The organism is Xanthomonas euroxanthea (assembly GCF_903989455.1).
GTDB classification, from domain to species: domain Bacteria; phylum Pseudomonadota; class Gammaproteobacteria; order Xanthomonadales; family Xanthomonadaceae; genus Xanthomonas; species Xanthomonas euroxanthea.
On the sequence record NZ_LR861803.1, the window covers coordinates 457107 to 572449 of the forward strand.

At 66.2% G+C, this 115343-nt stretch carries 90 protein-coding genes, 1 tRNA gene and 2 other RNA genes (2 of these 93 cut by a window edge); 48 read left to right on the plus strand and 45 right to left on the minus strand.

Features of this window, described 5'->3' with window-relative positions; all coding sequences use genetic code 11:
• Together H7A86_RS01945 and H7A86_RS01950 are read left to right on the plus strand one after the other, a co-directional pair.
• Positions 1-533, plus strand: the 3' portion of a protein-coding gene (locus H7A86_RS01945) for a YdcF family protein (protein ID WP_119130640.1). It extends 85 nt beyond the left edge of the window; the window shows 533 of its 618 coding nt (coding positions 86-618); the start codon falls outside the window, past its left edge; it ends in the stop codon at positions 531-533.
• 80 nt (positions 534-613) lie between these two features.
• Positions 614-1033: a nuclear transport factor 2 family protein gene (locus tag H7A86_RS01950; RefSeq protein WP_115675733.1), complete on the plus strand. Its 420-nt coding sequence runs from the start codon at positions 614-616 to the stop codon at positions 1031-1033.
• A gap of 269 nt (positions 1034-1302) precedes the next feature.
• Here the strand turns inward: H7A86_RS01950 and lpxO are convergent, their stop codons facing one another.
• On the minus strand, positions 1303-2208 hold the full coding sequence (gene lpxO, locus H7A86_RS01955; protein ID WP_016903250.1) for a lipid A hydroxylase LpxO: 906 nt from the start codon (positions 2206-2208) through the stop codon (positions 1303-1305).
• A gap of 95 nt (positions 2209-2303) precedes the next feature.
• On the opposite strand from lpxO, the gene H7A86_RS01960 reads away from it, so the two are divergent.
• Positions 2304-2379, plus strand: a non-coding RNA gene (locus H7A86_RS01960) — sX9 sRNA.
• 170 nt (positions 2380-2549) lie between these two features.
• Here H7A86_RS01960 and bioC read toward each other — a convergent pair.
• From bioC to bioB, 5 genes are all read right to left on the minus strand, one after another.
• Positions 2550-3434, minus strand: a complete 885-nt coding sequence (gene bioC, locus H7A86_RS01965) for a malonyl-ACP O-methyltransferase BioC (protein ID WP_119130309.1) — start codon at positions 3432-3434, stop codon at positions 2550-2552.
• A 265-nt stretch (positions 3435-3699) separates the two neighbouring features.
• A complete protein-coding gene (locus H7A86_RS01970) occupies positions 3700-4482 on the minus strand; it encodes an SDR family oxidoreductase (protein ID WP_119130311.1) in 783 nt (260 codons plus the stop codon).
• A gap of 43 nt (positions 4483-4525) precedes the next feature.
• On the minus strand, positions 4526-5287 hold the full coding sequence (gene bioH, locus H7A86_RS01975) for a pimeloyl-ACP methyl ester esterase BioH (RefSeq protein ID WP_119130313.1): 762 nt from the start codon (positions 5285-5287) through the stop codon (positions 4526-4528).
• Positions 5288-5596: 309 nt separating this feature from the next.
• A complete protein-coding gene (bioF, locus tag H7A86_RS01980; RefSeq protein WP_119130315.1) occupies positions 5597-6802 on the minus strand; it encodes an 8-amino-7-oxononanoate synthase in 1206 nt (401 codons plus the stop codon).
• Positions 6803-6899: 97 nt separating this feature from the next.
• Entirely contained in the window at positions 6900-7934 is a 1035-nt protein-coding gene (gene bioB, locus H7A86_RS01985; protein ID WP_119130317.1) for a biotin synthase BioB, read from the minus strand.
• 49 nt (positions 7935-7983) lie between these two features.
• Between bioB and H7A86_RS01990 the strand changes: the two genes are divergently transcribed.
• Positions 7984-8709: a ComF family protein gene (locus H7A86_RS01990; RefSeq protein WP_180708006.1), complete on the plus strand. Its 726-nt coding sequence runs from the start codon at positions 7984-7986 to the stop codon at positions 8707-8709.
• Positions 8710-8824: 115 nt separating this feature from the next.
• Here H7A86_RS01990 and ubiA read toward each other — a convergent pair whose 3' ends face one another.
• Positions 8825-9730, minus strand: a complete 906-nt coding sequence (ubiA, locus tag H7A86_RS01995) for a 4-hydroxybenzoate octaprenyltransferase (RefSeq protein ID WP_104649108.1) — start codon at positions 9728-9730, stop codon at positions 8825-8827.
• Between the two features lie 229 nt (positions 9731-9959).
• On the opposite strand from ubiA, the gene H7A86_RS02000 reads away from it, so the two are divergent.
• Positions 9960-10036: transfer RNA gene (locus H7A86_RS02000), tRNA-Arg, on the plus strand.
• Between the two features lie 417 nt (positions 10037-10453).
• Here the strand turns inward: H7A86_RS02000 and H7A86_RS02005 are convergent.
• The 5 genes from H7A86_RS02005 to H7A86_RS02025 all read right to left on the minus strand — a co-directional run bounded on the left by H7A86_RS02005 (position 10454) and on the right by H7A86_RS02025 (position 13980).
• Positions 10454-10888, minus strand: a complete 435-nt coding sequence (locus H7A86_RS02005) for a MarR family winged helix-turn-helix transcriptional regulator (protein ID WP_197944248.1) — start codon at positions 10886-10888, stop codon at positions 10454-10456.
• Between the two features lie 321 nt (positions 10889-11209).
• Positions 11210-11482 (minus strand): hypothetical protein, encoded by a 273-nt coding sequence (locus H7A86_RS02010; RefSeq protein WP_119130321.1) that lies wholly within the window; start codon positions 11480-11482, stop codon positions 11210-11212.
• 307 nt (positions 11483-11789) lie between these two features.
• Positions 11790-12152, minus strand: a complete 363-nt coding sequence (locus H7A86_RS02015) for a hypothetical protein (protein ID WP_119130323.1) — start codon at positions 12150-12152, stop codon at positions 11790-11792.
• A gap of 367 nt (positions 12153-12519) precedes the next feature.
• A complete protein-coding gene (locus H7A86_RS02020; protein WP_119129473.1) occupies positions 12520-13266 on the minus strand; it encodes an SDR family NAD(P)-dependent oxidoreductase in 747 nt (248 codons plus the stop codon).
• A 372-nt stretch (positions 13267-13638) separates the two neighbouring features.
• Positions 13639-13980 (minus strand): HPF/RaiA family ribosome-associated protein, encoded by a 342-nt coding sequence (locus tag H7A86_RS02025; RefSeq protein WP_104585671.1) that lies wholly within the window; start codon positions 13978-13980, stop codon positions 13639-13641.
• 385 nt (positions 13981-14365) lie between these two features.
• Between H7A86_RS02025 and H7A86_RS02030 the strand changes: the two genes are divergently transcribed.
• The gene (locus H7A86_RS02030) at positions 14366-16756 is read left to right on the plus strand and encodes a DUF3772 domain-containing protein (protein ID WP_232099317.1); all 2391 of its coding nucleotides are present in this window, start codon (positions 14366-14368) and stop codon (positions 16754-16756) included.
• Positions 16757-17285: 529 nt separating this feature from the next.
• Here the strand turns inward: H7A86_RS02030 and H7A86_RS02035 are convergent.
• Together H7A86_RS02035 and H7A86_RS02040 are read right to left on the minus strand one after the other, a co-directional pair.
• A complete protein-coding gene (locus tag H7A86_RS02035) occupies positions 17286-19394 on the minus strand; it encodes a phosphoglycerol transferase I (protein WP_119130329.1) in 2109 nt (702 codons plus the stop codon).
• A gap of 368 nt (positions 19395-19762) precedes the next feature.
• Positions 19763-21487, minus strand: coding sequence for an ABC1 kinase family protein (locus H7A86_RS02040; RefSeq protein WP_104585679.1), 1725 nt, complete (start codon positions 21485-21487; stop codon positions 19763-19765).
• 240 nt (positions 21488-21727) lie between these two features.
• Between H7A86_RS02040 and H7A86_RS02045 the strand changes: the two genes are divergently transcribed.
• The gene (locus tag H7A86_RS02045) at positions 21728-22669 is read left to right on the plus strand and encodes a DUF808 domain-containing protein (protein ID WP_104585681.1); all 942 of its coding nucleotides are present in this window, start codon (positions 21728-21730) and stop codon (positions 22667-22669) included.
• A 247-nt stretch (positions 22670-22916) separates the two neighbouring features.
• Here H7A86_RS02045 and H7A86_RS02050 read toward each other — a convergent pair whose 3' ends face one another.
• Complete coding sequence (locus tag H7A86_RS02050; protein ID WP_104585683.1) at positions 22917-24545, minus strand: GGDEF domain-containing protein; 1629 nt, start codon at positions 24543-24545, stop codon at positions 22917-22919.
• A gap of 485 nt (positions 24546-25030) precedes the next feature.
• Between H7A86_RS02050 and glgA the strand changes: the two genes are divergently transcribed.
• The 8 genes from glgA (at position 25031) to H7A86_RS02090 (ending at position 38271) form a co-directional block, all read left to right on the plus strand.
• Positions 25031-26614 (plus strand): glycogen synthase GlgA, encoded by a 1584-nt coding sequence (gene glgA / locus H7A86_RS02055; RefSeq protein WP_164739275.1) that lies wholly within the window; start codon positions 25031-25033, stop codon positions 26612-26614.
• Complete coding sequence (locus H7A86_RS02060; RefSeq protein ID WP_119130333.1) at positions 26611-28842, plus strand: 1,4-alpha-glucan branching enzyme; 2232 nt, start codon at positions 26611-26613, stop codon at positions 28840-28842. Before glgA ends, H7A86_RS02060 begins: the two co-directional genes overlap by 4 nt.
• Positions 28843-28844: 2 nt before the next feature.
• Entirely contained in the window at positions 28845-30602 is a 1758-nt protein-coding gene (gene treZ / locus H7A86_RS02065) for a malto-oligosyltrehalose trehalohydrolase (RefSeq protein WP_119130335.1), read from the plus strand.
• On the plus strand, positions 30599-32548 hold the full coding sequence (locus H7A86_RS02070) for a 4-alpha-glucanotransferase (protein ID WP_180708007.1): 1950 nt from the start codon (positions 30599-30601) through the stop codon (positions 32546-32548). The genes treZ and H7A86_RS02070 overlap by 4 nt, the downstream gene beginning before the upstream one ends.
• A complete protein-coding gene (gene treY / locus H7A86_RS02075) occupies positions 32545-35148 on the plus strand; it encodes a malto-oligosyltrehalose synthase (protein ID WP_119130337.1) in 2604 nt (867 codons plus the stop codon). Before H7A86_RS02070 ends, treY begins: the two co-directional genes overlap by 4 nt.
• A gap of 13 nt (positions 35149-35161) precedes the next feature.
• Entirely contained in the window at positions 35162-35335 is a 174-nt protein-coding gene (locus H7A86_RS02080; RefSeq protein ID WP_104649120.1) for a DUF2934 domain-containing protein, read from the plus strand.
• Between the two features lie 124 nt (positions 35336-35459).
• A complete protein-coding gene (gene glgX / locus H7A86_RS02085) occupies positions 35460-37622 on the plus strand; it encodes a glycogen debranching protein GlgX (RefSeq protein WP_115675758.1) in 2163 nt (720 codons plus the stop codon).
• Between the two features lie 16 nt (positions 37623-37638).
• On the plus strand, positions 37639-38271 hold the full coding sequence (locus H7A86_RS02090; RefSeq protein ID WP_119129399.1) for an NAD(P)H-binding protein: 633 nt from the start codon (positions 37639-37641) through the stop codon (positions 38269-38271).
• A 489-nt stretch (positions 38272-38760) separates the two neighbouring features.
• On the opposite strand, the gene H7A86_RS02095 is transcribed toward H7A86_RS02090, so the two are convergent.
• Entirely contained in the window at positions 38761-39537 is a 777-nt protein-coding gene (locus tag H7A86_RS02095; protein WP_119130339.1) for an SDR family NAD(P)-dependent oxidoreductase, read from the minus strand.
• Positions 39538-39754: 217 nt separating this feature from the next.
• Between H7A86_RS02095 and H7A86_RS02100 the strand changes: the two genes are divergently transcribed.
• The 3 genes from H7A86_RS02100 to H7A86_RS02110 all read left to right on the plus strand — a co-directional run bounded on the left by H7A86_RS02100 (position 39755) and on the right by H7A86_RS02110 (position 42437).
• Positions 39755-39831: non-coding RNA, sX9 sRNA (locus H7A86_RS02100), on the plus strand.
• 242 nt (positions 39832-40073) lie between these two features.
• Positions 40074-41483: an FAD/NAD(P)-binding protein gene (locus H7A86_RS02105; protein WP_164739273.1), complete on the plus strand. Its 1410-nt coding sequence runs from the start codon at positions 40074-40076 to the stop codon at positions 41481-41483.
• Positions 41484-42005: 522 nt separating this feature from the next.
• Positions 42006-42437: a VirK family protein gene (locus H7A86_RS02110; RefSeq protein WP_104534466.1), complete on the plus strand. Its 432-nt coding sequence runs from the start codon at positions 42006-42008 to the stop codon at positions 42435-42437.
• Between the two features lie 139 nt (positions 42438-42576).
• On the opposite strand, the gene H7A86_RS02115 is transcribed toward H7A86_RS02110, so the two are convergent.
• Positions 42577-44049 carry an efflux transporter outer membrane subunit gene (locus H7A86_RS02115; RefSeq protein ID WP_119130341.1) on the minus strand — a complete coding sequence of 491 codons (1473 nt, stop codon included), beginning with the start codon at positions 44047-44049 and terminating at the stop codon, positions 42577-42579.
• Positions 44050-44137: 88 nt separating this feature from the next.
• Between H7A86_RS02115 and H7A86_RS02120 the strand changes: the two genes are divergently transcribed.
• The 4 genes from H7A86_RS02120 (at position 44138) to H7A86_RS02135 (ending at position 50016) form a co-directional block, all read left to right on the plus strand.
• The gene (locus H7A86_RS02120) at positions 44138-44755 is read left to right on the plus strand and encodes a TetR/AcrR family transcriptional regulator (RefSeq protein WP_119129403.1); all 618 of its coding nucleotides are present in this window, start codon (positions 44138-44140) and stop codon (positions 44753-44755) included.
• A gap of 75 nt (positions 44756-44830) precedes the next feature.
• On the plus strand, positions 44831-45979 hold the full coding sequence (locus H7A86_RS02125) for an efflux RND transporter periplasmic adaptor subunit (RefSeq protein ID WP_119130343.1): 1149 nt from the start codon (positions 44831-44833) through the stop codon (positions 45977-45979).
• Positions 45976-49074, plus strand: coding sequence for an efflux RND transporter permease subunit (locus H7A86_RS02130; protein WP_119130345.1), 3099 nt, complete (start codon positions 45976-45978; stop codon positions 49072-49074). The genes H7A86_RS02125 and H7A86_RS02130 overlap by 4 nt, the downstream gene beginning before the upstream one ends.
• A 135-nt stretch (positions 49075-49209) precedes the next feature.
• The gene (locus H7A86_RS02135; protein WP_119130347.1) at positions 49210-50016 is read left to right on the plus strand and encodes an oxidoreductase; all 807 of its coding nucleotides are present in this window, start codon (positions 49210-49212) and stop codon (positions 50014-50016) included.
• A 331-nt stretch (positions 50017-50347) separates the two neighbouring features.
• On the opposite strand, the gene H7A86_RS02140 is transcribed toward H7A86_RS02135, so the two are convergent.
• Complete coding sequence (locus tag H7A86_RS02140) at positions 50348-51076, minus strand: SDR family oxidoreductase (RefSeq protein ID WP_232099193.1); 729 nt, start codon at positions 51074-51076, stop codon at positions 50348-50350.
• 156 nt (positions 51077-51232) lie between these two features.
• Between H7A86_RS02140 and H7A86_RS02145 the strand changes: the two genes are divergently transcribed.
• Both H7A86_RS02145 and H7A86_RS02150 read left to right on the plus strand, forming a co-directional pair.
• Positions 51233-51637: a winged helix-turn-helix transcriptional regulator gene (locus H7A86_RS02145; RefSeq protein ID WP_104649130.1), complete on the plus strand. Its 405-nt coding sequence runs from the start codon at positions 51233-51235 to the stop codon at positions 51635-51637.
• 220 nt (positions 51638-51857) lie between these two features.
• Positions 51858-52190: a DUF6172 family protein gene (locus H7A86_RS02150; protein WP_104649192.1), complete on the plus strand. Its 333-nt coding sequence runs from the start codon at positions 51858-51860 to the stop codon at positions 52188-52190.
• Positions 52191-52250: 60 nt separating this feature from the next.
• Here H7A86_RS02150 and H7A86_RS02155 read toward each other — a convergent pair whose 3' ends face one another.
• From H7A86_RS02155 to H7A86_RS02180, 6 genes are all read right to left on the minus strand, one after another.
• Positions 52251-53543 carry a DEAD/DEAH box helicase gene (locus tag H7A86_RS02155; RefSeq protein ID WP_119130351.1) on the minus strand — a complete coding sequence of 431 codons (1293 nt, stop codon included), beginning with the start codon at positions 53541-53543 and terminating at the stop codon, positions 52251-52253.
• 445 nt (positions 53544-53988) lie between these two features.
• Entirely contained in the window at positions 53989-55527 is a 1539-nt protein-coding gene (locus H7A86_RS02160; RefSeq protein ID WP_119130353.1) for a dihydrolipoamide acetyltransferase family protein, read from the minus strand.
• The gene (locus tag H7A86_RS02165) at positions 55524-55907 is read right to left on the minus strand and encodes an SH3 domain-containing protein (protein WP_119130355.1); all 384 of its coding nucleotides are present in this window, start codon (positions 55905-55907) and stop codon (positions 55524-55526) included. The genes H7A86_RS02160 and H7A86_RS02165 overlap by 4 nt, the downstream gene beginning before the upstream one ends.
• A 1-nt stretch (position 55908) precedes the next feature.
• Positions 55909-56982, minus strand: coding sequence for an alpha-ketoacid dehydrogenase subunit beta (locus tag H7A86_RS02170; RefSeq protein ID WP_164739271.1), 1074 nt, complete (start codon positions 56980-56982; stop codon positions 55909-55911).
• A complete protein-coding gene (gene pdhA / locus H7A86_RS02175; RefSeq protein WP_104649134.1) occupies positions 56975-58063 on the minus strand; it encodes a pyruvate dehydrogenase (acetyl-transferring) E1 component subunit alpha in 1089 nt (362 codons plus the stop codon). Before pdhA ends, H7A86_RS02170 begins: the two co-directional genes overlap by 8 nt.
• A gap of 177 nt (positions 58064-58240) precedes the next feature.
• Entirely contained in the window at positions 58241-61828 is a 3588-nt protein-coding gene (locus H7A86_RS02180) for a lamin tail domain-containing protein (RefSeq protein ID WP_119130357.1), read from the minus strand.
• 532 nt (positions 61829-62360) lie between these two features.
• Between H7A86_RS02180 and H7A86_RS02185 the strand changes: the two genes are divergently transcribed.
• The 3 genes from H7A86_RS02185 to H7A86_RS02195 all read left to right on the plus strand — a co-directional run bounded on the left by H7A86_RS02185 (position 62361) and on the right by H7A86_RS02195 (position 65568).
• Positions 62361-63263, plus strand: coding sequence for a tryptophan 2,3-dioxygenase (locus tag H7A86_RS02185; RefSeq protein WP_119130359.1), 903 nt, complete (start codon positions 62361-62363; stop codon positions 63261-63263).
• Between the two features lie 188 nt (positions 63264-63451).
• Positions 63452-64966, plus strand: a complete 1515-nt coding sequence (locus tag H7A86_RS02190) for a peptide MFS transporter (RefSeq protein WP_104583471.1) — start codon at positions 63452-63454, stop codon at positions 64964-64966.
• A gap of 11 nt (positions 64967-64977) precedes the next feature.
• Positions 64978-65568 carry a thioredoxin family protein gene (locus H7A86_RS02195; protein WP_104583472.1) on the plus strand — a complete coding sequence of 197 codons (591 nt, stop codon included), beginning with the start codon at positions 64978-64980 and terminating at the stop codon, positions 65566-65568.
• 52 nt (positions 65569-65620) lie between these two features.
• Here the strand turns inward: H7A86_RS02195 and H7A86_RS02200 are convergent, their stop codons facing one another.
• Positions 65621-66109, minus strand: coding sequence for a MarR family winged helix-turn-helix transcriptional regulator (locus H7A86_RS02200; RefSeq protein ID WP_119130361.1), 489 nt, complete (start codon positions 66107-66109; stop codon positions 65621-65623).
• 122 nt (positions 66110-66231) lie between these two features.
• Here H7A86_RS02200 and hppD point away from each other — a divergent pair, with 122 nt between their 5' ends.
• Together hppD and hmgA are read left to right on the plus strand one after the other, a co-directional pair.
• Entirely contained in the window at positions 66232-67347 is a 1116-nt protein-coding gene (hppD, locus tag H7A86_RS02205) for a 4-hydroxyphenylpyruvate dioxygenase (protein ID WP_180708008.1), read from the plus strand.
• Positions 67348-67720: 373 nt separating this feature from the next.
• The gene (gene hmgA / locus H7A86_RS02210; protein WP_119130365.1) at positions 67721-69034 is read left to right on the plus strand and encodes a homogentisate 1,2-dioxygenase; all 1314 of its coding nucleotides are present in this window, start codon (positions 67721-67723) and stop codon (positions 69032-69034) included.
• A gap of 212 nt (positions 69035-69246) precedes the next feature.
• On the opposite strand, the gene H7A86_RS02215 is transcribed toward hmgA, so the two are convergent.
• From H7A86_RS02215 to H7A86_RS02245, 7 genes are all read right to left on the minus strand, one after another.
• The gene (locus H7A86_RS02215; RefSeq protein ID WP_119130642.1) at positions 69247-69798 is read right to left on the minus strand and encodes a hypothetical protein; all 552 of its coding nucleotides are present in this window, start codon (positions 69796-69798) and stop codon (positions 69247-69249) included.
• A 250-nt stretch (positions 69799-70048) separates the two neighbouring features.
• A complete protein-coding gene (locus tag H7A86_RS02220; protein WP_115675773.1) occupies positions 70049-70474 on the minus strand; it encodes a Na+/H+ antiporter subunit G in 426 nt (141 codons plus the stop codon).
• Positions 70471-70755 carry a K+/H+ antiporter subunit F gene (locus H7A86_RS02225; RefSeq protein WP_016901330.1) on the minus strand — a complete coding sequence of 95 codons (285 nt, stop codon included), beginning with the start codon at positions 70753-70755 and terminating at the stop codon, positions 70471-70473. The genes H7A86_RS02220 and H7A86_RS02225 overlap by 4 nt, the downstream gene beginning before the upstream one ends.
• Positions 70752-71258 carry a Na+/H+ antiporter subunit E gene (locus H7A86_RS02230; RefSeq protein WP_119129415.1) on the minus strand — a complete coding sequence of 169 codons (507 nt, stop codon included), beginning with the start codon at positions 71256-71258 and terminating at the stop codon, positions 70752-70754. Before H7A86_RS02230 ends, H7A86_RS02225 begins: the two co-directional genes overlap by 4 nt.
• On the minus strand, positions 71255-72799 hold the full coding sequence (locus H7A86_RS02235; protein WP_119130367.1) for a monovalent cation/H+ antiporter subunit D: 1545 nt from the start codon (positions 72797-72799) through the stop codon (positions 71255-71257). The genes H7A86_RS02230 and H7A86_RS02235 overlap by 4 nt, the downstream gene beginning before the upstream one ends.
• Positions 72796-73170: a Na+/H+ antiporter subunit C gene (locus tag H7A86_RS02240; protein ID WP_016901335.1), complete on the minus strand. Its 375-nt coding sequence runs from the start codon at positions 73168-73170 to the stop codon at positions 72796-72798. The genes H7A86_RS02235 and H7A86_RS02240 overlap by 4 nt, the downstream gene beginning before the upstream one ends.
• Positions 73170-75998, minus strand: a complete 2829-nt coding sequence (locus H7A86_RS02245) for a monovalent cation/H+ antiporter subunit A (RefSeq protein WP_119130369.1) — start codon at positions 75996-75998, stop codon at positions 73170-73172. The genes H7A86_RS02240 and H7A86_RS02245 overlap by 1 nt, the downstream gene beginning before the upstream one ends.
• Before the next feature lie 166 nt (positions 75999-76164).
• Between H7A86_RS02245 and H7A86_RS02250 the strand changes: the two genes are divergently transcribed.
• Positions 76165-77067, plus strand: a complete 903-nt coding sequence (locus tag H7A86_RS02250) for an NAD-dependent epimerase/dehydratase family protein (RefSeq protein ID WP_164738982.1) — start codon at positions 76165-76167, stop codon at positions 77065-77067.
• A gap of 175 nt (positions 77068-77242) precedes the next feature.
• Here H7A86_RS02250 and H7A86_RS02255 read toward each other — a convergent pair whose 3' ends face one another.
• From H7A86_RS02255 to H7A86_RS02275, 5 genes are all read right to left on the minus strand, one after another.
• Complete coding sequence (locus H7A86_RS02255) at positions 77243-77728, minus strand: Mpo1 family 2-hydroxy fatty acid dioxygenase (protein ID WP_119129420.1); 486 nt, start codon at positions 77726-77728, stop codon at positions 77243-77245.
• Positions 77729-77825: 97 nt separating this feature from the next.
• Positions 77826-79421 carry a M4 family metallopeptidase gene (locus H7A86_RS02260; RefSeq protein ID WP_119130371.1) on the minus strand — a complete coding sequence of 532 codons (1596 nt, stop codon included), beginning with the start codon at positions 79419-79421 and terminating at the stop codon, positions 77826-77828.
• Positions 79422-79846: 425 nt separating this feature from the next.
• A complete protein-coding gene (locus H7A86_RS02265; protein WP_119130373.1) occupies positions 79847-81724 on the minus strand; it encodes a C40 family peptidase in 1878 nt (625 codons plus the stop codon).
• Between the two features lie 52 nt (positions 81725-81776).
• Positions 81777-82445 carry a hypothetical protein gene (locus H7A86_RS02270; protein ID WP_119130375.1) on the minus strand — a complete coding sequence of 223 codons (669 nt, stop codon included), beginning with the start codon at positions 82443-82445 and terminating at the stop codon, positions 81777-81779.
• A 210-nt stretch (positions 82446-82655) separates the two neighbouring features.
• Positions 82656-83582 carry a phosphoribosylaminoimidazolesuccinocarboxamide synthase gene (locus H7A86_RS02275; RefSeq protein WP_164741009.1) on the minus strand — a complete coding sequence of 309 codons (927 nt, stop codon included), beginning with the start codon at positions 83580-83582 and terminating at the stop codon, positions 82656-82658.
• A 208-nt stretch (positions 83583-83790) separates the two neighbouring features.
• Here H7A86_RS02275 and H7A86_RS02280 point away from each other — a divergent pair, with 208 nt between their 5' ends.
• Entirely contained in the window at positions 83791-84120 is a 330-nt protein-coding gene (locus H7A86_RS02280) for a J domain-containing protein (protein ID WP_104649147.1), read from the plus strand.
• Positions 84121-84212: 92 nt separating this feature from the next.
• On the opposite strand, the gene H7A86_RS02285 is transcribed toward H7A86_RS02280, so the two are convergent.
• Entirely contained in the window at positions 84213-85052 is an 840-nt protein-coding gene (locus H7A86_RS02285; RefSeq protein ID WP_119130377.1) for an outer membrane protein, read from the minus strand.
• A gap of 122 nt (positions 85053-85174) precedes the next feature.
• Here H7A86_RS02285 and rpe point away from each other — a divergent pair, with 122 nt between their 5' ends.
• The 7 genes from rpe to H7A86_RS02320 all read left to right on the plus strand — a co-directional run bounded on the left by rpe (position 85175) and on the right by H7A86_RS02320 (position 93638).
• Complete coding sequence (rpe, locus tag H7A86_RS02290; RefSeq protein ID WP_119130643.1) at positions 85175-85846, plus strand: ribulose-phosphate 3-epimerase; 672 nt, start codon at positions 85175-85177, stop codon at positions 85844-85846.
• Positions 85843-86334 carry a GNAT family N-acetyltransferase gene (locus H7A86_RS02295; protein WP_104583483.1) on the plus strand — a complete coding sequence of 164 codons (492 nt, stop codon included), beginning with the start codon at positions 85843-85845 and terminating at the stop codon, positions 86332-86334. Before rpe ends, H7A86_RS02295 begins: the two co-directional genes overlap by 4 nt.
• Before the next feature lie 233 nt (positions 86335-86567).
• Positions 86568-87497: a lipid kinase YegS gene (gene yegS, locus H7A86_RS02300; protein ID WP_119130379.1), complete on the plus strand. Its 930-nt coding sequence runs from the start codon at positions 86568-86570 to the stop codon at positions 87495-87497.
• Positions 87498-87782: 285 nt separating this feature from the next.
• Entirely contained in the window at positions 87783-89258 is a 1476-nt protein-coding gene (gene trpE, locus H7A86_RS02305) for an anthranilate synthase component I (RefSeq protein ID WP_104583485.1), read from the plus strand.
• Positions 89258-90322, plus strand: a complete 1065-nt coding sequence (locus tag H7A86_RS02310) for a threonine aldolase family protein (RefSeq protein ID WP_119130381.1) — start codon at positions 89258-89260, stop codon at positions 90320-90322. Before trpE ends, H7A86_RS02310 begins: the two co-directional genes overlap by 1 nt.
• A 30-nt stretch (positions 90323-90352) precedes the next feature.
• Entirely contained in the window at positions 90353-91135 is a 783-nt protein-coding gene (locus H7A86_RS02315) for an SIMPL domain-containing protein (protein WP_119130383.1), read from the plus strand.
• A gap of 217 nt (positions 91136-91352) precedes the next feature.
• The gene (locus H7A86_RS02320) at positions 91353-93638 is read left to right on the plus strand and encodes a glycoside hydrolase family 3 N-terminal domain-containing protein (protein WP_119130385.1); all 2286 of its coding nucleotides are present in this window, start codon (positions 91353-91355) and stop codon (positions 93636-93638) included.
• Positions 93639-93859: 221 nt separating this feature from the next.
• Here H7A86_RS02320 and H7A86_RS02325 read toward each other — a convergent pair whose 3' ends face one another.
• Together H7A86_RS02325 and H7A86_RS02330 are read right to left on the minus strand one after the other, a co-directional pair.
• Positions 93860-95443 carry a thioredoxin family protein gene (locus H7A86_RS02325; protein ID WP_119130387.1) on the minus strand — a complete coding sequence of 528 codons (1584 nt, stop codon included), beginning with the start codon at positions 95441-95443 and terminating at the stop codon, positions 93860-93862.
• 510 nt (positions 95444-95953) lie between these two features.
• A complete protein-coding gene (locus H7A86_RS02330) occupies positions 95954-98200 on the minus strand; it encodes a methyl-accepting chemotaxis protein (RefSeq protein ID WP_119130389.1) in 2247 nt (748 codons plus the stop codon).
• 956 nt (positions 98201-99156) lie between these two features.
• On the opposite strand from H7A86_RS02330, the gene H7A86_RS02335 reads away from it, so the two are divergent.
• Complete coding sequence (locus H7A86_RS02335) at positions 99157-99903, plus strand: SDR family NAD(P)-dependent oxidoreductase (protein ID WP_119130644.1); 747 nt, start codon at positions 99157-99159, stop codon at positions 99901-99903.
• Positions 99904-99929: 26 nt separating this feature from the next.
• Positions 99930-101009 carry an alcohol dehydrogenase catalytic domain-containing protein gene (locus H7A86_RS02340; protein WP_119130391.1) on the plus strand — a complete coding sequence of 360 codons (1080 nt, stop codon included), beginning with the start codon at positions 99930-99932 and terminating at the stop codon, positions 101007-101009.
• A 158-nt stretch (positions 101010-101167) separates the two neighbouring features.
• Here H7A86_RS02340 and H7A86_RS02345 read toward each other — a convergent pair whose 3' ends face one another.
• Together H7A86_RS02345 and H7A86_RS02350 are read right to left on the minus strand one after the other, a co-directional pair.
• Complete coding sequence (locus tag H7A86_RS02345) at positions 101168-102559, minus strand: NAD(P)/FAD-dependent oxidoreductase (RefSeq protein ID WP_232099195.1); 1392 nt, start codon at positions 102557-102559, stop codon at positions 101168-101170.
• 444 nt (positions 102560-103003) lie between these two features.
• Complete coding sequence (locus H7A86_RS02350) at positions 103004-103840, minus strand: universal stress protein (protein ID WP_232099196.1); 837 nt, start codon at positions 103838-103840, stop codon at positions 103004-103006.
• A 128-nt stretch (positions 103841-103968) separates the two neighbouring features.
• On the opposite strand from H7A86_RS02350, the gene H7A86_RS02355 reads away from it, so the two are divergent.
• Positions 103969-104595, plus strand: a complete 627-nt coding sequence (locus H7A86_RS02355) for a TetR/AcrR family transcriptional regulator (protein WP_180708010.1) — start codon at positions 103969-103971, stop codon at positions 104593-104595.
• Positions 104596-104785: 190 nt separating this feature from the next.
• Here the strand turns inward: H7A86_RS02355 and H7A86_RS02360 are convergent, their stop codons facing one another.
• A complete protein-coding gene (locus H7A86_RS02360; protein ID WP_119129433.1) occupies positions 104786-105883 on the minus strand; it encodes a hypothetical protein in 1098 nt (365 codons plus the stop codon).
• A gap of 157 nt (positions 105884-106040) precedes the next feature.
• Here H7A86_RS02360 and H7A86_RS21130 point away from each other — a divergent pair, with 157 nt between their 5' ends.
• Positions 106041-108662, plus strand: coding sequence for a methyl-accepting chemotaxis protein (locus H7A86_RS21130; RefSeq protein WP_119130395.1), 2622 nt, complete (start codon positions 106041-106043; stop codon positions 108660-108662).
• Between the two features lie 350 nt (positions 108663-109012).
• Here H7A86_RS21130 and H7A86_RS02375 read toward each other — a convergent pair whose 3' ends face one another.
• A complete protein-coding gene (locus H7A86_RS02375; RefSeq protein ID WP_119130646.1) occupies positions 109013-109864 on the minus strand; it encodes an AraC family transcriptional regulator in 852 nt (283 codons plus the stop codon).
• A gap of 221 nt (positions 109865-110085) precedes the next feature.
• On the opposite strand from H7A86_RS02375, the gene H7A86_RS02380 reads away from it, so the two are divergent.
• The 4 genes from H7A86_RS02380 to H7A86_RS02390 all read left to right on the plus strand — a co-directional run bounded on the left by H7A86_RS02380 (position 110086) and on the right by H7A86_RS02390 (position 111933).
• Positions 110086-110478 carry a hypothetical protein gene (locus H7A86_RS02380; RefSeq protein WP_119129435.1) on the plus strand — a complete coding sequence of 131 codons (393 nt, stop codon included), beginning with the start codon at positions 110086-110088 and terminating at the stop codon, positions 110476-110478.
• Positions 110479-110976: 498 nt separating this feature from the next.
• Positions 110977-111243, plus strand: a complete 267-nt coding sequence (locus H7A86_RS20855; RefSeq protein WP_232099198.1) for a hypothetical protein — start codon at positions 110977-110979, stop codon at positions 111241-111243.
• Positions 111224-111418 (plus strand): hypothetical protein, encoded by a 195-nt coding sequence (locus tag H7A86_RS02385; protein ID WP_180496869.1) that lies wholly within the window; start codon positions 111224-111226, stop codon positions 111416-111418. Before H7A86_RS20855 ends, H7A86_RS02385 begins: the two co-directional genes overlap by 20 nt.
• Before the next feature lie 86 nt (positions 111419-111504).
• The gene (locus tag H7A86_RS02390) at positions 111505-111933 is read left to right on the plus strand and encodes a MarR family winged helix-turn-helix transcriptional regulator (RefSeq protein ID WP_232099200.1); all 429 of its coding nucleotides are present in this window, start codon (positions 111505-111507) and stop codon (positions 111931-111933) included.
• Between the two features lie 94 nt (positions 111934-112027).
• On the opposite strand, the gene H7A86_RS02395 is transcribed toward H7A86_RS02390, so the two are convergent.
• Positions 112028-112738, minus strand: a complete 711-nt coding sequence (locus tag H7A86_RS02395) for a TetR/AcrR family transcriptional regulator (protein WP_180708011.1) — start codon at positions 112736-112738, stop codon at positions 112028-112030.
• A 164-nt stretch (positions 112739-112902) separates the two neighbouring features.
• On the opposite strand from H7A86_RS02395, the gene H7A86_RS02400 reads away from it, so the two are divergent.
• Both H7A86_RS02400 and H7A86_RS02405 read left to right on the plus strand, forming a co-directional pair.
• A complete protein-coding gene (locus tag H7A86_RS02400) occupies positions 112903-114042 on the plus strand; it encodes a lipocalin family protein (RefSeq protein ID WP_119130402.1) in 1140 nt (379 codons plus the stop codon).
• Between the two features lie 791 nt (positions 114043-114833).
• Positions 114834-115343 carry the 5' portion of an anthranilate synthase component II gene (locus tag H7A86_RS02405; RefSeq protein ID WP_104583518.1) on the plus strand. Its footprint extends 69 nt past the window's final position, so the window shows 510 of its 579 coding nt (coding positions 1-510); the start codon lies at positions 114834-114836; its stop codon lies beyond the right edge, outside the window.

A 115343-nucleotide genomic window follows, 5' to 3' on the forward strand; every position in this document is an offset into this window, starting at 1 on the left:
TGGTGGGCGTGGCCGGCTGGATCGTCTGGGTCGGCGATCGCGACCAGGCCGCGCCGGCCGACGTGATCATCGTGCTGGGTGCGGCCGCCTACGATGCGCGCCCCTCGCCGGTGTTCGAGGAGCGCATCCGACATGCGCTGGACCTGTACACGCAGGGCTACGCGCCGCGGCTGCTGTTTACCGGCGGCTTCGGCAACGGCGCGCGCTTTGCCGAATCGCAGGTGGCGCGGCGCTATGCGCTACGCCACGGCGTCCCGCCGGAAGCGATCGTGATCGAGACGGTCTCGCGCACCACCCGGCAGAACCTGCAACAGGCGCGCGCGCTGATGGACCGTCACGGCATGCACCGGGCGATCATCGTCAGCGACCCCTTGCACATGGCGCGCGCGCTGCGGCTGAGCCAGGAGCTGGGGGTGGACGCGCTGGCCTCCTCCACGCCCAGCACGCGCTTTCGCAGCTTCCACACCAGCTGGCGCTTCCTGCTGCAGGAGGTCTATTACTTCCACCGCGATCTGGTGGTGCAGGGCGCCTGAGGCCGGGTGTGCTGCATGGCAGGCGTGTCCAAGCGCAGCACGCGCTCTATGATGCGGCTTTCCCAGCGGCAGGTGCGAGCATGAGCGAGCGCAATCGGCAACACGCCATCGGCCTGGTCCAGGCCTATTACGACGCCTTCAACCGCGGCGATTGGGATGCCATGCTGGCGTTCCTGGCCGACGATGTCGCGCACGACCTCAATCAGGGCCCCCGCGAGATCGGCCGGGCGGCATTTGCCGCCTTCCTGCAACGCATGAACGACAGCTACCGCGAGCAGCTGCGCGATGTCGTGGTCACTGCCAACGAGGACGGCACGCGGGTCGGTGCCGAGTACGTGGTGCACGGGGTCTACCACACCACCGACGAAGGCCTGCCGGAGGCCAACGGGCAGACCTACGTGCTGCCGGGCGGTGCATTCTTCACTGTGCACGACGGCAGGATCACCCGCGTCACCAATTACTACAACCTGCAGGAATGGATCGCGCAGGTGGCGCGCTGAGTGCATCGATCGGCGCGGGCCAGCCCTGCGTAGGAGCGCACCCGGGCGCGACCAGGCATTGCGGTAACGCCTCATCGCGCCTGGGTGCGCTCCTACGTGGTGGGTTCGGTGTTGTGGCATGACTCCGGCGTTGCGGCATGACGCGGTGCATACCCTGCCTGGGCCGATCGGCATGGGCAGCCAGACCTGCGCAGGAGCGCACCCGGGCGCGATGGGCATACCGGTAACGCCCCATCGCGCGCAAGCGCGCTCCTGCGCGGTGATCCGGGTTACAGCAGCACGATCCCGACCACCACCAGGATGAAGATGCCCCACTTCAGCGTCTGGTACAGCGGGTTGTTGCGCTCCTTCAGCGCCTTGGCCTTCAGCCGCGCGGCATAGAAGTAGCGGAACACGCGGTTGATGCCGCCGGTCTTGTCGCCTTCCTGGTTGGGCGAGGCACCGGCCGAGAGCAGGCTGCGGCCGACGAAGCGGTTCACCGCCGCGGCCCAGCGCCAGCGCATCGGGCGCTCGATGTCGCAGAACAGGATGATGCGGTCCTGGTCGGTGTCGTTGCGCGCGTAGTGGATGTAGGTCTCGTCGAACATCGTCCATTCGCCATCGCGCCAGCTGTGGCGCTGCCCGTCGACGTCGATGAAGCAGCGGTCGTCGTTGGGCGTGGCCAGGCCCAGGTGCAGGCGCATGGACCCGGCGAACGGGTCGCGGTGCGGGCGCAGTTCGCTGCCCGGCGGCAACTCGGCGAACATCGCGGCCTTGACCGTGGGGATGGACTTCAGCAGCGCGGTGGTCTGCGGGCACAGCTCGGACGCCGACGGGTGCGCGGTGCCGTACCACTTCAGATAGAAGCGCTTCCAGCCGCGGCGGAAGAACGAGTTGAAGCCGATGTCGGTGTAGCCGTCGGCGGCGCGGATCTTCTGCATCTGCTGCAGCGCCACCGCTTCATCGCGGATCAGCGGCCAGTTGGCGCGCAGCGGCGCCAGTTCCGGGAATTCCTTGCCGGGATCGATGAACGGTGTGGTCGGCACCCGCGAACACAGATACATCAGCGTGTTGATCGGCGCCATGAAGGTGGAATGGTCCAGCAGCTGCCGGCTGAGCCGGTGCCGCACGCGACCGCGGTAATGGATGTACAGCGCCGATGCGATGAACAGCGCGATGATGAGCCATTTCAACATTGGGAAGACCAATTGGGGGGCGGGGGCCGCAACCATCAGCGCGGCGATCAAAACGACAAACGGCCGGGCGGGCGCTGGCGGTGCTCGGAACCTGCATGTATCACGCGTACACGGCGGTCCCTGCGCGCCGTCTGCAGCCACCTGGCGATCGCTTGCGACGTAGTGCTCGCCACGCTGGTTGAGGCATTGAACAAGGTGAGCCGCAACAGGAACCTGCGGCCGTTGACTGTTGAATTCTACCGGGTGTCGGGACCGAGCCTGACAGGTCGGCATTGGTGTGGTCGCAAAACTGTGTGTCTCGCCGGCAGCGGCTGCGGTGCCGCCGGCGATCTGCACCGCCGCTAGTCGATGCGGCGGCGGATCGGAATCGAGGCCACCGGCACGCTGGCGACGTCATGCCCCTGTTCGCGGATGGGCGCGCCCGGTGCCGGTGCCCAGGCATGGGCATAGATCACTTCCCAGGAGCTGGGCAAGGTGCCGTCCGGCCGCCGCAGCGGCTCGTAGGCGGCGCTGGCGGCGGCAAAGCGGCCGCGCCCGGTCAGGGTGGCGCGGCGATTGCTGAGCGCGTTGGTGGCGCCCATCGCGCGCAACTCGCGCATCAGCGCGGGCAGGTCGCTGTAGGTCAGCGTAAACAGGTCGCGGTCCAGCACCGGGTCGCGGAAGCCGGACATCAGCAAGGCATCGCCGAACTGGGCGATCGGCGGGAATCGGCTGACATGCGGGGCCGGGTCGGCCTGGGCGAAGGCCTCGCGCAATTCGATCAGCGTCTCCGGGCCGAAGGTGGAGCACAGCAACAAGCCGCCCGGCCGCAGCGCGCGGCGGAAACCGGCGAACACTGACGGCAGGTCTTCCACCCACTGCAGGCACAGGTTGCTGAAGATCACATCCACGCTGCCGTCGGCCACCGGCAAGGCGCGCGCATCGGCGCAGACCTGCGCGAACGGCTTCCACCAGCCCGCCGCCTTGCGCGCCTGGCGCAGCATCGGCATGGCCTGGTCCAGCGCGATCACCTGCGCCTTGGGCCAGCGCTTCTTGATCGCGGCGCTGGCATGGCCGGGGCCGGCGCCGACATCCAGCACCACCTTGGGCACCTGGTCGCCCAGGTAGTCGAGCGATTCGAGCAGGCGCGCTTCGGCTTCGCGCTGTAGCGCGGCGGCGGCGGCATAGCTGCTGGCGGCACGCGCAAAGGCGCGCCGGACGTGGCGGGGGTCGAAAGTACTGTTCATGAGCGGCGCTATTGTCGCCTGTGGCCGGGGCGGAGGGAATCGATGTGTGGCGCGGACCGGCAATCGGCCCGGAGCAGTGCAAGCGGTCGGTCCGCCAGCGACAGCATGGCGACCGCAAGGGACCGGCAGGGTGTCTCGACGCGCGCGTCGTGGCCGGAGGCAACCGGAACGTCCGCCGCAGTAGCCACAACCATCGGCCCGCAACGTCCGCCTAGAGCGCGTCGGTCACCGCATTGGCCACACCCATCGGCATGGCCGGCGCGTCCTAGAACGTGCCGGGATAGCTGCCGCCGTCGATCAGCAGGTTCTGCCCGGTGATGTAGCCGGCCTGCGCGCTGCACAGGAACGCGCAGGCCGCGCCGAATTCGTCCGGCTCGCCGAAGCGTGCGGCCGGAATGCCTGCACGCTTGCGCTCGGCGACCTCTTCGGCGCCGAGGCCTTGCTGTCGGGCGATCGCCGCGAAGTTGCCGCGCAGGCGGTCGGTGGCGAACTGGCCGGGCAATAGATTGTTGATGGTGACGTTGTCGGCGACCGTGCTGCGCGCCAGCCCGGCGACGAAGCCGGTGAGGCCGGCACGCGCGCCATTGGACAGGCCCAGGATGTCGATCGGCGCCTTCACCGCACTGGAGGTGATGTTGACGATGCGGCCGAAGCGCCGTGCGCGCATCGCATCGACGCTGGCGCGGATCAACTCGATCGGCGCCAGCATGTTGGCATCCAGTGCGCGCAGCCAGTCGTCGCGTTCCCACTGGCGAAAATCGCCGGGCGGCGGGCCACCGGCGTTGTTGATGAGGATATCCACCTGCGGGCAGGCGGCGAGGGCATCGCTGCGTCCCTGCGGGGTGGCGATATCGGCCGCCACGCTGCGCACTTCGCCGGCGCCCGGCAGTGCGCGCAGCGCATCGGCGGACTGCTCCAGGGCATCGCGGCCGCGCGCGACGATCACCACGTTGACGCCTTCGCTAACCAGCGCGCGTGCGCAGCCCAATCCCAGGCCCTTGCTGGCGGCGCACACCAATGCCCAGCGCCCGGCGATTCCCAGATCCATGCGTGTGTCCTCGATCAGCGATGGCGCATGATCGACGATCGGTTCACGGCACGGACGCAACGAAGCGTTGCAGCGCCTCGGCGACCTGGTCGGCGTGGCCAAGAAACGGTGCGTGGCCGCCACCGGCAATGGTCAATGCCTGGGCGTGCGGAGCCAGCGCCGCGGCGGCCTGCATGCCGGCGGCCGGCACCAGCCGGTCGCGCTGGCCGGCAATCCACAGGCTGGGGCGTGTCAGCTGCGGCAGCGCGCGGCGCAGGTCGGTGCGCTCCAGCAGGCCAAGACCTTGCTGCAACGCTGCCGCGGCTGGTTCGCCGCGCGCCACCAGCGTCTCGCGCAGGCTGCGCAACTCGCTGCGGGCATGCGCCGAGCCCAGCGTATCCAGCGCCAGAAACCGCTCCAGCGTACCGCGGTAGTCGCGCGCCAGGTCCTGGCCGAATTGCACGAACACCTCGCGCTCGACGGCGTCGGGCCAACCGTTGCCACGCACGAAACGCGGCGTGGCCGCGATCATCGCCAGCCCGCGTACCTTGGGCTGGGTAGCCGCGGCATGCAGCGCGAATAGCCCGCCCAACGACCAGCCGACCCACACCGCCGGCGGCGTGGCGGCGGCGATGCCGGCGACCACGTCCGGCAGCGCCAGCGGCGTGCTGTCGTCGCGGCTGAAACCGTGCCCGGGCAGATCCACCAGATGCAGTTGATGCTGTGCGGCCAGGCGTTCCACCAGTGGCGCGAACACGCCGCCGTGCAACGCCCAACCGTGCAGAAGAACCAGCGCAGGCCCGTGGCCGATGACATCGATATGCATGCGGGGATTGTCGCCGATTGGCGACAGTCGGTGCGCGCAGATCCTTGCGCGCAGATCCGTGCCCGAGCGACGGTGAGTCTCGAGTCGGCGTATGGCGCCTGTAGGTGGCGCGTTGACCCCGGGATTCGACGCAGCTCCGTTGCGTGCGCACATGACCCTGATCGCGGCAGTGGCAACGCCAGTGATCCATCAGGTGTCAGCTGGGTGTGGATTGTGCGCGCAGCGCTGCGGTTTCAGTCGAGCGATCCGTGCCACCCCGAGCACCGGCGGCGCTGCCCGGCTGCTGGGCAGGCGGCTTGATCGTCGCCCTCAGGCCGACGCGCGCAGTGGCTGCCGACTGACCACATCGCGCGCCTGCACGATGGCCTCGATCAAGGCCTGCACCTGCTGCGGCGTATGCAGCGCGGACAGGGTCACACGCAGACGCGCCTTGCCTTCGGGCACGGTGGGCGGACGAATCGCGCCGACCAGGAAGCCGGCCTGTTCCAGCGCGGCGGACATCGCCATCACCGTGGCTTCTTCGCCGCACAGCAAGGGCTGGATCGGCGTATCCGAGGCCATCAGTTCGAAGCCGTGCCGGCGTGCGCCATCGCGGAAGCTGCCGATCGACTCGACCAGCTTGGAACGCCGCCAATCGTCGCGACGCGCCAGGCGCACCGCCGCCAGGGTTGCAGCGACCTGCGCCGGCGGCAACGCGGTGGTGTAGATGTAGGGGCGCGCGGTTTCGGCCAGATGGCGTACCAGCGCTTCATCGCCGACAACGACCGCGCCATAGCCACCGAGCGCCTTGCCCAGGGTCACCAACTGCAGCGGCACCTCGGCCACGCCCAGTCCGGCATCGGCCACGCAGCCGCGCCCCTGCGGGCCGAGCACGCCCACGCCGTGTGCGTCGTCGACATAGAACAGCGCCTGCTGCATGCGCGCCACCAGGCTCAACGCGCGCAGCGGGGCCACATCGCCATCCATGCTGAAGACGCCATCGCTGGCCAGCATCGCCGCGCCCTCGGGCGCGCCCTTGAGCTGACGCATCGCGCCTTCCACATCCAGGTGCGGATAGCGGCGCAGCCGGCAGCCGGCCAGGCGCGTGGCATCGAGCAGGCTGGCGTGGTTGAGCCGGTCCTGCACGCAGACATCGTCGTCCTCGCTGAGCAGGGCCTGCTGCACCGCCAGATTGGCGACAAAGCCGCTGCCGAACAGCAGGGCCGACGGATAGCCCAGCCACTGCGCGATCTCGCGTTCCAGCGTTTCGTGCGCGGTGTGGTTGCCGCAGATCAGGTGCGAGGCGGTGGCGCCGGCGCCATCGCGCGCGGCGGCGTCCTGCAACGCAGCGACCACTTCGAACTGCTGCGACAGGCCCAGATAATCGTTGGAGCAGAAGCCGGTCAGCCAGCGGCCATCGATCTCCAGCCGCACGCCATCGCGCCGGCCCACCAGCCGCCGTACCCGCACCCGTTCCTGGGCCACACGCAAGGTGCGCAGCGACGAAATCCGTTCGTGCAGATCGGGGCGAGCCATGGGGGCATTCAGCGGCAGAAAGGTGCGCTAGCGTAGCCTGCCGCGCACGGCGCGCCCAGCCGGCACCGACGATCGGTGCCGGGTGCTCGCTTCGCGGTCAGGCAGCGTGCTCGCAGGCCGTGCTGCGGGTGATCTCCGCATGCACGGTGCCCGGGTGGTCATGGTCGGCGGCGTCGACGGTGATCTGCATCGGGCGCAGGCCCAGGCGCTGGAACAGGGCCTGGTCGCGCTCGGTGTCCGGGTTGCCGGTGGTCAGCAGTTTTTCGCCGTAGAAGATCGAGTTGGCACCGGCCAGGAAGCACAGCGCCTGCAGCTCGTCGCTCATTGCTTCGCGGCCGGCGGACAGGCGCACCATCGAATACGGCATCGTGATGCGGGCCACGGCGATCATGCGCACGAATTCGAACGGATCCAGCTGCTGGGTGCCGTGCAACGGCGTGCCGGCAACCTGCACCAGCTGGTTGATCGGCACCGAGTCCGGGTGCGCCGGCAGCGTGGCCAGCGCCAGCAGCAGGCCGATGCGGTGCTCGCGGGTTTCGCCCATGCCGACGATACCGCCGCAGCAGGTCTTCAGGCCGACGTCGCGCACATGCTCCAGCGTGTTCAGGCGGTCCTGATACTGGCGGGTGTGGATGATCGAGTCGTAGTAATCCGGCGCGGTGTCCAGATTGTGGTTGTAGTAGTCCAACCCGGCGTCCTTGAGCGCGCGCGCCTGGCCGGCGTCGAGCATGCCGAGCGTGGCGCAGGTCTCCAGCCCCATCGCCTTGACCTCGCGGATCATCGCCGCGACCTTGGGGATGTCGCGCTCCTTGGGCGAGCGCCAGGCCGCGCCCATGCAGAAGCGCGAGGCGCCGGCGGCCTTGGCTTGCCGCGCCTTGGCAACCACTTCGTCTGTCTCCATCAGCTTCTGCGCGGTCACGCCGGTGTCGTAGCGCTGCGCCTGCGGGCAGTACGCGCAGTCTTCCGGGCAGCCGCCGGTCTTGACTGACAGCAGCGTGGAGACCTGCACTTCCGCCGGATCGAAGTGTTCGCGATGCACGCTGGCGGCGCGGTGCAGCAGCTCCGGAAACGGCAGATCGAACAGCGCCTGCAGCTCGTTGCGATCCCAGTCATGGCGTACGACAACAGACATCGGGGTTTCCTGACAGTCAGCGGCTTGGAAGCCAGGCAGTCTGGTGAGCATGCGAGAGGCTGTCAACTTCGATGAGGTGCATTCGGTTTACAGCTGGCCGCGACGGGTGTTGCGGCTGCTGCTGCCGAACGTGTGCCTGGTATGCGCCGAGGCCGGCACTGCCGATGGCGATCTCTGCCCGTGGTGCCGCGCGGCCTTGCCCGATCACGGGCGCGCCTGCCTGTGCTGCGCAACGCCGTTGTCCGCTTCCGATGAAGCGCTGCTGTGCGGGCAATGCCTGCAGCATCGGCCACCGCTGCAGCACGTGCATGCGTGCTTCACCTATCGCTGGCCGGTGGATGGCCTGCTGCGGCGTTTCAAGTTTCGCCAGGATCTGGCCGCCGGGCGTCTGCTCAGCGAGTTGATGGTCAAGGCGTGTGCGGGCCTGCCGCGTCCGCAGGCACTGGTGCCGGTGAGTCTGCATCGGCAGCGCCTGCGTCAGCGCGGTTACGACCAGGCGCTGGAGCTGGCCAGACCGCTCGGGCGCGCGCTGCGGTTGCCCTGCCTGCCCTTGCTGCGCCGGGTCCGCGCGACCGCGCCGCAGTCGGAGCTGGATGCGGCCGAGCGCCAGCGCAACCTGCGCGGCGCCTTCGTCGCGCGTGGCACGTTGCCGGCGCATGTTGCCCTGGTGGATGACGTGATGACCACCGGTGCGACGCTGCATGCGGCGGCGCAGGCCTTGCGTCGGGCCGGCGTGCAGCGGGTGGATGCGTGGGTGTGCGCGCGGGTGCCGTGAGGCTGGTGGGCCGCGTGTTGTGAGCTGCACCATGGGGCTTGGCCCGTACCCTCACCCCAACCCCTCTCCCGCGGGGGAGCGGGGCTTAAGCCGAGGTGGTTTGCCCGTCTGCGGGTCAGCGCATTGCCAGGGCGGCGGCGATGCCGACGAAGATCGCCAGGCCCACCCAGTTGTTGTGCAGGAAGGCGCGGAAGCAGGGGCCGCGTTCGCGGTGGCGGGCGAGCCGGAATTCGTAGGCCACCAGCAGCGCGGCCACGCCCAGCCCTGCCAGGTACGCGATGCCGAGACCGGCACGCAGGCCGACCAGTGCCAGTGCCGCAAACATCGACGCATACAGCAGGCCCTGCGCGAGCAGGTCGAACCTGCCGAACAGGATGGCGGTGGACTTGCTGCCCATGCGGATGTCGTCCTCGCGGTCGACCATGGCGTACCAGGTGTCATAGGCCGTCGCCCACAGGATGTTGGCCGCGTACAGCAGCCAGGCCAGCCATGGCACGCTGCCCTGCACCGCGGCGAACGCCATCGGGATGCCCCAGCCGAAGGCCATGCCCAGATAGACCTGGGGCAGGTGGGTATGGCGTTTGAGATAGGGGTAGCTGGCGGCCAGGAACACGCCCGGCACGCTCAGCGCCACGGTCAGCCAGTTGAGCGTGAGCACCAGCGCGAACGCCACCAGCATCAGCACCACGAACACCCACAGCGCCTCGCGCCCGGACACCGCCCCGGTGGCCAGCGGCCGCGACTTGGTGCGCTCTACATGCGGGTCCAGCCAGCGGTCGGCGTAGTCATTGATCACGCAGCCGGCCGAGCGGGTCAGCCAGACCCCGGCAGTGAACACGAACAGCGTCCACAGCGGCGGCAGGCCATCGGCAGCCAGCCACAATGCCCACCAGGTGGGCCACAGCAACAACAGGCTGCCGATCGGACGATCGCCGCGGACCAGCTTCCAGTACTGCCCCAGTCGCTGCGGCCAGGTCAGCGCGGGCGCTGTCGGCAGCTGTTCAACACCATGCTTGCTCATGCTGCGAAGGGTAGCAGTGCGGCCTGGCCGCGGTCATGCGCTGGCCGGTGATCGCGCAGTGCATCCTCCGGGCTCCCAGGCGGCTGCCCGGTGACGCGCCAGGCCGGGCAGGAGTGGGCGCAGCATCCGGGCGAGCCCAGGTCGGCAACGCGATGGTGCCCGGTCGTTCGGCAGACCTGCGCTGCGGGGTCACGCGCGCGGCGGCGGTTCTGGCATAATGCCCGACCAGGCGCTCGTAGCTCAGCCGGATAGAGTAGTGGCTTCCGAAGCCATTGGTCGGGGGTTCGAATCCCTCCGGGCGCACCAATTCGCGTTCCAGGCTTGTCCCGGGATACCAATAAACCCTCGAGAAATCGGGGGTTTATTGTTGCTGGTCCGCGGAAATCCGGGCAGGCCCATTGAAATGATTTCAATGCACGAACAATGGCCATCTTCATGGTGATGGATCCAGATAGTCGCATTTGCGCTAAGTGCGTAACCGGGTGGTCCGGGTGCAGCTGGTGGATTCGACCGAGCAAACGCGGGTTGGCGGGCTCACGAGAGCCGGGGGCGCTTTCTCCAGTCGTATCACCGCTGGTCGACACCTTCGGCAGCGGCGCATCGGGCGCATCCGTAAAGCACCGCTGCAGCGCTTGATCAGCTGCTACCTCGGGACGCTTCCTTGGCAAGCACCTGGCCGCCTCCCGCAAAAGCCCGCTCCTTACCCACATGTCATGTGGTCGGTCAGGCCTCGGACGTTCCGGCATGAAGGTCTCCAGCGGAGAATGCCAGGCATTGGCTCTCCAGGTTACGGAGTACGCGCACCGCAATGCGCCCTTCGGTGTCGTCCATGCCGGCGATCAGTTCGTTTCGCAGGCCGTCCAGCGCCTCGCCGAGTTTGAGCGACACCGCACGACCCCGTTCGGTCAGGTGCAGGGTCTTGGCGCGGCCATCGGACAGGTCCCTGCGCCGCTTCAGCAAACCGTCCCGTTCGAGTTGGGTGACCGATCGCGCAATGGCGGCCGGATCCAGCGCCGATTCCTCGGCCACGTCTTTCTGCCGGATACCATCGCCCAGCCGGGCGATCACGAGAAGAACCGCCGCGATGGACAGGGAAACGCCCAGTTGCGCCAGGGCGATTCCTGCTGCGCGTTGCCAGGCGCGCCCGGCAGGCAGCACGGTCCAGGTCAGCGTCGTTCGCCAATCTTCGCCTTCGTGAAATGACATATCCCGTAAGTCCCATTGCTGATGCGGCCGGGACGACGCGTCCGGGTTTCGCCTGTTTTCACGATACCTTAGCTTGATCTGCGCCGAGGCATTGAAGCGCTGGTCCGTTGTCGATGCATCAATTAAATCCCATCCGCTTCTCGCCGTTCAATCGATTCGTCGTGCGTCCGTGCTGCGACCGTCGTGAAGAGCAGGATGGACAAGCGCAGGCGCAGGACCGTGGAGCTGGATGCATCACCGGCGGCGCTCGGAAAGGCGGGAAGCACTCGGCTGTCAGGGGGCGCTACAAAAACGGGAGCCGTCTTCTTTGGTCAACGGCTGCTGTCGACGCTTGCCGTCCGGGGCAGTCCCTTCATACACCGCGCAGTTGCTGGCATCCCATTCAAAACGCGCGTCCTTGTAGTGATAACGCGCCTGGGCACGCTCGAATGCCTTGACCTCTGCGCTGGGCAGGGCGCCATCGTCGATCTTGTGTTCCTTGGCGACGGGGGCGCCCGTGCACGCACTAAGTGAAAGCGCAAGCGCTGACAAGAGACCTAGCTTCATGACCACTCCAATTCGGACGCTGACGTCGGGATAGATGGAAGGCCAGTGCGGCCCCGTTACGGAAGCAGACTGTAAGCAGGTCAGTATGAAATGTGCGTGCGAGAACTATCGCCAGGAGCGACTGACAAGAGGTAACAAGCGCTCGTCAGGGTGGATGCGGACGGTACACGGAAACCGGCGTGCACGACTGACGCGTGCTGATTCCGCGTACCGGCCCATACCCACCTGATCAGTCCAAGCGTCTGTACTTTCGTCGCTTGCTGGCGACTGACTGCTCTGGCGCCCGATGCTGGAGGACGCCGCGGACCTAATGCTTGCTGCCACTCGTGCCACGGCGAATTGTCTGCTCGGCCTCGTCCAGGGTCCTGTTGTAGCTGGCGCTCTCACCCGCGCTGACGAATCCCTGCTGCTTCGCTCTCGTTGCGGAATCGGTGCGGACCCAGCTGAGCTTCTTCTCGATCTCCGCAGCCTGGGCATTGGACAGCTTGCCTGCCTTGCGCGCCTCGGCCAGGCTAGCGTTAATCGCCTCGTAACGTGCCAACACCTTGGCGTGCAGCGGATCAGGGGCATGGCTGGCCCGCTGCTGTGCAAGTGCGACGTTGACGGAACTCATTCCTGCGAAGACACCGATGCAGGTGGCAAATGTCATGAACATCAGCGTTTTCTTCATGCGATTTTTCACCTGTCATCGAATGCGAACCAACGGCCTGTGAACCGGCCCGGACCGTGCCGCATGAGTATAGTCCAACGCTAGATTGGCGGTGGATGCTCTGAAATTTTTGCATCTCGACGCGCGCTTGCTGGACGCCGCCCAACAAAACCCGTGCAGCTGCCACGCCGTACCGGAGGCGGCGCGGCAGTCACGGTGGTGGCGCAAGCGTTCCATCACTGCCACCACGTCGCCGCCCCTGATGTGCCGGTGCACTTCGCTGCTCACGCGTTGCTTGGCAACGTCATCCCGCAGGCCAGGGCCCGGGAACGATGCCGGTTGAACCAGGCGTGGCAGCGAGTGCCCACGCGTCCTGACACGGGCAAGCTTACTGGGCGAGCAGTCCACCATCGACGACATGCTCGTGTCCGGTGATGTAGGACGATTCGTCGGACGCCAGGAACAGAACCAGGTTGCTGACCTCGCTGGCCTTGGCGATGCGCCCCAGTGGGATCTGGGCAACGGCATCACCGCCGTTTTCGTCCGTCCCTTCCACCATCATCGGGGTCTGGATGAAGCCCGGGTGGACCGAGTTCACACGGATGTTGTCTGCGCCATATTCGATTGCCGTCGCCTTGCTCATTCCGCGCACGGCGAACTTGCTGCCGACATAGGCCAGGCTCGGGAATCCGTAATTGGCTGCCATTCCGGCGATCGAGGAAATATTGACGATCGATCCCACCTTCGCCTTCAGCATGGAGGGGATGACCGCCTTCATGCCAAGGTAAACGGCATTCTGGTTGATCGCACAGACCTTGAGGAAATCTTCTTCGGAGATGTCCGCAGTCTTGGCAATGGGGCCCAGGATCCCTGCATTGTTGACCAGAATCGTGACGTTGCCGAATGCCGCTTCCGCTTCGGCCACCACGTTCTGCCATGCGTCCCAGCTCGTGACGTCCTGCTGGACGAAGCGAACACGCTTGCCCAGCTCGGAGGCCAGTGCACGCCCTCCCTCGGCATTGATGTCAGTGAAAACAACGTGCGCACCCTCTTCAACGAAATTGCGCACATGCGACGCGCCCATGCCCTGTGCGGCACCGGTGACGATTGCGACTTTGCCTTGCAGTCTGCCCATCATTCTTCTCCTGCGAGTGAGTGGCCTCGCGGCCGCCAGGCGAACTAGTGTGTGGAAATATAGATGACGGGTCAATTAATTACTGTCGAGGCGAAGAGGACGATCAGGTGGCCCTCGAGCGTTTCGCGCTGCATGGGCCGCGGCACTTTCGACAGCCACGTCGCAACACGACCATGTCCAGGCTCAGCGCGGCGAGCAGCTCCAACGCAAAAGCAAAACGCCATCGGCCCGCTGCAGTGACGCTGCAGCGGGCCGATGGCGTTTCTGATCAGGGTTGCAGGCCGGCCTCAGTATCGACGCGGCGTTGCACTGTGATGCCAGCGACGCGTCGCTTGGCAGGGGGCGAGGAGCGCCACCCTGCGCAGGCTCGGATCAGAGCACGTCCGGCGGCGGTGTGGTGGCCTTGGCGTGCTGCTTGCCACGTGCGTGTTCGATGGCGGTGCGCAGCTTGCGCGCGGCGCCGGTGACGGCCGAGGCGGTGGTTTCGGCACTATTGGTGGCCGCGATCGGCGGCAGGCCGGCGACGTGCGCCTCGATGCTGCAGGTTCGATCCGCTGCGCCGCCGCGTTGGCCGTTTTCATCGCGCAAATGCACGTCGACGCGGGTGATGTCGCTGGCGAAATGCGCCAGCTGGGCGGAGCAGGTCTTCTCGACATGCTGCACGACAGAGGGGTCATGCGGCACGTGCTTGTCGGTCTGGATCTGAATCTGCATAGAGTGTCTCCTTCGCGGTCATCCGCTGCGTCTGCCGTAGCGGTGACTCGATTCTGCGACAGCGCACCGTTGCCGCAAGGTGACAAGCTGCACCGCGTTCATGCGCAGGTCGGGATGGCCCGGCGGTGCACCCGCTGCGGCGGCCGACGCCGTAACCGCGATCGCCAACGCGCCTCCAATCGCGCAGCACCCGTCACGCCTGGCGAGCTCTGCCAGGCTGAACCCTCACGGCAGCGGCGAACTGCCCGGCTGCGGGCAGTGGATTAAGATGCCGGCACCGCGCTGGTGTGCGCCTGTCCGATGTCTGCCTGTGTCCGAATTCCGAGTTGCCCTGGGTGCCCGTCGCGGCGTGTTGCAGCGTGTGCTGTTGCTGGTCGCGTTGTGGATGGTGTGCGTGGGTGCCGCCATCGCGCAGGACGACGACACCCTGCTGGAGACCGCGCAGACGCAGCTCGACAGCATGCAGAAGGTGCTGACCCAGGCCGACGCGGGCATGGATAAGGCCGATACCGAGCAGTTGGGCAAGCTGACCGAGGACGTCGCCGGCGCGCAGCGGCAGGCGCAGGATCTGGTGCGCACGCTGGAGCAACCGCTCAAGGAGCTCAACGGGCGCTTGGAGGGGCTTGGTGTCGCGGCGCAAAACGAACCGGCCGACCTAGTCAAACAGCGCAAGGCGCTGACCAAGGAGCGCGATCAGCTCAATGCCGAGTTCATCCGGGCCACGCTGCTGGCCTCCAACGCCAAGGACCTGGCCGACCGGCTCGAACGCGAGCGCGTGCAACGCTTCAGCGTGCAGCTCTCCACACGGGTGGCCTCGCCGTTGTCGCCGACGTTATGGCATCAGATCGGGCAGCAGTGGCCGGACGATCGTGCCCGCCTGCAGGCCTTGTCCGACAAGACGGTGCAGCTGGCGCAGGCAGGTGTGGCGGCCAATGGCATGGGCGGACTGATCACCGCTGCCGTGGTCGCGTTGTTGCTGGCACTGCCGCTGCGCATCTTCCTGCGCCACCTGGGGCGTCGCTATGCGGCCTCGCGTGCGCCCGGCGGACGCCTGCGGCGCTCGGGGCTGGCCCTGTGGTTTCTGCTGGTCGGCACGTTGAGCCTGGGGATTGCGGCATTCGTGCTGGTCGAAGGTATCCGCGCGCTCGGCGAGCTGCCCGATGACCTGGACCAGCTGCTGACCGGGTTTGTCGCCATCAGCGTGGTGGCTGCCTTCGTCGGTTCGCTCAGTGCCAGCCTGTTGATGAAACACCAGCCCAGCTGGCGCCTGTTCCCGCTGGACGATGCCACCGTCGACCGCCTGCGCGTGCATTGCCTGGCCACCGCGGCAGTGATCTGGTTCAGCGGCATGGCGATCAAGATCAACGAGGTGGCCGGCAGCAGTCCGGCGTTGACCGCCGCCACCGATGCGGTGGCGGCGCTGCTGTATGCGGGGTTGATCCTGTCGGCCCTGGCCGGGCTGACCCTGTCCTTGCGCGCGCACGCGGCAAATGCCGGCGTGGCCGATCCGGACAGCGATGCGCCGCCGCCGGTGGTCACGCGCGGTGGCGGCTTCATCGTGCTGATCCGCCTGCTGGGTCATCTGGCGGTGATCTTCGCGTTGATCGCAGCCCTGTTCGGCTATCTCAATCTGGCCTTGTTCGTGGAGCGGCAGATCATCTGGATCACCCTGGTGTGCAGTCTGCTCGGCCTGCTGGTGGTCTTTACCGACGATCTGATGACCTGGCTGTTCAAGCCGGACGGCCGTTTCAGCCGGGCGTTGTCGCATGCGCTCAGCATCGGCAGCGGACGCCTTGTGCAGCTCGGGCTGCTGATCTCTGCCGCGACACGGGTGTTGCTGGTGCTGCTGGGCATCGCGGTGCTGCTGACGCCGTATGGCGCCAATATCAGCGTGGTCACCGACTGGGCGGAGAACATCGCCCACGGCATCACCATCGGCAAGGAGCTGGTGATCACCCCGGGCGACGTGTTCAGGGCGCTGTGCGTGTTCCTGCTCGGCATGGGGCTGGTGCACGTGGTGCAGCAGTGGTTGCTCAACACCTATCTGCCCAAGACCGAGCTCGATGACGGTGCGCGTAACTCCATCAGCACCGTGGCGCGTTATCTGGGCTGGCTGATCGTGGTGGTGTGGGGCCTGACCGCATTGGGCCTGGATCTGAAGCGGCTTGCGCTGGTGTTGAGTGCGTTGTCGGTGGGCATCGGTTTCGGTCTGCAGGCGATCACGCAGAACTTCGTGTCGGGTCTGATCCTGCTGGCCGAGCGGCCGGTGAAGATCGGCGATTGGGTACGCATCGGCGATCAGGAGGGCGATGTGCGCAAGATCAGCGTGCGTGCGACCGAGATCCAGGTCGGCGACCGCTCCACCCTGATCGTGCCCAACTCGGAATTGATCACCAAGAGCGTGCGCAACATGACGCTGTCCAACCCGATGGGCCGGGTGCAGCTGCAGTTCTCGGTGCCGCTGGAAACCGACGTGGCAAAGGTGCGCAACATGCTGCTGGACCTGTTCGCCGAGCACACCAAGGTGCTGGCCGACCCGGCACCCTCGGTGTTCATCGATTCGCTGGCCGGCGGGCACGTCAACTTCAATTCGTTCGCCTACGTGCGCAGCCCGCGCGATTCGTATGGGGTGCGCAGCGAGCTGTTCTTCGCGTTGCTGCAGCGGATGGAAACGGCAGGGATTGCGCTGCAATCGCCGCAGGAAATCCGCTTCAGCCGTGCAGGTGCTGCGGTGGCGCGCGATCCGGGCGATGGCACCCCGGCATCGGAAGACTGAGCCGGCCCGTGCACGATGCGCGGCGTGTCCTGCATTGGTGGTGCAGCTAAAACTCGCAGGGTCGAGGGCGCGGCGCCCTTACCGCTTGCGGGACATGTCGTAAACCCATCCCTGGGGCCTCGGTGGCGCGGCATCCATGCCGCCACACGGTCCCGCAAGCGGTGAGGACACCGCACCAGACAGTTGGTCGGAGCTCATTTGAAAAGCTGCCTGTCGTGCGGTGTGCATCAGACATGGAGCCGATGCCTCATGATCGAGCAAAGCACATCCAGCACTGTTCTTCCATGCACACCGACCGACTCGATAGGTCCTTGCCCGCTCACCGTCGCGGGACCTTGAGCGGCATGGATGCCGCGCCAGAGCCTACATGGATGTACTTGCGGCGTGTCCCGCGATGGTGGGCGGGCAAGGGCCCTGCAGCCAGGCCGCACATCGCATGCTTCGGCTTCGGCTTGGGCTTCGGCCTTGCCTTTGCCTTTACCTCATCCACATACCTCGACCGAGACCGAGACCGAGACGATGGCCAGGCTCAGGAGCGATCCGCGACCTGGCTCTGTTTCACCAGGGCCAGATCGTCCACGCTGACATCTTCGGTGTAGTCCAGCCAGGCACGGATCTCCAGATCGTCCACCGCATGTTCCAGGCCCACCGGCATGCGGATGCGACCGGCCGCATCGGGCACCACCCACTGCTGGGCCAGCACCACCTTGCGCTCTGACGAGACGGCCTCCACCCAGAAGGCCCGCGTCGGCCGGCGCTTGGCGTACAGCTCCAGCATGTAACGACCGGCCTCGGTCTTGCGGGCAGTCTGGGTGAGCATGATCGGTTGGCGCACGCGGGGGCGCGGGCCTTGCGGGCTGGCCTCCAGCGGCGCGTCCACGGCGATGCCGCGGGTCAGGTCCGGATCGCGATACAGCTTCATGCTCTGGTGACGGTCGACCACTAATGCGCACCAATCGCCATCGGCCGAACCGTCCTCGAACGCCGTGCAGCGATCCACATACGCCAGCGTGCCCTCGGTGTGGGTGCGATCGAACTGGCGCGAGGTGTTTTCCAGATAGACGGTTTTGAGATTGGTGTCGTCGTCGTATTCCAGCAGCACCGGCGGGCGTACCTGTTGCACGCCCACCACCACATCGCCATTGCCGTTGATGCGCAGCATGCGTGTGCTGCGCCCGGTCCACAGCGTGCGCGCGTAGGCGAGATAGCGCGGGTAGTCCTTGCCGCTGTCGCGGCTGGCCGCCACGCTGGCGCTGGGAGGCGCATCGCTGGCCAGCAGCGAGCGGCCAAAGCCCAGCGTGCGCATGCCCGGTTCCAGCAGCTGCAATAGCGTTGCACCCGAATCCAGCGTGCTGCCCGCGCGCGTGACCACTTGTTGCGGAGCGATGTCCTTGCCGAGGAACAGCAGCAGGTTCTCGCGCTTCTGCTTGGCGAGTACGTCGCTGAGATCGTTGGGCATCGCCAGGTGATCGGAGGCGATCACGATGATGGTGTTCTTGCCGTAGCGGCTGTTGCGAATGCGCGTGACCAGCTCGCCGATCAGCCGGTCGCTGCACTTGATCGCATGCAGCAGCCCGATGTCGCCCAGTGCGCTGTCGTAGTGCTGGCCCTTGCAGGCCAGCGGCAGATGGCCGGCGGGGTGGTGGGTGTCCATGGTCAGCGTGGTGAGCATGAACGGCTGGCCGGCGCGCGACAGCGTCTGGAAGCTGTCCCAGGCATCGTCCAGCAGCACATCGTCGTGCACGCCCCAGGCGGAAAAGTGCTTGGGCGCCACGCCCTTGTCGCGGAAGTAGCTGACGTCATGCACCACATCGAAACCATGGCTGGACAGAAAGCTGCCCTTGCCGGCAAAGCTGGCATCGGCGCCGCCGACATAGTGATTGCGGTAGCCCTGATCCTTGAGATAGTCGCCCAGGCAGCGTGCTTCGGGCAGGAACAGGCCCATGCGGCCCATGCTGTTTTCATCGCCGGGCGCGGTGGTCAGCGGCACGCCGCACATCGAGGCGACCATGCCGGCGATGGTCCAGCCGCTGCCTTCGGTGGAGGTGAGGTTGCGTACGTCCACTGCCTCGCTGGCCAGGGCGCGCAGGTTCGGCATCAGGCCGGGAAACACCTTTTCATCGAAGTAGGTGCGTTCCAGGCTCTCGCCGTAGATCCACACGATGTTCTTGCGCTTCTGCAAGGGCTGCTGCGGCACCAGGTATTCCGGCACCACGGTGGCGTAATCCACGGGGCGCAACTGGTAGTACAGGCGCTTGCCGTCGCGGTACAAGGGGCTGACCGCGATGCTGACCAGCAACATCATCACGAAGGCGCCAAACACTGCGTTGCCTCCGCGCGGGCGACGGAAACGCCGCACCTTCAGCAACACCAGCGGGCTGAGCGACAACAGCACCATGCCGATAAACACGGCGATATAGGCAGAAAAATCGCTGACGCCGGCACCGTCCATGTCCGCGCGCAGGTGATACAGCGTGGCGGCGTTGATGCCATCGCCGCTGAGCCGATCCACCAGGCCCCAGGCACTGAGCAACAGCAGCAGCAACGACAACAGACCAGCCTTCAACCACGCCAGACGCGGCGAGGCGACCAAGAGCCAAAGCAGGAGCAACAGCGAAAACAACAACATCCAATGCATGCGGCAGCGTCCGTGGGGGAATGATGCGAGCGCGTACCGGACGCCTTGCTCGCCATGTCCTGTGCGCCACACCCAATGTGACACCCGGATGACGGACTATGCCGCGCCGAAGCTGACTGAAATGTTTGTTCGCGTTAAGCCATCCCCACAGCGTGGCGGATTGCGCGCGTTGACGCTCCCCTGGTCGCGGTGGCGTTCGCCAGAAATCGGCGGCATCTGCATTGCGCATTTGGCGCGCTTCTCGCAGATGGGCGACGTGGCTATCACCCCGCACCGCCCGATCTGCTTTGACAGCTTGGCGCGGCTGTCTTGGCAAGCGATGTCGCGCCCGGGTGCGCTCCTACGCGGAGGTGGGGTCTGTTGGAGTGCTATCGATGCCCGCGTTCTTCGCGCGCACGCACACGGCGGTCGAACAGCAGGGCGCTGAGCACGATGCCCAGGCCCAGCACCACGCCGAGCAGGAACAGCACCATCGCGATGGCCGGGTAGCCCCACAGCTTCAAGCCGGTTTCGATGCGCATCATCTGCGCCGAGGCCATGATCAATGCCGCGGTCACGATGCCGGCCGCCACGCGGTTGGCGATCTTCTGCAGGCTTTCCATCAGATGCGATTCTTCCAGCCCGGTGACGCGCATCTGCAGGCGGTTTTCCGCCGCCAGCGACAGGATCTCGGACATGCGGCGCGGTCCTTCGCGCACCAGGTGCTGCAGTTCCATCGCCTCGCTGGCCAGATTGGCGGCGGACAGGGACTTTTTCAGCCGCGCGCGCATCACATGCTGCAGATGACGTTCGACGATGCGGCGCGTGTCCAGGTGCGGCGACAGCGCGCGGCACACGCCTTCCAGGTTCAACAAGGTCTTGCCGAGCAGGCTCAGCTCCGGTGGCGTGCGCAAGCCGTTGGAGGTGGCGATGCGCACCAGATCCAGCACCACGCGGCCTTCGGAGGTGGTGTCGTGGGCGGCATACCGGGCAATCATCTGCCCGGTTTCGCGCTGGTAGCGGTCCTCGTCGTAGTCCTCCAGGCGCGTGCTGAGCGCAATGGTCTCTTCGGCGACTTCTTCGCCACGCCCGTCGACGGCGGCGAACAGCAGCTTGAGCAAGCGCTCGCGCAGGCGCGGGGGAACATGCGCGACCATGCCCAGGTCGAAGATGGCCAGGCGCCCGTCCTGCAGCACGCGCAGGTTGCCCGGATGCGGGTCGGCATGGATCTCGCCATGCACGAACATCTGGTCCAGGTAGCCCTTGACCAGCTCCGCGGCCAGGTTGTCCATCGGCTGTTCGGTGCGGCGCAGGCCGGAGATCTTGTCCACCCGCACGCCTTCGGCCAGCTGCATGGTCAGCACCTTGCGGCTGCTCAGGTCCCATACCGGTTGCGGAATCCACAACAGCGGAAATGGCTTCAGATGCTTGCCGAAGCGCGCCAGCGTCTCGGCCTCGTCTTCGTAATTGAGCTCAGCGCGCAGGGTCTTGCCGAACTCGCCCAGCCAGTCGGCAAAGCGCACGCGCCGGCCGATGCCGGTCAGGCGGTCGGCGGCGGTGGCAAAGCTCTTGAGCACGTCCAGGTCTGAACGGACCTGGGCGGCGACTTCGGGTTTTTGCACCTTGATCGCCACCGGGGTGCCGTCGCGCAGGGCGGCGCGGTGCACCTGCGCGAGCGAGGCGCAGCCCAGCGGCACCGGGTCGAAGAACGAGAACGCCTTGTTGACCGACACACCGAGTTCTTCCTCGATGATCTGGCGGATGCGCTCCACCGGGACCGAGCTGGTGTTCTCCTGCATGCGCTCCAGCGCCGTGGCGAACTCCGGCGGCACGATGTCCGGCCGCGTGGACAGCATCTGGCCAAGCTTGACGAAGGTGGGGCCGAGCGCTTCCAGGTCGGAGACGAACTGGTCGGGCGTGCCTTCGGCGGGCACTTCGTACTCGTTGATCGCGGCCGGATCCAGATTCATGCCGGCGAATACGCCCGACCCGCGATACCGCAGCAACAGGCGCAGGATCTGCGTGCGACGGCTCATGCCGCCCACCACGCCGGTGTCGGCGGGGATCGCGGCCTGGGCCGGTGTGCGGTACGGGTCGTTCGGACTCAAGGCCATCTCCGGCGGTCGTGCAAGGGGGCGAGTGTGGCCAGCGGCGGGTCGTCAGGCGGTGAATCCAGCCATGTGGCCAAGGCGCTGCCGTGCGCGGCCCAGGGCCGGCGGGCACGGCCGGATCGTCCGGCTGGCGGGCGGCGGCATCGCGCAGCAACGGTCGCCAACAGCCGGCAACGGCCTGCCATCACCCCATACCGGCGCAGGATCGGCGAGAATCCACCGCCACTCACGAAGGACCCCCGCATGGCCGGTGCCAGCCTGTTCACCCTGCTCGACGACATCGCCACATTGCTGGACGACGTTTCCATCCTGACCAAGGTCGCGGCCAAGAAGACCGCCGGCGTGCTTGGCGACGACCTGGCGCTCAATGCACAGCAGGTCACCGGCGTCACTGCCGACCGCGAGCTGCCGGTGGTGTGGGCAGTGGCCAAGGGGTCGCTGATGAACAAGGTGATCCTGGTGCCGGCGGCGCTGGCGATCAGCGCCCTGGAGGCCTGGCTGCGCGGGCGCGGTTACAACGTGCCGCTGGTGATGCCGCTGATGATGATCGGCGGTGCCTATCTGTGCTTCGAGGGCGTGGAGAAGCTGGCCCACAAGTTCCTGCACAACGAGGAAGACGAAGCGCAGCGGCATGCCGAACGCACCCGCGCGCTGGCCGACGAGAGCGTGGACGTGGTGGCGCTGGAAAAGGACAAGGTCAAGGGCGCGATCCGCACCGACTTCATCCTGTCGGCGGAGATCATCGTGCTGTCGCTGGGCGTGGTGGCGGGAGTGTCGTTCGGCCAGCAGGTCGCAGTGCTGGTGGCGATCGCGCTGGCGATGACCATCGGCGTGTACGGCCTGGTCGCGGCCATCGTCAAGCTGGACGACCTGGGCCTGTACCTGACCAACAAGGGCGCAGCCCTGGCTGCGCTGGGGCGCGGCATCCTGGTGGCCGCTCCGTGGCTGATGAAGTTCCTGTCGGTGGCCGGCACGCTGGCGATGTTCCTGGTCGGCGGCGGCATCCTGGTGCACAACATCCCGGCGCTGCACCACACCGTGCAGGACCTGACCAAGTCTGCCGGTGGCATGGGCTGGCTGGTCGATGCGTTGGGCAACATGCTGGTGGGCGTGGTGGCCGGTGCGGTCGTGCTGGGCGCGGTGATGCTGTTCCAGAAGCTGCGCGGCAAGCCGGCGGCGCATTGATCCGCGCTGCGGCGGGCCGGGCGCGGGATGGGCGCCCGCACCGGCGCGACGTGATCGCCCCGCGTGCTGGATCAGCCGGCACGCCATAGCCGGCGGAAATCGCTGCCGACACGTCTCTGCTCGGGCCGCCGCGCCAACGGCGCCGCCCTGCACGGCCACGCCACCCTGTGCCGAGGAGCGCACCGGGCGGCGGCCTTCACCGCTCCAGGCGGGGCGGACGAGCCATGCGCTCCGCCGACGGTTGCGCTCAGTCGGCGCTGACCACGCGATTCTTGCCGGCCGACTTGGCCTCGTACATGGCGCGGTCGGCACGGCGGATGACATCGTCCTGGGTTTCGTCGAGATGGCGCAGCGCCACGCCGCCGCTGAAGCTGACGAACAGGCGCACGTCGTCGTGCAACAGCGAGCGTTGCGCCAGCGCGCGCTGCAGGCGGATCACCGCCGCACTGGCTTCGAAGATGGTGGAGTCCGGCAACAGCAACACGAACTCCTCGCCGCCGAAGCGGGCGATGGCATCGGTGGTGCGCAGCACCGACTTGGCCACGTCCACCGTATGGCGCAGCGCGGCGTCGCCGCCGGCATGGCCGTGGGTCTCGTTGAGGCGGCGGAAGTCGTCCAGGTCCAGCATCGCCACGCACAAGGGTTGGCCGCCGCGCTGGGTACGGGCGGCTTCGCGCTGGAACAGCTCTTCGAAGCCGCGGCGGTTCAGCGCCCCGGTCAGCTGGTCTTCGCGCACCAGGCCGGCCACGTCCTTGAGTTCCTGTTCCAGCAGGGCGATGCGCTGCTCGGCGTCCTCGACCTGGCGACGTGCGGCGAGCAGCTCGTCGCGCGCGGCCAGCGCCTGCGCCTGCACGCCGGCGGTGTCCTGCAACACGTCCTGCAGCAGGCGATTGAGGTCGGGAATGCTGCGAGCGTCGCCGATCGCCTGCGAATAGCCGGCAACGCGATCGTGGTACTCGCCGGTGCTGGTGGCCATGCCGTCGAGCCGGTCGACGAAGGACACCATCATCTCGCGCATGGCGGTCTTGGAGTCGGCAATGCCTTGCTTGAGCAGGCCCTGCTTGTAGATGACCTCGCGCAGGGTGCCGCGTGCCTGCTCGATCGAGCCGACATCCAGCGGCCCGGAGATCAGCTGCCGCACCACCGAGATCTGCCCCTGCAGCCAGCTGCGATCGTCGAGCAGTTCGCCCACGTTCTCCAGCAACAGGTCGAACAGGCCCAGCAACAGGTTCTGCTGTTCGCTGGCATCTTCGGCACGCAGGCCGATCTGATGACTCAGTTCGCGCAAGCGTTGGTCCAGGGTGATCAGTTCATGGCCGGGGCGCCAGTGGCGCAGCGCCGATGCCAGGGTCTGTGCTTCTTCGGCCAGCTCCGGGCTGCGTTGCAGCAGCGTGGCCAAGGCATTGCCCAGTGCGTGACGCAGCAGGTCGCGCAGCTGCTCGGCTTCGGTGCGCCCTTCGGCCAGCGAGTCGCCGGTATCGATGGTGCGGATGTACTTGTCGATCAATTGCCGCAAGGCGCGGCCGTAGCCGGGCCAGTCGCCGGCCGCATAGGCCGCGCTCAGGCGCACGCCCATGTCGCCGAGTTCGCCATGCAGGCTGGTGATGCCCTCGGCAAAGGCCAGCAGCAAGGCCTCCGGGTGCGCGGCATGCGAGAACAGGCGCATCAGCAGGGCGGTGGCGGCAGCCGGGTCGTGCGCGCCGGACTTGTTCTTGGCCGGCACCAGCTGATGCGCGGCCAGGCCGTGCCCGCCGTGCCCGCCGCCGATCACGCTGGGCAGGGCGGCGGCCGGGCGTGCGCTGTCCGCGCCACCCCAGGGCAACAGGCGGCGCAGCCCGCCACGTGGGCGGCTTGGAAGTTCAGGCTGGTCTGCCATGCGCCGGGGTCTCGGAAAGTCGTGATGCTACCGCTGGTTATCGGCGTGCAAGCGTCTTGCTTAAGCGGTCCGGACAGGTCTGCGCAGTTCCAGCCTGCGCGCACGATGGCCGGCGATGGTCGAAAGGCGACGTCTGCCTGTGACTGAACGAGTCAGGCGGGTACTGGAGGGCGCCGCGGCCAGCGCCTGCTTCCGGTGCGTTTCAACAACCACGCACCACGGCGGGGATGTCATCACACGGCGACGCGCCGCTTATGCCGGGACGTACACGCGACCATGCGCAAGGGAATGTCGGTGTCGCAGAAAAGTCAGCACGTATTCACGCATATTTTATTTGCCCGGGGTGTAGATTCATCTCAAGGACGACGTGGAGTACGCGCGTTGGCCCCGCTCCTCATTCGTAGCAGGTCGTCTGGCTGAATCGGCAGATGATGGTTGTCGCTTCGCTGTTTTCCGTCTCCACCCACTTTACGACGGACGTTTAGATGGTTGCCATGATGCCGCTTCACGCCACTACCGCACGCTTTGAGCGCAGTACGTTGCTCCCCACTTTGAAGAAGAGCGGGCGGCCGCGTGATGCACGCGGGCGCTTCATTCGCCATCACGAACGTCTGCCGGTGTCGCCGGCCGATACCCGCGGCGCCTTGTTCGTGGTGTCGGAGATGGCGGACTTCATCAAGGCTGGCGGCCTGGGCGATGTGGCGGCGGCGCTGCCGCGCGCGCTGCGCCATCGCTACGACGTGCGGGTACTGATCCCCGGCTACCGCGCAGTGCTGGCGCGTGCGGGCAAGGTGGAGATCGTCGGCCGGGTACTGGCGCATGCGGCACTGCCGGCCTGCGACATCGGCCGCATCGTGCAATCGGACGGCCTGCCGATCTACATCCTGCTGTCCAAGGAATTGTTCGAGCGCGACGGGTCGCCTTATGTGAGCACCAGCGGGTCGGAGTTCGAAGACAACGCGATCCGCTTTGCCACCTTGTCGCATGCCGCCGCGCAGATCGCCGCCGGCCACGCCGGGTTGGGCTGGAAGCCGCGCCTGCTGCACCTCAACGACTGGCCGTGTGCGCTGGCTGCCGCCTATGTGCGCTGGTCCGGCGGCACCACGCCGTGCCTGTTGACCATCCATAACCTGGCCTACCAGGGCCTGGTGCCGTATTCGATGGCCGCTGCGCTGGGCATCCCCGCCGAGCGCGTGGCCGAGCTGGAGTTCTACGGGCAGATGTCGTTCCTGCGTGGCGGCATCGTGCATGCCGACCACGTCAACACGGTCAGTGTCAGCTATGCCCAGCAGATCACCGGCCCGGCGCAGGGCTGTGGCCTGGACCGCCTGCTGGCCGGTCGCGCCGCCAAGGGCGCGCTGACCGGCATCGTCAACGGCATCGACGCCAGCTGGGACCCGCGCACCGACGAATATCTGGACACGCATTTCAGCGTGAATCAGTGGCAGGGCCGGCAGGCCAACGCCGCGCAGGTGCGCAAGGCCTTCGGGCTGCGCGAGAGCACCGGCCCGCTGTTTGCGGTGGTGTCGCGGCTGGTGCACCAGAAGGGCCTGGACCTGATCTGCGAAGTCGCCCCGCAGATCGTGGCCGCCGGCGGCCAGATCGCGGTGATCGGCGGCGGCGAGCCGGAGATCGAGCAGCAGGTCGCCGAGCTGACCCGGCGCTATCCCGGCCAGGTGGGTGCCTTCATCGGGTTCGAGGAAGGCCTGGCGCGGCGCATGTTTGCCGGTGCCGACTTCCTGCTGATGCCGTCGCGCTTCGAGCCGTGCGGCCTGAGCCAGATGTACGCGCAGCGCTTTGGCTGCCTGCCGATCGCGCACGCCACCGGCGGCCTGATCGACACGGTGGATGACGGCGTCACCGGTTTTCTGTTCCAGCACGCCAGCGCCGAGGCCTTGCGCCGTTGCCTGGAGCGCGCATTCCGTACCTTCCGCCTGCCCAGCCTGCTGTCGGCGATGCGCCGCGCGGCGATGTTGCGTCCCAGTGGCTGGGATGTGGCGGGCAAGAAGTACCTCTCGCTGTACGAACGCACCGCCGCAACCGCTCCCGCGCTTGCGACGGTGTCATGAGCGAACGGCTGGGCGTGCAGGGGCAGGAGACGGAAACGACGGCGGTGACCATGGACGGGATCTCGGATTCAGCGCAGAGCGTACAGGCGCTGGCCGATGGCCTGCCTGCCGACGCATTCGCGGTCCTGGGCCCGCATGTCCAGGCCGACGGCCGCCGTCTGGTGCGCGTGTTGGCGCCCGGTGCCGAGGCCATGGGCCTGATCGATTCGCGCGGCAAGTTGCTGGCACGCATGCAGGCCGGGCCGGTCGATGGCATGTTCGAGGGCGTGCTGGCGGTCGAAGGTCCGTATCGGCTGCGCATCGTGTGGCCGGACGTGGTGCAGGAGATCGAAGACCCTTACGCCTTTGCTGCCACGCTGGACGAATCCATCCTGCTGCAGATCGCTGCCGGCGACGGCCAGGCCTTGCGTTGCGCCCTGGGTGCCCGGCACCTGCGCTGCGACGATGTGCCGGGGGTGCGCTTTGCGGTGTGGGCGCCGCATGCGCAGCGCGTGGCGGTGGTGGGCGATTTCAACGGCTGGGACGTACGCCGGCATCCGATGCGCCAGCGCATCGGTGGGTTCTGGGAGCTGTTCCTGCCGCGCGTGGAAGCCGGCACGCGTTACAAGTACGCCATCACCGCTGCCGATGGCCGCGTCTTGCTCAAGGCCGACCCGGTGGCGCGCCAGAGCGAATTGCCGCCGGCCACCGCCTCGGTGGTGCCGGGCGCGGCAGCGTTCGGCTGGACCGACGCGGCCTGGATGGCCGCGCGCGATGCCCGTGCCGCGCCGGCGCCGCTGTCCATCTATGAAGTGCACGCCGCGTCCTGGCGACGCGATGGGCACAACCAGCCGCTGGACTGGCCAGGGCTGGCCGCACAGCTGATTCCCTATGTGCAGCAGCTCGGCTTCACCCATATCGAGTTGCTGCCGATCACCGAACATCCATTCGGCGGCTCCTGGGGCTACCAACCGCTGGGGCTGTACGCGCCGACGGCCCGCCACGGCAGCCCGGACGGGTTTGCCCAGTTCGTCGACGCCTGTCATCGCGCCGGCATCGGCGTGATCCTGGACTGGGTCAGTGCGCACTTTCCCGATGACGCGCACGGCCTGGCGCAGTTCGACGGCGCGGCGGTGTACGAGCATGCCGACCCGCGCGAGGGCATGCATCGCGACTGGAACACGCTGATCTACAACTACGGCCGGCCCGAAGTGACCGCCTACCTGCTGGGCAGCGCGCTGGAGTGGATCGACCACTACCATCTCGACGGCCTGCGCGTGGATGCAGTGGCCTCGATGCTGTATCGCGACTATGGCCGTGCCGAAGGCGAGTGGGTGCCGAACGCGCATGGCGGCCGCGAGAATCTGGAAGCCGTTGCCTTCCTGCGCCAGCTCAACAGCGAGATTGCCACGCGCTTTCCCGGTGTACTGACCATCGCCGAAGAGTCCACCGCCTGGCCAGGCGTGACCGCGCCGATCAGCGAGGGTGGGCTGGGCTTCACCCACAAATGGAACATGGGCTGGATGCACGACACGCTGCACTATATGCAGCGCGATCCGGCCGAGCGCGCGCAGCACCATAGCCAGCTCACCTTCGGTCTGGTGTACGCGTTCTCCGAGCGTTTCGTGCTGCCGATCTCGCACGACGAAGTGGTGCACGGCACCGGTGGACTGCTCGGTCAGATGCCCGGCGATGACTGGCGGCGCTTTGCCAACCTGCGCGCGTATCTGGCGCTGATGTGGGCGCACCCGGGCGACAAACTGCTGTTCATGGGCGCCGAATTCGGCCAGTGGAACGACTGGAATCACGATCAGTCGCTGGACTGGCATCTGCTCGACGGGGCCGCGCATCGCGGCGTGCAGCAACTGGTCGGCGATCTCAATGCCGCATTGCGACGGGTGCCGGCGCTGTATCGCGGCACGCATCGTGCCGACGGCTTCGACTGGAGCGTGGCCGACGACGCGCGCAACAGCGTGCTGGCGTTCATCCGCCACGATCCCGAGGGCGGCGCACCCTTGCTGGCGGTGAGCAACCTCACTCCGCAACCGCACCACGACTATTGCGTCGGCGTGCCGCGTGCCGGCGGCTGGCGCGAAATCCTCAACACCGACAGTGCCCATTACGGTGGAAGCAACCTCGGCAACAGCGGTCGCCTGGCGACCGAGCCGATGGGCATGCACGGGCACGCACAACGCCTGCGCCTGACCCTACCGCCGCTGGCCACGATCTATCTGCAAGCGGAGAAATAGCAATGAACGAGCGCAATGACACCACGCCGGCATGGGGCGCATGGCCAGCGGGTGAGGGACAGGTGCGCTTCGCGCTCTGGGCACCGGATGCCAGGAGCGTGGAGGTGGTCTTCGACGACGGCGCGCGCGTCGCGTTGCAGGCCGCGCAGGATGGCTTCTTCAGTGCGGCGATCGACTGCGCGGCGGATGCGCGCTATCGCTACAGCGTCGATGGTGGCGAACCGGTGCCGGATCCGGCCTCACGCTGGCAGCCCGAGGGCGTGCATGGCCCCAGCGCCGTGCAGCCAACCGACGGCTACGCCTGGCAGAACACCCAGTGGCAGGGACGGCCGTGGGACGAGGCGGTGATCTACGAACTGCATGTCGGCACCTGCGGCGGCTATGCCGGGGTGCAGGCGCAATTGCCGCAGCTGGCGGCGATGGGCATCACCGCGATCGAGCTGATGCCGCTGAGCGCATTCCCGGGCGCGCACAACTGGGGCTACGACGGCGTGTTGCCGTACGCGCCGGTGGAAGCCTATGGCACGCCGGACCAGTTGAAGGCGCTGATCGACGCCGCGCACGGACACGGCCTGATGGTGTTGCTGGATGTGGTCTACAACCACTTCGGCCCGGACGGCAATTATCTGCACAGCTATGCCGCCCCGTTCTTCAACGAGGACAAGCCCACTCCGTGGGGCGCGGCGATCGATTTCCGCAAGCCGCAGGTGCAGCGTTACTTTCTCGACAATGCGCTGATGTGGCTGCACGAATACGGCTTCGACGGCCTGCGCCTGGACGCGGTGCATGCGATCACCCCGAACGCCTTCCTGGATACCTTGCGGCAGACCGTGCAGGCCAGCCTGCCGGCCGGCCGTCACGTGCACCTGGTGCTGGAAAACGAGGCCAACCAGGCCTCGCAGCTGCAACGTGGCTACACCGCGCAATGGGACGACGATTTCCACAACGCCCTGCATGTGCTGCTGACCGGCGAAGCCGAAGGCTATTACGCCGCCTTCGCCGACAAGCCCACCGAGCACCTGGCGCGCGTGCTTGGCGAAGGCTTCGCCTACCAGGGCGAGCCGGACCCGCGTGGGCATGTGCGCGGCGAGCCGAGCGGGGCGCTGCCGCCGCACAAGTTCGTGGTCTTCGCGCAGAACCACGACCAGATCGGCAACCGGGCGCGCGGCGAGCGGCTGAGCGTGCTGGTGTCGCCGCAGCGCCTGCGCGCTGCGCTGGCGCTGACGACGCTGACGCCGATGATTCCGCTGTTCTTCATGGGCGAGCCGTGGGGCGCCGAACAGCCATTTCTGTTCTTCACCGACTTCGGCCCGCCGCTGGACGATGCGGTGCGCGAAGGGCGGCGCCGCGAATTTGCGCACTTCGCCGCATTCGCCGACGAAGCGCAGCGCGCCACCATTCCCGATCCGAACAGCCACGACACCTTTGCCGCCTCGCGCGCGCCGATCGAAGACGCCGCCCGCGGCGACGGCGTGCAGTGGACAGCCTGGTTCACCGCGCTGCTGGGCGTGCGTCGCCAGTGGCTGGTACCGGGGCTGGCACAGGCGCGCGCGGTGGGCGCCGAGGTGCTGGCCGACGGTGCAGTGACCGCCAGCTGGGAATTGCCCGACGGGCTGTGGCATATCGCCTTCAACGTGGGCGCCGCGGCGGTGCCGATGCCGCCGCTGCGCGGACGCGTGGCGCATGCCGAAAACGTCGCCGCCGACGCGCAGCAGTTGCCGGTCGATGGCTTCATCGCCTGGCACGAGGCGCGCGCATGAGTACCCGCGATCTGAGCAGAAGCGATCTGCATGCGCTGGCCGGCGCGGCCGGGGTGATGGTGGACTGGGTGGATGCCAGCGACCAGCCGCGGCAGGTGGCCGAGCCATCGCTGCATGCGGTGCTCACCGCGCTGGAACTGCCTGCCGGCACCGCCACGCAACGCGAAGACAGCCTGCGTCGCTGCAAGGCGCAAGCCACCGAGCCGGCGCCGCTGCTGACCGTGCAGGTGGCCGAGCTGTTGCCGGTGTCGGTTGCCGCCAACGCCAGCGGCCGTTGGGTGGACGACAGTGGCGCCAGCGAGCCGGCGCGTGCCGATGCGCAGGGCCAGGTGCGTGCGCCGCAGCGTTTCGGTTACTGGACGCTGCAGATCGGCAACCTGACCCAGCAGGTCGCGGTTGCCCCGCAACGCTGTTTCAGCGTGGCCGATGCCTGTGGCCTGCCGGCACCGCGTGCCTGGGGCATGGCGTTGCAGGTGTATTCGGCGCGCAGCATCGACGATGCCGGCATTGGCGATGCTGCGGGCACGGTGGAATGGGTGCGGCATGCCGCACTGGCCGGTGCCGATGCGCTGGCGCTGAGCCCGGTGCATGCCGCGCGCCCGGTCACCGGCGGCTACAGCCCGTATTCGCCCAGCGACCGGCGTTTCCTGGATCCGCTGCATGCCGCGCCGGTGCGCGTGCTGGGCGAGCGCGCGCTGGAGGCCATCAACGAGGTGCCCGGCCTGCGCGAGCGCTTCGATACGCTGCACCACGGCGCCCTGATCGACTGGCCGGCCTCCGCGCAGGCCAAGTGGCAGTTGCTGCGTCATCTGTACACCCGCGTGCCCGCCGATCACCCCGATCTGCTCGCCTTCCGCAGCGAGGGCGGCGCGGCGCTGGAAGGCTTTGCGCGGTTTGCCGCGCAGGATTTCGGCGATGGCGACCCGCACCTGCACGTGTTCACGCAATGGCTGGCGGCGCGCAGCTGGTCCGATGCGCAACGCGAGGCGCACGAGCGCGGCATGAAGATCGGGTTGATCGCCGATCTGGCGGTCGGCTTCGATCCCAATGGCGCCGAAGCCGCGGCGGCCGCCGACACCGTGCTGCGCGGCCTGGTGCTGGGCGCGCCGCCGGACGCCTTCAATGCCGACGGCCAGCACTGGGGCATCGGCGCATATTCGCCCACCGCGTTGCGGCGCAGCGGCTATGCGCCATACATCGCGCTACTGCGCGCGGTGCTGCGCGATCGCGGCGGCATCCGTATCGACCATATTCTGGGCTTGATGCGGCTGTGGGTGGTGCCCGAAGGGGCCAGCTCCAACGAAGGCGCGTATCTGGCCTATCCGCTGCACGACCTGCTCAATCTGCTCGCGCTGGAATCGTGGCGGCACCGGGCGATCGTGATCGGCGAAGACCTCGGCGTGGTGCCGCCCGGCATCCGCGAGGAACTGTCGCGGCGCGGAGTGATGGGCATCGATGTGTTGATGTTCACCCGCGACGACGACGGCGCCTTCGTCTCGCCGGCGTTGTGGCGGCCGGACGCATTGGCCACCACCACCACGCACGATCTGCCGACGCTGACCGGCTGGCGCGAAGGCCGTGATATCGACTGGCGGCGCAGGCTGGACCTGATCCAGCCCGCGCAGGCCAAGGACGATGCCGCGGCCCGGATCCAGGATGTGGCACGCCTGGATGCAGCGGTCGAACACACCGGACTCAGCGCTGCGGACGACCCGCTGCTGGGCGCGCTGCGCTTCACCGCCACCAGCGTGTCGCCACTGGCCCTGCTGCCGGTGGAAGATGCGCTGGCGCTGGAAGAACAACCCAATCTGCCGGGTACCGTCGAGGTCCATCCCAACTGGCGTCGACGCCTGCCCGATCCCTTGCCGCATGCGCGCCTGAGTACGGCGCTGCAGGGCTTTGCCGAGGCGCGTCGCGTCGCGGCCGTTTCGGAACCGCATCCATGATCGAGCTTCGCGCCACCGCCCGCCTGCAGCTGCATGCCGGCTTCACCCTGCACGATGCGCTCGCCCAGGTGCCGTACTACGCCGGGCTGGGCATCAGCCATCTGTACCTGTCGCCGATCGGTACCGCAGTGCCCGGCTCGACCCACGGCTACGACAATATCGACCCGACCGTGGTCAATCCCGAGCTCGGCGGCGAAGACGCGCTCATCGCCCTGTCGCAGGCCGCGCGCGAGCACGGCATGGGCCTGATCGCCGACATCGTGCCCAACCACATGGCCACGCATGCGGACAACGCGTGGTGGTGGGATGTGCTGCGCAACGGCCGCAGTGCCAAGCATGCCGACTGGTTCGACATCGACTGGCGCGCGCCCGGGCGCGACGGCAAGTTGTGGCTGGCAGTGCTGGACCGCCCGTATGCCACCGCACTGGCCGAAGGCCTGATCACCCTGGTGGTCGAGGACGACGGCAGCGCGGCACTGGCGCACTACGACCAGCGGTACCCGATCCGTCCGCAGACGCTGGAGGTGCCGGAAAAGGCCGCGCGTGCGCAATGGCTGCGCGACTACAACGACGGCGCCAAGCGCGGCGATGGCCGTCTGCACAAGCTGATCGAGCGCCAGCCGTACCGCCTGAACTGGTGGCGCGTGGGCAACGACATGCTCAACTACCGTCGCTTCTTCGACATCACCTCGCTGGTGGCGTTGCGGGTGGAGCTGCCGGCGGTGTTCGACGCAGTCCATGCCCTGCCGCTGCGGCTGGTGGCCGAGGGCCATCTGGACGGCCTGCGCATCGACCATGTGGACGGGCTGACCGATCCCACCGGCTATGTGCGCAAGCTGCGCAGCCGGCTGGATGCGGCTGGCCGCACGCGTGGGCTCAAGCCCGGCACGCTGGGCCTGTATCTGGAAAAGATCCTGGCGCCCGGCGAGCACCTGCCGGCCGACTGGCCCTGCGATGGCACCACCGGTTACGACTTCATGGACCAGGTCGGCGGCGTGCTGCATGACGCGGGCGGCTTCAAGCCGCTGGCGCGTGCCTGGCAGAAGGTGAGCGGGCGCAGTGGCGACTTCGCACAGGAAGAACGCGCCGCCCGCGACGAGATCTTGCGTGGCCCACTGCAGACCGAATTCAATCGCGCCGTCGGTGCGTTGTCGGCATTGGCGCGGCTGGACCCGCCCACGCGCGAGTTCAGCCCGCAGATGCTGGCGCGCGGCCTGTGCGTGTTGCTGCGCTGGTTCCCGGTGTACCGCACCTATGCCGGTGCCAAGGGCGTGACCGGCAGCGAAGCCGAGCGCCTGCGCGCCACCGCCGCGTGCGCGCGCGAGGGCATGCCGGAGTCCATCGTCGCGGCCGTCGATGCGATCGAACGCTGGCTGCTCGACGATGCCGGCGCCGACCGCGCGCAGGTCGCCCTGCGGCGCATCCTGCGTCGTCGCGTGGAGCAGTTGTCCGCACCGCTCAATGCCAAGTCGGTGGAAGACACCGCGTTCTACCGGCATGGCGTGCTGCTGTCGCGCAACGAGGTCGGCAGCCATCCGACCCACTTCGCCAACGAGGCGGCCGAGTTCCACGCGCAGAATCTCGAACGCGCCAAGCACTTCCCGCGCGCGTTGCTGGCCACCGCCACGCACGACCACAAGCGCGGCGAAGACCTGCGCATGCGGCTGGCGGTGCTGTCCGAGCAACCGCGCTGGTGGATCGAGCAGAGCACCCGGTTCGATGCCTTGGCCGAGACGCTCGAGGCACCGGCACTGGCCGGCGGCGACCAGCAGATGCTCTGGCAGACCCTGGTGGCCGCCTGGCCGATCGGCCTGGGTGCCGACCAGACCGAGCCGCTGGCCGAGTACGCCGAGCGCATTGCGCAGTGGCTGCTCAAGGCCGTGCGCGAGGCCAAGCTGCACACCAGCTGGACCGACGGCTCGCCGGCCTACGAACAGGCCGTGCAGGCCACCGTGGAGCAGGTGCTGTGCAGCCGCGCCGGGTTGCCGCTGCGGCGGGCGCTGCTGCGCGCCAGCAACCACATCGCCGCGGCCGGTGCGCGCAACGCGCTGGTGCAGACCACCTTGCGCCTGACCGTGCCGGGCGTGCCCGACCTGTACCAGGGCACCGAAGGCTGGGATCTGTCGCTGGTGGACCCGGACAACCGCCGCCCGGTCGACTACGCGCAGCGCCAGCAGTGGCTGGCGCAGGCACGCGACTGGAACACGCTGCTGCGCAGCTGGCGCGATGGTGCGGTCAAGGCACGTCTGACTGCACTGCTGCTGCAGTTGCGGGCCGAACATCCGGCGCTGTTCGCCAAGGGCGACTACCAGCCCCTGACCGTGACCGGCAGCGGCGATGCGCAGGTGCTGGCGTTCCGCCGCCAGTACCGCGGGCAGTCGCTGGTGGTGGCAGTCACGCGGCTGGGTGCCGGCAACGTGGGCGATGGCGATCTGCCGCTGCTGGTGCCGCCGGCCAGCTGGGGTCAGGCGGCGTTGGCATTGCCGCAGGCCAGTTACCGTAATGTGCTCGATGGCAGCACGGTGCAGCCGCAAGGCGGCCGCGTGGCGATATCCACGCTGTTTGCACGTGCGCCAGTGGCAGTGTTGTTGACCCCCTAAGAGAACGTACGCAATGAACGACACGGAACGGCAGGCGCGGCTTCGCCAGTTGGCACAGGAGATCTGGGAGGCCGAAGGCCGCCCGGACGGCCACGCAGATCGGCACTGGGCCATGGCCGAGCGCCTGGTGGATGCCGAAGAGCGCGCCGCCGAGCAGGCCGGCCCGCCGGCGAGTGCACGCCAGTAACGGTCACTCTGTCACCTTGCATGGTTCACCCTGCAGGCTGCGCCATGTCAGGGTGAGCGTGCACAGGCACGCAGGCAGCCGCATTCGCTCAGCGTTTTGAGTTCACCGTTCTCAGGAGTTACCGATGGCCACCCGCAAGTTCACTCAGCGCTCGCGCATCCGCGAAGGCCGTCCCAACCCGCTCGGCGCCACCTGGGATGGCCTGGGGGTCAATTTCGCGCTGTATTCGCGCAACGCCACCCGGGTGGAGCTGTGCCTGTTCGACGAGCGTGGCCGCGAGCAGGAGCGCCTGGCGCTGCCCGAATATACCGACGAGGTCTGGCACGGCTATCTGCCCGACGCACGCCCCGGCCAGCTGTACGGCTATCGCGTGCATGGACCCTATGCGCCCGATGCCGGGCATCGCTTCAACCACAACAAGCTGCTGCTGGACCCGTATGCCAAGCAGATCGTCGGCGAGCTCAAATGGGCGCCGCACCTGTTCGGCTACACCATTGGCCACCGCGACAAGGATCTGAGCTTCGATCGCCGCGACAGTGCCGCGTTCATGCCCAAATCCGCGGTGATCGACCCGGCCTTCACCTGGGGCCAGGACCGCCCGCCGCAGACGCCGTGGAACCGCACGGTGATCTACGAGGCGCACGTGCGTGGGCTGAGCATGCTGCACCCGTCGGTGCCGCCGGAAAATCGCGGTACCTTCTCGGCTCTGAAGACCGACGAGCTGATCGACCACATCAGCTCACTCGGCGTCACCGCAGTGGAACTGCTGCCCGTGCACGCCTTCGTCGACGATCAATACCTGCTGGAAAAAGGCCTGCGCAACTACTGGGGCTACAACACCCTGGGGTTCTTTGCCCCACAGGCGCGCTACATGTCCACGCGCACCGTGGCCGAGTTCAAGCAGATGGTGGCGCGGCTGCATCACGCCGGGCTGGAAGTGCTGCTGGACGTGGTCTACAACCACACCGCCGAAGGCAACGAGCTGGGGCCGACGCTGTCGTTCAAGGGCATCGACAACGCCAGCTACTACCGCCTGGCCGACGATCGCCGCTTCTACATCAACGACACCGGCACCGGGAACACCTTCGACCTGACCAATGTCGGCGCGCTGCGCATGGTGATGGACTCGCTGCGTTACTGGGTGCAGGAAATGCATGTCGATGGCTTCCGCTTCGACCTGGCCACCATTCTCGGGCGCGAGCGCTACGGCTTCGATCCATCGGGCAGCTTTCTCGATGCGGTGCGCCAGGATCCGGTGCTGAGCCAGACCAAGCTGATCGCCGAGCCCTGGGATATCGGTCCAGGCGGTTACCAGGTGGGCAATTTCCCGCCGGGCTGGGTGGAGTGGAACGACAAGTTCCGCGACAACGTGCGCGCGTTCTGGCGTGGCGACGGCGGCCAGCTGGCCGAACTGGCCACGCGCCTGACCGGTTCGGCGGACCTGTTCAACCACAGCGGTCGTCGCCCCACCGCATCGGTCAATTTCGTCACCGCGCACGATGGCTTCACCCTGCGCGATCTGGTCAGCTACGAAGGCAAGCACAACTTCGCCAACGGCGAAGAGGGCAGGGACGGCAGCGACCACAATATCTCGGCCAACTACGGTGTCGAGGGCGACACCAACGACCCAGCCATCAAGCAGCTGCGCCGGCAGCAGATGCGCAACCTGCTGGCCACGTTGCTGCTTTCGCAAGGCACACCGATGCTGCTGGCCGGCGATGAGTTCGGCCATAGCCAGAACGGCAACAACAACGCGTATTGCCAGGACAACGAGCTGACCTGGATCGACTGGACTGCTGCCACCAAGGCCGCTGCCGCCGATCAGGCTGCGTTCGTACGGCGGTTGATCCGTATCCGCCAGCGTTATCCGCTGCTGCATCGCGCCCGCTTCTTCGACGGCAAGTTCGATGAAGCGCTGGGCTTGAAGGATCTCACCTGGCTGGCACCGGACGGCCACGAGATGGACGAAGCCAGCTGGCACGACCCGGAAGCGCGCGCGCTGATGCTGCGGCTGGATGGCCGCTCGCCGACCACCGGCCTGCGCGAGATCGCCGCCAACGTGACCTTGCTGATGCTGATCAATGCCGCCTCCACCAGCGTGTCGTTCACGCTGCCGGCGATGCATGACGAGCACTGGCGCGTGCTGGTCGACACCGCGCGCCACGGCGGCCGCGTGGTGGCCGGCGGCAGCGAATGGAAGGCCCCGGCGCACTCGCTGACCTTGCTCGCAGTGGAGCGCGATCGCATCGCCAGCAGCGCGCGCATCGTCTCCGAGGGCGCGCGCTGATGGCGGGGGTGATCTGATGGATGTGTTGCTGGCAGGGGCCACCGGTCTGGTCGGTAGACATGTCCTGCAACAACTCCTGGCCGATGCGCGCTGTACCGGCGTGGTGGCGATCACGCGCCGGCCGTTGTCCCAGATCCACCCCAAGCTGCGCAACCAGGTGATCGATTTCGATCGCCTGGACCACTGGACCGCACCGCGCATGGAAGCGGCCATCTGCGCCCTGGGCAGCACGATGAAACAGGCCGGCTCGCGCGAGGCGTTCTACCGCATCGACCACGATTATCCGATGGCGCTGGCACGCGCGGTCTGCGCGCAGGGCACCTCGGTATTCGTGCTGAATTCAGCCGCCGGTGCCGATGCGCACTCGCGCATCTTCTACAACCGCGTCAAGGGCGAGCTGGAACGCGACCTGCGCGCGGTCGGCTTCCCCTCGCTCACCTTCGTACGCCCGGGGCTGATCGGCGGCGAACGCGAGCAGCGTCGCACCGGCGAACACATCGGCAGCCTCGTGCTGGGCGCGCTCGGTCCGCTGCTGCCACGCCGCTTCCGCCTCAACCCGGCCGAACGCATCGCCGCCGCCATGGTGGGCGCCGCGCTGGCACCGGCGCGTGGGGAGCACAGTGTCGAGGCGGCGGAGCTGGCTGACTAACGCTGTCTTATCGCCTCGTCGCGAGGCAGTCAGATGGAGCGTCGGGTCGGCTGCCTAGTAGGAGCGCGCTGGCGCGCGATGAGGCGTTACCGATAAAGCTCCGTCGCGCGCAGGCACGCTCCTACAGATACACGTGCAGCAGAATAGAGGCCTGGTTGTCGCCTGTCTCGTAGGAGCGCGCCAGCGCGCGATGAGGCGTTACCGGTAAAGCCTCATCGCGCGCCGCGCTCCTACAAATGCGCGCGTAGCGGATCGGCGTTTTCGCCATTACAAATACCTTGCCTACACCCCAGCGACTGCCAAACCGTCCACCGCCAGGGCTCGCCCATAGCTGCGAGGGTGCCGCGGAAATAGGACTGGCTGCCAGCTGTGTCGTAGGAGCGTGCCTGCGCGCGACGCGGCGTTACCGATAAAGCTCCGTTGCGCGCAGGCACGTTCCTACGGGTCCACGCGGCGGATCGGCATCTTCGCCAGCGCAAACATCCCCGCTCACACCCCCAACGACTGCCCGCCATCCACCGCCAGCACCTGCCCGGTGATCCAGCGTGCCTGCGGCGAGGCGAGAAACAACGCCGCATCGGCGATGTGCTGCACCTGCCCGAATCCGCCGAATGGGATGCTGTCGCGGATGCATGTATACAGCTCCGGCTCTGCGTCGCGACGCAGAGCCCATAGCCCGTCGGGAAACTCGATCGAACCCGGCGCGATCGCGTTGACGCGGATGCGCTCGCGTGCGAGCTCGGCGGCCAGCGTGGTGGTGTAGTAATTCAGCGCCGCCTTGGCGGTGGAATAGGCGATGGCGCGTGGCGTGGGGCGCTGTGCATTGATCGAGCTGATGTTGAGGATCACCGCCGCAGCGCTGTTGCGCAGGTAGGGCAGCGCGGCGCGATTGCAGCGCACTGCGGCCATCAGGTCGATCTCCAGGCCGGCCTGCCAGCTGGCATCGTCGTTGCCGTGTCCATAGCCGGAGGCGTTGTTGATCACCACATCCAGGCCATCCAGCGCCTGTGCTGCGGCCTGCACGTAGGCCTCGATCTGCGCAGCATCCGACAGGTCGCAGGCGAAGGTGTGGACCGGCGTGCCATGTGGTGCCAACACCTGTGCGGCCTGTGCCAGGCCATCGGCATTGCGTGCGCACAGCGAGACTTGCGCGCCGTTGCGCACGAACGCGTCGGCAATGGCCAGGCCGATGCCACGGCTGCCGCCTGCGATCAGCACGCGTTGATTGCGCGGCGAGATTTGCGTGGGTGCTGCGGAAATGGACATGGCGGACACTCGATCGGAAACCGACATTATCGAGCAGCTCGGTCATGGCGCGGTGCCCGGTGCCGCCGTTGCAGTGTTGAGCGCATCATTGCAATGTCTGCTGTCCGTTCCACTCTTCCACCGCTTCTGCCAACGAGGCGCTGGCCAGCGCGCGTAGCGGGCTGGCGATCTACTGCGCTCATCCCCAGGCGCGCGCCGGCCGGTGCCCGGAATTGCCATGTGCCACGCGTGGACTCAGGTTCTGAGCGCGCCGTCCACACGCCCCGAGCGATTGCTCGCTACGTTTTGTCAGTCACCCTAATGGCGGTGCGCAGCACTGCGCTACGCGCCAGCTTGGAAGCCATGCACCGGCACCTGTCTGCGGTCGCGTGCGCTGTCATCTGCGTGCAACACGGTGTGCGCGCAGCTTGCGACGCAAGCCTCATCACCAAGCATGATCAGCTCATGCGTTTTCGGTTGTTCGCTACTAACCATTTGTTTACACGCTTGCATCGCGCTGCGGGCAAAACGTGCGGGTCATTCAGTGGGAGTTGCACATGGAAACCCATATCACCGTCATCGGTGCCGGCTTTTGCGGCACCGCGCTGGTCCGTGCACTGGCGCAGACGGCCGATGCGCAGGTGCGCATCACCCTGGTCGGCGTGGCCGATACCTTCGGCAGCGGCATCGCCTATGGCGCCGCACGGCCGGAGCACCTGCTCAACGTGCGCGCCAAGGACCTGGGAATCGATGCGCAGGCGCCAGGCGCCTTCGCCGACACCTTGCACCTGGGCGATAGCGGGCGGCTGGAATTCCTGCCGCGGCTTGCCTATGGCGATTATCTGCGCAGCGAGCTGGATACTGCGGTCAGCGGCGCGCAGGCGTCGATCGTGCGGCTGTCGCAGGAAGCGGTGGCGGTGGAGCGTGCACGCCAGGGCTTCCGCGTATTCCTGGCCAATGGTGACGCCTTCCACAGCGACCGGGTGGTGCTGGCGGTGGGCGCATTGCAGCCGCAGGCGCTGGCCGGCATCGGCCCGCGGCTGAGCGTGCATCCGCGCTATATCGGCTGGCCGTGGCAGGGCGATGCCCTGGCGCGCCTGGCGCCGGACGACGACGTGCTGATCGTCGGCACCGGGCTGACCATGGTGGACGTGGCATTGACCCTGCACACGCGCGGGCATCGCGGTCGCCTGCTGGCGATTTCGCGGCGCGGCCTGGCGCCGCAGGCGCATTTGCGCCAGCCGGGCGCGGCGCTGGAGTTGCCGCCGCATCTGCAGCGCGCACTCAAGGATGCCGACCTGCGCGGCCTGCTGCGCGGCGTGCGCCAGCTGAGCGCCGTGGTCGACGACTGGCGACGCGTGGTGGATGCCTTGCGCCCGCATCTGCAACCGCTGTGGCAGCGGCTGGAGCTGCCGCAGCGTGCGCGTTTCCTGCGCCATCTGCGCCCGTATTGGGAAGTGGCGCGGCATCGGGTTGCGCCGGGCGCGGCGGAGCAGCTGGCGCAATTGCAGGAATCGGGGCAGCTGCAGATCGTTGCAGCGCGGCTGCTGCGTGCACGTTGGGTGCCCGATGGCGTGGAAGCGGTGATCCGCCCGCGTGGATCGGCCGACGCGCAGACCGCTCATTACGATGCGGTGATCCGCGCCACAGGGTTGGATACCGATATCGACCGCACCAGTGACCCGCTGATCGCCGGCATGCGCGAAGCCGGGCTGCTGCGTGCCGACCCGCTGGGCCTGGGCGTGGACACCGATGCGCAACTGCGCGTGCGCGACGGTGCCGGGCAGATCGTGCCGGGGCTGTATTGCGTGGGCCCGCTGCTGCGCGGGCGTTACTGGGAAATCACCGCCGTGCCGGAGTTGCGCGTGGCCACGCGCGCCCTGGCAGAACGTCTGTTGCTGGGGGCGATGCCGGCGTTACAGCCAGAGCCGGAACAGGTGCCGCGCGAGGTCAATGGGCGTTTGTAGCGAATGTGCGTTCATTCCGACGTCTTTACGGACGGCCGGGCGTTGAAGCTTCGACGATCGCGGGTTCCAGCCCTTCTCCCATCGGGAGAAGGTGGCGCGCCCGCGCCGGATGAGGGTACGCGCGCAGCCTCGTGTGGTCAGAGGATTCTCTGAAAACGGTCATTCCGGTCGACGCGCCAGCCGTAGGAGCGGACCTGGCCGCGACTGAGGCGTGACCGGCACCCGCGCAGCGCGTGACGCGTGCATCGGACACTTGCGTGATGCGCATACCGTCTGCCGTGTTCCGTCTTTCCCCTGTCATTTTTTCTGGCGCGGAAGACGCCCGATCACGCTGCAAGCAGCCTCTGCGCGCACGGGCATAGCCCCCATCCGGCAATTGCGTGCGGGCTTCGCCAAACAGCGCAATCATGCCGCGTGATGCGTAGCGCAGCGCAGCGGTGCAGACAGGACTAGGTCATGGTGATCGCCCTGGGCAGATGACCGTCCAGGGCGTTTGATTCCCCCGTCCGCCTGGAGTCCGCCATGCCCCGTCTTGCTCCCGCCACCTTGCTCGCCACGCTGTGCGCCTGTGCGCTGCCCGCCTGGGCCAGCGAATCGCTCAATACGCGTGCTGAAGTGCTCGCAGCCCTGGAATCCGGCTACGACGTCAGCCTGACCACCGACCTTGGCCGCTGCACACCCGAAGAAGGCACGCCCGTCACGCAGACCCGTGGCGGCCGCCATATCGACGCGTACCGCATCACCGAAGACGGCACCGCCGCGTTCTCCGGTTCGCACTTCACCGTGGCCAACGACGGCAAGCCGATCCAGCAGTTCATGCGCTACCAACTGCGCCCGGATGGCAGCGTGCGTTTCACCACCTACATGTACGACCTGCCGGGCCTGCAGCAACGTGGGCCGGTGCTGGCGTATCAATGCACGATCAATCAAGGCATCCGCTTCCACGCCGATTGAGCGCGTTGCACCGTGACGACTGCAGGCTGCAGTGCAGCGCCATCGCGTTGCCCTGCGGCCTGCAGCGGTCGGGTCGCGTGCCGATGCCATGCAATCGCCGCGGCTGGCGATTGCATGCTCGGGTCTTGCCTGGGTCACGTCACCGCGGTGACGACTGCTGCACTGCCACCGCCTCGGCGGCGCTGGATTGCCAGCCTCCGCCCAGTGCCCTGAAGGTGGCCACTGCGCTGCGCGCTGCATCCGTGCGCGCCTGCACCTGCGCATCGGACGCGCGCAGCAGCGTGTCGTCGGCATTCAGCACTTCGATCAGGCTGACCGCGCCTTTCTCATAGGCCAGGGCCGAGGCGCCACGCGCCTTGCCAAGCGCCTCCACTCCCTGCGACAGCACCGCGGCCTGCTGCTCGCGCTTGACCAGCGCGGTGAATGCATTTTCGACGTCCTCGGTGGCGCGCAGGACCGCCAGGCGATACGCCGCCAGTTGCTCGGCTTCCTGACCCTTGGCCTGGGCGATCTGCGCATTGATGCGGCCGAAGTCGAACAGCCGCCAACGCAGCCCCAGCACACCGGACGACTGCGCGGCATCGCCGGTGAACAGGTTGCCGCCGGAGATGGCCGTGGCGCTGCCGAGCAGGCCGCTGAGCGAGAACTTGGGGTAGTACTCGCTCATCGCCACGCCGATGCGCGCGTTCGACGCTGCCAGCCTGCGTTCGGCGGCGATCAGATCGGGGCGGCGGCGCAGCAGGTCGCCGGGCGTGCCTGTGGCGGCGATCTGCGGTGCAAGCGGAATCGGCTTGGTGGCGGCCAGTTCCGCGCGGTGCGTGCCGGGCGGCACACCCAACATCACGTCCAGGGCGTTCATCGCCGCGACCAGGCCACTTTCGATGCCGGGCACCGACGCCTGCGCCTGCGCAAGCGCGCCTTGCGCCTGCTGGAGTTGCAGCTCGGGCGCCAGTCCCTTGCCATGCAGCAGCGTCACCATCGACACCAGCCCCTGCTGGGTGGCGACCTGGCGCTGGGCCACCTCCAGCCGGGCCTGCAGGCCGCGGATGCTGATGTAGATATCGGCGGTCTGCGCCGCCACCGCCAGGCGGGTGGCGGCGGCACCGGCTTCGCTGGCCTGGTAGTCGGCCAGGGCGGCCTGGCGCCCGCGACGCAGGCCGCCGAACAGATCCAGTTCCCAGCTCGCGCCCAGGTTGGCTTCGTAGGTGCTGGCATAGCGGTCGAAGTTAGGCGTGCTGCTGAGCACCTGGCCAAGCGGCGTTTCCAGCGACTGGTAGGCGCGGGTCGCGTTGCCGCTGATGTTGCCCGAAGGCAGCAGCGCGGCGGTGGCGGCAGTCAGCCCGGCGCGGGCCTGGGTGACGCGTGCGGTGGCCTGGGCCAGGTCCAGGTTCTGCGCCAGCGCCTGGGTGACGTAGCGGCTCAGGTCCGGGTCGTTGAAGCCGGTCCACCAGGTGGCCAGGTCGGCCTGCACGGTGGCCTGGCGTTCAGCCACGGCGGCCTGACCAAGGTAGCGATCCGGCACGGGCGCGTCCGGGCGGGCGTAGTCGGGGCCGACCGCACAACCTGCGGCGAGGCTGGCGGCAATAAGCGCTGCAAGGGTGCGGAGTGGCATGAGGAGACCAAAGTGGCGAAACGGTGAGTGACTGTAATACGAAATGGTCACTTTTGTAAGTCGGGGACGACAGCGCTAAGCTGTCCAAATGAACAAAGCATCCAGTTACCCAGTTGCGGGCCGGGGCCCGGTCGATCACGACGTGCGCGACCAGATCGTGGCCGCAGCAGCCGACCACTTCAGTCGCTATGGCTACGAAAAGACCGCCGTGTCCGATCTGGCAAAGGAGATTGGGTTCTCCAAGGCCTACATCTATAAGTTCTTCGCCTCAAAGCAGGCCATCGGCGAAGTCATCTGTGGCCAGTGCCTGCAGGAAATCAAGCTCGAGACGGCCGCGGCCGTTGCCCAGGCAACAACGCCGCAGGAGAAATTACGCAGTCTTTTCAAGGTGGTAGTCAACGAAAGCCTGCGCCTGCACGCACGCGGACCGAAGCTGTACGAGATTGCCACGTCTGCCTCGATCGAGCGGTGGCCCACGGTCCTCGTCTACGAAGCGCAGCTGCAGGCGCTGCTGCAGGAGATCCTGGTGGAGGGGCGCCTGAGTGGTGACTTCGAGCGAAAGACGCCGCTGGACGAGGCGAGCCGGGCGATCTACCTGGTGATGCGGCCATACATCAATCCGCTGCTGCTGCAGCACAGCCTGGAGTACGCCGAAGAGGTCCCGGCGCTGTTGTCGAGTCTGGTACTGCGCAGTCTGGCGCCCTAGTTCGTTTGTGACTATTGACTGATTTGGTCACAAGTCTCAAGATGCGAGCCATCAACAGCTCGCTTTGAGACGACCATGCTGCCGCGCCTCCCGATTCCCTTCGCCCTACTGTGTGTTCTGCCGCTGGCGCTGAGCGCCTGCGGAGGCAATGCTCCTGCTGACCCGCGGACCGCCGCGCCGCTGGTCCGGGTGGCCACTGTCGCGTACGCCGACGCAGGCGCGCGCAGTTTCTCCGGCACCGTCGCCGCGCGGGTGCAGAGCGACCTGGGCTTCCGCGTCGCCGGCAAGGTATCCGAGCGGCTGGTCGATGCCGGCCAGCGCGTCAAGCGTGGGCAGCCGCTGATGCGCATCGACCCGGTGGACCTGCAACTGGCCGCGCGTGCGCAGCAGGACGCGGTGGCCGCTGCCCGCGCCCGTGCCCTGCAGACCGCCGAAGATGAAGCCCGTTATCGCGACCTGCGCGGCACCGGCGCCATCTCCGCCTCGGCCTACGACCAGATCAAGGCGGCCGCCGATGCGGCCAGGGCGCAGCTGAGCGCCGCCCAGGCCCAGGCCGATGTGGCGCGCAATGCCAATCGCTATACCGACCTGCTGGCCGATGCCGACGGGGTGGTGATGGAGACCCTGGTCGAGCCGGGCCAGGTGGTTGCTGCCGGGCAGCCGGTGGTGCGCCTGGCGCATGCCGGGCCGCGCGAGGCGGTGATCCAGTTGCCGGAAACCCTGCGCCCGCAGGTTGGCTCGGTGGCCCAGGCCACCTTGTTCGGCAACGCTGCGGTCAGCGTGCCGGCCACCTTGCGCCAGCTTTCCGAGAGCGCAGACCGGCTCACCCGCACCTTCGAGGCGCGGTACGTGCTCAACGGCGCGCTGGCGCAGGCGCCGCTGGGCACCACCGTCAGCGTCCGCGTGCCTGCCGGCACCGCCACCGGCACCCAGGCCGGCCTGCAGGTGCCGCTGGCCGCGGTGTTCGATGCCGGCAAGGGGCCGGGCGTGTGGGTCATCGCCGGCAACCCGACCCGGGTGAGCTGGCGGCCGGTGACCGTGCTGGGCCTGGACGATGACCATGCCAATGTCGCCGGCAAGCTGGGGCGTGGCGAGCGCATCGTGGCGCTGGGCGCGCACCTGTTGCGCGACGGCGAGCGGGTGCGGGTCGCCAACACGATCGCGCCTGCCAATGGCAGCGCGACCGTCGCCAAAACCGCGTCCGCGGCAGGAGCGCAGCCGTGAGCGAGGGCCGATTCAATCTCTCGGCACTGGCGGTACGCGAGCGCTCGATCACGCTGTTTTTGATCTTCCTGATTTCGTTGGCCGGCCTGGTCGCATTTCTCAAGCTGGGCCGCGCCGAAGATCCCGCCTTCACCGTCAAGGTGATGACCATCGTGACTGCCTGGCCGGGTGCCACGCCGCAGGAAATGCAGGACCAGGTGGCCGAGAAACTCGAAAAGCGCCTGCAGGAACTGCGCTGGTACGACCGCAGCGAAACCTATACGCGCCCCGGCCTCGCGTTCACCACCTTGACCTTGCTGGACAGCACGCCACCCAGCCAGGTGCAGGAGCAGTTCTACCAGGCACGCAAGAAGGTGGGCGACGAAGTCGGCAACCTGCCGGCCGGCGTGATCGGGCCGATGGTCAACGACGAATATGCCGACGTCACCTTCGCGCTGTTCGCCCTCAAGGCCAAGGGCGAGCCGCAACGCCTGCTCGCGCGCGATGCCGAGACCCTGCGCCAACGCATGTTGCATGTGCCGGGCGTCAAGAAGGTCAACATCATCGGCGAACAGCCCGAGCGCATCTTTGTCGAGTTCTCGCACGAGCGCCTGGCCACGTTGGGCATCAGCCCGCAGGACGTGTTTGCCGCGCTCAATGCGCAGAACGCCTTGAATGCGGCAGGTTCGGTGGAAACGCGCGGGCCGCAGGTGTTCATTCGCCTGGATGGTGCGCTCGACAGCCTGCAGAAGATTCGCGACACCCCGCTGGTGGTGCAGGGCCGCACCCTGAAGCTGTCGGATATCGCCACGGTCAAGCGCGGCTACGAGGATCCGTCCACCTTCATGATCCGCAGCGGCGGCGAGCCGGCGTTGTTGCTGGGCATCATCATGCGCGATGGCTGGAACGGGCTGGATCTGGGCAAGTCGCTGGACAGCGAAGTCAGCGCGATCAATGCCGAGCTGCCGCTGGGCATGACCCTGAGCAAGGTCACCGACCAGGCGGTCAACATCGACGCATCGGTCGGCGAGTTCATGACCAAGTTCTTCGTCGCATTGCTGGTGGTGATGCTGGTGTGCTTCGTCAGCATGGGCTGGCGCGTGGGGATCGTGGTGGCGGCGGCGGTGCCGTTGACGCTGGCGGCGGTGTTCGTGGTGATGCTGGCCACCGGCAAGAACTTCGACCGCATCACGTTGGGGTCGTTGATCCTGGCGCTGGGCCTGTTGGTGGACGATGCCATCATCGCCATCGAGATGATGGTGGTGAAGATGGAGGAAGGCTACAGCCGCGTCGCCGCATCGGCCTATGCGTGGAGCCATACCGCCGCGCCGATGCTGTCCGGCACGCTGGTGACCGCGGTCGGCTTCATGCCGAACGGCTTTGCCGCCTCCACCGCCGGCGAATACACCAGCAACATGTTCTGGATCGTGGGCATTGCGTTGATCGTGTCGTGGGTGGTGGCGGTGGTGTTCACGCCTTATCTGGGCGTCAAGCTGCTGCCGGACCTGAAGAAGATCGAAGGCGGCCACGCCGCGATGTACGACACGCCGCGCTACAACCGCTTCCGCGCTGCGCTGGGGCGCGTCATCGCGCGCAAATGGCTGGTGGCCGGCTCGGTGGTGGGGCTGTTCGTGCTCGCGATCGTTGGCATGGGCATCGTCAAGAAGCAGTTCTTCCCGATCTCCGATCGCCCCGAAGTCCTGGTCGAAGTGCAGATGCCGTACGGAACCTCGATCAACCAGACCAGCGCGGCCACTGCCAAGGTCGAAGCCTGGCTCGCCAGGCAGGACGAAGCCAAGATCGTCACCGCCTACATCGGGCAGGGCGCGCCGCGCTTCTTCCTGGCCATGGGCCCGGAGTTGCCGGACCCGTCGTTTGCCAAGATCGTGATCCGCACCGATGACCAGCACCAGCGCGATGCATTGAAGCTGCGTTTGCGCAAGGCCATTTCCGAAGGCCTCGCATCCGAAGCACGCGTGCGTGTCACCCAGCTCACCTTCGGCCCGTACTCGCAGTTCCCGGTGGCGTACCGGGTCAGCGGGCCGGACCCGCAGGTGTTGCGTGGCATCGCCGCGCAGGTCAGGCAGGTGATGCAGGACAGCCCGATGCTGCGTACCGTCAACACCGACTGGGGCACGCGCACCCCCACGCTGCATTTCACCCTGGACCAGGACCGCCTGCAGGCAGTGGGGCTGACCTCGACCGCCGTGGCCCAGCAGCTGCAGTTCCTGCTCAGTGGCGTGCCGGTCACGCTGGTGCGCGAAGATATCCGCAGCGTGCAGGTGATGGCGCGTTCGGCCGGCGACACGCGCTTCGATCCGGCGCGCATCGCCGACTTCACCCTGGCCGGCGCCAATGGCCAGCGCGTGCCGTTGGCGCAGGTGGGCAAGGTGGATGTGCGGATGGAAGAGCCGATCATGCGGCGCCGCGATCGCGTGCCGACGATCACCGTGGGCGGTGATGTCGATGACCAGCTGCAGCCGCCGGATGTCTCGGCCGTGATCACCAAGCAATTGCAGCCGATCATCGAAAAGCTGCCCAGCGGATATCAGATCAAGGAGGCGGGTTCCATCGAGGAATCCGGCAAGGCGACCACCGCGATGCTGCCGCTGTTCCCGATCATGCTGGCGGCCACCTTGCTGATCATCATCCTGCAGGTACGCTCGATCTCGGCGATGGTGATGGTGTTCCTGACCAGCCCGCTGGGCCTGATCGGTGTGGTGCCGACCTTGATCCTGTTCCAGCAACCCTTCGGCATCAATGCGCTGGTGGGCCTGATCGCGTTGTCGGGCATCCTGATGCGCAACACGCTGATCCTGATCGGGCAGATCCACCACAACGAGGCCGAGGGTCTGGACCCGTTCCATGCCCTGGTGGAAGCCACCGTGCAGCGCGCCCGGCCGGTGATCCTGACCGCGCTGGCGGCGATCCTGGCGTTCATCCCGCTCACGCACTCGGTGTTCTGGGGCACGCTGGCCTACACGCTGATCGGCGGCACCCTGGCCGGCACGATCCTGACGCTGGTGTTCCTGCCGGCGATGTATTCGATCTGGTTCAAGATCCGCCCCGATACCGGCAACGGCAGCAGCACCGCGGCGGTTGCGCAGCACGCCTGAGTGCCATGGGCGACGGCGGCCATGCTGCCGTCGCCTTTCGCTACAGGGCGCTTGTCATCCTCGCGTTCGATCCGCGCGCCGCCAACGGCTGCGCACCTGGCCGGCCGCTCTTCCCTCATAGATAAAGGAATTACCATGCAACAGCAGTCCGTTGTGCTGATCACCGGTGTGTCCTCCGGCATCGGCCGCGTTGCCGCAGAGCGCTTCGCCCAGCGCGGCTGCACCGTCTACGGCAGCGTGCGCGCGCTTTCCGGCGCCGCGCCGCTGGCCAATGTGGAATTGGTCGAGATGGATATCCGCGACGCTGCCTCGGTGCGGCGCGCCGTCGACGGTATTGTCGGCCGCAGCGGCCGCATCGATGTGCTGGTCAACAACGCAGGCAGCAGCCTTATCGGCGCAGTGGAGGAAACCAGCCCCGAAGAAGCTGCCGTGCTGTTCGATACCAACGTGCTGGGCATTTTGCGCACGGTCCAGGCAGTGGCACCGCACATGCGTGACAAGCGCCGGGGGCGCATCGTCAATGTCAGCTCGGTGCTGGGTTTCCTGCCGGCACCGTACATGGGGGTGTATGCCGCCTCCAAGCACGCGGTGGAAGGGCTGTCGGAAACGCTGGACCACGAGCTGCGCCAGTTCGGCATCCGGGTGACGCTGGTAGAGCCGGCGTACACCAAGACCAGCCTGGGCAGCAATTCGCCGGTAGTGCAGAGCACCATCGCCGAGTACGACCGCGAACGTGACATGGTCGGCCGTGCGGTCACCGGCTACATCGACAATGCGCCGGGACCGCAGGACGTGGCCACCACCGTGGTGGAGGCCGCACTGGGCAAGTGGCGCATGCGTCGCACCCCGCCCGGCCAGGCATCGCTGCTGAGCAAATTGCGCCGGTTCATGCCCGCCAGTGCGGTGGATGGCAGTTTGCGCAAGCAGCTTGGGCTGAGCTGACGCACGTAGCGCGCCTGCGGGTGGATGCGTGACACCTTGCGCATCGACAAACACTGCGCGTCGCCGGGCAGATGCGGGGGGTGCCTGCAGTCGCCACGCACTGCCTGTCCATCGCCGGCCTTGCGTGTGTCGCCCCACCCATGTGAGGCGACCCCTCACCGCTCGGCAGCGGCGGCTAGGTCAACCGCGTGCCGAGCGATGACCAACGCACCGATTTCGAGCACCGACCACGCCCGGGTGGCGGTGCGCACAGGGGTTTTGCTAGCTGCTCCGAAGCGTTGCGTGCCCCATGCCGCCGGGGAGCCGGCTACATGGAGTGGTCGAGCATCGGTTACACCTGGTCGGTGGGTAACACATACACTTCGGCAATATTGACGTTCGCCGGTGCCTGCGCTGCGAACAGGATGGTGTCGGCAATATCCATCGGATCCAGCATCCGAACCGTGCCGGCATAACCGGCCATCATTGCCTGATATTCCGCGCTGGTGGTCTGTGCCGGAAGCTCGGTTGCAACGATGCCCGGCTGAATGCTGGTGACGCGGATGTTGTGCTTCTTGCCGACTTCCATGCGCAGGCCTTCGGTGAACGCGGTCACCGCAAACTTGCTTGCCGAGTACACCGCAAATCCCTGGCCAAAGACCTTGCGCCCGGCGATCGAGGAAGTATTGAAGACATGGCCGGAATGCTGCTTGATCATCTGCGGCAGCACCGCGGCGGCCACGTTGAGCACGCCTTTCACGTTGACATCGATCATCTGTTCCCATTCGTCGGTGTGGAAGTCATCGATGCTGGACAGCGGCATGATGCCGGCGTTGTTGACCAGCACATCGATGGCGCCATAAGCGGCGATCAGTGCTGCGACGCCGGCTGTGACCGAGTCCTTGCTGGCGACATCCATTTCCAGCACGACGGCCTGGCCGCCCGCCTGCTCGATGTCTGCCTTCAATGCCTGCAGCCGGTCGATGCGACGTGCGGCAAGGCCCACCTTCATTCCTGCCGCTGCGAGTTTCTTGGCCGTTGCGCTACCGATGCCGCTGGAGGCGCCGGTAATCAGGGCCACTTTGCCGTGGAGCTCATTCGTTGACATGGACAGTTTCTCGCTGGTTGTCGATACGGGATTGGACGCGGCGATACCGCGTCCAGTCGGTTTTCAGTACCGGCGAGATGATATCCATCCTATACTTAGTTTCAATTACGCACTTTGAGGTAACTAGATATGGCCGAGGAAACCGCTGCGCCCTGCGACCTCTATCGCATCTCGGATATCCGCACCGTGCTGGAGCCGATCGCCAACAAGTGGTCGATCATGATCATGACGGTGCTGTGCAACGGGCCGACGCGCTTCAATCAGATCAAGCGGCAACTGGACGGGGTGACGCACAAGTCGCTGACCGAAGCGCTGCGGCGGCTGGAGCGGATCGGCTTGATCAGCAGGGAAGTGATTTCCTCGTCTCCGGTGGCCGTGCAATACCGGCGCACGCCCTTGGGCGACACCCTGGAAGCGCCGATGATGGCGCTGCTGCACTGGTGCCAGGACCACGCCGATGAGGTGATTGCGGCCGAGCAGGCGTTCGTCGCGGGCACGCAAGCGCTGGCGCCGGCAACGGCAACGGTGGGGTGAGGGACTGCGGCTGATGCACGTGTGCGCGATGACGAATTGAGGTGGCAGAAGCTTGCACATGGTGCTGCCTGGCATCGGCGTGCATCCCGGCACGAACGCGACCACGCAATCGAGCGCATGCACACGCAGGTGCCTGCTCGGTCCACGCCAATGGCCGGCGATTCACCCAGACTGGCCGCATGGCCTCACAATAGGCGGCCAGTTCCCAACCGATGTCGCCATGCGCAAGACCTATCAGCTCAACCTCGAAGGCAAGAACCGCGATCGTCTGCTGGAGTCCAGCAAGCACGATATCCGCAAGTACATCCGCCGCGAGCGCCGCAAGGATTTGCCCGAAGGCGCGGATTACTGGGACTTCGACATGCGCTTCGGGGCGGACGAGGCCAGTGCCGCGCCGCTGCCGCCGGCCGAGCTGATCCGCTCGATCAATGCGCTCACCAGCGAAGGTGGCGAACAGTTCTTCGTGGAAATCCTGCGCAAGCCCGGCAAGCGTACCCCGCGTGCGGATGGCGACAACGCGCCTGGCGGCGAGCTGGATTTCGAGCAGGACTGAGGCATCGTCGCACCGTCCACCTTCGCGTGACGACAGCGCGTCAGGTGGCACTTCCCGCTGTCAGTCGGGCTTGCCAGCCTGCTTCGCCGCCGCTGCGCGTTGCTTGTCCTTCTTGCTCGGCCGCCTGCCCTTGATGCCGCCGTTGTCGTCCGGAGCGCGCGCGCCGTCATTTGGCGTCTGCGTCGCAGGCGCAGTTGCCGCCAGGGTCGGCTCGAAACCGGCAACCACGCTGGTGGGCACGCGCAGGCCCTGGCGTTTTTCGATCAGGCGCCATTGCGGCTGGCTCTCTGCGGTGATGAAGCTGATCGCAAGGCCGCTGGCGCCTGCGCGCGCGGTGCGGCCGATGCGGTGGGTGTAGTCCACCGTCGAGCGCGGCAGGTCGTAATTGACCACTGCCGGCAGCGCATCGATATCGATGCCGCGCCCGGCCAGATCGGTGGCCACCAGCACCTGCAGCTCGCGCTGTTTGAAGGCATGCAACGTACGCTCGCGGCGGCCCTGGCTCAGTTCGCCATGCAGCGGTTGCGCGTTGATGCCGGTCTTGGTGAGTTTTTCGGCAACTTTCTCGGCGGTGTGCCGGCTGGCGACGAATACCAGCACATGCGACCAGCCATGCTCCTGCAGCAGGTGGCGTAACAGCTGCGTGCGCTGGCCGGCGTCGACGGCGATCGCGCGTTGTTCGATCGCAGGCGCAGCTTCCGGGGTGGCATCAACGGTGATGCGTAGCGGGTCGCGCAGGCGACGCTTGGCCAGCGAGGCGATGCCGGGCGGAAACGTGGCCGAGAACAGCACGCTCTGCCGTTGCGCCGGCAGCAGGGCCAGGATGCGATCGAGCTCGGCGCCGAAGCCCAGTTCGAGCAGGCGGTCGGCTTCGTCCAGCACGAGCGTGGCAACCTCACCCAGGCGCAGCGCGTTGTGATCCATCAGGTCCAGCAACCGGCCGGGCGTGGCGACCACGATATCGGCACCACCGCGCAGGGCAAGCAACTGCGGATTGATCGAACTGCCGCCGGTGGCCGCAACGATCTTGAGCCGCCGCGGCAGATGCGCGGCCAGTTGGCGCAAGGTGTCTTCGACCTGCGCGGCGAGTTCGCGCGTGGGCACCAGCACCAGCGCGCCGAGCACGCGCGGGGCAACATCCGGCGCCAGGCAGCGTTGCTGCAGCAGCGGCAGCGCATAGGCCAGCGTCTTGCCCGAACCGGTCTGCGCCATCGCAATCAGATCGCGGCCCTGCAGCATCGGCGCAATCGCCTGCTGCTGGATCGGCGTGGGCGTGTGGTGGCCGGCGCGTGCCAGCGCGGTGTCGAAGAATGGCTGCAGCTGCGGCGACAGCGAAAGATGGGCAAATGACATGGACCGATTATCCAGGCATTTGCACTGCAATGGTCGGTGAGACCCATGCGGGGCCGCCGCGGGCACTGCGTCGGTGGGCAGGCGAGGGCCCTGCAGAAAACCCGCAGATCGGCTGCTCTGCAACTGACCCATCCGCAGTGTTCAAGCCTCATCGGGGCACGACACATAAAGCGACCAATACTTCGACCAAGGCGTCATTCCGCCGCGGTCAGATGCTTGAAAAAAAACGGTGGGTCGACTGCGCGGTGCCCTCACCGAGCGGCGCCCTCAACCGATCGTGTGACACGTCGTGACTTCATCCATGGATGGCGACATGGTGGCCTACCGCCAACGGTCCCCAAGCAGCGCGTGCACTGCAAGCGCCGACTTGGCCGCGTGCGGATGAGATCCACAAGCCCGGCCGCGCCCACGTGGCGGTGGACGCGGCCGTCTTGCTGTCCGCGGGTTAGTTGGCCAGCGCCAGATCGTCCAGCAGCGCACGCAGGAAACGCGCAGCTTCGCCGCCGGTGGCGGCGCGGTGGTCGAAGGTCAGCGACAGCGGCATCACCTTGTGGGTTTCCACCCCACCCATCACCGGGGTGAGCTGGTAGCGCGCGCGCCCGGCGGCGACGATGGCCACGCATGGCGGCACCACCACCGGAGTGGCGTAGCGGCCGGCGAACATGCCGAAGTTGGACAGCGAAATGGTGTAGCCGCTGAGCTCCGACGCGGCGATGCTGCGGGTTTCCACCTGCTGGCGCAGCCGGTTGACGCTCTCGCGGATGCCGTGCGCGTCCAGCATGTCGGCATTGCGCAGCGCGGGCACGAACAGGCCTTCTTCGGTATCCACCGCAATGCCGATATCGACCTGGGGGTGCAGGGTGCGGCTGAGTGCCTCGCCGTCGAACCAGGCGTTGAGGGCCGGCACCGCCTGGCAGGCACGCACGATGCCGCGCACCAGGCGCACGGTGACGTCGTTGCCGGGCTGCCAGGCGTGGATGTCGGCATCGTCGTTGAGCGTGGTCGGTACCACCTTGCTGTGCGCATCGGCCATGACCCGCGCCATGTTGCGACGCACGCCCTTGAGCTGTTCGGGTTGGCCCTTGACGCTGGTGCCGGGCGATTGGGTACGCATCGGCTTGCCGCTGGCCGACAGCGACGAGCGGGCGGTGGTGCCCTCATCCGCCCTGCGGGCACCTTCTCCCGCAGGCGGGAGAAGGGAACGCGCGTTGCCATCCGAATGGTTCGCGTTGTTGTCCGAAGGATGCACGCTACCGTCTGACTGGTGCGCGTTGTTGCCTGCGGTCGCTCCGCCGCCAGCGGCGGTCCCTCGGCCACTGGCCGATGAGGTCGACACGCCCTGCGCGCCGGCTGAAAGCCGTGCGGTGCCCGCGGCTGCGGCCTGCTTCACATCCGCCATCGTCACCGTGCCGTCCGGGCCGGTGGCGCGCACCTGTGCCAGGTCCACCCGCAGCTTGCGCGCCAGCGCACGCACCGCCGGCATCGCGCGCACGCCGCCGACGGCAATCGCCTGTTCGCTCTGCACGGCGTTGGAGCTCTGCATCGCACCGACCACCGTGCCGGCGTCGTCGCGCTCGCTCTGGCCACTGGCGTCGGCGTCGGCGATCTCGCCACCGTTGTCGGAGGCGACCACGCGCGCGGTCGGGCCGGCCGCGCTGTCGCCGGTGCTGGGCGTGTGCGTGGGTGCAGGGCCATGCGAGTGGCCGGTGTCCTGACCGTCGGCGCGCTGCGGCTGCGAGGCGTCCAGCGTGAACTGCGCCAGCATCGCGCCGGTCACGATCACATCGCCAGCGGCACCGGCGAGCTTGGTCACGGTGCCGGAGAACGGCGAGGGCACCTCGACCACCGCCTTGGCGGTCTCCATCGAGACCAGCGGATCGTCCAGGCGCACGCTGTCGCCTTCCTTGACGAACCATTCGACGATGGTGGCATCGGGCAGGCCTTCGCCCAGGTCGGGCAGGTGGAAATTCTTGGCTTCGCTCATGGCAGGTTCTCTTGCGCCGCAGGCAGCGGCGGCATGGTGTCGTCGAGGAGTTCGAGGTCGGCAGCCGGCAGCCAGCCCTGCATGCCATCGGCACGCTCGGACCACCACCAACCGCCATGTTCGTAATGCAGCAACACGTCCTCGCCCTGTTGGGCGTCGAGTTCGCGTGCATCGTAGTCGCGCAGGGCTTCGGCCTGGCCGTCGCCCAGAGGGCGCAGCCAGGCCACCGGGGCCCAGCCGGCATGGCCGTCGCCGGTGTTGACCCAGGCGAAGGCCGGCCATTCCTCGTCGCGCACGCCGATGGTCACGTGCTGGCCAGCGTGGAAGCGGATCGGGTTGGCGTACGCGGCGCGGTAATCGCAGAGCAGACGGGCGCGCATGTCAGCCGGCAGCCACCGCGCGACGGGCGGCGGTGACGATGCGCTCCACGCTCGGCAGGTACTTCATTTCCAGCCGGAACAGCGGAATATGCGTGTCGTAGCCGGTGACGCGTTCGACCGGTGCGAGCAGGTCGTACATCGATTTTTCCGCCAGCTGCGCGGCGATCTCCGCACCGAAGCCGGCGGTGCGCGGGGCTTCCTGCACGATCACGCAGCGGCCGGTCTTGGCCACCGATTCGGCGATGGTGTCGAAGTCCAGCGGGCGCAGCGTGGCCACGTCGATGACTTCGGCGCTGATGCCTTCGCCGGCGAGCTTGTCGGCCGCTTCCAGCGCTTCCTTGACCTGCGCGCCCCAGGTGACCAGGGTGACGTCGGTACCGTCGCGCAGCACGAAGCACACATCCAGCGGCAGCGCTTCGCCATCGTTGGCGACCACTTCCTTGTACTGGCGGTAGATGCGCTTGGGCTCCATGTAGATCACCGGATCCGGGTCGCGGATCGCGGCCAGCAACAGCCCATAGGCGCGCTGCGGCGAGGACGGCAACACCACGCGCAGGCCGGGCACGTTGGTGAAGATGGCCTCGTTGGCTTCGCTGTGATGTTCCGGCGCGCGGATGCCGCCGCCCCACGGCACCCGCAGCACCATCGGGCAATGCAGGCGGCCGCGGGTGCGGTTGCGCAGGCGTGCGGCATGGCAGATCAGGTGATCGACCATGGGATACACGAAGCCGTCGAACTGCGCTTCGGCCACCGGCTTCATGCCCTGCGCGGCCAGGCCGACGCTCAGGCCGGCGATGGTGGTTTCGTCCAGCGGCGTGTCCAGCACCCGCTCGCTGCCGAAGCGCTGCTGCAGGCCGGCAGTGGCGCGGAACACGCCGCCGTTGACGCCGACATCCTCGCCCAGCACCAGCACCGCAGGGTCGTGTTCCAGCTCCCAGGCCAGCGCCTGGGTGATGGCTTCGATCAGGGTGATGGGCGAACTCATGGCACTCTCTCCGCGCGTGGCTGCGGCGTTGTAAGGGGCACTGGCCTGCTGCTGTGTCGCAGCCAGGTGTGACTGGTTGAGCTCATCCATGACGGGCCTCCTGCGCCATCACCTCGGCGCGCTGGGCCAGCAACTCGGCCGGCGGGTCGCCGTAGAGGTAATCGAACATCGCTTCGACCGGCTGCACCGGGGTGTTGAGATAGGCATTGACCTCTGCGTCCACGCGCGCACCGCATTCGGCCTTCCATGCGGTTTCCTGCGCCTCGTCCCACAGGCCTTGCGCGGTGAGATAGCGGCGCAGGCGCAGCAGCGGCTCGCGCGCCCAGCCCTGCTTGACCTCTTCTTCGCCGCGGTAGCGCCGCGCATCGTCGGCGGTGGTGTGATCGGACAGGCGATAGGTCAGGAACTCGATCACCGTGCCGCCGTCGCCGGCCAATGCGCGCGCGCGCGCCTGGCGCATCGCCTCGAGCACCGCGATCAGATCGTTGCCATCCACCTGAAGGCAATGCAGGCCGCCGGCCAGGCCCTTCTGCGCCAGTGTCTGCGCACCGGTCTGCGCCGAGCGCGGCACCGAGATCGCCCAGCCGTTGTTGATCACGCACAGGATCAGCGGCAGTTTGTAGGCACCGGCCGAATTGAGCGCGGCATAGAAGTCGGTCTTGGAGCTGCCGCCATCGCCACAGCAGGCCACCGCGACCTGCGGCTTGCCCCGCAGCTTGAACGACAGCGCCGAACCGGCTGCATGCAGGCACTGGGTGGAGATCGGCACGCAGATCGGGAAGTCGATCGCCGCATCGGCATCGCGCGGATAGTCGCTGCCGCGTTCGTCGCCACCCCAGTACAGCAGCACATCGCGCGGGCGCACGCCGCGTTCGAACATGGTGCCGTACTCGCGATAGCTGGGCGCGAACACATCGCCACTGCGCATCGCCGCGCCGATGCCCACGTGGGTGGCTTCGTGACCGAGGCAGGCCGCATAGGTGCCCAACTTGCCGGTGCGCTGCAGCGCGACCGACTTGCTGTCGAAGGTGCGCACGAACAGCATGCGCTTGAACAGGGCGAGCAGCTGTTGCGGGTTGGCGGCGTCGGCCGGCAGGTCGTCGCGGACGATCTGGCCGTCCGCGTCCATGTATTGCAGATATTCGATCTCGAACTGCGCGGCTACGCTCATTGCGGCGACACCTTCACCAAGAAGTTTCAAATGATATGAGTTGCGATGTTAAGGACCACACAGCAAAAAGCTGTCCTGCACCGCAGCACACAATGATGCTGGCTTGCACAAAAAAAAGGGCGCGGACCAGGCCGCGCCCTTTGTCGCAGTACAGAATTGCGACGTGGTGCACTGCGATCAGCGGCGGTCGGCGCCTCCACCGATCGGGGTGACGATCAGCGCCGAATCGTTGGCCGGGTTGGCATCGGGCGAGGTCGATGTGGCGCTGGCCTGCACGCGGATGGCACCGTTGGCAGGGATCGGCCTGGCTGCCACGGTCAACTGGAAGGCCAGCTGCGCGCCCGGCAGCACGACCGCCGCGCTGCTGCACACGAAGCGGGCATTGCGCAGCGATTGCACCTGTTTGTCGCAGCGCCAGCCCTGCGGCGGCACCAGCTGCGACAGCGCAGACACCGTATTGCCTTCGATCACCAAGCCGGGACGCTGCGCCGGCGCGGCACCGACGTTGTCCAGCAGCACGCGGTAGCTGGCGCTGAACGCTGTTGTCGGCAGGCTGGCCGGGCCGTCGAACCGCACCGCCAGGTCGCTGCGCGGCTGCGGCCGTGCCTGCACCACAACGGCAGCGGTGTCGGTGTTGTTGTCCGGCTGCGGGTCGGGCGACTGCGAGGCGACCGAGGCGGCCAGGGTCAGGGTGCGCCCGGCCAGGTCCGTGCCGGCATCCAGTTGCACTGCAAAACTCTGCGCAGATCCCGCCGCAAGCAGTGGGATATTGCAGGTAAACGTGGTCTGCGTGGCATTGGTCTGGTTCTGGCAGATCCAGCCCGGCGGGGCAGTGAGGCGCGCCCGTGCCGGCAGGTCGAATACCAACGCCAGCGCAGTGAACGGCGCGCGATCCGGCCCTCGGTTCTCTACATCCACGGTGTAGTCGATGTGCTCGCCTTCGACCACCTGGTCGCGCGCGGCGGTGACAGCCACCTGCACGTCCGCGTTCACCTGCTTGGTCATGCGCAACAGCACCACGGTGGGGTCGTGGTCGGACAAGCGCGTGGGCGTATTGGCATCGTTGCGCGCGGTGCCGGGGAAGTCGGCATTGATGCGCGCATGGCCCACCGACAGCGAGGCGATGTTGGGTGCGCGCATCAGCGCCTCGTTGGCCAGGATGTGGTCCAGCGACTGCACGTTGCCGTCGAAGGCGTACGAGTAGCTCTGGTCGGGCGTGTTGAACCAGGTCAGGTCGGTGTAGTCCGGGTTGACCAGGTCCACGCCATCGCCGCCCACCACGGTCTGCGCATCCGGCGCCGGCTTGCCGGTGACGGTACCCATCGCATCCACGTAGCCGTCGTTGAACTCGAAGGCGTTGAAGTCGCCCATCACCAGCACCTGCTCGGCCGGGTCGAGCTGCTGGCGCGTCTGCAGCAGGCGCGCCAGGTACTCGGCCTGGGCCTGGCGCTTGGCGCGGATGCGGGTGCCGGCCGCATCGTCGGTCTCGGCGCCGTTGAGCGAGCGCTGATGCACCACGATGGCGGTCAGCGGCAGCACGCGGCCATCGGCCTGGTGCACTTTGGCACTGAGCACCAGTGGCGGGCGATCGTTGAGCAGGCTCACCGCGCCGCCCGGTTCGGTCCAGGTGGTGGTCTTGCCTTCCTGGGCGACGGACACCACTTCCACGCGCGGCACGCCGGCCGACACCGCAGCGGTCTTGACCAGGAAGCCCACGTCGATACCGCCGACGTCGTTGCCTTCCTGCAGGTAGGCCACGTACTGCGGATCGGGCTGGCCGGAAGCGATGGCATCGGCGTTGATGCGCGCAGCCAACGTCTGCAGCACACCGAGGCTTTCCACTTCCACCGTGCCCAGGATGTCGGGCGTGTGCAGGTAGTTGCGGATCGCCAGCGAGGCCTTGTTGAGGCGGGCCTGGAATGCGGCCGGGGTGAGCACCGGCTCGCCGGTCGCCGGGTCGTTCTGGTCGTCGAAGAAGCGCTCCATGTTGTAGGTGGCCACGGCCACGTCGTCGGCCTGCGGCAGCGGTGCCGGGCGCGGTTGGTCGGCACCGTTGCAGTTCACCTGCGGGGTGCGTTCCGGATACAGCGTGTAGCGGCGGAAGCTGTAGTCCAGCGGGCCGGTGACATCCTGCAGGACGCAGCCCGATGCCAGGTCCAGACGCTCGGCGCCGACGCCGGCACTGCCGACCGCGATCACTTCCGGGTTGGTGTTCCAGCGCGGCACCCCGGCAGGCGAGCCGGCCGGCAATGGATCGGGCAACTGCACGCCGGGCTCGCGAAAGGCACGCGGCACGCCGGTGACCACCGCATGGAAGACGCCATTGCTGGTGGCGGTGGCGTTGGTTTCGTTGACGTTGCCGCCGGTGGGCGCATTGACGGTGAGGCTGGCGGCGGTAACGCGCATGCCTTCCAGCGCTTCGAGCTGATCAAAGGCACCGTTCGGGTTGGGGAAGTTCGCGCTCAACGCCACCGGCATCGGCAACGGATTGCCGGTGGAATCCAGCAGCACGGTCAGGCTGCCGCCGATCTCGGTCAGTGGCGGCTGGGTCGGGTCGGCGGTGGGCACGTATTCGATCACCGTGCCTTGCACGCGTACCCGGTTGCCGATGGCAGCGGCGTCCGGCGGTGCGCTGCCGGTGTAGACGTAGACGCCTTCGGAGGTGGCCGCATCGCCATCGGTTTCCGCATCTGCTGCCTGCAGGAAGAAGCCGGCGCTGCGACGGGCGGTGACGATGCCCGAGGTGGCGACCACCTGGCCTTCCAGCGGCGAGCGTGCGCCCTTGCCCTGGATGGCGTGGATCGGCAGCAGGCTGAAGTCGTCGTTGAGGACGGTGCCGGTGGCGCTCAGCGTGGCCGGCAACGCGCCGGTGAGGCCGCTGATCCGCAGCGCGAACGTCTCGTCGGGCTCGGGTGTGGTGTCGCCCAGCACCTCCACGCTGATGCTGGCGCTGCGCTCGCCGGCGGCGATCCGGACGCTGGACGCGGGCAGGGCGACATAGTCGCTGCCAGCGACGGCGGTGCCATCGGCGGTGGCCGCGGTGAAGCTCACCCCGCCCGCACCGGCCGGCTGGCTCAGGCTCAGCGTGAACACAACGCTGCGGCTGCCGCTGTTGCCCTCGGCCTGGCTGACATCGGCCAGCGTGGCGATCGGCTGGCCGCCGCCACTGCACAGGCGTGCGGGGCTGGCGGCGTTGCGCGGAGCCGGCGTGCCGGTGGCGAAATCGGCCGCGTTGTTGTCGGTGTCGGTGCAGCCATCGCCGCCGCGCAGCACCGCCAGCGTATTGCTGGGCGCCGGGGTGGGCGCATTGCCTTCGGCGCAGCTGGCGGTGCTGCCATAGCCGACCAGATCGGCATTGCCGGTGGGGCAGGCGCCGCTCAACGCCGAGGCGCTGTTGCTCAGCGCCACCTTGCCGGCGCCGCCGCCCATGGCGATGGTGCCGGTGGCATCGGGCGTGGGTAGCGCAACGCTGCCGCCGCTGCCGTCGGCCTGCTTGACCAAGTAGTAGCCGCCGGCCGGAACGCTGCCCGCCAACGGGGTGACCTGCCAGCTGCTGCCGGCGGCAGAGGCGTACTGCACCGACCAGCCATCCAGGCTGACCGTGGTGCTGCCGATGTTGTGCAGCTCGATGAAATCGCTGCGGAAGGTGGCACCGCTGTTGCCGCCACCGCCGTAGACCTGGCTGATGACGACCTGGGCGTTGGCGTGGCCGGCAACCGCCAGCGCACAGACAAGTAAGGCTGCACGACGCTGCAACACATGCATGAGATGAGAGTCCCCTGATCCGTGAGACGTGAAACGCTCCCCTGGTCCGGCCACGTCCCTGGCCGGCAGCGCCGTTCGATTCTGCATGAATTTGCAGACCTAGGTTGACGATACGGTGACACCGGCGCAGTTGCTGCGACTGCGCAGTCGAAAGCGGTTGGCTTTTTCAGGTGTGAAGTACCAGTCGCGTACGCCACCGCGTTGTCAGGCTGCCCGCGTGAGCCGGTCACCCAGTCAGATCGGGCGCTGCGGCAAAGGCTCGCTACAGCGCCATGCAGGCGCGCTGCAACGACATGCAGGGAGGCCGCGCGCTGCACAAGGAGTAATCCGGAAGGGCGTCGGTCCAGCCAGAAGGTCTGCACGGTAGAACGATGCGACACACACCGGAGATCACGTGTCGAAGACCCAGCCTCCAGCGCCTCCCTCAGCCGCCAGGCCGTCGATATCCAATCTCCGCTCCCGATTCCCCAATCCCCAATCCCCAATCCCCGCCACTGAGCTACCCTGACCGGCCCGATCCATCTGCGCTGCCATGCCCGTCGACAAGAACCTGCGTGACCTGGAACCCGGCATCCATACCGATCTGGAGGGGCGGCTGACCTACGGCGGCTACCTGCGGCTGGACCAGCTGCTGTCGGCGCAGCAGCCCCTGTCCGAGCCGGCGCACCACGACGAGATGCTGTTCATCATCCAGCACCAGACCTCCGAACTGTGGCTGAAGCTGCTGGCGCACGAGCTGCGCGCGGCGATGGTGCACCTGCAGAACGACCAGGTCTGGCAGTGCCGCAAGGTGCTGGCGCGCAGCAAGCAGGTGCTGCGCCAGCTCACCGAACAGTGGTCGGTACTGGAGACGCTCACCCCGAGCGAGTACATGGGGTTTCGCGACGTGCTGGGGCCCTCGTCCGGCTTCCAGTCGCTGCAGTACCGCTATATCGAGTTCCTGTTGGGCAACAAGAACCCGCAGATGCTGCAGGTGTTCGCGTACGACCCGCAGGGGCAGGCGCGCCTGCGCCAGGTGCTGGAAGCGCCCAGCCTGTACGAGGAATTCCTGCGCTACCTGGCGCGCTTCGGACATGCCATCCCGCCGCAATACCAGGGGCGCGACTGGACCTGCGCGCATGTGGCCGACGACAGCCTGCGCCCGGTGTTCGAGCGCATCTACGAAAACACCGACCGCTACTGGCGCGAGTATTCGCTGTGCGAGGACCTGGTCGATGTGGAAACCCAGTTCCAGCTATGGCGTTTCCGCCACATGCGCACGGTGATGCGGGTGATCGGCTTCAAGCGTGGCACCGGTGGCTCCAGCGGCGTGGGATTCCTGCAGCAGGCGCTGGCGCTGACCTTCTTCCCGGAGCTGTTCGACGTGCGCACGTCGGTGGGCGTGGAAAGCCGTGCGCCGATGAAGGGTGGCCGCGATGAGCCGGAGAACGGCTGAGCGGGCCAGCGGAAGCGGGCGGGGCGGTAGTGGCTCGCTGGAGTTGAGGCCGGTGGCGCTCCAGTGGCCGCCATCAGGTCGAGGAGTGCTGCGAATTTGACGCGTACATGACGTCTAAGTGATCCTCGCGCGTCTCCCGGGGTACGCCCTGGGCACCCAGCCATTCCTGAATACGCAAGGGACATTCCATGAGCGTTGACGCTACCGCGCCGACTTCCGCCACCCCGCCGCCGCCTGCACCGCCCGAGTTTCCCACGCTGCTCGGCCATCCCCGGCCGCTGTGGATGCTGTTCATGACCGAATTCTGGGAACGCTTCGCGTTCTACGGGATCCGCTGGGCGCTGGTGCTGTACATCGTGGCGCAGTTCTTCAGCGGCGATGCCACCGGCCAGGCGCCGGCCGGACGCACCTATGGCGCCTATCTGGCGCTGGTGTATGCGGCGGCGATCTTCGGCGGCTACGTGGCCGACCGCGTGCTCGGCTACCAACGCTCGATCCTGGTCGGTGCGGCCGTCATGGCCACCGGCCTGTTCCTGATCGCCATTCCCGACCACACCATGTTCGAGATCGGCCTGGCCACCGTGGTGGTGGGCAACGGGCTGTTCAAGCCGAACATCTCCACCATGGTCGGCAAGCTGTACTCGGTGGCCGATCCGCGCCGCGACAGCGGCTTCACCATTTTCTACATGGGCATCAACCTCGGCGCGATGATCTCGCCGGTGCTGACCCAGTTGCTGGCTGAAAAGGTGTTCGGCACCCAGGCCATGCCGTCCTACAAGATGGTGTTCATGGCCTCCGGCGCGGGCATGCTGATCAGCCTGGTGTGGTTCTGGATCGGCCGCGCGCAGCTCAAGGGCATCGGCGCACCGGCACCGAACGCGCAGGGCATCGGCCGGGTGCTGATGGTGCTGGTCGGCTGCGTGCTGGCGATCCCGGTGGTGTACCTCCTGCTCGCCGTCGGTGCAGACGTGTTGCAGATCGTGCTGACCGTGTTGTTCGTCGGCCTGTCGGTGATGCTGCTGGTCGAAGGCATCCGCGAAGGCAAGGTGCAGCGCGACAAGGTGATCGCGATGCTGATCATCTTCGCCTTCAACGTGCTGTTCTGGATGTTCTTCGAACAGGCCGGCAGCTCGTTCACCTTCCTGGCCGACAATATCGTCGACCGCGGTTTCGGCGACTGGACCTTCCCGACCGCCTGGTTCCAGTCGGTGAACTCGATTGCCATCATCACCCTGGCGCCGATCATCGCCTGGATCTGGGTCAAGGCCGGCCGCTTCAATCCGTCGATTCCGCGCAAGTTCGGCCTGGGTCTGCTGTTCAACGGCCTGGCGTTCCTGCTGCTGATGTTTGCACTGTCGAGCCTGGTCAACGATGCTGGCAAGGTGCCGTTCTGGACCTTGTTCATGGTGTACGTGATCCAGTCGGTGGGCGAGCTGTGCCTGTCGCCGATCGGCCTGTCGATGGTGACCAAGCTGGCACCGGTGCGTCTGGTCGGTTTCGGAATGGGCGGCTGGTTTCTGTCTACCGGCATCGGCAACAACCTGTCGGGCATTTTTGCCGGGCATGTCAGCGGAAGCGAAGGGATGAGCGTGTCCTCGGCCCTGAGCGGGTATACCTTCGGGTTTTGGGCGCTATTGGGCGCTGGCGCGGTGCTGTTCCTGATCGCGCCGTTGATCAACAAACTGATGCATGGTGTGAAGTGAGGAGAACTGCAATGCCGATCAAACCCACTGTCTGTGGCCTGCTGCTGGCAGGTCTGTTGAGCGCCTGCGGGCAGCCCACCGAGCAACAGGAGGCGCCACGGCCGCTGGACACCTCGATGCAGAAGCCGCCCAGCGCCGACCCCAGCCAGCCGGTGTCCTCGGGCAATACGCCCACCGCGGCGGACATCGCTGCGGCGGCGGCGCTCAATGCGCAGTACGACCCCTCGCGCGATCCGGCTGCGGATCTGGAGACCGCCAAGGTCGAGGCCAAGCGCGGCGGCAAGCGCATCGTGCTCAACGTCGGCAATGCGGCCTGCGAGCCGTGCAAGGCGCTGGACGAGCTGATGGGCGGCGATGCGGAGCTGCGCAGCTTCCGCGATGCGCACTTCGTGGTGGTCAAGGTCAATCGCGATGCGACCAACGAGAACGCCGCGTTCCTGTCGCAGTTCGCCCAGCTCAACGACTATCCGTCGCTGCTGGTGCTGGACAACGACGGCAAGCTGCTGACCACCCAGTCCGGCCCGGAACTGCGCAAGGGCGAGGGCTTCGACCGCAGGAAACTGTTCGATTTCCTCAAGCAGTGGGCGCCGCCGCAGGCCTGACCCGTCGTTGCCGTGGCATGCAAAAACCCCCGCAACTGCGGGGGTTTTTGCATCATTCCTTGCCGGCCATGCGCGGCAGCCCGTCCTTGGCCAGCCGGTCGATCAGCGTCTCCAGGATCTGCTGTTCCTCGGCGCTGAACACCGACATCAGCCGCTGTTCCATCTCGTTGACCAGCGGGGCGACGGTCTCGTAGACCTGGCGCCCGGCCGGCGACAGCGCCAGCATCGAGCGGCGGCGGTCGTCGCCATGGGTTTCGCGGCGGATGAAGCCGCGCTCCAGCAGGCGCGCCACGGCGCGGCTGACTGCAACTTTATCCATCGCCGTGCGGTCGGAGACCTCGCTAGCCGAGGAACCCGGATACAGCGCCAGGATGGTGATCACCCGCCACTCGGGAATGGCCATGCCGTAACGATCGCCGTAGACCTTGGCGATATTGCTGCTGATGCGGTTGGACAGCACGCTCAGGCGATACGGCAGGAACTGCTCGAGGTTGAGCAGCACAGGATGTGGCGGCGGGGTAGGGGCGTCGAGATCGCTCATGTTGCACTGTGTCTTGATTTTGGTTTCATTTGCAACTACAAACCTTGGGTGGCCTGCGCATTCTCGCGGGTCTTCTGCCACCCCGCATAGCCCTGCGGACGGCCTAGCGTGGAGAAACGACGATGAGCGCACAACCGAGCAGTACCGCAACCCGCCCGAACCTGGGCATGCAGGTCACCACCTTCGACAACCCGATGGGGATCGACGGGTTCGAGTTCGTCGAATTCGCCGCGCCCGCCGGCCAGGCGGCGCAGCTGCACGACTACTTTCGCAAGATGGGCTTCAGCGCGGTGCTGCGTCACCGCAGCCGCGCCATTACCGTCTATCGCCAGGGCGGGGTCAACTTCCTGCTCAACGAAGAGCCCGATTCGTTTGCCGCCGATTTCGCCGCCGCGCACGGCCCGAGCGCCTGCGGCTTTGCGATCCGCTTCCGCACCCCGGCCGAGACGGTGCTGCAGACCGTGCTGGGCAACGGCGGCGAAGCGGTGCAGGACAAGGCCGACACCCGCGCCGTGCCGGCCCCGGTGGTCAAGGGCATCGGCGACTGCATGCTGTATCTGGTCGACCGCTACGGCGATGCGGGCAGCATCTACGACGCCGACTACGAGCCGATCGAAGGCGCCGACCAGCACCCGGCCGGCTTCGGGCTGACCTTCATCGACCACCTCACCCATAACCTCTACTTCGGCAACATGCAGCGTTGGTCGGACTATTACGAGCGCCTGTTCAACTTCCGCGAGATCCGCTACTTCGACATCAAGGGCGCCAAGACCGGCCTGGTGTCCAAGGCGATGACCGCCCCGGACGGCATCGTGCGCATTCCGCTCAACGAGTCCTCCGACCCCAAGAGCCAGATCAACGAGTATCTGGACGCCTACCACGGCGAAGGCATCCAGCACATCGCCTGCTTCACCGACGATATCTACAGCTCGGTGGAAAGGATGCGCGAGGCCGGCGTGACATTCCTGGACACGCCCGACACCTATTTCGACGTGGTGGACCTGCGCATCCCCGACCACGGCGAGGATGTCGAACGCCTGCGGCGCAACAAGATCCTGATCGATGCGGATGTGGACACCAAGCAGCGCAAGCTGCTGCAGATCTTCACCACCAACTGCATCGGCCCGATCTTCTTCGAGATCATCCAGCGCAAGGGCAACGAGGGCTTTGGCGAAGGCAACTTCCAGGCGCTGTTCGAGAGCATCGAGCGCGATCAGATGAAGCGTGGGGTGCTTTGAGGGCGGGGATTGGGGATTCGCTGTTCGGGATTCGGAATTCGGGATTTGTGGTTGGTGCGGTTAACTGGGTCGGTGCGGGTTTGAGTGGTGCAAAGTGTTGCGATGTCCAGCCTGGCTGCCCGTAACGTCGGATGTGGTTCCGGTACGGATCCAACGAAGCGGGCGGCAAGTGGTCGCAATCAAGCGCGCTCAGGCAAGGTGTTTTTCCGACAACACAAAGTAACGAAGACGCACGTCGTTAAAGCCCCTCTCCCCACGAGGAGAGGGGCTTAATCCGCCAGGCCTTAGCTCTTCTTCGGTAGGAAAGGCCTGATTCAACTCAATCCCAACCTTCTGCATCCGGGGAGGGAGGGCCAAGATCCGGACGCATGCCATGCATAACACCCCGCAGTACATGACCGGTTTCGGCAACACGTTCGCCACCGAGGCGGTGGCCGGCACCTTGCCGGTGGGGCAGAACTCGCCGCAGCGCGTGGCGCACGGGTTGTATGCCGAGCAGTTGTCCGGCACCGCGTTCACCGCGCCACGCAGCGAGAACCGGCGCAGCTGGCTGTATCGCATCCGCCCGGCGGCGGTGCATGGCGCGTTCTCGCTGATCGCGCAGACGCACTTCCACAACGACTTCGGGCGCGGCCCGGTGCCGCCGGATCAACTGCGCTGGAGCCCGTTGCCGCTGCCGTCGGCGCCAACCGACTTCGTCGATGGTCTCTACACCATGGCCGGCAACGGCGGGCCGGAAGCGATGTCCGGCGTTGCCGTGCATCTGTATGCGGCCAATGCCTCCATGCACGATCGCTTCTTCTACGATGCCGACGGCGAGCTGTTGCTGGTGCCGCAGCTGGGGCGCCTGCGCATCCACAGCGAGCTCGGGGTGCTGGAACTGGAGCCGCAGCAGATCGGGGTGATACCGCGCGGCGTGCGCTTCCGTGTCGAGCTGCCCGATGGCTACGCGCGTGGCTATGTCTGCGAAAACTTCGGCGCATTGCTGCGGCTGCCCGACCTGGGGCCGATCGGCTCCAACGGGCTGGCCAATGCGCGCGATGTCGAAACGCCGCATGCAGCCTTCGAGCAGCGCGAAGGCGCGTTCGAACTGGTGGCCAAGTTCCAGGGCCATCTGTGGCGCGCGGACATCGGCCACTCGCCGCTGGACGTGGTGGCCTGGCATGGCAACTACGCGCCGTATCGCTACGATCTGCGCCGCTTCAACACCATCGGCTCGATCAGCTTCGATCACCCGGATCCGAGCATCTTCACCGTGCTGACCTCGCCCAGCGACACGCATGGCACGGCGAACATGGATTTCGCGATCTTCCCGCCGCGCTGGCTGGTGGCGCAGCACACCTTCCGCCCGCCGTGGTTCCATCGCAATGTGGCCAGCGAGTTCATGGGGCTGGTGCACGGCGTCTACGATGCCAAGGCTGACGGCTTCGCGCCCGGTGGTGCCTCGCTGCACAACTGCATGAGCGGGCACGGCCCGGATGCGGCGACCTTCGACAAGGCCTCGCATGCCGACCTGACGCGCCCGGACGTGATCGCCGACACCATGGCCTTCATGTTCGAAACGCGCGCGGTGCTGCGCCCCACGCAGCAGGCCTTGCAGGCTGCGCATCGGCAGGGCGACTACCAGCAGTGCTGGTCCGGCTTGCGCGCAGCGTTCCAGGTGCCCAGGTCAGGTGATGCACCGTAGCTCAGGCCACCAGCCGGGGGGGCTGAGCAGGCAGTACGGCACGGCAGAGGCGTGGTTGTCGGAAACGTGCCGTCTGCAACGCAGCAGTCGCAGGCGTGCGCTCGAGCAGCCTGCACGGTACCGGCTGCGATTGTCGGATCACGCCAACTGCAAGGCATCCGTTGCCGCTGGCCGATCATGCCATCCACGCCATGTCGGTTTCAGTTGCCCGATCAGGCAGCCTGCAACGCATCCGGCAGCAGTTCGCCGATCCGTGCACGTACGCGCTCGGCATAGCTCGCCGAGGTGATCTGCGGCAACGCGCGCAGCGCCTCGGCGATGGCGGCGCTGATGGTGTCTTCGGTGCGTGCGGCGTGCAGCTGCCGGTGCAGCACCACGGCCACCGGGTTGCGTTGCAGCTGCAGGATGTCGAGCAGGTACAGCCGCGCGTTGGTGGCCGCGCGGCGACGCTGGCGTTGCAGGTCCTCCTCGCTCGGTGGTGCAGCTGGCGGCGGCACGCAATCGCCCGCAACGACGGGAGCGAGCGCAGCGGCCGGGGGCGCGAGTGGCGTTGTCGCGTCGCCTGCAGGCGTGCCGAAGGCCAGATAGCCCATCGCGCAGAGCCCTTGCACCAACGCGGCGCCGTCGCCGCCCAGCAGTGCTGCCAGGGTTGCCAGATCGCGCTGCCCGTCTGCCAGGATCAGCGCGCGTCGCTGCAGCAAGGTGAGGGGACTGCGGTGCGATTGCAGCGCGGTGAGGGCGAGCTCGGTCTTGCGTGGGGTCATGGCGGCGGTCCTGCGAGGCGCCCAGCTTGCCCGCAGCCAATGAAGCGCCGATGACATCGGCACGCTGCAGGGCGCGCTGCCGTTCTGCACGCCGCCGCGATGTGCGCCGTTGGGCTGTGGCGGACCCGTAGGGACGCCATGCATGACCACCGGATTGCCCGGTTTGATGGGCGCACTGCTGTTGCTGACCGCCTGCAACCGCGCCGGGGCGCCAGCACGGCGGTGCCGGCCGACGCGGCAGCAGGAAGCCTCAGTGCGGATGCTTGTCCGGCCCGGCGTGCTGGCTGGCGGTGTCGGCGTTCTCGCCGACATCGCCTTGGGTCTGCGGCGTGGGCAGGCCTTCCTTTTTCATGTCGCCGTGGTTGGGCACTTCCGGGCGGTCTTCCATCATCAGCGACAACGCGGCCTTGGCCATCAGATGCGCGCTGATCGGTGCGGTGATGAACAGGAACACGGTGATCAGCAGTTCGCGCGGTTGCGGGTCCACGCCGAGGAATAGGTGATAGCCCACCGATGCCAGCAGCACGCAGCCCACCCCCAGCGTGCTGGCCTTGGTCGGCGCATGCAGGCGCTTGAAGAAGTCCGACAGCTTCACCAGGCCGAACGCGCCGATCAGGATGAAGAAGGTGCCGACCAGCAACAGCGCGCTGAGCAGATATTCGGTCAGCGCGATCATTCGACGATGTCCCGACGCAGCACGAACTTGCTCAGCACCACGGTGCTGCCGAAGCCCAGCATCGCGATCACCAGCGCGGCCTCGAAGTAGATCGGCGAATCCAGGTACATGCCCAGCAGCATCAGCTCGGCGATGGCGGTGATGGACAGGGTGTCCAGTGCCAGGATGCGATCGGGCACGCTCGGCCCGCGCAGCAGGCGCCACAGCGCCATCAGCATGGCCAGGCCCACCGCATGCATGCAGATGACGATGGTCGATTCGATGAACATGTGGCCGGTCATGGAAAGATCTCCATCAGGGGCTTCTCGTAGCGGGTCTTGATCTCGGCGATCAGGGCGTCCGGGTCGTCCAGGTGCAGCACGTGCACCAGCAGATACTTGCGGTCATCCGAGAGCGCCGCCGACACCGTGCCGGGGGTGAGGGTGATCATGCTGGTCAGTGCGGCGATGCCGTGGATGTTGGCGATGTCCAGCGGCACCCAGATGAAACCGGGGTGGATGCGCGACTCCGGGCCGAGCACCTGGCCGGCCACCTTGAGGTTGGAGCGCACGATGTCGCCGGCGGCCACCAGCAACATGCGCGGCACCGAGCGCAGCGACCCGATGCGGGCGAACTCGCGGTCCAGGCGCGCCGCAAAGATCGGCACCACCCAGCCCAGCAGCAGGCCCAGCACCCATTGCTGCGGCCCGAAGCTGTCGCTGAGCAACAGCCAGAAAATGAAGACCGTCACGCTCAGCGAGGGCGAGGGCAGCAGCCGGCTGCGCAGCGGCATGCGCGTGCTCATGGCTGCCTCCGTTGCGGCGTGGTGGCGCGCACCTGTTCCACGTAGGCGCCGGGATCGCGCAGCTGCACGCCGGCCGCGTCGGTGTAGCGCATCAACGGGCCGGCACCGGCCGTCATCGCCACCAGCCCGCCCAGCAACAGCAGCGTGGCGGCGGTTTCCACCGGGCGCATGCGCGCACGCCGTTGCGGCTGCAGCGCGGGGACATCCTGCACCGCTTCGGGCACGCGCCAGAACAGGCGCACGCCGGCACGCGTCAGGCCGATCACCACCAGCAGGCTGCTGCCGAGGATGGCGACCCACACCGGCCCGACCAAGCCGGCGGGCACATGCTGCAGCAACGCGGCCTTGGCCAGGAAGCCGGACAACGGCGGCAGCCCGGCAACCGCCACCGCGGCGACCATGAACATCGCACCGGGCATCCCGCGCCGCGGCAGCGGCGCGACCACTTCCTTGCGGTCGCTGGCGCTGCCGCGGCGCCGCCGGATCAGGTCCGACACCATGAACAACGCCGCGGCCACGAAGCTGCTGTGCGGCAGGTAGTACAGCCCCGCACCCAATGCGCCGGCATCGTCCAGCGAGAAGGCGATGAACAACGTCGCCGCCGAGAACACCACCAGATACGACACCATCACCCGCAGCCGCGATGCGGCCATCACCCCGAAGGCGGCCATCAACAGCGTGGCGATGCCCAGCCACAGCAATGCGTGGCGACCGAAGCCCTGCAGCGCGCCGACACCGGCGCCGAACCACAGCGCCGACACGCGCAGCGTCGCGTACAGCCCGACCTTGGTCATGATCGCAAACAACGCCGCCACCGCCGCCGGCGCACGCGAATAGGTCTCCGGCAACCACAGGTACAGCGGCAGCAACGCGGCCTTGCTGCAGAACACCAGCAGCAACAGGCCCAGGCTGGCCTTGGCCAGCGGCACGTCCTGCGCCGGCAACGTGGCGATGCGCTGCGACAGCTCGGCCATGTTCAAGGTGCCGAACACGCCGAACAGCAGGCCCAGCGCGATCAGGAACAGGGTCGACGCACACACGTTGAACACCACGTAATGCAGGCCCACACGCATCTGCAGCCCGCGCCCGCCGCTGAGCAACAGGCCGTAGGAGGCGATCAGCATCACTTCGAAGAACACGAATAGGTTGAAGATGTCGCCGGTCAGGAACGCACCGTTCAAGCCCATCAACTGGAACTGGAACAAGGCATGGAAATGCGGCGCGCGCCGGTCCCAGCCCGCGCAGGCATGCAGCAGGCAGGCCGCGCCCAGGATCAAGGTGGTTAACAGCATCCACGCCGACAGGCGGTCGCCCATCAGCACGATGCCGATGCGCGCCGGCCAGTCGCCGAGCAGGTACACCAGCACCTGGCCGTCGGCGGCGCGCGCGAACAGGGCGATCACCGACACGGCCAGCAACACCATGCTCGTCCACGCCACCGTGCGCTGCACGCGCGGCCCATAGCGGCGATGTTCAACGAACAGCGACGCCGATGCGCCCAGCATCGGGATCAGGATCGGCAGGATCAGCAGATGATTCATCGCCGTGCCTCGCGCGTATCCACGCCGGTGGTGGCGTCTTCATGCGCATCCACATGGTCGCTGCCGTTGTCGCTGCGGCTGCGGATCGCCAGCACCAGGCTCACGGCAGTCATCGCGAAGGCGATCACGATCGCAGTCAGCACCAGCGCCTGCGGCAACGGGTCGGTGTAGTGCATCAGGTCGGCCGGCACACCCTCGCGCAGCACCGGCGCCTGGCCGCTACGCAGCCGCCCACCGGCGAAGATCAGCAGGTTGGTCGCATACGACAGGAAGGTCATGCCCAGGATCACGTCGAAGCTGCGCGCGCGCAGCAACAGGTAGATCGCCAATGCGGTCAGGACGCCGATCGCGCTTGCCACTGCCAGTTCCATCAATGCTGCTCCGCGGTGCGTGTCGAACGCTGGGTGGGGTCGATCTCGCCGCGCTGGGAGCTGCGCGTACGCGAGGGTTTGATCGTGCCCATCATCGACAGCATCAACATCGCCGCGCCGAACACCACCAGATACACGCCGATATCGAAGCCCAGCGCACTGGCCAGTTCCAGATCGCCCAGCAGCGGCAACGGAATCTCCAGATGCCCGCTGCTCAGGAACGGCATGCCGAAGACCAGCGCACCGGCGCCACTGACCAGCGCGCACAGCAGGCCGATGCCGATCAGGCGGATGTAGTCGAAGCCGAAGCGCGATTCCACCGACGCGGTGCCCTGGATCACGTACTGCATCAGCAACGGCACCGCCAGCACCAGCCCGGCGATAAAACCGCCACCGGGCGCGTTATGGCCGCGCAGGAACAGGAACAACGACACCGTCAGCGTCAGCGGGAACATGATCTGCGCCAGGTCGGCCGGCACCGGCAACTTGATCGGCGGGCCAGGCATGGTGCGCTCCGGCGCCATGCGCGAGCGCCGCAGCAGCGCGTGCACCACCAGCCCGGCGATCGCGAACACGGTGATCTCGCCGAAGGTATCGAAGCCGCGGAAATCCACCAGGATCACGTTGACCACGTTGCGCCCGTAAGCTTCCGGCAGCGCACGCTGCAGCAGCTCGCCGGCGACCGTGTGGCTGGGCTGGGTCATCAAGGTGTAGGCCAACGCAGCCAGCCCGGCGCCCCCGACCACGGCGATGCCGGCATCGCGGAGTTTGCGCAGGCGCGCAGGTTCGGGCACCGAGCGCTCGGGCAGGTAATTCATCGCCAGCAGCATCAGCACCAGCGTCACCATCTCCACCAGCAGCTGGGTCAACGCAAGGTCCGGTGCCGACAGGAACACGAAGGTCATGCTGACGGCCAGGCCGGTGCCACCCAGCACCAGCACGGCGAGCAGGCGCTGCTTGTACAGGAACAGGCTGCCCAGGGCGCAGGCGATCATCAGCAGCCAGATCGTCCAGCCCAGCAGCGGCAGCGGGGTGGGCGCCGGCCAGGCCGGCAAGGCGCCGCCCTGCAGGAACGGCACCAGCGCCACCACGACCGCGCTCAGCACCAGCAGCATCAGCATGCGCTGCAGATTACCGTTGGTGACCGCATCGGTCATGCGCACGGTACCGGCGAACAGGGCGCGCAGGTTCCAGTTGAACAGCGCCTTGCCCGGCGAGCGGTTCTGGATCGCGTACATGTCCAGCGTGCGGCGCAGCGCCATGTACAACAGGGTGCCGCCCACCATGCCGGCGATGCTCATCGCCAGCGGCCAGTTCCAGCCGTGCCACAGCGCCAGGCTGTAGTCGGGCAGGCGCTCGCCAAGGATGGCGCTGGCACCGGCGCGCAGCACCGGCGCAATGGTCCAGGCCGGCACGATGCCCACGGCCACGCAGATCAGCACCAGCACGTCCACCGGTATCCGCATCCAGCGCGGCGGCTCGTGCGGGGTGGTGTCCAGATCGCGTGGGCCCTGGCCGAAGAAGGTGTCGTGCACGAAGCGCAGGCTGTAGGCCACGCCGAGCAGGCCGGCCAGCAGGGCGGCGATGCTGGCCAATACCCGCATGGTCTGCGGCGCGTCGGTTTCCAGCGCCACGGCAAAGAACATTTCCTTGGACAGGAAGCCGTTGAGCAGCGGAACGCCGGCCATCGCCAGCGAGGCGGTAATCGCCAGCGCGCTGGTGACCGGCATCAGGCGGCGCAGATTGCCCAGCTTGCGCATGTCGCGCGTGCCGGTCTCGTGGTCGATGATGCCGGCGGCCATGAACAGCGAGGCCTTGAACACCGCGTGGTTGAGGATGTGGAACACGCCGGCCACCACCGCCATCGGCGTGGACAGGCCGAACAGCATCGTGATCAGGCCCAGATGCGAAATGGTCGAGTACGCCAGCACGCCCTTGAGGTCGTGCTGGAAGATCGCGTGCCAGGCGCCAAGCAGCAGCGTGATCGCACCGATGCTGGTGACCGTATAGAAGAACAGATCGGTGCCGGCCAGGGCAGGATGCAGGCGCGCCAGCAGGAACACGCCGGCCTTCACCATCGTGGCCGAATGCAGATATGCCGACACCGGCGTAGGCGCGGCCATCGCGTGCGGCAGCCAGAAGTGGAACGGGAACTGCGCGCTCTTGGTGAAGATGCCCAGCAGCACCAATCCCAACGCATACGGATACAGCGGGCTGGCGCGAATGAGATCGCCGGCCGCCAGTACCGCATCCAGCTCAAAGCTGCCGACGATGCCGCCGATCATCAGGATGCCGCCGAGCAGCGCCAGGCCGCCACCGGCCGTCAGCACGAAGGCCATGCGCGCACCTTCGCGCGCGTCCTTGCGGTGCGACCAGAAGCCGATCAACAGGAACGAGCTGATGCTGGTGAGCTCCCAGAACACCATCAGCAACAGCAGATTGCCCGACAACACCATGCCGAGCATCGCGCCCATGAACAGCATCAGATAGGCAAAGAAGCGCGATGCGCTGTCGCGTGCACTCAGGTAGTAAAGCGCATACAGCACCACCAGCGACCCGATGCCCAGCACCAGCAGCGCGAACATCCACGCCAGGCCATCGAGCCGCAGCGAGAACATCAGGCCGATCTGCGGCAACCACGCGTGCTGGCTGCCGACCACCTCGCCGCGCAGCACGGCCGGTGTGAGCGTTGCCAGGATGAGCAGCCCGCCCAACGGCGCGGCCGCAGCCAACCACGCAGTGATCGAACGGGAGACGCGCCAGAGCAGCGCAGTGGCGGCCGCCATCACAAATGGCAGCGCGAGCAGGATTTCCAGCGGAAAAGGCATGCAGGGAACACAAGATTCGCGAGCAGGCCAGAGAGCTTAACAAACCGTTGACTGACGCCCGCGTCAACGCCGTGGCTGCGCGCATGCGCAAATCGCCAACGCAGCAGCATCGCGCCGCTGCGTGTCACTCGCTATGCTGGGATCACCCAGACCGCATCCAAGCCCCGTGACCGCTGCCGATCCCGCTCCGTCCCCTGCCGTTTCTGCGCCGCGCGCCCTGGTGTTCGGCGGCAGCGGTCAGATCGGCGAACGCCTGCTGACGCGGCTGCTCGGCCGCGGCTGGCAGGTGACGGCATGGTCGCGCCAGCCGCGCGCGGCGCGCTCCGGGCTGATCTGGCGGCAGGGCGACCTGGCCACGCCGGCTGCCGCGGGCGAGGCCTTCGAGGTGATCTTCAGCTGCGGCCCGCTGGACCATTTCGCGCGCTGGTATGCCGAAAATCCGGTGCGCGCTCCGCGCATTGTGGCGTTCGGTTCCACCAGCCTGGAGGTCAAGGAACATTCGATCGACGCGGCCGAGCGCGATGTCGCACAGCGCCTGGCACATGCCGAACAGGCGCTGTTTTCCGCAGCCCAGGCGCGTGGTGCCACGGCGACGGTGCTGCGCCCGACGCTGGTCTATGGGGCCGGGCGCGACCGCACGCTCACCCAGATCGCCGGGCTGGCGCAGCGCACCGGCGCCTTCGTGCTGCCAGCCAACGCAACCGGGCTGCGCCAGCCGGTGCATGTGGACGATCTGGCCAGCGCCGCGCTGGCGGTGCTCACCCAGCCGGCGACACAGCAGCGCAGCTATGCCGTCGGCGGCGGCGAGGTGCTGGCCTATACGCAGATGGTGGAGCGCGTGCTGGCGGCGCTGCCGCGACCGGCGCGGCTGTATCAGGTGCCGCCCGGCCTGTTCGGCCTTGCCCTCACTGCCGCGCAGCGGCTGGGGCGCCTGCGTGGCATCAATGCGGCCGCATTGCAGCGCATGCGCGATGACCTGGTGTTCGACCTGGAGCCGGCGCGTCGCGACTTCGGCTACGCGCCACGCGCCTTTCGTCCGCTGCCCGAAGAGCTCGGCATCGGCGAGTGATACCCCACAGGTGCACCTGTGTGCCATGCAGCGCTGCGTGGCGCGCAGTCGACCACGCCTGGGGTGCAGCAATAGCGCGTCCTCAGCGTCAGCTGCGGCAGCGCCCAGTCGCATACGCCGCTTCAACGCAGGACCACGCCGGCACCGGGCGGTGCGCTGGGCGTGTCAGCCGTGTTCAGTAGCGCCAACCCAACTGACGATACAACTTGGCCAGCACCCAGATCGGCCCGATCAGCAGATAGGTCAGGTCGGTTAGAAAGCTCGGCTTGCGGCCTTCGATCCGGTGGCCGACGAACTGCGCGATCCAGGCCAGCACGAACACTGTCAGCGCCGTGGTGAACAGGCCGCTGAGCCCGAGCCTGCCTTCGATCAACCGGCACAGGCAGCCGAAGAAAAAGAAGATCCCCAGCATGCCCAGCCCCAGCGGACGCGATAGGCGGTTGTAGTACGACCAGGCTGCGAACATCGACAACGCCGCCCACACGCCGCTGCTGAACCAGGTGCCGCCGACCGGGATGCACCACAGCAGGCCCACCACCGACCACAGGATCGCCGGCACCGCCAGCACATGGATCTGCTGATTGGTCGCGTTGCGATGGTCGTCGGAATAACTGGCGAAATAGCGGTCGATCGGTCGCGCGGTCTTGGTGCGTTCGGTCATGTTCCCTCCCAGGAATGACCCAAGCATACGCGCGCGGATGGCACAGTGGCAGACGCGCCCCTGCCACGCGTAGCGCGCGTGGCAGGGGCGGCATCCATCAGTTGACCGACACGGCGCTCCACGCTGCGGCAACCGCGCGGTACTGCGTGGAGCTGCTGCCGTACAGATCGGTGGCCGCGCTCAACGTCGCCCGGCGTGCGGCCGCATAGTTGGTCGAGGAGGTCATGTACACCGTCAATGCGCGGTACCAGATGCGGCTGGCCGCCGCCCGGCCGATCGCCGTCAGTGCCGTGTTGCCGTTGCAGACCAACCCGGCCGGCGTCACGTTCCAGCTGGTGCCCGACCCGAAGCCGCTCGGCACCACTGCGCCTTCGGCCAGCAGATAGTAGAAATGGTTGGCCACGCCCGAGCTGTAATGCACGTTGAGCGAACCCAGGCTGCTGCTGTAGCAATCGGGCGAGTCGCCATCCAGGCTGGGCTTGAACATGTAGCGCAGCGCCAGCGTCCCGCTGCTGTTGCCGGGGATGATCTTCTCGCCGATCAGGTAATTGCCCGGCTGCGCGCTGTTGTTGGCGGAATACTCCACCATCGCGCCCATGATGTCGGAGGTGGCTTCGTTCAAGCCGCCCGACTCGCCCGAATACACCAGTCGCGCGGTGCGGCTGGTCACGCCGTGGGTCATCTCGTGGCCGGCCACATCCACCGACACCAACGGCGTGAACGTGCTGCCGTCGCCATCGCCGAAGGTCATGCAGAAGCAGCTGTCCTGCCAGAACGCGTTGTTGTAGCGGCTGCCGTAATGCACCCGGCTGCGTGCACCGGCTCCATCGTTGGCGATGCCGCTGCGCGCATGGGCGGTGCGGAAATAGTCCCAGGTCAATGCGACGCCGTAATGCGCATCCACCGCCGCGGTCACCGTATCGCTATTGGCGCCGCTGCCCCAGGTGTTGTCGGCATCGGTGACCAGCGTGCCGTTGCCGGAGGTGCTGTTGCGCATGTTGTAGGTGGCGCCGCTGCCGCGGCTCAGATCGGTCAACTCATACCCGCTGCTGCAACGCGTCGTTGCCAATGCCACGCTGCCCGCATACAGCGAACGTCCGGTGCCGGCCGCACTGGTGCCGCCCGCGCAGGCGGTATGCACCGTGTCCCAGGACTCGAGAATGCGTTGACTGACTGCATCGACGATGTAATGCATTTCGGTCGGCGTCTGGTCGGGCTTGATGCCGCTGTAGATCACTTCATAAACCAGACGCGGTGCCCCCTGGCGCGCATACAAGGCCAGGCTTGCGCGCGGCGCTGCATCGGGTGCCAGATCGAACTGCGCACCGGCCGCACGCACAGCCGTGTCCGCATCGATGCCCGGCACGATGCTCGGGCGCACGCTGGTGTCCATGCTCTGGCTCAACTGACGCATCACTCCGCGTCGCGAATGCACCACCACATCGCCGCCGATGACCGGCAGGCCCTGGTAGGTACGATCGAAACGCACATGCTCGCTGCCGTCGGCATCGACAATGCTATCGCGCGCGACAAACGCATCGGCCGTTGCACGGTTGGCCAGCGCCGCAGCGTGATTGCCCAACAAGGTTTGCGCGCGCGACACCGCGGCATCCGCGGAAAGATCCGCGGCAGTGGCGACAGCAGACAACGATAGCGCGCAGCAGATCGCCGCGCCCAGGACATGAACTTGCATGACGACTCTCTCCCCGAAAACGTGCAATGCAAAGATCGGCGGCGACACGCATCACGGCCGATCGCGACTGGCAACAGGTGCCTGCAGATAAACTTGCACAGTCCATGACAGCGCAGTAGGAAAAGTTGCAGCTGTGTTGCGTTCTGTGCGCCGCGCCACTTTGCGATGTGGAGGGCATCGCAGAGCGCCCGACGTGGCGCTGCGTGTGGGACGTCGTCAGCGCTGCAGGCCGTGTCTAACCGACGTCTGGAAGGTGTGTCGATCTCCGGTGGCAGGCAATCGGCCAACGGCGAAGGCAACGCGCTGATGCGTGTGTGCCGAGGTACGGTTGCCGCATCGCTCTCGGCGGCAATGCGAGAGCAGGACACGCACAAAAAAACCGGCCAGAGACCTGGCCGGTTTTTTTGTGCTGCACCGTTGAGCCCTCAGCGGCCGCCGATCGCGACCCTCTGCTGCTCGTCCTGAGCGCGCTGCTGCGAAGCCTGGCCAGCCAGCAATTGCGCACTGGTCTGCTCCAGCGTGGGGGCAGGCTGGTTCAGATCCACCGCCGCACGGAAGCCCGGCGTGGTGCCCATGACGAACGCCTTGCCATCCTGCACGGTGACGTTCTGCAGCTTGTCTGCCGAATCGATCCCGTTCTGCTTGGCCTGCAGCGTGACGTGGGCCGCCGTCTCGTTGGAGATCATGCTGGGCAGCCTGCTGCGGATCGCGGTGTGCAAGGCATGGTCCGGGTGCGATGCATCGTCGAGCGACGGGCCCTTGGGCGCAGCGACAGGCGTCTGCGCTGCCTGTGCCTGTGCCGGTTGTGCGGACAACGCGGCCTGCGTGTTGCGCCCCACCACGCCATCGGGCTGCAGTCCGTGCTGCTTCTGGAACGCAATCACCGCCTCCCGCGTGTTGTCGCCAAAGCGACCATCCTCGGCAAGCCGGTTGCCCTGCGCATCGCGCACGCCGAGACGGTTGAGGTCCTGCTGCAGGGACTGGACCTCATCTCCCCGTCCGCCATGCTTCAACGGCTGGGGTGCGGTGTTGTTTGACGTCGGATGGAGTGGCGACACGTTCGTGGACGATTGTGTACGTACCTCACTCGGTTCGACCGCGCCATGTAGCGGAGCACGTACCTGAAATTCGGGCTTAGGTGTGAGCGCGCCGACGATATGCGTCCCACGGCCATCCCAATATCCGCCTGGAGTAATCGTTACCTCCGCCGGTCCAGTGCTACCTTGGGAACCGATGAACTGGATATTCCCCTTGGAATCGTAACCCTTGAATATCCCGACATGCTGTCCCTGCGGAGACGAAAACATCAGTATGTCGCCTTGATGCAGCGATCCATTTGGCTTGCGCGCTTCCGCAGCCGAGGTGACATCAAAGTGCTCGCGTGCATACGAGGTGGTATTCGTGCCGTTGAACAACTTCGCGGTAGTGAAGCCAGCAGCATTTTCGCCAGGCACATCGTACCCGGCGTTCTTAAGCCCCCTCCATACGAAAGCAGAGCAGTCCACTCCAAGGCGTCCATCGCCATCCGCATCACGCTCCAGCCGGCTGCTGTCTCGGCCTGGGCGCGGATGATCCGGTCGGCCGTACTCGTATCGCCGGCCTTCGCCAAGAAAATGTTGGTACGCTTCGTTGTAAACAGCAGCGCCACCAGCTGCTCTCGCCGTATGAGTAGCGGCTGGTACGGTCACGGCGGACGCATTCGATGACGGTGTTTGCGTTTGCGCCTGCACAGATGGTGCGGATTGCACATGAGTAGGTTGCTGGGTGATCGTTACTTCGCCAGCCCGCCAGCCTTCGAAACGACGGATGCCATCTGCGAGTACCTCGCGCTCGCGCTCACTCATCTGTCCGACGGTTTTCTCACGCAGGTCCACGCCTTGCCGGTCGCCCTCCGCAAAGATCGCCGCTGCCTGCTCCTTGTGATGGGTTTGGCCACTATAGTCCGCGGTCGAATAGCTGGGCAGCATCTGCTCGACGGTCTTCTCGCCAAAGCGACGCTCTAGTAACTGTATCTTGGCTGCGCGTCCGGCTTCGTAGTTCTCGAATACGGCATTGCCCCACTGGTCTAGGCCAACGATGCCTTTGTAACGGTCTTGCGCCGCGTCGAGCGCTTGCTCGCGGGTGCGTGGGTTATGAACTGTCTTATCGGCGCTGCCGGAAAATTCGAACTTGAGATTGCCGGGGTTGTTATTACGCCACGACACGGTGCCGCCGGAACGCATGACGACACTGCCGTCGTCCATTTCCAGCGTACGCGTCGTGCCGACACTGCTGACTACACGTGTGATTTTTGGATCCGACATGAGCTATTCCTTTGCTAAGTGGTTGGTCGCACCTGATTGGTTCTACTCAGGCTTACAATCCGTTTGAAAACACATCGAGTGCATCGGCACTTACCCACCCTTGTGCACAATCGCCAGCATACTGACCTGATTTGGTGGCATGGCAGGCGTCACCTGCGGAGGGCTTTAAGCGTTTGATCGGCCGGTCGCCATACTTCTCGCACAACGCATTGTTCTTGCACTTCGCAACACTGGTCGTGGGGATTGCCACAACATAATAATAAAGAGGATTCTGGCCGGTGCGACCAATGCCTTGTATGCAGACAAGTTGGCCTTCGGCCAAGTTGGCGTTAGCTACCGCGTTACTTCCAGTTGTGGGTACGGCACTGAGTGCATCCACTCCCCGTGCCTGCGCTACGCCAGCGAAAAATCCGTCATCGCCACACGCAGGCAAGAGCTCCACGTCGTAAAAGTCGCCTGTATTCACATTGCCAGCCGTGCAGTTTTTTGCGGTTTCTACGTCGCTACATTCCACGCCGCTTGCATGAATCAATGCTGCGAATTTGCCGCTGGCGGGAGCCTGTGCAGGAGCTGGCACTTCCGTGGGTGCTTTCGATGCTGTTGACGTGGCTGGCGCCGCCGACTCGCCGGCAGTGCACGCGCTTAGTGTCATCAACAGCCCCGGCAGCATCAAGCTGCGTAAAATGGGGAAATTACAGAGAAGAGAACTTGACGGAGCCATTGCGACCTCGTTGGACGGTAGGCGCGCCGTAGCGGCGTGCCTCTTAAAGGTGGGTTATACGCCTATGTGTCACTGACGACTAAAATTTCACGCGCAGCTGCCACGTTAGCGGAAATGGCCTGCCGAGTTCGGTAGCGGCGTGAGTATGTGGCCGTTTGGGTCACGATCGCGTTAGTACAATTAGAGCCCCGGTAATCGGGGCTCCAAAACTCAATCAACCGAAATACCCGCCAACCGCTGCAATGCCTCGGCATATTTCGCGCGCGTGCGTTCGATCACGTCTGCCGGCAGGCTGGGGCCGGGGGCGGTCTTGCCCCAGTCCAGGGTTTCCAGGTAATCGCGCACGAACTGCTTGTCGTAGCTGGGCGGGCTGGTGCCGAGTTCGTACTGGTCGGCGGGCCAGTAACGCGACGAGTCCGGGGTCAGCATCTCGTCCATGATGTACAGGCGGCCATCGGCATCGGTGCCGAATTCGAACTTGGTATCGGCCAGCAGGATGCCGCGTTCGGCGGCGAAATCGGCGGCGAAACGATAGATGCGCAAGGTGGCATCGCGGACGCGTTCGGCAAGCTCGGCGCCGACGGTCATGACCATCGCGTCGAAGTCGATGTTTTCGTCATGGTCGCCGACCGCGGCCTTGGTCGACGGGGTAAAGATCGGCTCGGGCAGTTTCTCGGCCTGGCGCAGGCCGTCGGGCAGTTCGATGCCGCTGATCTTGCCGGTGCGCTGGTAATCCTTCCAGCCGCTGCCGATCAGATAGCCGCGTGCGATCGCTTCCACCGGCACCGGCTTGAGCTTGCGCGTGACGACCGCGCGCCTGGCATACAGCGCCGGGTCCACACCTTCGGGCAGCACCTGCTCCACGGTGATGTCGACCAGGTGGTTGGGCATCAGGTGCTCGGTCTTGTGGAACCAGAAGTTGGACACCTGGCACAGCATCTCGCCCTTGCCGGGGATCGGGTCGGGCAGCACCACGTCGAACGCGGACAGGCGGTCGGTCGCCACCATCAACAGATAATCGCCCGGGGGCGCATCGGCGGGCAGGCGCTCGCGGGGAATGTCGAAGACATCGCGGACCTTGCCACGGTGACGCAACGGCAGGCCGGGCAGATCGGATTGCAACAGCGTGGTCGACACAGGCACTCCTAAGGACGTCGCAATGACGCTGTCCCCGGGACCCGGCGGGCCCGCGGGTGGGCAGCGGGCCGCGTAGTGTACGGCGCTTCGGTGCGCGCCGCTGTATTTATTGGAGCCCGCCTGCGGGCCGGCGTGCAGGCCGCGTCAGCCAGGCCGGGCGGGCGTTCGGGTAAGATCGCCAGCCCGCCTTCCCGCCCCCCGATCGCCCATGTCCTGGTATGGAAAACTGCTCGGCGCACTGGCCGGCGCCCTGCTGTTCCGTGGCGCGCCGGTGGTCGGGCTGATGATCGGCCTGGCCATCGGGCATGCGGTGGACGCCGGCTGGTTCAAGCGCCGCGTCGAAAACCCGTACGAGGCGCTGGGGCTGGAGCCGGACGCCACCACTGCCGAGATCGACCTGGCCTATCGCCGGCTGATGTCGCGCTACCACCCGGACAAGGTGGCCAACGCCGAGCCGGAAGCACGCCGCCAGGCCGAGCGGAAAGCCAGCCAGATCAATGCGGCCTACGACCGGATCCAGCGCCTGCGCAAACGCTGATCCAGCCGCCGCGTTCCGGCATCGGCATTGGCGCCACCATCAAGCACGCCCGACCCCTTGCAGGTCGGGCGTGGTCACGCAAGCTGCAGAACTCAGAAGCGGTAGGTCGCCGTCAGGCGCACCGCATTCGACGAGAAGTCCGTATCGCTGCGGCGCAGATCGGTACCGGCCGGGTTGACGCGCAGGAACGGGTTGGTGGCCGGCGCGGTGCCCGGGCCGACACGCACGCGGGTGTCTTCGTCCTGCAGGCGGGTGAACAGGTACTCCACGCCGACCGAGACGTTGTCGCTCAAGCGGCGCTGCAGGCCCAGGCCGGCCTGGTAGCCGTCGGCGCTGTCGCCGCCGCTGCTGGTGAAGCTGTTGGCGGTGTTGCTGCTGGAGAAGCTGTGGTCGAACTCGCCGCGTGCCACGCCGGCGGTGACATAGGCCAGATAGTCACCCTGCGCGCCGAAGGCATAGCCGATACGGCCGCGCAGGGCGGCGGTGCGGTTGAGCTGGCGGGTGAAGGTGTAGAACGCCGGGGTGGTGCTGAAGGCGCTGACGCTGTCGCGCAGGTCGTTGCGGGTGTATTCGGCGACCACGCCGTAGACCCAGTTGCCGGCCTGCCAGTCGTAGCCCAGCCGCGCGCCGTATTCGGCGCCGCCCTTGTCCTTGCTGCAGCCGCTGGCCGGGGTGCGCCCGGCCGCCGCGCCGCCGCAGAATCCGGGCGAGAAGGCATCGGCGCCGGTCGGGGTGCTGACCTGGTCGCCATCGCGGCCGTCCAGGTTGGTGTCGAAGCCGAAGCGGCCGCCGGAAACGCCGCTGACGTCGGCACCGCCGACATTGGCGCCGATCGAGAAACCTGACCAGTCGGCCGGGCCGGTCTGTGCCCAGGCGGATGGGGCCAGGGCCATCAAAACAAGCGCAGCGGAGGCGAGCGGGGTGGTCTTCATGCGGTGTCCTTGGCGAAAGGGCGCGGTGCGCCGGTCAGGTGCATACGCAGGCGGGGCCGGCGCGGATGCACTGGCGTTGCGTGCCTGCGACAATGCGTGTCCCGTTCCTTGACGAGCTGCCCATGCAACCGACGGCGATTGCCCCGTCCATCCTGTCCGCCGATTTCGCCCGCCTGGGCGAGGAAGTGAGCAACGTCCTGAAGGCCGGCGCCGATTGGGTGCACTTCGACGTGATGGACAACCACTACGTGCCCAACCTCACCATCGGCCCGATGGTGTGCCAGGCGCTGCGCAAGCACGGCATCGTCGCGCCGATCGACGTGCACCTGATGGTCGAGCCGGTGGATCGCATCGTGCCGGACTTCGCCGAGGCCGGCGCCACCACCATCAGCTTCCATCCCGAAGCCAGCCGCCACGTGCACCGCACGATCCAGCTGATCAAGTCGCACGGCTGCCAGGCCGGCCTGGTGCTCAACCCGGCCACCCCGGTGGACATCCTGGACTGGGTGCTGCCCGAGCTGGATCTGGTGCTGGTGATGTCGGTCAACCCCGGCTTCGGCGGGCAGGCCTTCATTCCCTCGGCGTTGGATAAATTGCGCGCCATCCGCAAGAAGATCGACGCGCTGGGCAAGCCGATCCGGCTGGAGATCGACGGGGGGGTCAAGGCCGACAACATCGGCGCGATCGCTGCGGCCGGTGCCGACACCTTCGTCGCCGGCTCGGCCATCTTCAACGCGCCCGACTATGCGCAGGTAATCGCGCAGATGCGCGCAGCGGTGGACGCGGTGCGATGAGCGCGCCCACGCTGCAGATCCGCGCTGCCACGCCGAACGATGCGCAGCTGCTGCACGAGCTGATCACCGCACTGGCGGTGTACGAGCGCGAGCCCGATGCGGTCAAGGCCAGCCCGGAGGACCTGCGCACCAGCCTGTTCGGCGACGGGGCCACCGCGCATGCACTGATCTGCGAGCAGGATGGCCAGGCGCTGGGATTTGCGGTGTATTTCTTCAACTACTCGACCTGGCTCGGCCGCAACGGTCTGTATCTGGAAGACCTGTTCGTGCGTCCGCAGGCGCGCGGGCAGGGCGCCGGCCTGGCCTTGTTGCGGCATCTGGCCCGGTTGGCCGTGCAGCGTGGCTGCGGGCGTTTCGAATGGTCGGTGCTGGACTGGAACCAGCCGGCCATCGACTTCTACCAGGCGGCCGGTGCGCGCCCGATGGACGGCTGGACCGTCTACCGGCTCGACGGCGAGCGCCTGGCCGCCTTCGCCGCCGGTACCTGAGCGCGGCCTGCCGCGCCGCCGTGGCACGCAAGAAGAAGGCCGCCCCCACCGGAGCGGCCTTCAGGAAAATTGGAGGCTGATCCTGCCTCCGCCCGTCGTCCCTGCTATGGCCTTCCACTCTCCGGGTCATCGGTGACATGCCGATGACAGCCCGGCGACGCTGCGTATTCACGAGGCACGCAGCGGGCCGCTGCTAGCCTGCGGCCACCACCCTCACAGCATTGGCAGCGTGCATGGCCGCGTCCCACTGGCGTCTGATCCTCAATGGCAAGTCCACCGACAACCTGGACCTGCGTGAGGCGGTGGGAACGCTGCGCGAGCGCGGCATCCAGCTCGAGGTGCGGGTCACCTGGGAAGACGGCGATGCCGAGCGCTATGTCGGCGAAGCGGTTGCCGACGGCGCCCACACCGTGATCGCGGCCGGGGGCGACGGTACCTTGAGCGAAGTGGCCGCCGCGCTGGCGCATCACACGGCTGACGCCGCCACGCTGCCGTCGCTGGGCCTGGTGCCGCTGGGGACCGCCAACGACTTCGCCACTGCCGCCAATCTGCCGATCGAGCCGCTCGCCGCGTTGACGCTGATCGCCGAGCGTGCGGCCGAGCCGATCGACCTGCTGCGCATCGACGCCGAGCACGGCCCGCACTGGTGCGCCAACGTCGCCAGCGGCGGGTTCGGCACCCAGGTCACCGTCGAAACCGACGAAGGCCTGAAGAAGATGCTGGGCGGCCTGGCGTATCTGATCACCGGCATGTCGCGGCTGGGCCGGATCGACCCGATCAGCGCCCGCTTCAGCGGCCCGGACTTCAGTTGGGAAGGCGAGTTCATTGCACTTGGCCTGGGCAACGGCCGCCAGGCCGGCGGCGGCCAGGCGCTGTGTCCGGAGGCCCTGATCGACGACGGCCTGCTCGACGTCACCATCGTGCCTGCGCTCAACGGCGAAGTGGCTGCCACCCTCGGTACCCTGGTCACTGGCGGCAAACAGGCCGCGCTGGAGCGCGTGGCCGTGCGCGCGCGGCTGCCGTGGCTGGAGATCGTCTCGCATCAGCCGCTGACCTTGAACCTGGATGGCGAACCGGAGACCTCGCTGCATTTCCGCATCGAATGCGTGCCGGCGCGGTTGCGGATGCATTTGCCGGTGGAGTGCCCGTTGCGGAGCGTTTGAGCGCTGGGAATCGGGAATCGGGATTGGGGAATCGGAAGAGCGATAGAGCGGGTGTTGCGGCGTGTTGGTGTCACGGGCTGTAAGACACCCAGGCCGGACTGACGCAGCTTCGCGATTTGCGCGGCTTTGGTCTCGCGCCTGCTGCCCTTGCGCGGCAGTTGCGCTACAGTAGCGGCGTGTCCCGCCTGACGACTCCACGCTCCTTCTCTTCCGCTCGCCGCTGGTGGCGATGGTGGCCCGTTGCCGTCGTCCGCCCCGCCACAGAGTCCCGGAAGGAAAGTCGTCTTGATCACTGCAGAGCAGTTCCAGCGCCAGGCCGCTGAAGGTCACACCCGTATCCCCGTTGTCCGGCAAGTGCTGTCCGACCTGGACACGCCGCTGTCGGTCTATCTGAAGCTCGCCGACGGCGCCTACACCTACCTGTTCGAATCGGTCGAAGGTGGCGAACGCTTCGGGCGCTATTCCATCATCGGCCTGCCGGCGCGGCGCGTGTACAGCTTCCGCGGGCACACGCTGGAAATCAGCGAGCACGGCGAAGTGCTGGAAACCCGCGAGGTCGCCGACCCGCTGGCCGAAGTCGACGCCTTGCGCGCCGAGCACTCGGTGCCGCAGCTCGACGGCCTGCCCGGTTTCACCGGTGGCCTGGTCGGCTGGTTCGGTTTCGAGTGCATCCAGTACATCGAGCCGCGCCTGGGCACGGGCGACAAACCCGATGAGCTGGGCACGCCGGACATCCTGCTGATGCTGTCCGAAGAGCTGGCGGTGTTCGACAACCTCAAGGGCCGGCTGTACCTGATCGTGCACGCCGACCCGCGCCAACCGCAGGCCTATGTGCGCGCCAACCGACGCCTGGACGAACTGGCGCACCGCCTGCGTCAGGGCGGCGCGGGGTATCCGCAGGCGCAGATTTCCGATGCGATCGACGAGTCGGATTTCCGCTCCTCGTTTACCCGCGAGGAATACCACGCGGTGGTGCGCAAGGCGCAGGAATACGTGCGTGCCGGCGACATCTTCCAGGTGGTGCCGTCGCAACGCTTGCGCGTGCCGTTCCGCGCGCGTCCGGTGGATGTGTATCGCGCGCTGCGTGCGCTCAATCCATCGCCGTACATGTATTTTCTCGATGTCGGCGGTACGCAGGTGGTTGGCTCCTCGCCGGAAATCCTGGCGCGCCTGCGCGATGGCGTGGTCACCGTGCGTCCGATCGCCGGTACCCGCCCACGCGGCGCAACACCGGAGCTGGACAAGGCGCTGGAAGAAGAGTTGCTGGCCGACCCGAAAGAGCGCGCCGAGCACGTGATGCTGATCGACCTGGGTCGTAACGATGTCGGCCGCGTGGCCGAACCGGGCACGGTCAAGGTGGGCGAGCAGTTCGTGATCGAGCGCTATAGCCACGTGATGCATATCGTCAGCGAGGTCACCGGCACGCTCAAGGCCGGCCTGAATTACAGCGACGTGCTGCGCGCCACCTTCCCGGCCGGCACCGTCAGCGGCGCGCCGAAGATTCGCGCGCTGGAGATCATCCGCGAGCTGGAGCCGGTCAAGCGCAACGTCTATTCCGGTGCAGTCGGCTATATCGGCTGGCATGGCGATGCCGACACCGCCATTGCGATCCGCACCGCCGTGATCCAGGACGGGTATCTGTACGTGCAGGCCGGCGGCGGCGTGGTCTACGACTCCGACCCGGACCTGGAATGGCAGGAGACCATGAACAAGGGGCGTGCGCTGTTCCGTGCGGTCGCGCAGGCGGCCAAGGGGTTGTGATGGACGGGCAGGGCAACGCGATGCGCATCAGCTTCCGCAACGACTACAGCGAGGGCGCGCATCCGCGCCTGCTGCAGGCCCTGGCACAGGCCAGCGCCGAACAGAACGCCGGCTATGGTACCGATCGCCATACTGCGCGTGCGGCTGCATTGATTCGCAATGCAGTCGCGCAGGCACAGGCCGACGTGCATCTGCTGGTCGGCGGCACCCAGACCAACCTGACGGCGATCGCGGCGTTCCTGCGCCCGCATCAGGCGGTGATCGCGGTGGAGGCCGGGCACATCGCCACGCACGAAACCGGCGCCATCGAAGCCACCGGCCACAAGGTGCTGGCCGTGCCCGCGTTGCACGACAAGCTGACCCCGGCGCTGATCCAGCCGTTGCTGGACGTGCACGGCAACGAGCACATGGTGCAACCACGTCTGGTCTACATTTCCAACAGCACCGAGAGCGGCACCATCTACACGCGTGCCGAACTCCAGGCGCTGTCGCGTTTCTGCCGCGCACACGACCTGCTGCTGTACCTGGATGGCGCACGCCTGGGCGCCGCGCTGACAGCGGATGGCAACGATCTGGATCTACCGACGATCGCCACGCTGACCGATGCGTTCTACATCGGCGGCACCAAGAACGGCGCCTTGCTCGGCGAAGCGCTGGTCATCGTCACTCCCGCATTGCAGGCGGACTTCCGCTATCTGATCAAGCAACGCGGCGCGCTGCTGGCCAAGGGCATGCTGCTGGGGTCGCAGTTCGCCACCTTGTTCGAAGACGGCCTGTTCCTCGCGCTGGCCGCGCATGCCAATGCCATGGCGCAGCGCTTGCGCGCCGGCTTGCTGGCCGCTGGCGTGCAGTTCACCAGCGACTCGCCGACCAACCAGCAGTTCATCGTCGTCAGCACAGCGCAGGCCGAACAGCTCGCCCGGCGCTACGATTTCGAACGCTGGGAAACCCGCAGCGATGGCCGCCTGGTCATTCGCTTCGTGACCTCATGGGCCACCACGCCGGCGGCGGTCGATCGGCTGTGTGCGGACGTGGCGGCGCTTCTGCAGGACCCCACGCTTTAGGGGCATCACTCGCCATCAAGGAAGACGACAATGAACAGATACGCCGGCTGGATGCTCGCCACCGCCCTCGTGCTACCTGCCGTGGGCGCAGCGCAGATCAATACGCTGCCCTCGCAGCCGCACTTGCTGGTGAAGGGGCAGGCCTATCGGACCGTGGATCCGGACCGGTTCATCGTCGATCTGAAGGTCAGCAACACCAATTTGCAGCCCGACCTGGCACGCACGTTCGTCGAAGAGCGCGCCCGTGTGGTCCTGGATGGGTTGCAGCGCAACCGCGTGCTCAAGGACTCGCTGTATGCCTCTGCGTTGTCGATTGCGCCGCAATCGCGTTACGAGGCGGGTAAATCGGTCTTCGAAGGCACCCGCGTGGAGCGCAAGATCCGCGGCACCTTTACGTCCTTGAAGGATGTGCGTGCCTTTCTCGGCGGCTTGGAGGCCAATGAGCATGTCCAGGTGCTGTCGATGCAGACCGCCTACGCCGATGCCGCTGCCTTGCGTGCAGACCTCAAGCGCGAAGCCGCCACGCAGTCGCGCGAATCGGCCCAAGGACTGGCCGCTGCTTACGGCGTGCGGCTCGGCGGGATCTACAGCATCTCCGATGTCGCCCCCAATTTTGCCTATGGTGTCGAGGCAGGCACCTGGTCGGCCCCCGCAGCGCCAAAGCCAGGCTCGGTGGTGTCGCCGCCTTCGCCACCGGCCCCACCGCCGCCGCCTGCGCCAAGCGCCGGAGCCCAGGGCATCGGCGAAAGCCTGCTGACCGGCACCATTACCTACACCGAAAACATCTATGCGGTGTTCCTGATCGCGCAGTGAGGCAGGACTGCAGCAGATGGATGTCTGGGCGAGGCTCCTGATGAACCTTGGCACCAGTCCGTGCGTTGCCGTGCAGGCCGACGATCCTTGTTCGTGCAACGCGATGGATTTGACGATGCCCGGTGCCCCGAAGGACGCGCCGCAAATGCGAACGTGGGATCTGCGCCCGGGCTTGCCGCTCCTGTAGCGTTGGCTGACGCCGCCGAGCCCCATCCTTATGTCCGTATGCACCACTCGACGCCAGCTGCTGCGTGGCGCGGGCACACTTGCCTTGCTCGCGCGCATTCCCGCCGGCTGGGCATTGCCGGCCGGTCCGGCACGGCCGCCCGGCTTCATCGATGCATTGATCGCACGCATGAGCGTGGAGGAAAAAGCGGGCCAGCTCAGCCTGTTCAGTTCGGCGCAGCAGGACGGCAAGGCGATCGTCGCCAATCCACTCACGCGCACTGCCGACGGGAGCGCGCAACTGGCTGCCGCCCGCGCCGGACGGCTGACCGGAGTGTTCAACGGTTCCAACGTACGCTGGCATCAGCAACTGCAGCAGGCCGCGCTGCAGAGCCGGTTGCGGATTCCGCTGTTGTTCGCCGCCGATGTGATCCACGGCTACACCACCGTGTTCCCGGTGCCGTTGGCCGAAGCAGCCAGCTTCGAGCCGGCGCTGGCACAGCGCACTGCGCGTGCCGCGGCGAGGGAGGCCAGTGCGGTCGGTCTGGACTGGACCTTCGCGCCCATGGTGGATATCGCCCGCGATGCACGTTGGGGCCGTGGCGTGGAAGGCGCCGGCGAAGACGTGCTGTTGGCACGGCTGTTTGCGCAGGCACGGGTACGCGGCTTTCAGGGCGATGCGGGGCTGGCCCATCCCGAGGCGATGGCTGCCTGCCCCAAACACTTCGCCGCCTATGGTGCGGCCGAGGGTGGGCTGGATTACAACCGCGTGGATGTGTCCGAACGGACCCTGCGCGAGGTGTATTTCCCGCCGTTCCAGGCAGCGTTTGCCGCCGGCGCGGTCACGACCATGGCCGCCTTCAACGAACTGTCGGGCATTCCGGCCACGGCCAATGCGTGGCTGCTGGATACGACGTTGCGCCAGGAATGGGGCTATCCCGGCCTGGTGGTGTCCGACTTCCAGGCCGACCAGGAACTGATTGCGCACGGCGTTGCGGTCGATGGGCGTGACGCGGCAAGGCTGGCCTTCCTGGCCGGGGTGGATATCAGCATGGAAAGCGGCCTGTATCTGCAGCACCTGCCGGCCCTGGTTGCCACAGGTGATGTGCCGATGGCACGGCTGGATGCGTCGGTAAGACGCGTGCTGGCGTTCAAGGCGGCGCTGGGGCTGTTCGACGACCCGTTCCGGCGCATCCGGCCCGCACGGGCGCAGTCATCGCAGCGCACCACCGACACCTTGGCACTGGCCCGCGAAGCCGCCTGCAAATCGGTGGTATTGCTGAAGAACGATGGCGAGCTGCTGCCATTGCGCCGCAGCGGGCAGCGCATTGCCTTGATCGGGCCGATGGCGCGCGACTGGGTCAACCACGCCGGGCCATGGAGCCTGTTCGACGAGGAGGACAGGCGCAACACGCTGGCCGCCGCACTGGCGAATGCGCTGCAGGATCCGCAGTTACTGCAGGTGGTGGACGGCTGCGACTTTGACCAGGCACTGCCGGGCGGCGTGCAGGCCGCGGTGGCGGCCGCCAGCGGTGCCGATGTCGCGCTGCTGGCGATCGGCGAACCATTGAGCTACTCGGGCGAAGCGCAATCGCGCAGTGAGATCTGCATCCCCGAGCCGCAGCGACAGTTGCTGGCGGCAGTCGTCGCCACCGGCACGCCTGTCGTGGTCCTGCTGAGCACCGGTCGCGCGCTTGCGCTGGAGGGGCCGGTGCTTGGCTGCGCGGCGATCCTGGTGACCTGGTTTCTGGGCTCTGCCGCCGGCGTTGCACTGGCCGACATCCTGCTTGGTGCACAGGCACCGTCCGGCCGTTTGCCGGTGAGTTTCCCGCATGCGCTCGGGCAGGTGCCGTACACCTATGCCCACCCACCCACCGGCCGTCCCACTCCGCAGCCGGACGACCTGGAGCCTTACACCACGCATTACCGGACGGCGCCAAATGCGGCGCTGTTTCCGTTTGGCCACGGGCTCACCTATGGGCGCATCGCCTATGCCGAGCTGAGCTTGAGCGATGCGCGCCTGCCAGCCGACGGCAGCCTGCGCATCAGCGCACGCATCTACAACCACGGCACGCGCGATGCGGACGAAGTGGTGCAACTGTATGTCCGCGACCGCAGCGCCAGCGTCACCCGGCCGGTGCGCGAGCTGAAGGATTTCCGCAAGCTCACGGTGCCTGCAGGCGGCAGTGCGCCGGTGGAGTTCGTGCTGCGGCGTGCGGACCTGTTGTTCATCGGCCAGGCGTTGAAACCGACGGTGGAGCCGGGGGGGTTCGATGTGTGGGTGGCGCCATCGGCCGAAGCTGCAGGCGTGACGGCGAGCTTCGAATTGGTGGAGTGAACCGGCGTGCGGTATTGCCTGCGCACCCAGGCAGACGTGGTTGAGAATCGCGGGCGGGGATATCTGCCGGAGCATGATGTCGCCGGGCCACGTTCCACGTTGGCGCAGGAGGATCCCTAACGAATGATGGCGCCGGAATCGGGTGCAGGGTGGTGAAGGCGGCCGCAGGCACCGGAGACAGCGCCATCGCCGCCTGCAGCTGCCTGCCGGTGCGTCCCCGCTCAGCTCAGCCAGCTGCTGCAGGTGCTGGTGGTCTTGCCGTCGCAGCTGGCCTGCATCTTCTGCTGCAGGCGCGCCAGCACCGCGCCGCCTTCCTGGCGATGCTGCCTGCTCCAGGTCTTGAGCGCGCTGCCCAGCGCCTGGATGCCCTGCCGGTTACGCCGACCGTAGCGATCCGGTTGGCCTGCCACTTCCGCGATCACCTGCGCGCCGGCGGATTCGACGGCAGCGGTGTCCTGCGGGGTGAGCCGGAGCACTCCATCGGCATACCGCAACGCCGACTCCACGCGCGTTGCAGGGCCTTGTGAACCTTCGTAGGACTTTTTCAGCCACGTCACCGCCGTCTTCGGATCGTTGCGTTCTTCGGCGAGATAGGCCAGGAACTGCATGTAGTGATAAGGCGTCTTGCTACGCGTCAGTTCGCCCAGCAGCAGTTGTTCTGCACCGGCGTTGTCGCCTGTTGCGTCCAGCAGTTCGGCGGCTCCGGCGATGACGGACTCGCGTTCTTCGTCGGTCTTTGCCGCCTGCACAGCCCATTGCACGCGCTGGCGAACGGTGTCGAGCACCGCTGCCGGCAGCGGTGGTTGCGGCTTCTGTGGCGCGCTGTCGGATGTTTGACCTTGTGCCAGGCGAGCGAGATCGACCTGTGTGGAGGCCGTGATCATCCTGTCCGCGATCGGAAGCGTGGCGTCGGCGTAGACCGTGTCCAGCGCCTGATTCAGCGCCAGGGAGAGGGCAGCGCGCTCGCCAGGATCATTGGTGGACGCCACCACCAGGCGCGGCGCAAAGCGGCTCAGCTCACTGCGATTGGCGCGCACTTCCGCCGGGTCGGCCAGCACCGCCTTCAACAACGCCAGATGTGCCGGGCTGGTCACCGGCGGCGTTGGTGCAATGGACAGCGCCAGCAGCGCGAACCTGCGCTGCAATGCGGGCCGCGGCGCGGAGGCGGCCAAATGCTCAAGCACCTCGCTTGCACTGTGCGTTCTTGTTGGCTCGCGCGCCATGCCCCACCACTCGTAGCCGGCCAGCAGGGTCCAGTCGTCGGCGCTCAGGTCCTTCGGCGTCTGCAATGCCCGCTCGAGCAATTGCTCCGAGGTCGTGGTCCGTGTGGCAGCCACCCGCAGCGCGTCGGTCAGGCGGGCATTGTCGCTATAACCGGCCAGGCGCGTGATCTGGCTGCGATCCGGGCGCAGCACGATGATGGTGGGATATGCCTTGACGCTAAAGTGATCGCCCCACTTCTGGGCATCTGCAAGGTCCGCATTCAGATGCACCACCACGAATTTGTGCGTCAATGCGATGAAGGCAGGATCCTTGAACAAGGTGGCCTGCAGCCGGTTGCACGGTGGGCACCAGATGGCGCCCCAATAAAGCATCAGTGGCTTGCCGCTCTGCCTGGCCTCGGCAAAGGCACCCTCGACGTCCCCTTCGCGCCAGGCGATGCCGGCGCTGGCGGCAGCTGGGGCAGCGGTCCGGGTCTGTGCCGGCGGTGCTGGTGTGTCCGGCTTGCCGCAGCCGGTCAGGCTTGCCAGCACCGCCAACAGCGCGATCGATAAGGGCCAAGGGCGCTGGAATGACAGCAGCATGAGAAATCACCAGTGAGAGCGGGGAGGATCGAATGACTGAGCGCGCGGCATTGCGCCTGCGCTCGATGACGTCACGCCCTATTTAGCGCCGACGGCAATCCGGCAGCGTCACTGGATGCGAAGTGGCGTTGGCGCCAGCGCAGCGATGCGAGTCAAGGTCTCGACGACGCACGGGGCATGGCGCCCGTCGTGCGCGAAGGTCCGCTCAACGGAAAGAGGAATGGAAGCGATCGCCCAGCATTGCACGCTCCTTCGCCGGCAGGTGCCGGTGCATCCCAGCGCTCGGCATCGCCTGCGTGGAGGGCCGCGGATCCATCGATAGGCCTGGTGCTGCAAGTGTGTTGATCGTCTCCGGATAGCCGCGATCGGGGTGTCACCATCCAGCCATGGACGGTCAACGCATCAGCGATGCGCATGGCATCGCCGGCCCGGCGGCAGGGCTTGTTGCTTCAGCCAGCAACCTCACACGCAAGAGAGCCCGGATCGCCGGGCCCTCCGGTTGCCTGAGGCCTAAAATTCCCGCCAGTTGGCGGCGTCCATGGCGGTAGGAGCGGTCGGCTTTTGTGGCGCAACCGCCCGGCGTGTCGGCGTCTTGCCAGGTGCCGGGTTTTTCCCCTGGGCGACGTTATGGGCTGCTGTTGCCCGCGCCGGGGCGTGCGTGGTGCGGACCTTGGCCTCTTCTATCTTGAACACCGCGACCGCCTGCGTGAGTTGCCCGGCCTGTTCTTCCATCGAACGCGCCGCGGCGGTGGCTTCTTCCACCAGTGCCGCGTTCTGCTGGGTGGTTTCGTCCATCTGGGTCACGGTGAGGTTGACCTGCTCGATGCCTGCGGACTGTTCCTGCGAGGCGGCCGAGATCTCGCCCATGATGTCGGTCACGCGCTGCACGCTGGCCACGATCTCGGCCATCGTGGAGCCCGCGGTATGCACCAGCGTCGAGCCTTCGGCAACGCGCTGCACCGAGTCGTCGATCAATCCCTTGATCTCCTTGGCCGCCGCGGTGGAGCGCTGGGCCAGGGTGCGCACTTCCGAGGCGACCACCGCGAAGCCACGGCCCTGTTCGCCGGCACGCGCCGCTTCCACGGCGGCATTGAGCGCCAGGATATTGGTCTGGAACGAGATGCCGTCGATGACCGAAATGATGTCGGCGATCTTCCTGGACGAGGCTTCGATGCCGGCCATGGTGCCGACGACCTTGCTGACGATCTCCCCGCCCTGCGATGCCACGCTTGCCGCGCCGATCGCCAGTTGATTGGCCTGACGCGCGTGCTCGGCATTCTGCCTGACCGTGGACGTCAGCTCTTCCATCGAGGCGGCGGTTTCTTCCAGGTTGGCGGCCTGCTGCTCGGTGCGCTGCGACAGGTCGTTATTGCCGGCGGCGATCTCGCTGGCGGCCGAGTTGATGGAGATCGCCGAGTGCTGGATGCGTCCGACGATGTCTGCAAGCTGCGCGGCGGTGGTGTTGGCGTCGTCGCGCATCTGCGCGAACACGCCATTGAAGTCGCCGCGCATGCGCGCGGTCAGGTCGCCGGCGGCGATGGATTGCAGCAGCGACGACAGCGACTGCAGGTTGCCATCGGCGGTGGCCATCAGCTGGTTCAGGCTGTCGACCATGACGTGGAAATCGTACTGGAAACGGTCGGCGTCGCCGCGTGCGGTGAAATCGCCACTGGCGGCGGCCTGCGCGAGCTGCTTGATCTGGTCATTCATCGCGGTCAGATTGGCCCTGACCTCGTCCATGGTCCGGGTAAGCACGGCCTTTTCGCCCGGCAGGCGGTCCATCTCGTCGGAGAGATCACCAATGGCGTAGCGCCCGATGATCTGGGTCAGGCGCATCGTCACCGCGATGTGCGAACTCACCAGCGCGTTGGCATCGCGCACCATGTGGCCATACTCTCCGGGAAATGCGCCCTCGTCCATGCGGTAGCTCATTTCGCCAGCGTCGTGTCGACGCGCCATTTCCAGCTGCGCCGCGATGACCCCTTGCAGACGATCGCGGATGCGGTAGACCGCGCTGGCAAGTTGTACGGTTTCGTCCTTGCCGCTGACCTTGATATCGACATCCAGCACGCCGCGCGACAGCTGCTCAACGGCGGCCACCGCCCGCCGAATCGAGGCGGAGATCGCGTTGCCCAGGATCAGTGCGAGGCTGACGCCGGCCAGTGCAATCAGGCCCAGGGCGATCGCCGACAGGGTCATCGCGCGCGTGTTGGTGGCTTGCTGCTGCTGGTAACGCAGCTTGGCGGAGCTGGCCAGCTCATCGCGCAAGGTGGCCAGCCCGGCGAATGTGGCGTTCGCATTGTCCTTGACCTGGGTGCGGTTGACTTCCGCGCCGCCCGCGACATCTCCTGCCTCGATCAACTCGATCTGGCGCTGCATGCCGGCCTGCATGGCTGCGTAGCTCGTCTTGATCTTCTGCAACTGGGCCGCGTGCTGCTTTTCGTTGTGCAGCATCTGCTCCAGTTCCACGATGCTGGCGGCCGCCTGGGTGAATCGCTTCTCGTTTTCCTGTTTCCACTGCGTGATCAGCTCCGGCGTGCCGATGGCAATCATGCGCAAGATGTTGATGTCGACGCGCGTCAGCTGGCCGTCGATGCTGCTGGCAAGCGCAGAGCCAATGAAGTCCCGGTTGTAGAGCGTGCCGACATTGTTCTTGGAGGTGTGCAGGCTGTTCAGTAGGAACAGGCAGAGCAGGATGCTCGGGATCAGCGTTCCCAACAATGCCAATAAAAATTTGCTCTTGATCGTGGTTAGCATGACGGGCCTGGTGATGCAGCTGAGGGGGCGGAAGAGCCAATTGGGGAGCGAGGAACGGCAAGGCGGCCTGACGCGACGCCTCGGCAGCGGGGTTGTTCAGAGCGGTAGAGATTGCTTGCCCTGCCCTTCCTTAGCGGCAGCCATCACACATCCTTGATGCAACCAACGCCGCAGCAGGCGGTGCCCAGGTGATCGCTACCGCCCGCCGGCTATTGCTGGATGCCAACGAGAAGGCCGGAACAACCGTCCGGGGATCCACCGACAAGGCCTTCCTGGCGGCTGCGGGCATCGGGCAGATCGTGGAGGGCTGTACCTTGAGGTACGCCCCACCGGGAGCAGGCCGTGGCGCTATCGGTACCGGATCGGCAGCACCGAAAATGTCTGTGCCATGGACGGGGCCCCAAGATATCGCTGGCTGCTGCCCGCACCGGGCATGACAAGGCGCGCGCGCTGGTCAAGCAGGGGCGCCATACAGCTCACAGCCGCCAGGCCGAGCGCCTGCCCAACCAGGCAGCAATGCCAACTCCTTCGAGGCCGACGCCAGGGAGCTGGCACTGCTGCTGGGCCAGCACTACGAGGAGCCACTGGCGACGCGGGCAGCGCTCAGCACAGAGCCCCATGCAACTCCGGCGCTGGATCGCAGGGTGGGTGCGCTGGGACGATGGATGCATGCCCATGAAGGGCGTCCCGAGCCACGGCGTGCGGCCTGGATGCAGCCCGGTTCGGCCCTCGGCCCGGCGGCGGCAAGTTGGTCGAGGCAGCGTCCGGGTGTGGCCTGTTTTCCGCGCCACCTTAACCTCATCTGTAACGAGAGGCCGAAACCGTGAGCCAACCCTGCTGCCGCTATTGTTGACGCGTCAATTAAATCCTATCCTCCTCCTACCCGTCACCCAATGCGTCGCGTCTGTGGCGCGACCGTCATGGAGAGCAGGATGGACAAGCGCAGGAGCAGCAACATGGACCTGGATTTCGCAGGCAAGGTCGCACTCATCACCGGTGGCGCCTCGGGGATAGGCGCGGCGACCGTCCGCAGGCTTGCATCCCTGGGCGCAGCGGTTGTGGTGGCGGACGTCAACCATGACGCGGCCGAGGCCATCGCCGCCGAGATCGGTGCAGATGCCCGTGCCTACCAGATCGATCTTGGTGACTTCAACGCCATCGAGCAGATGGTCACCTGGTCCGTTACCACGTTCGGCCGGCTCGACCTGGCCGTGAACAATGCCGGGATCGGCGGCGATTCAAAGGGCGTGGTTGAGTACGACCCAGAGGTGTGGCGCCGGGTACAGGCCGTCAATCTCGACGCCATGTTCGGCTGCATGAAGTACCAGATTCCGGCGATGATCGCGTCCGGCGGCGGTGCCATCGTCAACATGGCCTCTGCCCTGGGGCTCGTCGGTCAACGCAACAACGCAGCCTACATCGCCTCCAAGCACGCCATCGTCGGCGCGACGAGATCCGCAGCGATGGATTATTCGGATCGCGGCGTTCGCGTGAATGCGATCGCGCCAGGCTATATCGACACGCCGCTCGTGCGCAGCGTCGTGAGCCAGGAGGACTTCGACAGGATCGTCTCGCTCCATCCGATCGGTCGCCTGGGAACGCCCGAAGAGATCGCCAATGCGGCGGCCTTCCTGTTGTCCGATCTCGCTTCGTTCGTTACCGGCGCCGTCCTGGCCGTGGACGGCGGATATACAGCGCAATAACCCTGCCTCTGCAAGAGAAGACCCCCATGAAAGCCGTCCAGCTTGTCCAGCCGGCCAAACTCGTCATCGCCGAGCTTCCCGTCCCCGAACCCCGCTCGCACGAGGTACTGCTGCGCGTCACTGCGGCCGGGGTTTGTCATACCGACGTCAGCATCCGGCATGAGCAGAGCGACGCCTATCCGCCAGGTCTTGTGCTGGGCCACGAGATCGCCGGCCGTATCGAGCGGTTGGGTGCGGGAGTACACGGTTGGCAAGCCGGGGAGGATGTCATCGTCTATCCCTGCTGGTCATGCGGCGCCTGTCGCGAATGCGTCGCGGGACGGCAGAACGCGTGTCGCCAGACTGGTGGAAGGCTGCAATCGCCGCCCACGCCCGGTGTCACGGTTGCGGGCGGCATGGCGGACTACGTCGCCGTGCCCGCGTCCGCGTTGGTGCGCGCAGACGGCATAGACCCGGCAGTCGCGGCGATCCTTCCAGATGCGGCGCTTGTTCCCTATCACTCCATCCGGGCCGTCGAAGAGCAGCTGCGTCCAGGCTCGACGGCGGTGGTCATCGGTCTGGGCGGCCTTGGCCACCTGGCCATCCAGATGCTGCGTGCCCTGACGGCCACGCGGATCGTTGCGCTCGATGTAAATGCTGGCGCACTGGACGCCGTACGCGACCATGTCGACCTTGCGTTGAAGTCAGACGCAGAAGACGTCGCCGAGCAGATCCTCGCCTTCACTTCCGGCTACGGTGCCGACGTCGTACTGGATTTCGTGGGCAACGACGCAACCTTGCGCCTGGCAAGTGGTGTCATCGCCCGGTATGGCGCCATACGTGTGCCGGGACTCGGCTGCGGGGTCCTGCCGTTCGAAACCGCGCAGACCTCGACGATCCTCCCTTGGGGCGCGTCGCTGGTCAGGCCCTACAGCGGCACCTATGACGACCTGCACCAGATCGTCGACCTGGCCCGATCCGGGCGCATCAGCCCGGTGATCCAACGCTACGATTTCGTGCGGGCGCTCGACGCGCTCGACGAACTGGAGGCGGGCAGGGTACGCGGTCGCGCGGTGCTGGTCATGAACGACGGTGGCGCGGAAAGGTTGGCCAACGCGCAAGGTTGAAGTCGCCATCGCCCCAGGTATGGCAGGAGATGGCTACCTCATGTGGATTGCCGGGGTGACTTCTCTGTCGGCACAGCGCAACCGACGTTGCGCACATCGTGGACGGAGTGCAGGCGGCAGACCGATCAATGCCGGAATGCCGCCCGGGCCAGCGCGGATCAGTCGAGCCGAATTCTCGGGTGCAGACGGGAGTTGAGCACGTCCACGAACCACATCAGGCTTCCTTTCCAGAACCCGTGCAGCCGCGATTGATGTTCCCGGTAGAGCAGTACGTGGCCAAGCTGGGCGATGCGGCCGCGAATCGTGACTCCCTTGAAGAGCCCGGCCTTTCCCAACGAGCCGTAGGCATCGTAGTCGCCCAACGACACCAGCGAACCCATGTCCCGATAACGAAAGGCCGGCAGGGCCGCGCCCTGCGTCATGATGGCGTCGATGTGGCGGACGAAGTGGTCGGCCTGCTGGTGAGCCACCTGAGCAGTCGGTGGCAAGGGGCGCTCGGCACCTTCCATGAGCAGGCTGGAACAATCGCCCAGCGCAAAGATGGCCGGGTCACGCGTCGTCTGCAGGCCAGCGTTGACGACCAACTGATTGGACCGCGTCGTCTCGAGGCCGTCCAGTTGCTTCAGGAACGCCGGCGCCATCACGCCGGCAGCCCAGACCACCGGGGAGGCAGGGATGTGGCGTCCATCGTCCAGCATCAAGCCCGCTGCATCGACCGAGGTCACGGTGGCATGCAGCTTGACGGCCACTCCCAGCGACTCCAGGCGTTGTTGCACGGCAGCTGCCACATCTGCCGGCAGCGCAGGCAATAGCCGTTCGCCGCTTTGGATCAGCAATACGCTGACGCGACTTTCGAGCTCGTCCGCGCCATATGCCACCGAGGTCTGCACGAGTTGAACCAGCTCGGCAGCGAGTTCTACGCCGGTCGCGCCACCTCCCACGATCGCGATGGTGACATCGTGCCTGGATGCGAGTGCCTGAAAGAGGCGGACGCGGACCTCGGCATTGAAGTGCACGGCCTGAGGACGCGAGTCGATCATGAAGCAATGCTCGGCGACGCCGGGCGTTCCGAAGTCATTGGCACGGCTTCCCACCGCCAGCACCAGTCGATCGTAGGCAAGCGTGCGCGCCGGAATCAGCTCCCGGCCGTCGGAGGCCAACAGCGGCGCAATGGAAATCGTGCGAGCCGCACGGTCCAATCCGCGCAACGCACCTGGCTGGTAGACAAACCCCGCGTTATGCGCCTGTGCCACGTAGGGGGTTTGTTGCTGCGAGATATCGCGGGTGCCCGCGGCAATCGTGTGCAGCATGGGTTTCCAGACATGTGCACTGTCGTGATCCACCAGCGTAATGCGAGGAGCATTGTTCTTTCGTTGCCACTTCCTGGCCAGCCGCGTGGCCACCTCCAGCCCGGCCACGCCGCCGCCGACAACGACCAGATGCGCTCTGCCCTGCACAGGCGTTGACCTGCCCGGAGCGCCAGGCGCTGGTGCTTTCATCGCCGGATTGTCCGGACCGGGGGCCTGCTCCAGTGGGTTGCTCTGAGTCAATGCATTGTCCTTTGGTTGGTGGAATTCACCACACGTGCGGAGCGGCGGCTGCGGACCGGCACAGGCAGGCCCAGGCGTCTCGAGCCAGGCGGCCGGGTGTGAAACCCTCGACACCACCAATGCGGATCCGGAGAGGTGCGTTGCTGATGCGGTTGCAGCACTGGCGTGCCGGGCGGTCATGTTCGCGCACATCCTCTGGGCGCCTTCGGCATGGAACCGTTGAGCCACCCACCGAACCGCTGCGGTGCTGCGTGCGACCGTTTGTCCAGGCGGTCGGGCAGATGTCGCTTACCGGTGGTACTGGATGGGCCGGCTGTCTGGGAAGCAACGTTCGGCCGTGGCCAATGGCTTGGCCCAGCGCAGGAAATTGGTGCCGTCGCGCGCGCGGCGTCATGCAGCAGGACGGGTACGCATGAGATAGCGAGTCCGGGTCACGTGCTGGTCCTAGTGCGACACGAACATCGGCAGGGCAACAGCCGAGAGCAGAGTCTTCGTCACTTCCTCGGCCGGTCCCTCGGCGATGTGGGTGTGGGCGCCGATCACCAGCATGTCGGCGTCGATCGAGGCTGCATAGGCCTGAATGGTTTCAGCAACGGACCTGCCACCGGAGGAGATGGCGGCGACGTCGACGGCAACCCGATGCTCTGCCAGAAACGCGACCATATCCACGCCGGGCGGATGACCGTGGCGTTCGGACGCCTTCTCCGGGTCGACCACGACAATCTTGACCACGTCTGCGGCCGCAAGCAGAGGCAGTGCATTGGTAATCGCACGTCCTGATTGCCGACTGCCGTTCCATACGACAAGGATCCTTGTCGCGACGGGCTTATCCGCCCATGTCCATGGGACCACCAGCAGCGACAGCCCTGACTCAAAGAGGATCGACTGTGTCGCCCAGCTCCGCGGGCTGCCCGAAAGCGCAGGGCTGGACAAGATCAGAAGATCGCAGCCCAGGGCATGCAGGGAGGATTCGCTGCTCGACTCGGCGAAGGAGATGATGCGAAGCTCGCCACTGTTGGCATGCCGCTGCACGGCGCTGCTCAGGCGCTGGCCCAAGGCAAGCAGACGTGAGGCATTGGTCGCTTGGCTGTGAGCCAGCACCTCGGCCACCGCACCGTTGATCGCGTGGCGATCGTGCACGGGGCGTGGAGCCCGATCCATCGCGGTTATCCCGATCAGGTGGCTTGCGTGCCGACCTGCCATCCGCGCAGCGGTCTCCAGCACGTGCAGCCCCTGCACGCTGGCATCGAACAGCACCGCGATGTTCTTCAAGGTAGACAAGCAGACCCTTTGTACGTGCGCCGTGGCAGACCACGCCTGTGCATTTAGAACGATCATTCTATTCTTTGCATCGTACTACAATCGAGCCAGCGACATAGTCGCGCCAAGCTTTGAGAGTCCCCCCGATGATGTCAGTTGTCTCCGACCCCCTGGATGCTCAAAAGGGAGAGATGCGTCGCCAGCAGGTGCTTGATGCCGCCGCCATCTGCTTTCGTCGGCATGGCTTTCATGGCACCAGCATTGCGCGGATCTGCAGCGAAGCCGGCATGAGCCCCGGGCACATCTACCACTACTTCGCCAACAAGGACTCAATCGTCGAAGCCATCGCCAGGCGAGAGGAGCACGACATGGCACAACTGGCCCGCGAGGTGGAGCTCGACCCCCTGGGCGGGTCGGTCGCAGAGCGACTCACGCGCCTGGTCGATGCATCCCTGGCCAAGGTGCTTGAGCCGGAGCACGTGCAGCTGCGTCTCGAACTTGCAGCCGAAGGAGCGCGCAACACGGCTATCCATCGCATCCTCGCCCAGTCCGACGCCATCGTCCTGAAGCAATTCATCGATGCGGCGGAACGATGCGGCCTTCCGCCGGGAATGGATCGTACGCAGCTGACGACTGCGATGATGATGATCACGGCAGCCTTCAATGGCTTCATGGTGCGTGCGGCAACCGGTCAGCAGGCCGATAGGCAGGCGATTGCCAAATTCGTGAAGCAGCTTATCAACGCACTGCTGGAGCCTGCGCATGCCCCGCCGTAGGGGCGAGTGAGTCCAGCGGATCAGATGTGGGCGGCGCTCTGGCGCGCTGTAGCTACGACAACGGCCTGGTGTCACGCCCTTCCATGTCGTCTATGCATCGTCAACGCCTCGGCCTGTTGCTTTGCCATGCAACGGGAAAAGGCGCCACGGGAGGCGTACGCAGGCAGGTCGAGGGGCCGCGAATGCGCCGTCAGAAATAGAAGCCGATATTGAGGTTGAAGCGCGAGTGCCAGCGCGACCGCTCGCCATCATCGATCCCTATGCCGTTTCCACCTGCAAACCACATGTTCTTGCCCGCAATCCAGTCCAGATAGGTCAGCATCGCTCCCTTCTTTACACTGCAGCCGGTGACGTTCTGCACGGACGAGCGCACGCCAGGTCCACCGCTGTAGGGCATCGTCTTGCTGAGATTGTTGTAGCAAGTGACGTCTTCGAGCCACCCTGTCTTGCCGAAGGAATAGGCAATGTTCGCGGTGGGCACGTCCGCCTCGGCGGCGATCTCGAACGGGAACAGGAAGGCCGACATCGCGATCCGGTCTCCAGGCACGTCATAACGGTAACGCGCCCACTGCAGCTGGGTAGTCCAGCGGCCGGCGGTCCATTGCGCATGGACCGCTGCACTTCCATATCCGTGACGATTGCGGTCCGTGTTGTTCAGGATGTGGCCGTAGAACGCCGATACACCGAGGGCTGCGGTTCCATGGGTCATCGCATAGCGATGTTCATAGCGCAGATTGATGCGATGGCGTTCGCGATATGGATGCGCATCTGTATCAGCGACGTCGAACGAGTAGCGATCGTAACGGGCGCCGTCTCCATATTCATCGCCCAGGAACCATCCGATGTGCAGCGTATTGCTTTCGTCTGTCCGTGTCACAACAACACCCGGATCGTAGTCATCCTCAATGCCGAGGTAATAACCCGATCCGAACCAGAAGCTGTTCGAGGCGGTCGGTAGCAAGCCGAATGGCACTTGCTGGATCCCCGCCTTGACGGTGATACGGTCGCTCACGTTCCAGCCCACAAATGCGTGGTGCACGGCATCGAACCCGTCGTACCAGCGATGCTGGATCGACACGAAGACCGGTCCGGTGCCTGCGTTCAGATCCACCCTGAGCAATTCAAGGTCCAGCGGTTGGGACGGCGCGTAGTCCAGCCACCCGTAGTTGAAGCGCACAGCGCCCCCGAGCTTGGCATAGGTTTCGTTAGCCGCTGCATCCTGGGCGGCCGCATTGCTGGATGCTGCGATAGGCGCAAGCAATAGCAATAGCTTGGATAGTCGTTTCATCGGGTATGTGTGGCGGACATTGTTGGGCAGTCCTATATCGGCCGTAAGCTCTGCGGCCTGAGGACCGCGTGGCGCTCAAGTTCGGGTGTTGCATGTCGATATCCAGCGGAGCAGGGGTGCCCGAGCGCGGCGCGCCAACTTCATTTCGGGAGCATCGATGAGCAGGCGGTTGATTCGTCGCAACAGTGTGGCCAGTCGCTTGATGATTGGAACGGGGATCTTGGCGTTGCTGTGCTTCGGCTTGACGGCCGCTATCAGCTATTGGCGCAGTAGCGAGGCGTTACTTGGGTCATCCCGGGAGATGCTGCGCGAAGTGGCGCGTCACGAGGCCAGCGAAATCTCATCGGACGTTGGGTCCGCCTTCAACACGGGCGCGACCCTGGCCAATACGTTCCGCATCGAGCGCAAGGCCGATGGCGTGAGCCGCGCGTCGGCCGCGTCGGTGTTGCGCGAGCAATTGCGACTGCAAAAGAACTGGCTGGGCATCAGCACGCTCTGGGAGCCCGAGGCGTTCGATGGCCGCGACTCTGCCAATATCAACGCGCCATTTCATGACGCGACCGGACGCTTCATGGTGTATTGGTCGTACCAGAAGGACGCGTTGGTGCGGGAGGCCTTGCATAGCTATGACAAGCCGGGAGAAGGGGACTGGTACCTGGCCGCCCGCAAGAGCCATGCGCCGGTGGTACTTGAGCCGTATTACTATCCGGTGGCCGGCGTTGACACGCTCATGACCACCTTGAGCACGCCGATCATGGAGGATGGCCATTTCCTCGGCACGGTCAACATCACCATCTCCCTGGATGCGTTGCAGAAACGGGTTGCGAGGCTTCGCCCGCTGGACGTCGGGCAGGCGATCCTGCTGTCGCCGACTGGCGCGGTGATGGCGAGCGCCGACACAAAGCAGGTCGGCAAGAAGATGACCGATGCTCATACGCAAGCCATGCTCGCTCAGGTGCGCTCGGGGAAAGTGAGTAGTGACGAGACACAGCTGGCTGGAGCTGATTGGCTGCGGGTGTTCGTGCCGTTGCGTCTGGGGGAGGCGCCAGAGGTCTTTGCGCTCGGCATCATGGTTCCCAAGCACCACGTCATGGCGCAGGCCCGCTCCTTGCTTTGGGTGATCATCGTCGTGGGCCTGCTCTCGGCTGCCTTGCTCAGCGCCGCACTCTATGTCTTGTTGCGCCGCCAGGTGTTGGCGCCCCTGGCCGAGGCGGTGCGTGTATCTGCCGCAGTATCGTCCGGCGAACTCAATAGCCGGATCGCACCCCGTCGTCAGGATGAGATGGGCCAGCTGTTGCTGTCGATGGGCACGATGCAGGCGCAGCTACGCGCGGTCATCGAGGCCCAGGACGACATGGCGACGCGGCATGATGCCGGAGAGATGAGCTACCGCATGAATGCAGAGCGCTTTCCAGGCGAGTACGGCCGGATGGTGGCTGGCACCAACGACCTGGTGGATGCGCATGTACAGGTCCAGCGGCAACTCGTCGCGGTCATGTCGCGTTACGCCGTAGGAGACATGCAGGCGGATATGCCGCAACTGCCGGGTGAGAAGGCGGCGCTGAGCGACGCGATGGCAGCGACCAAGCGCAATCTCCAGGCGATCAACCGCCAGATTCTCGCGTTGGCGCAGGCTGCCGAGTCCGGAGACTTCTCGACGCGAGGCGATGCCGCTGCGTTCGATCACGATTTCCGCGGCATGGTGGAGGGGCTGAACAATCTGATGCAGACCACCGATATCAACCTTGCGGAACTCTCCCGCCTGCTGCAGTCGATTGCCGCCGGCGACCTTACCGCGCGGATGACCGGCGACTTCCGCGGCGTCTTTGCTCAAATGCGCGACGATGCCAATGCCACTGCCAGCCAGTTGGCGATGATTGTGAGCAGCATCCAGACCTCGGCGGTTTCCATCAAGGGCGCCGCCAGCGAAATCGCTGCGGGCAATCAGGATCTGTCGCAACGAACCGAGCAGCAGGCCGCCAACCTTGAAGAGACAGCTGCATCGATGGAGGAGCTGACGTCCACCGTCAGGCAGAATGCCGAGGGCGCGCACCAGGCGAACCAGCTCGCCATCGGCGCCGCCAGCGTCGCTGCCCAGGGTGGGCAGGTCGTGAACCAGGTGGTCGAGACGATGAGCGGTATCGAGGCCTCTTCCAGAAAGATTGCCGACATCATCTCCGTCATCGACGGAATAGCATTCCAGACCAACATCCTGGCATTGAATGCTGCAGTGGAGGCGGCACGCGCGGGCGAACAGGGCCGTGGCTTTGCGGTTGTCGCCTCCGAAGTGCGTACCCTCGCACAGCGCTCCTCCGGCGCGGCCAGGGAGATCAAGCATCTCATCGACGACTCGGTGCAGCGCGTCGGCGAAGGCTCCATTCTGGTGCACAACGCCGGCAAGACCATGAGTGAAGTGGTTGCGAGCGTACAGCGCATGACCGACATCATGGGCGAGATTTCCGCCGCCTCGCAGGAACAATCGGCCGGCATCGAACAGGTCAACCAGACCGTCACCCAGATGGATGAGGCGACTCAGCAAAACGCAGCGCTGGTGGAAGAAGCCACGGCGGCTGCGCGCTCGCTCGAAGATCAGGCGGTGCAGCTCACCGATGCGGTTGCCGTGTTCAAGATTGAAGGGAGCGCCGTCATAGCTGCCCGGCAACGTACGCCCGCTCCGGTGGCCCAGCACCTTGCGAATAAGAGCGGGAAGGTCGGTGCAGCAAAGCCTCGGCTGGTGAAGAGCACGTCGACCAGTGACGGTAGGTGGCAACAATTCTAGTGTCGGTGGTCTGGACACCGCCTGGAAGATGTTTCAGGTGCTGCAGCAGTGGCGGCCGCCAGAACATCGCAGCCAGTACGCGGCAGCCGATCGTCCAGTGTTCGTTGATACCTCGCACAAGGCCCGGCATCGTCCGGGCCTTGTGCGCTTGCGCCGTCGCCACACCCAGGTACCTGCCGGGCAGCTGACCTGCTGGCAGTCAATGCCTGCCTGGAACGTGGGCGTCACATTCGGATTGCATAACAAGCTGCGGATTTGGGTCGCCGACTGAACTGCAGCATGCCGACCAATCCCTATCCCTGCATTGTTCGATTCGGACCAACTTGCGCGTTGGAATGTTGCCGACCCACTCAGGACGAAATTTGCCCGGGGAGCATGATACCGGGCACAGCGGCAGGCTCATCGCGGCTCGTTCTATCAGAGAGATATCGAGCGGGAGGCTTACCAACCGTCTTGCGGAACATGGTGACGAACCCGCTGGCGTTTTCGTACCCCAGCTCCAACGCCACGGTCTGCACGCTTTCACCCTTGGTCAGGCGCTGAAGCGCAAGGATCACATGCAGCTGCCGACGCCAGCGTCCAAAGCTCATTCCTACTTCCTGCAGCAGGAGACGGCTGACACTTCGCTCACTCATGCCAATTCGGGTAGCCCAATCGCTTTTTGCGGTCTTGTCTGTGGGGTTGGCCAACAGCATGTCCGCGAGGCGACGTAATCGCGGATCGCGTGGCATTGGCAGGTGCAGATCCTCCACAGGAGCCGCCGCTAATTCATCCAGCAACGTGGCAATGAGCCTGTCTTCCCGGCTCCCAAACACATACAACGCGGGGAAGCCAGCCGCTTTCAGAAGCAGCTCCCGCAGCAAGGGCGACACCGAGATCGTACAACAACGTCTGGGAAGATCCGATGCGGCATTCGGTTCCACAAACAGGCAATAGCATTCCGTTTCCCCCGAGCCACGTGCCGCATGTGGCAAGTCTCCCGGGATCCATACAGCGCATTGTGGCGGCACGATCCAGACGCCATCTTCGATTTCGCAGTTCAGAACTCCGCGGACCGAGTAAATCAGTTGTGCCTTGCGGTGACGGTGCGTGGCATGTTCCCAGTCCTCGGTGACTGATGTGGCACTCAGTGAGACGACAGGGCGGGGGACATCATCAACATCCCCGGTCACAGCCAGGCCGGCGAGGGCGATGTTCGACATCATGCGTGTCAACCCACGGATCAAGGAGGGGCATTGGCCTAATCGAGAAATAGTATGGCTAGATTGCGCAATGACGTCTAGGTATCTCCCCAGCTATTGTGTATTCCATCATTTTTGGCTTGTTAAAGCTTTGCTGTCCGATGCAAGAGATGTCGCTTTCTTTTGGCGAGCCGAGCCGACGCCGCCAATGATGATCCATCTATTTTCGAAGGAATATTTGCATGCAAATCGATGCTTCGCAGTTTCCAATAACATGGATGAGAAAAAGTGTGTCAGACGCAGGTTCTGCGATCTCTCCTTTCGTCGCATTTGAGGCGCTGCTCGCACGCAAGGAAGTCTTTCTTCTGATCAATGAGGATGGGCTTGATGGCGGTGAACATTCACATTCACCAGAAGAAAAGAAGCAGATGTCGCTATGGATGAAGCGTCACAAGAATGAGCTCCGCGCCTATGTCAAGGCGGCTATCTATGTTGAGAAAAGTAGCGCCAGGCGACTAGCTTCCAGGGTGTTCGCGTCGATGTATGAGAAGTTCTGGGGCTATCCCATGCTCATGGTCGCCACCAAGGATGAAGCGCTGACCCTGGCGCGTACATTGTTGCCAGGCAATCCTTAGAGACATTGTGAGCATTCTTCTTTGCAGGATCGGCTTGCTTTGTGGAAGTCTTTTACGTTCAAGTCTGGCGTTTATCGGCGCAGCGCGTTACTAGCCCTCTCGGCCGCGTGGCATGTTTTGGTGTTCTGGAGTCACGAGATGACATCTCTTTTTTCGCCAGCTCTTGCGGCTGAAACGCCCTGCCTGGCATTGGTGACACTTGTTCCGGCATTGGCGCTTTCTATTGGGATGCAGGTAGATCGCCCGAGCAAGGCGGATGCGATTGCGGCCGACTGCGATAGCGCGCGCTGTCCACCGCACGGCCGGCCGGTCTGTGATGGGTGGAACGGTTTGTGGCCTGAAACCAGTGCGGGTTAGCGAATGAGTCTGCCGTCGCTTGCAGGCGGCTGCGGCGAGCACAGCTCCGCGTAGCCATGATCCCTCAGGCGGGGCTGACGGCCTTTAGGCAGCGTTTCGACGTCGCAGTTGGGCAATCAACCATCCAACCTTCTGCGAAGGGTGAGCAAGCAGTCCATTATCAGGGTCTTCGTCCATGAAGCTGTCGGTAGCCCTCTTCTTGAGTTTGCCGTGTGCCCTCTCATCGTGCGGTTCGGAGCAGGAAGTTCATCAGCCAGTTTTGATCTCCATAAGAAGGCGGTCATTGCTTATGTCGAGCGATCAAGCTATCCGAAGTTGCAGGGCGCTACAGAAGCGGACATGTCATTTAAAGAAGGCGGACAAGATCGAGGTCTTCGAGGGCATGTGCATGGAAAGTCCGCGCTATGAGGGGCGTGTCATTGCGGCCGTCTGGGGCGATCCGGAGATGATCAAGCTGGCAGGCAAGACGCTGATCGGAGCCGAATTGGGCAAGCGTTACGGCGTGTCGGATATTCCCGGCTTCAACCCGAAATCGCTACGCGAGTATTACGGTTCTCCACATCCCCGGTTCGATCTCCACTGAAGCGTGGGATTTCCGTGGACGTTGCTTTGTCAGGCAGTCTGAGCGTGGCATCTTGAAGCCATGTTTACCAAATCAGGAATGCGCCAGTGCGTGACAGCGACGGGGTAGGTGCCCAACTATCGTTTGCCCTGTATGGAGCAGCCAACCGGGTCATGCGGCTGCACAAGCAGTTCCTGGATCCGCTGGGGCTGACCTTCCCTCAGTACCTGGTGATTCTCGAGCTGCTGCACAGCTCGCCGCGCACCGTGGGCGAGTTGTGTACGCGTCTTGGAATGGATACCGGAACGATGACCCCGCTGCTGAAGCGGCTGCAGGCTGCCGACATGGTGACCCGCACGCGCGATGTGACCGACGAGCGCCGCGTGTTTGTCGACTTGACTGATGCGAGCCATGCCATCGGAGCCAAGGTCCGCGCCGTTAACGGCCAGATCAGAGCCGCTTGCCAGCTGGACGAAGCGGGCTTGGACAACCTTCGTCATACGCTGGAAGCGTTGGGGCATCCCGCAAGCGAATGAGCCGGGATGCGGCGGCTTGCTCCCGACTGCAAAGTTGTGTCTTCGCCGAATCGTCAACCCCGTTGAAGAAACGACCTGCGGCGCTGCCGGTTGCTCACGCATCGCTTGCGCGTACGGCGCGGGTATCTGGTTGCGAAGGCCTTTCCAAGACGCCATGCAGGATGATGTCGAGCACCTTTCCCAGGTATTTGCGAATGGCAGCAGGCCTTGCGCTGGGTAGCGTCCCAATCAGGACCAGGCGTCTCGGGTGAGCAACCAGCGCGTCGTAGATGAACGGCGCCATCTCCGCAGCAAGCGGGGTGATGGGCTGGCCCTTGGAGGCCGCCTGCTCCAGCAGCGACTGGATCAGCAACGCCGGGGTGCGATGAAGCCAGGCAGCAAGTTGCGAATGGAGCCCTGGTCTGCGCTCGGAAATTCTTGCCACCAGCGCTTCCATGGCCACGACCTCGGCGCTGAGTGAGGCATCGAGCATGCGCTGCGCCACATACAGCAGCCGGTCCTTCAACAGTCCATCTGGAACCGACAAGGCAATCGGCTGCAGCAAGCGTGCCGCACCGTGCTCGATCGCCGCTACCACGAGAGCGTCGCGCGATCCGAAGCGGGCGTACAGCGTCCGTTTGGAGGCCTGGGCAGCAAGCGCTATGCCGTCCATGGTCACGTGCTCCTCTCCATGCTCGACTAACTGTGCCAGTGCGACCTCCAGAATGTGTCCGTTCATCTTGGCCGCCACGTCGCGTGTGGGGCGGCCACCTTGACTGGCGCGCGGTGGGATGAGCTTGTCGGGGCGAAGATGGGAATTGGACATGGACGGACTGAACGAAGGGGCTTCCCATTGTGCCGGTTTCGCGCCAGCTGAAAAAACGAAACTGCGTGGTATAGTTTTTTGAGGCAGGCATTGCGGCTCGGCTGCAGGCCTTCGCCACGCGCCTGGGCAATCCACCATCGACTGGAACATGGAGAACGCTATTCATGAACGACGACTACAGCGCCAAATACAACGCGATCAAGCACTCGGAGGCGCCGGTCACGCTCGCAGATGAGGCGACCCACTTCGAGGCGCTGGCGCTTCCGTCCAGCCAAACGGACATCTGGGAAGAGACTGCACTGGGAGTGGTCGCCGAGGCCGGCGAGTACGACGTACTGCTCTGGGCCGCCGGCTATGCGCTGTTCGGCAACGGCAAGGGCCTATGGGGCGAAGGCGCCTCTGCCGAGCGTGAAATCCAGTTGATCGTGGTCCCCAAGTCCCAGCGCGGGTCGATGTCCGACAACGATTTCGTGCGCGTGGGCTGGACGCCAGGCGAACGGCTCAAGGGAGACAAGTTCAAGGTGACCAGGAGCGAAGATGCGGTGACCTGGGATTTCGATGGCCTGCGCTTTGTCGCCCAGCCGCCCCAATGGCGGCTGGAGGGCCACGCAGGCGATGCGCAGTTCGACCTACGCTATGCGCAGAAGGGCGCACCGCTCTGGAACTGGGGCCCCTTCGATAAGGCGAGCGAGAACGACCGCGCGGGTTACGACGTGTTCGTTGGTGTGGAGGGCACCATCGAAACCCCGGCGTACCAGCTCGAACTCAGCGACGGCTATGGCGTGCGTGAGCACATCATCACCGGTCAGTCGAACGATCCGATCAAGAACCTACCTGCGCCCAACTGGATGTGGTGGCTGTACACGATCCAGGATGACGTCAAGATCAACTTCTTCCAGCCCCGGGACGGAATGCAGCTGGGCTTCGTCAAGTACGGTGACAACAAGCAGGTCAACATCAACGCCGCCAGCGGTGAGGGAGACATCGAGTTCGAGGTTCTGGAAAAATGGGAGGACCCGCGCACCGGCATCAACCTGCCCGTCAAATGGCGGCTGAAGATGACCAACGGTGACACGGTGGTCGACGTGCACATCGCCGCGCACGGCCGCGCATACAGCCACTGGCCGGTTGCCAGCGGCACGCGCATCTATTGTTATCTGCTGTCGACGATGACCGGCCAGATCCGGCTACCGGACGGGCGTTCGGTGCAACTGAAGGAACACCTGACCGTCAATTCGTTCTGTCGCACCATCCTGACCGCGAGCGAGAGCAGCCAGGGGCCAACGTTCGAGCCTTTGGCCTGACCGCAGGTGCCCAGCGCCATGGCGGGATTACTGCATGGCGCTAGGTAGCGACGGACGCGCCCGCGCCGGCCCGGTGCTCTCGGGCTGTGCAGGTCATCCGCATCCACCGGCGGCCACTGGACCTGGATACGCACCATGGCCTCCGCACGCATCGAGCCTGCTGGGGTGACTGCGCACCAATTGGATTCGCACGCATCGGCGATAAGCGTGAGCGATCTGCTGGGGCCGCGCCGGTGGCCCATGTTCAGCATGCTGCGCAGCATCTGGTGGCGCAGCGGAGCAGCCGCACACCACGCATTTCGCCAGCCTGCCCGAGCCTGGGCGCATCGGCATCTGCTGCGCGCTCCGGGCCTGCCGAGGCTCATCTGTAAGCTCTGCGCAACCCTCAAGATCGCTTTCATGCTTCTTGTGCGCCCTGGCGAATGGCGGCAGGCTGGTGGACGGATATCGACCGGGACGCAGGCGCGCGTCCAATGCCCGGCTGAGCGGATCATCAGCCGATAGGGAATCTGCCGCGTCCAACCTTGCCTGGCACCGCCCATGTTGACGGTGACGTCGTTGCAGCGCCGGGGCGCCACCGGGGCCACTGTGCACCGGACTCGCCAGCCCCAGGCCGATGTGCGGAATGATCCGTTCGGGAAGCCGAGGGCAAGCCCGTGCGAAGATATGCCATGCGTGGTCCCTGTCGACCCCGGCACCTGGTGCATCAACCAAACAAGCGGGTATCGGAGCGGGTATCAGCAGTCTCATCGGGCACATGGCCCTTTTAAAAACAGATAGATAGGCCAACTATGTTGCTGATGCTCGATAACTACGACAGCTTCACCTACAACCTCGTGCAGTACCTGCAGGCGCTGGGCGCCGAGGTCACGGTGGTGCGCAACGACGCGATGAGCGTGGATCAGATCGCCGCGCTCAGGCCCGAGCGCATCGTGATCTCGCCCGGCCCGTGCACCCCGAACGAGGCCGGCATCTCGCTGCAGCTGATCGAACAGCTGGGTCAGACCACGCCGATCCTGGGCGTGTGTCTTGGGCATCAAAGCATCGGTCAGGTCTACGGCGGCGATGTGATCCGCGCCGACAACATCATGCATGGCAAGACCTCGCCGATCCGTCACCAGGGCAAGGGCGTGTTCGCCGGCCTGCCGGACAGCTACGAGGCCACCCGCTACCACTCGCTGGTGGTGGACAAGGCCACCTTGCCCGACGCGCTGGAAGTCACTGCCTGGACCGAGCATCCGGATGGCTCGATCGAAGAGATCATGGGCCTGCGTCATCGCCAGTTCCCGGTCGAAGGCGTG

Excerpts from the sequence above, each read along its gene's own strand:
- H7A86_RS01950 (WP_115675733.1), top strand. The coding sequence starts at position 614 with ATGAGCGAGCGCAATCGGCAACACGCCATCGGCCTGGTCCAGGCCTAT.
- lpxO (WP_016903250.1), bottom strand. The coding sequence starts at position 2,208 with ATGTTGAAATGGCTCATCATCGCGCTGTTCATCGCATCGGCGCTGTAC.
- bioC (WP_119130309.1), bottom strand. The coding sequence starts at position 3,434 with ATGAACAGTACTTTCGACCCCCGCCACGTCCGGCGCGCCTTTGCGCGT.
- H7A86_RS01970 (WP_119130311.1), bottom strand. The coding sequence starts at position 4,482 with ATGGATCTGGGAATCGCCGGGCGCTGGGCATTGGTGTGCGCCGCCAGC.
- bioH (WP_119130313.1), bottom strand. The coding sequence starts at position 5,287 with ATGCATATCGATGTCATCGGCCACGGGCCTGCGCTGGTTCTTCTGCAC.
- bioF (WP_119130315.1), bottom strand. The coding sequence starts at position 6,802 with ATGGCTCGCCCCGATCTGCACGAACGGATTTCGTCGCTGCGCACCTTG.
- bioB (WP_119130317.1), bottom strand. The coding sequence starts at position 7,934 with ATGTCTGTTGTCGTACGCCATGACTGGGATCGCAACGAGCTGCAGGCG.
- H7A86_RS01990 (WP_180708006.1), top strand. The coding sequence starts at position 7,984 with ATGCGAGAGGCTGTCAACTTCGATGAGGTGCATTCGGTTTACAGCTGG.
- ubiA (WP_104649108.1), bottom strand. The coding sequence starts at position 9,730 with ATGAGCAAGCATGGTGTTGAACAGCTGCCGACAGCGCCCGCGCTGACC.
- H7A86_RS02010 (WP_119130321.1), bottom strand. The coding sequence starts at position 11,482 with ATGAAGCTAGGTCTCTTGTCAGCGCTTGCGCTTTCACTTAGTGCGTGC.
- H7A86_RS02015 (WP_119130323.1), bottom strand. The coding sequence starts at position 12,152 with ATGAAGAAAACGCTGATGTTCATGACATTTGCCACCTGCATCGGTGTC.
- H7A86_RS02020 (WP_119129473.1), bottom strand. The coding sequence starts at position 13,266 with ATGGGCAGACTGCAAGGCAAAGTCGCAATCGTCACCGGTGCCGCACAG.
- H7A86_RS02025 (WP_104585671.1), bottom strand. The coding sequence starts at position 13,980 with ATGCAGATTCAGATCCAGACCGACAAGCACGTGCCGCATGACCCCTCT.
- H7A86_RS02030 (WP_232099317.1), top strand. The coding sequence starts at position 14,366 with ATGGTGTGCGTGGGTGCCGCCATCGCGCAGGACGACGACACCCTGCTG.
- H7A86_RS02035 (WP_119130329.1), bottom strand. The coding sequence starts at position 19,394 with ATGCATTGGATGTTGTTGTTTTCGCTGTTGCTCCTGCTTTGGCTCTTG.
- H7A86_RS02040 (WP_104585679.1), bottom strand. The coding sequence starts at position 21,487 with ATGGCCTTGAGTCCGAACGACCCGTACCGCACACCGGCCCAGGCCGCG.
- H7A86_RS02045 (WP_104585681.1), top strand. The coding sequence starts at position 21,728 with ATGGCCGGTGCCAGCCTGTTCACCCTGCTCGACGACATCGCCACATTG.
- H7A86_RS02050 (WP_104585683.1), bottom strand. The coding sequence starts at position 24,545 with ATGGCAGACCAGCCTGAACTTCCAAGCCGCCCACGTGGCGGGCTGCGC.
- glgA (WP_164739275.1), top strand. The coding sequence starts at position 25,031 with ATGGTTGCCATGATGCCGCTTCACGCCACTACCGCACGCTTTGAGCGC.
- H7A86_RS02060 (WP_119130333.1), top strand. The coding sequence starts at position 26,611 with ATGAGCGAACGGCTGGGCGTGCAGGGGCAGGAGACGGAAACGACGGCG.
- treZ (WP_119130335.1), top strand. The coding sequence starts at position 28,845 with ATGAACGAGCGCAATGACACCACGCCGGCATGGGGCGCATGGCCAGCG.
- H7A86_RS02070 (WP_180708007.1), top strand. The coding sequence starts at position 30,599 with ATGAGTACCCGCGATCTGAGCAGAAGCGATCTGCATGCGCTGGCCGGC.
- treY (WP_119130337.1), top strand. The coding sequence starts at position 32,545 with ATGATCGAGCTTCGCGCCACCGCCCGCCTGCAGCTGCATGCCGGCTTC.
- H7A86_RS02080 (WP_104649120.1), top strand. The coding sequence starts at position 35,162 with ATGAACGACACGGAACGGCAGGCGCGGCTTCGCCAGTTGGCACAGGAG.
- glgX (WP_115675758.1), top strand. The coding sequence starts at position 35,460 with ATGGCCACCCGCAAGTTCACTCAGCGCTCGCGCATCCGCGAAGGCCGT.
- H7A86_RS02090 (WP_119129399.1), top strand. The coding sequence starts at position 37,639 with ATGGATGTGTTGCTGGCAGGGGCCACCGGTCTGGTCGGTAGACATGTC.
- H7A86_RS02095 (WP_119130339.1), bottom strand. The coding sequence starts at position 39,537 with ATGTCCATTTCCGCAGCACCCACGCAAATCTCGCCGCGCAATCAACGC.
- H7A86_RS02105 (WP_164739273.1), top strand. The coding sequence starts at position 40,074 with ATGGAAACCCATATCACCGTCATCGGTGCCGGCTTTTGCGGCACCGCG.
- H7A86_RS02110 (WP_104534466.1), top strand. The coding sequence starts at position 42,006 with ATGCCCCGTCTTGCTCCCGCCACCTTGCTCGCCACGCTGTGCGCCTGT.
- H7A86_RS02115 (WP_119130341.1), bottom strand. The coding sequence starts at position 44,049 with ATGCCACTCCGCACCCTTGCAGCGCTTATTGCCGCCAGCCTCGCCGCA.
- H7A86_RS02120 (WP_119129403.1), top strand. The coding sequence starts at position 44,138 with ATGAACAAAGCATCCAGTTACCCAGTTGCGGGCCGGGGCCCGGTCGAT.
- H7A86_RS02125 (WP_119130343.1), top strand. The coding sequence starts at position 44,831 with ATGCTGCCGCGCCTCCCGATTCCCTTCGCCCTACTGTGTGTTCTGCCG.
- H7A86_RS02135 (WP_119130347.1), top strand. The coding sequence starts at position 49,210 with ATGCAACAGCAGTCCGTTGTGCTGATCACCGGTGTGTCCTCCGGCATC.
- H7A86_RS02145 (WP_104649130.1), top strand. The coding sequence starts at position 51,233 with ATGGCCGAGGAAACCGCTGCGCCCTGCGACCTCTATCGCATCTCGGAT.
- H7A86_RS02150 (WP_104649192.1), top strand. The coding sequence starts at position 51,858 with ATGCGCAAGACCTATCAGCTCAACCTCGAAGGCAAGAACCGCGATCGT.
- H7A86_RS02155 (WP_119130351.1), bottom strand. The coding sequence starts at position 53,543 with ATGTCATTTGCCCATCTTTCGCTGTCGCCGCAGCTGCAGCCATTCTTC.
- H7A86_RS02160 (WP_119130353.1), bottom strand. The coding sequence starts at position 55,527 with ATGAGCGAAGCCAAGAATTTCCACCTGCCCGACCTGGGCGAAGGCCTG.
- H7A86_RS02165 (WP_119130355.1), bottom strand. The coding sequence starts at position 55,907 with ATGCGCGCCCGTCTGCTCTGCGATTACCGCGCCGCGTACGCCAACCCG.
- H7A86_RS02170 (WP_164739271.1), bottom strand. The coding sequence starts at position 56,982 with ATGGATGAGCTCAACCAGTCACACCTGGCTGCGACACAGCAGCAGGCC.
- pdhA (WP_104649134.1), bottom strand. The coding sequence starts at position 58,063 with ATGAGCGTAGCCGCGCAGTTCGAGATCGAATATCTGCAATACATGGAC.
- H7A86_RS02180 (WP_119130357.1), bottom strand. The coding sequence starts at position 61,828 with ATGCATGTGTTGCAGCGTCGTGCAGCCTTACTTGTCTGTGCGCTGGCG.
- H7A86_RS02185 (WP_119130359.1), top strand. The coding sequence starts at position 62,361 with ATGCCCGTCGACAAGAACCTGCGTGACCTGGAACCCGGCATCCATACC.
- H7A86_RS02190 (WP_104583471.1), top strand. The coding sequence starts at position 63,452 with ATGAGCGTTGACGCTACCGCGCCGACTTCCGCCACCCCGCCGCCGCCT.
- H7A86_RS02195 (WP_104583472.1), top strand. The coding sequence starts at position 64,978 with ATGCCGATCAAACCCACTGTCTGTGGCCTGCTGCTGGCAGGTCTGTTG.
- H7A86_RS02200 (WP_119130361.1), bottom strand. The coding sequence starts at position 66,109 with ATGAGCGATCTCGACGCCCCTACCCCGCCGCCACATCCTGTGCTGCTC.
- hppD (WP_180708008.1), top strand. The coding sequence starts at position 66,232 with ATGAGCGCACAACCGAGCAGTACCGCAACCCGCCCGAACCTGGGCATG.
- hmgA (WP_119130365.1), top strand. The coding sequence starts at position 67,721 with ATGCATAACACCCCGCAGTACATGACCGGTTTCGGCAACACGTTCGCC.
- H7A86_RS02215 (WP_119130642.1), bottom strand. The coding sequence starts at position 69,798 with ATGACCCCACGCAAGACCGAGCTCGCCCTCACCGCGCTGCAATCGCAC.
- H7A86_RS02220 (WP_115675773.1), bottom strand. The coding sequence starts at position 70,474 with ATGATCGCGCTGACCGAATATCTGCTCAGCGCGCTGTTGCTGGTCGGC.
- H7A86_RS02225 (WP_016901330.1), bottom strand. The coding sequence starts at position 70,755 with ATGACCGGCCACATGTTCATCGAATCGACCATCGTCATCTGCATGCAT.
- H7A86_RS02230 (WP_119129415.1), bottom strand. The coding sequence starts at position 71,258 with ATGAGCACGCGCATGCCGCTGCGCAGCCGGCTGCTGCCCTCGCCCTCG.
- H7A86_RS02235 (WP_119130367.1), bottom strand. The coding sequence starts at position 72,799 with ATGAATCATCTGCTGATCCTGCCGATCCTGATCCCGATGCTGGGCGCA.
- H7A86_RS02240 (WP_016901335.1), bottom strand. The coding sequence starts at position 73,170 with ATGGAACTGGCAGTGGCAAGCGCGATCGGCGTCCTGACCGCATTGGCG.
- H7A86_RS02245 (WP_119130369.1), bottom strand. The coding sequence starts at position 75,998 with ATGCCTTTTCCGCTGGAAATCCTGCTCGCGCTGCCATTTGTGATGGCG.
- H7A86_RS02255 (WP_119129420.1), bottom strand. The coding sequence starts at position 77,728 with ATGACCGAACGCACCAAGACCGCGCGACCGATCGACCGCTATTTCGCC.
- H7A86_RS02260 (WP_119130371.1), bottom strand. The coding sequence starts at position 79,421 with ATGCAAGTTCATGTCCTGGGCGCGGCGATCTGCTGCGCGCTATCGTTG.
- H7A86_RS02265 (WP_119130373.1), bottom strand. The coding sequence starts at position 81,724 with ATGTCGGATCCAAAAATCACACGTGTAGTCAGCAGTGTCGGCACGACG.
- H7A86_RS02270 (WP_119130375.1), bottom strand. The coding sequence starts at position 82,445 with ATGGCTCCGTCAAGTTCTCTTCTCTGTAATTTCCCCATTTTACGCAGC.
- H7A86_RS02280 (WP_104649147.1), top strand. The coding sequence starts at position 83,791 with ATGTCCTGGTATGGAAAACTGCTCGGCGCACTGGCCGGCGCCCTGCTG.
- H7A86_RS02285 (WP_119130377.1), bottom strand. The coding sequence starts at position 85,052 with ATGAAGACCACCCCGCTCGCCTCCGCTGCGCTTGTTTTGATGGCCCTG.
- rpe (WP_119130643.1), top strand. The coding sequence starts at position 85,175 with ATGCAACCGACGGCGATTGCCCCGTCCATCCTGTCCGCCGATTTCGCC.
- H7A86_RS02295 (WP_104583483.1), top strand. The coding sequence starts at position 85,843 with ATGAGCGCGCCCACGCTGCAGATCCGCGCTGCCACGCCGAACGATGCG.
- yegS (WP_119130379.1), top strand. The coding sequence starts at position 86,568 with ATGGCCGCGTCCCACTGGCGTCTGATCCTCAATGGCAAGTCCACCGAC.
- H7A86_RS02310 (WP_119130381.1), top strand. The coding sequence starts at position 89,258 with ATGGACGGGCAGGGCAACGCGATGCGCATCAGCTTCCGCAACGACTAC.
- H7A86_RS02315 (WP_119130383.1), top strand. The coding sequence starts at position 90,353 with ATGAACAGATACGCCGGCTGGATGCTCGCCACCGCCCTCGTGCTACCT.
- H7A86_RS02320 (WP_119130385.1), top strand. The coding sequence starts at position 91,353 with ATGTCCGTATGCACCACTCGACGCCAGCTGCTGCGTGGCGCGGGCACA.
- H7A86_RS02325 (WP_119130387.1), bottom strand. The coding sequence starts at position 95,443 with ATGCTGCTGTCATTCCAGCGCCCTTGGCCCTTATCGATCGCGCTGTTG.
- H7A86_RS02330 (WP_119130389.1), bottom strand. The coding sequence starts at position 98,200 with ATGCTAACCACGATCAAGAGCAAATTTTTATTGGCATTGTTGGGAACG.
- H7A86_RS02335 (WP_119130644.1), top strand. The coding sequence starts at position 99,157 with ATGGACCTGGATTTCGCAGGCAAGGTCGCACTCATCACCGGTGGCGCC.
- H7A86_RS02340 (WP_119130391.1), top strand. The coding sequence starts at position 99,930 with ATGAAAGCCGTCCAGCTTGTCCAGCCGGCCAAACTCGTCATCGCCGAG.
- H7A86_RS02355 (WP_180708010.1), top strand. The coding sequence starts at position 103,969 with ATGTCAGTTGTCTCCGACCCCCTGGATGCTCAAAAGGGAGAGATGCGT.
- H7A86_RS02360 (WP_119129433.1), bottom strand. The coding sequence starts at position 105,883 with ATGAAACGACTATCCAAGCTATTGCTATTGCTTGCGCCTATCGCAGCA.
- H7A86_RS21130 (WP_119130395.1), top strand. The coding sequence starts at position 106,041 with ATGAGCAGGCGGTTGATTCGTCGCAACAGTGTGGCCAGTCGCTTGATG.
- H7A86_RS02375 (WP_119130646.1), bottom strand. The coding sequence starts at position 109,864 with ATGTCGAACATCGCCCTCGCCGGCCTGGCTGTGACCGGGGATGTTGAT.
- H7A86_RS02380 (WP_119129435.1), top strand. The coding sequence starts at position 110,086 with ATGCAAATCGATGCTTCGCAGTTTCCAATAACATGGATGAGAAAAAGT.
- H7A86_RS02385 (WP_180496869.1), top strand. The coding sequence starts at position 111,224 with ATGGAAAGTCCGCGCTATGAGGGGCGTGTCATTGCGGCCGTCTGGGGC.
- H7A86_RS02395 (WP_180708011.1), bottom strand. The coding sequence starts at position 112,738 with ATGTCCAATTCCCATCTTCGCCCCGACAAGCTCATCCCACCGCGCGCC.
- H7A86_RS02400 (WP_119130402.1), top strand. The coding sequence starts at position 112,903 with ATGAACGACGACTACAGCGCCAAATACAACGCGATCAAGCACTCGGAG.